A 115,343-nucleotide genomic window follows, 5' to 3' on the forward strand; every position below is an offset into this window, starting at 1 on the left:
CTTACCTTGATTCATGAGTCTAAACTAACTTACAGATTGTAATTTTCTGCAAAGATAGTCATTTCTAACCCATAGAGTCATTTTTTGCTCGTATTTTGTCGCATATCAACCACTTACAACGATTGTTAATCGTTTTTAGTGGACACTAGTGAAAGAGAATATAGAATTTGCATATTTCGACGAGCCATTATGGATTTTGCTGCAAAACAAAGTATGGAGAATGAAACTGCGAGAGTATATCGTAGAACATAAACTGACCGATGACTTTTGGAACAGCAGAATGGTGGCAGAAGGACTTGGAGCTATTGCCGCCATTTTGTTGGTAGCATAAAATGGCAAATTCTGGATGCCATTAATTAACACGACTGGGTTAGTGTCATGCCCAATACACAGAAAAAAAGGAGTTAAACTTTCGTCTAACTCCTTTTTAACGCGCTTCAGGATGGGCTTGAACCAACGACCCCCTGATTAACAGTCAGGTGCTCTAACCAACTGAGCTACTGAAGCAGGTTTTTCTGTTTTGCGAGTGCAAAGGTAATACGTTTTTTTGAAATACACAAACTTTTTGAGAAAAAAAATCGTTTTTCGGTTATTTTTCTATAATTTTGCATCGTATAAACATAGAAACAATACGAAAAACAATATGATCATGAGAAAAAACAACGTATGCCAACTATGCCGATTGACAGCTTTTGCCGCACTACTGGTATGGCTTCCCATGAATATGAATGCACAGGAAGCGAGAAACCACAACTTAGATGTGGCAAAGAACATCGAAATATTCAATGCCATATACAAGACACTCGACCTAATGTATGTCGATACACTCGATGCCAACACCGTGATTGGCAATGGCATCAATGCGATGCTGCGATCACTCGACCCCTATACCGAATATTATCCTGAGAGCAAACAAAAGGACTTGAAGATGCTGATGACAGGAAAATATGCGGGTATCGGTGCAGTGGTACGCTACCACCAAAAACGAAAACAAGTGGTCATCGACGAACCTTTTGAGGGAATGCCCGCTGCAAAGGTGGGACTGCGCAAGGGAGATATCATCTTGCAGATTGAAGACACGCTGATGACCAACAAACCCGTGGCATACGTCAGCGACCATCTACGTGGCGATGCAGGCAGCACCATCATGATCAAGATTAAACGTCCTTCGACGGGCAAGGTGATGAATTTCAAAGTGACACGCGAGAGCATCAAAACACCTGAAATAACCTATTATGGTATGCGCCCGGATGGCGTGGGATATATCAACCTGAACACTTTCTCTGGCGAACCAGCCAAACCTATGCGTCTGGCATATCTCGACCTGAAACAACGCGGAGCGAAAAAACTCATACTCGACCTGAGAAGTAATGGTGGCGGTTCGGTTTCTGAATGTGTGGATATTGCCAATATGTGGTTGCCTAAAGGTTTGACATTGGTGGAAACCAAAGGAAAGTTGCGCCGTGCCAACTCTGACTACAAAACCCGACTGGAGCCCATCGATACCGTGATGCCCATCATCGTACTGGTGAACGACGAGACAGCTTCTGCCAGCGAGATTGTCAGCGGTTCGATACAGGATCTTGACCGCGGATTGATAATAGGTACGCGCACGTATGGTAAGGGACTGGTGCAGATTCCTAATGTTGACCTACCCTACAATGGTAACCTCAAGCTGACAACATCAAAATACTATATCCCCAGCGGACGATGCATTCAAGCCATCAACTATAAACACACCGGCGGTGGTTATAAAGAACATGTGCCCGATTCGCTGACACACGTATTCTATACACGCAATGGTCGTGAGGTACGCGACGGAGGTGGTATCATGCCCGATATCGAAATCAAACCCGATACCATGTCGAACATCCTCCTGTATTTGGACCGCATAGACTCTACCGAAGTGATGTTTGACTATGTGGTGGATTATATATCCAAGCATCCTACCATTGCTCCTGCCGACAAGTTTCATCTGACCGATGCTGAATATGCCGACTTCACCCAACAAGTGCTGAAAGCAGGATTTACCTACGACCAGATCAGCAAGAAACAGTTTGAAGAACTCATCAAAACCGCAAAATTCGAAGGATACTACGACGACGCAAAGGCTGAATTTGAAGCACTGAAAGCCAAACTCGACCACCATGATATTGAGCGCGACCTACAACAGCACCGCAACGAAATACAACGGCAGATAGAACAAGATATCATATCCGCCTATTATTTCCAAAGCGGACAACTGCTCCACATGCTGCAAACAGACAAAACTCTGAAGGAAGCAGAGCGAATACTCAACACATCAGGAGAATACGAAAAACTATTATCGCCCAAAAAAGTGAAATAAAAGTGGAAATACTTGCAAGATTGACAGAAATGTCGTAACTTTGCACACGTTCAGAGGAATGAGAGACTCGCAAGAGCCTCTCATTCTTGTTTTAATACCAATAAAGGTGTATGATAAATAAAGACGTAGTAAAGGCCGCAGTAGAGGAATGGCTGAGTCAGAATGACTACTTCCTCGTGGACGTTGACATGACGCCCGACGGTCGCATCGTGATTGAAATCGACCACGCCGATGGTGTATGGATTGAAGACTGTGCCGCGCTGAGCCGCTTCCTGCAGGAAAGACTCGGAGAAGAACTCGGCGAGTATGAACTGGAAGTGGGTAGCGCCGGTATCGGACAACCATTCAAAGTCGTACAGCAGTATATCAACCACATTGGCAAAGAAGTGGAAGTGCTGGCTGCCGACGGTAAGAAATACCAAGGCGTGCTCCAGTCGGTAGCCGACGACGGACTGTCGTTTGTGGTGGTGGTCAAGGAGAAGCAGAAGATTGAAGGGAAAAAGCGCCCCGTATTGGTGGATGTGGAGAAGACCTTCAATACCAACGAGGTGAAATATGCCAAATACCTCCTCGCCTTCAAATAATCTCTGACACGTGAGCTAAAGAGTAAACAAAATAAAAAGATTATATAATGGCTACAAAAAAAGAAGACAAAGGTCCGTCAATGATTGAGACCTTTAAGGAATTTAAAGAGACCAAGAACATCGACCGCACCACTCTCGTCAGCGTGCTGGAAGAGAGTCTCCGCAACGTACTTGCCAAACAGTTCGGTAGCGATGAGAACTTCGACGTCATTGTCAACCCTGACAAAGGTGACCTCGAAATCCACCGCAACCGTATCGTAGTAGCTGATGGTGAGGTTCAGGACGAAAACAAAGAGATTTCGCTCACACAGGCACAGAAAATCGAACCCGACTACGAAGTGGGCGAGGAAGTGAGTGAAGAAGTGCGCTTCGAGAAATTCGGACGCCGCGCCATCCTCAATCTCCGTCAGACTCTTGCCTCAAAGATTCTTGAACTGGAGCACGACTCGCTCTACAATAAGTACAAGGATCGCGTAGGTCAGGTAATCAGCGCCGAGGTGTATCAGATGTGGAAACGCGAAGTACTGCTCATCGACGATGAGGGCAACGAACTCCACTTGCCTAAGTCAGAACAGATTCCCAACGACAACTACCGCAAGGGCGAAACCATACGTGCCATCATCAAGGAGGTGCAGAACGAGAACAACAATCCGCGTATCATCCTCTCACGCACCAGCCCTGTGTTCCTTGAGCGTCTGCTCGAAGCCGAAGTGCCCGAAATCAACGACGGTCTCATCACAATCCGTCGCGTGGCACGCATGCCAGGAGAACGTGCAAAGGTGGCTGTAGAAAGCTATGACGACCGCATCGACCCAGTAGGAGCCTGCGTAGGTGTGAAGGGTAGCCGCGTACACGGTATCGTACGCGAGTTGGGCAACGAGAATATCGATGTCATCAACTATTCCAGCAACACACAGCTCTTCATTACTCGTGCGCTGAGTCCCGCCAAGGTGACCAACCTCAACATCAATCCCGAAGAGCACAAAGCCGAAGTCTATCTGCAGCCTGAGGAAGTCAGCCTTGCCATCGGTAAAGGCGGTTTGAACATCAAACTGGCTTCCATGCTGACCGAATACACCATCGACGTATTCCGTGTATCCAACGGTTCAGACAGCGACGACGAGGACATCTACCTCGACGAGTTCTCTGACGAGATAGACCAGTGGATCATCGACGCCATCAAGGCCATCGGTCTGGAGACCGCTAAGGCCGTGCTCAACGCTCCACGCGAAATGCTGATCGAAAAGGCCGACCTCGAAGAAGAAACGGTTGACCACCTGCTCAACGTGCTCCGTGCGGAGTTTGAATAATAAGAATAAAACAGAATTGTAAAGCAATAAATTAAATGGGTGTCAGATTAAATAAAGTATTATCAGAACTGAATATAGGACTTCAAACGGCAGTTGATTTCCTGAAAAACAAGAAAGAACTTGGCGAAGTCAAAGAAGAAATGACGCCAAATACCAAAATCACCGATTCACAATACCAGGCTCTGGTGGGTGCATTCAGTGGTGACAAGGCTGTGAAGACACAGGCCGAAATGATATTTGCGAAGAAAGCCAAGGATAAAAAGGCAGAGAAGGCCGAGAAGAAAAGCAACAAGGCTGAAGACCTGTTGGAACAACGCCAACAGTTTAAACCCTTGGGCAAGATTGACCTCGACAGCGTAGGCAAAAAGAAGGCCGCCAATAGCGATACTGCACCTGTGGCTGCTGCCGTGAGCCAGACAGAGGCATCGCCTATTGTAGAAAAGAAAGAAGAACCAAAACCTGTCGCTGAGCAGAAAGCTCCTGAGGCTGCCCCTGCTGCTCCTGCAAACCACGAGCAGAAGGCTGTCAAGGCAGAAGAGGCTAAACCTAACGTCAAAGTGGAAGCCAAGCCAAAAACAGAGGCTAAGCCTCAGCAGGAAGCCAAGCCCAAGGCAGAAGCACCCGTTGCCAATACCGAAGAGGCCAAGCCTGCCACAGTAGAAAACAAGCCTGCGGATGCTGAAAAAGCTTCCGAAACCAAGGTATTCACCCTGAAGAGCGAAACAAAATACGCTCCAAAGGTCAACGTACTGGGTAAAATCGACCTCAGCACCCTCAACCAAAGCACTCGTCCGAAGAAGAAATCGAAGGAGGAGCGCCGTAAGGAACGCGAGGAAAAGAATGCACAGCATGGCAATGGTGGCGAGCGCAAGAAGCGTGAGCGCATCCGTAGCGGACGCGTTGACATAGAGGCTGCAGCCAACCAGAGCGGGCAGCAAGGCGGCAACAAAAAGAACAAAGGCGGACAACAGCGCCAAGGTGGCGGTGGACAACAGCAAGGCGGCAACCAAAACGGACAACAGGGCGGCGGCAAGAAAAACAAGAAGAACCGTCCAGTACAGAAGCCATTGGAAGTTGACGACGAGGCTGTAGCACGCCAGGTAAAGGAGACGCTCGCCCGTCTCACCTCAAAGAGTCAGAACAAGAAGGGTGCGAAGTATCGCCGCGAAAAGCGAGATGCCGTACAAGAGCGCCTCAATAGCGAGATGGCCGAACAGGCTGCAGAGAGTAAGGTACTGAAGCTGACCGAGTTTGTAACGGTTAGCGAACTTGCCACGATGATGAATGTCGGTGTCAACGAAGTAATCGGCACCTGCATGAGCATCGGTATCATGGTAAGTATCAACCAGCGCCTCGATGCAGAGACCATCAATATCGTGGCAGAGGAATTTGGTTTCACCACCGAATACGTAAGTGCTGAAGTGCAAAATGCCATCACCGAAGAAGCCGACGACGAGAACGACCTCGTCAGCCGTGCACCTATCGTCACCGTGATGGGTCACGTCGATCATGGTAAGACATCGCTGCTCGACTTCATCCGCAAGACCAACGTGATTGCCGGTGAGGCAGGAGGTATCACCCAGCACATCGGTGCCTACAATGTGAAACTGAAAGACGGTAGAAAAATTACGTTCCTTGACACTCCAGGTCACGAGGCGTTCACCGCCATGCGTGCCCGTGGTGCTCAGGTGACCGATATCGCCATCATCATTATCGCTGCAGACGACAGCGTCATGCCTACCACCAAGGAGGCCATCGCGCATGCTCAGGCTGCCAATGTGCCAATGGTATTTGCCATCAACAAGATTGATAAGCCCGGTGCAAACCCTGACAAAATTCGTGAAGACCTTGCCAATATGAACCTCCTCGTAGAGGAATGGGGCGGTAAATACCAGTGTCAGGAAATTTCTGCCAAGAAGGGAATCGGCGTTGATGCTCTCCTTGAAAAGGTATTGCTCGAAGCAGAAATGCTCGATCTCAAGGCTAATCCCAACAGAAAGGCTACGGGTAGCATTATCGAGTCGTCACTCGACAAGGGACGTGGCTACGTTTCTACCGTGCTGGTAAGCAACGGTACACTGAAACAAGGAGATGTGGTGATTGCAGGAACAGCTTTCGGACGCATCAAAGCCATGTTCAACGAACGTAACCAGCGCATTGAAAAGGCTGGACCTGCAGAGCCCGCTATTATTCTCGGATTGAATGGCGCACCTACTGCCGGTGACTCGTTCCATGTGATGGAGACAGAGCAGGAAGCACGAGAAATAGCCAACAAGCGTACACAGTTGCAGCGTGAGCAGTCGCTCCGTACCACTAAGACACTTGGACTCGACGATATCTCACACCGTATTGCCTTGGGTGAGTTCCACGAACTCAATATCATCGTCAAGGGTGATACCGACGGTTCTATCGAAGCACTCAGCGACTCGTTCCTCAAACTCTCTACTGAGAAGGTACAGGTCAACGTCATTTCAAAGGCTGTGGGTCAGATCAGCGAGAACGATGTCATGCTGGCTTCTGCATCAGATGCCATCATCATCGGCTTCCAGGTTCGTCCTTCTGCTGATGCACGCCGACTGGCAGAGCGCGAAGGCGTGGAGATCAACACCTACTCTATCATCTATGATGCACTCGATGAAGTGAAATCTACAATGGAGGGTATGCTCGACAAGGTGAAGAAGGAAATTCTTACTGGTGAGATCGAGGTAAAACAGGTGTTCAAGATTTCAAAGGTCGGTACTGTTGCCGGTGGTTTGGTGACCGAAGGAAAAGTACACAACAAGGACAAGGCTCGTGTCATCCGCGACGGTATTGTGGTTCACACCGCTGCCATCGATGCGCTGAAGCGCTATAAGGACGATGCCAAAGAGGTTGCCACTGGTTTGGAGTGCGGTATTTCACTCGTCAACTTCAACGATATCCAGGTGGGCGACATCATCGAGACCTTTACAGAAATCGAAGTGGAACAGAAGCTTTAACCCACCTCTATCCTATCCCTATAGCTACAAGGGCACAACCATGACGGTTGTGCCCTTGTTGTTGATACGCATATTCAAAGTTCATTCTAATCATGCCAACATACTACTACTGGTATTCTGTGCCTCATTGGAGTAGCCGGATAGTAGTGTGAGAGCGATTTCAATTTCAATAATTGTAGTTTTTAAAACCTGAACAATTCACTCGGTAATACACAATTCTCATGACAGAAAACTTGTTGAACGACAATAAATGACAACGCAGACCTGTTAATCGCATAGCGGAAAAACACTTGTCTATTTGAGCCGTTTTGTATAGTCAATAGCCTTGCCGTTTCAATCTACAGGTCATTCCGGTATGTATGAGAGATCTATTTGCTTGGGCAGATTGTCTTTCTTCACGAAAACGGTTCTTTTATACTTCCCATCCCACGTCATCGTAAACTTCAAGTCTTGATGTAGGGGCACTTGAAAATTGGTTGTGTATGGTGTGATATTTATGTTATAATTACGTGAAGAGTAATATTTGCCATAATTATATACAGGTTTTTCAAATTCACACTCTATGTCATAATACTCAGCACCTTCAGGCTTTGTGTTGGCAAACACTTTAACATATTGGGCTTCCCATAAAATATAATCGCTAACCACATGGTATCTATCTGTCCAGAAAGCATCAATGTCACGAAAATATGTTGCTCGCGTGAAATATTTCTTGTCATCTAAATCAGGGTATAAATAATAGTACTGTTCTAATCCATCATTATTTTCGTCAGTCTTACGAAATATGGTGAACTTATATATGCCGTTCTCGTCAGTCTTTGAAGTGGCTTTTTTACGATTGCAACTAACAATATAAGCACCTCTATAGAAGTAGAATACAACAGGTATATTCTTTACGGGTTGGTTGTTGTGGTCTATTATTCTGCCTGTAATAGTTAGTTGGTCTATTGCATCCGCAGGAGTATCGTCTTCTTCTATTGTACATCCACTGAGTAATCCAATAATACACAATATTAGAATAAGTTTATATGAATACTTCATATCGAAAATAGTTTTAAAAGGTTATAATAGCTATTGTTGGGTCATAAAACACTTGATAATTTCTGCAAATATCGTCTTTTTTTTTACAGCACAAGGTTTTTTTGTGTTAATTAAGGTTAATGGCATAGGAATTTCACTTCAGTGGCAGATATCCCCCCTCGTTTGACCGCAGAAAAGCCATGACGGTCTTCTTGTTTGCGGACTATTGTTGACTGTGTTGCGGACGTCGGTATAATATGTTGAGAAACAGGAGTTTCGCGCAAAAATGCAGTCGATGCGAATGCAAAGTAAATTGATTTGCTCAGTAAAACAAATTGATTTCCTTTGCAAAGTAAATTGATTTGCTCAGCAAAACAAATTGTTTTGCTGAGAAGAGCGACTTTCGTTTGAGACATGCAGCAGTTCTTTTGTGCACGAATATCATCATGACAGTAGGGCAAAATCATTGAAACTGCCGAGTAAATTCATTGAATTTGCTGACCAAATTCAATGAGATTGCTGACCAAATTCAATGAATTTGCAAAACAGCGCACTATCCTTTTGACTGTCATGCACTTGCAAGGACCTTGTTTTGCTGGTCGCGAAACAGCGATGGCGATACGCCATATTTGCGCTTAAAGGCGCTGCAGAAGTGGCTTTGGTGCTCGTAACCCAGATGATAGCCGATGGTGGAAAGGTGGTTGGTCGTTGATAGGAATGTGGGCTGTATTTGATGGGGATGTGCCCTGTAGTTGGTCAGTTGGTGGTCGAATGGTGGTCGAAGCGCGTCAGGACAAAGTCATCGACCACCAGTTAAGCCATTGTATCTCTGTCTGTTAAGCGGTATTGGTGGTCGAGTGGTCGATTTTTTCGACATCGCGTGTGCGCCTGCGTGCGCTCGTGTGCGCGTATGTATGCGAGGAATAATAAGGTCTTTATCTCTCTCCGATCCTATAGATTTCCGCGAACTATATCTCGTTGACATCCCGAACACGCAGGGAAGCAAGCGTCTGAATCGAATTTAAAACATTGCGCATAACAGCACTATGCCTTACGAAGGGCAGACGGACAATAACAACGCATCGCTTGACGTCTGCCCTTATACTTTATTTCTGCAATCCGAAGTCGGCCTGTTGCGCTTCTACCTCTTGCAACAGACGGTTGCGCTCATCTTCTGAAAGTTGGCGAGAAGCTGTTTTCGTGGTAGAAACAGCGGCATTTTCACCTGATGTAGGCTGAATATCGCCCGAAAGCATGGGCAAAGGTGCTGCCACACTCGTCAGTTCAAGGTCGGCAGCGGTAGGTGCGTGAGTGCCAGGGAATGCCACTTCGGCATGAACACGTATTTTTCCAGGAGTGCGAGTGGAACGTATCAGCAGAGGAGCACTACCCCATTCTACCACACGGGGATTGGCGCCAATGGATGCGTCGCCGATGACAGAGCCTTCACCCGATACGGTGAAACGGATTTGGTCTTTAGCAAGACGACGTACATGACCGAGATCGTCGGTCACTTCACATACCACAACGATAAAATCGCTGCCATCTGCCACCAGTTGACGTCCCAATGTATCTACACGAAGTCGCAGTTTGGTGCTTCGACGTGAAGGCATACGATCATCACGACAAACCACCTTACCATTGACAATACCTTCTGCCACCATGTGCACACGCTGCCAGTTTTTCTGCGTATAACTCCAGTTGCGTGCCTCAAAGAAGTTCCATGCGCCTTTGAATACCACGGGTTGTGAGGGAGCATGACCAACGGAATGAACCACAGGCAATGTCCAAGAATGAACTCCATCGTAGATAGAAAGTCGCACAGAGTCGCAATTGGAGAACACGGTGACGTCAGCATCAGAGAATTGCGTCATTTCATGGGCTATAAACACCTGAGGTTTCGGATCTGACACAAACGGTTGTAATGTGGCAGAAAACATCTGCATGGCAGTTTTCGGTTGGCGGAAAGCATCATAAATACCTCCCCAGTAGGGATCTGGATGATAACCGCGCTGATGGTCGAAGGGGTGCCATTGACAACCGCCGATAAACTGTCCGGTGGTATGAAACAGTTCGTCGGTGCTCTTGAAAAGGCTCATCGCCTGCATCAGCATAGGTCGTTCACCCCATGACCGCGAAGCCCTGTTGAGATTGTTGTGAGCATACCAGTCGTCAACGAGTTCGCCAAACTCTCTCGTAAAGATGCACTGACGGGGTTTGTCATCCTTGAAATCATCGCCTGGCCAACCATATACAACATCATAATGGTCTGCCACTCCTGCCGAATGAACATCGGCGGCAGCCACAGGACGACCTTCATAAGGATATTCCTCTCGTGTGATTTGCAAGGCATCGAGGGCAAATTTCTTGGGATAGCGCGTTTCGTTGAGGATGGGTTCCCACATCAGAACCGATGGATGGTTGCGGTCGCGACGGATAATCTGACGGGTATTGGCATGTACCTTCTCGTCCCACCCCGGTGTTTTATTCCAGTATTGCCATCCCGGTGTTGCCACAATGACAAAGAGACCGAGTTCGTCGCAAGCATCCATAAATGCAGGATCCTGTGGATAGTGGGCGGTGCGGATGATAGTGAAACCAGCATCACGCAGTCTGCGAGCATCGCGCCACTGCTGAGAGTTGGGCAGTGCGTTACCCACGTATGCAAAGTCTTGATGACGGTTGGCACCTACCAACTGGTGATAACGACTGCCATTGAGCCAGAATCCGTCTTTGCCACGAAATTCAAATGACCGGATGCCGATGCGGGTAGTACCGCCATCCATGGGCTGACGACCTTGACGCACATAGGTGTTGACATGATAAAGGGTTGGTGACTCTGGACTCCACAGTTTGGGACGAGCCACTTTGATGCGCTGGCAGACTGTGCGTGTCTCGCCAGGAGCCAGTCGCAACGAGGTAACGACACGTTTTCCTGTCTCCTGCAATACATTGGTCACGGTCAGCGTCACAGGCTGCTGACCAGTATTAGCCACTTCGGTATTAACACACACCACGGCTTTTTCGCTACTGATGTTCTCACAATGCACGAAAATACCGCCTCCAGCCACACGGTTTGCCTCGATGGCATCGGTGATATGCACCATACCTTTGGCTATCAGCCATACATCACGGTAGATGCCACCATGATAGGCAAAATCGAGCGTCATCTGTGGTTTACCTGGAGGAAAACTCTTATCGTCACTATTATCAGCCATAACAGCTACCAAAACATCATCACCGGCAGTCAGACCGAGCTTCGTCAGCGATATGGTAATAGGCAGATAGCCGCCTTCATGACGTTTCACTTCACGACCGTTGACATAAACCACCTGTTTGCCCATGATGGCTTCGAAATGGAGGCTGACGTCTTTACCAGCAGTTTGGGTTGGCATCACGAAGCGTTTACGATACCATGCCACACCCTGATAGTTACGGCAGCCACTGGCTTCGGCGGGCATCAACTGTACGGTATGGGGTGTGGAAACCACTTCCCAAGCGTGATCATCATAGTCAGTGCGGTTGGCTTCAGGCACATCGCCCAGATGGAAACGCCATCCGTTGTTGAAATTCCACACGGTTCTGCCACTGCCTTCGAGAGGGAACAATCCTGCAACGGATGGTACATCGGCTGCATGGAGTCCCATGACAAGCGTCACCATGAGTAATAAGGTATAAAGTCTGTTCATTGTTTGTTACTTGTTTCTATGTTCTGCCCCTATCGGCCATCTGCACGAAAAAGGGGAATATGTTCGATTTTATCTTTGTTCTTACGTCTGTCGTCATGCTACATCCTGCTTCGGCGGAATGTATGGATGACCACACACCATCTGAGGCAAAGGTCAGAAATCAGTACGGAATGATGACACAGGCAAACCATCGTGCATTAAATCACCCACTGCCCAGTCGGACCATGCATAGCGTACTGCCACAGGATGGGCAACGCTGTCGGACTTCACATAAACGCGATTACGGGCTATCCACACATGGTTAGCAGGACGGAACACACTGTCGCGACCTGCCACTTCAAAGAGTTTTGAGGTGGTGCCATGTTCGAAATAAACCCATTCCTTACTCCGGTCAAACTGTACCACGGCAGTATCTCCCTGAAATTCCACTTTGCTATAAGTAGCGAAATCGGGCAACCCCTTCACGCCGTAAGTGTTTGTAAGGGCAAGCAGAGCCAGTCGTTCGCCGGCTTGTCGTTTCATGCGTGGATGAATGCCATATTCCAAACCGGCATCCATCAACACCGCCATACGGGCATGGGGTATGCGCTGCTCAGCCAAGAGTTGTTGTTCGCGCAAGAGTTGGCTACCGCTCCAATTGATGAGACTATAATCGTAGGGGGCTATCTGACAATAGTAGAATGGAAAATCGCCTTGCTTCCAGTCGGCACGCCATCCTCGTACCATGGTTTCCAACAGTGAGGCATAGTAGTCGTAACGGGGCACATTATCCTCACCTTGATACCAAATAGCACCACGCATGGCATAACCGATAAGGGGACGAAGCTGTCCATTATATAAAGCGGTGGGGCAACGCTGCTTCAACCGATTCACATCCTTCTCATCACGAGGGAGTGTCACCTTTGGAAATGCCTTCAACCAGTCGGCTGCCATCCATGCTTCACAAGCAGAACCACCCCAGGCGGTGACGATGAGTCCAACGGGAACATCAAGTTGCTGACGCAGCGCACGTCCGAAATAATAGGCGGTGGCAGAGAAATTGCGCACGCTCTCACTGTTGGCCTCGCTCCATTCGCCTTCTACATCGGTTTGTGGAGTGATTGCAGCATGGCGTTTGACGGTGAAAAGGCGCATTTTTGCATCTTTACAGCGCAAGAGTTCTTCGGTTGTTCCCTCTACAGGCTGCATCTTGAAACCTTTCATGGGCATCTCCATATTCGACTGTCCGCTACAAATCCATACCTCGCCAACGAGCACATTGCTAAGCATGGCCTTTTCACCGTCGTCGATAGAGATGGTGAAAGGGCCTCCTGCTGTGGGAGTTGTGATGGTGATAGAGAAACTGCCGTCGGCATTAACACGGCTTTTCCATTTACCATGAGTCCATGAAGCAGTAACGACCAAAGGGGCACCAGGTGTCGCTGTGCCCCAAAGCCGACATTCAGTTTGCTGCTGAAGCACCATGCCATCGGCAAAAAAGCGAGGCATCACGACCTTGGCTTGCACCAAGGTGCAGAGACACAAAAGCGGAAGGGATAGTAGAAGTCTTTTCATTATTGTTGTTTTGTTGCTTTAGTAATACGGATAATGGGTTGGGCAAGGAGACCTGCAGGCAATAGGCTGTCGCCCTTGGTGCGGTATCGGGCATTGGTCCAAATGCCATCAAACGGGGCTTTGCCTGCATCTGCACCACGCAAAGCATTATGCCAAGTGTTGGTAACGGCGATGCGCAACGTATTGTTGCCACGATGCACAGCATTGGTAATATCTACCTCGTAAGGGGATGTCCATACAATGCCACAGTCGGTTTCGTTGACCCAAATCTGCGCCACATCTCTAACATCAGGCAACGAGAGATAATAGCGTTGTCCCTTTTTTACCTTGATTTTGAAGTTTGTGGTATAAGTAGCACGACCACTATAATAGCGGATACTATCGTTGGATGACGTTGTCCAATCAGCAAGAGGTTGCTGCTGGAGACTGACACCATTGTTGTGGAAGTGGATATCCCATGGTGCTGTGGTGAGCACATGGTGTTGAAGCGTTGTTTCGGGCGCATTTCCTTGTGACTCATCTGTAAATATAACAAATGCCGAACCATAGGCTGACAAGGTTAACATCAGTTCGGTTCTTCCGTTGGAATGGCGGAAAACTGGTTGTTCCTGCTTCCCATCGATAGGATAATAGATATGAGGAACACCTTTAGTGGTGCGCAGCGATATGGTCATGGTGCGTGCGCTGTCCAGCTGATTGGCAAGGAAATATATCTCTGTATTGCCATCACGACGATGGTTGAATGCCACTCCTTCGGGCAATAAGGCATCAGGGCCGATGACATCGAGAGTGTCTTGGCAATAAGGTGTGCGGATGATGCGCACGCCTTGACTTTCGAGTTCAGCAATGCGACGCTTGGAGGCATCGGAAACGAATGAGCCTTGTGGCACGACGAGCGCCTTATAATCAAACCTTCCATTCTGCAATCCGTCAGGATTCATCGAGTCGTAGCAGTAGCCATGAAGGGCATTGACCCAATTCTTGAGGTCTATGATACCTGCAGAATGGCGCACTCCAACGGGACTTTCTTCCATGGGTTGCCCCTCATTGGCAAGGCGCCGTGCCTCATCAGCTATGCGGTCGGTACCAAAAAGACCGGGCAACATGGGCACAAGGCGGTCGGGAGTAAGTGATCGAGACGGCATTTCGTCACCAGTAAACACGGCAATATCTACTACGGGAACACCACGTTGAAGCCATTCTTGGCATCGGGTGATGTAATCGACCATACCCTTGGCCTCACGAAACCAAGTTTGGTCACGTTGGAAGAAAAGTCCGATTCCATCGAGAGTCATACCGGGGCGGCGGTCCATCCATGGGTTGTGGGTGTTGACATGAAAGAACAGTCTATTCATGCCCAATGCCAAATTGCGATCAAGCAATGGTTTGATCATGGCTGGAGTTTCATTCCAAACACCACGAATCTCGGTAAATCCCTCTGCCTGAACGATGGTTTTGCCATAAACATGCACTCCACTGATGGCATCAAGCATATCGTTGGGTTTGTCGTGTGTGGGAGAATTGAGCCAAAACTCACCCATCGGAAAATCCACATAGCGGTAGTGGGTCAGTCCATCACTAATCATGGTGGGGGCAACACTCTCTGAGGAGAGACTCACCCCATATTGACGGGCCTTACGGGCTGCTGTGGCAAAGAACACATCGTTGATGAGATGGTCAATGGTGGTACGGATGTCACGCAACACGCGATCATCTCCTGGCATCGGAATGCCTGCATAAACGGGAAGAAAAGGTAAAAGGTCGTAACCACAACGCCGCTGAAACTCATCAGTAAACGACGCTGACCAGTTTTGCGACCCACATTCCCAAGAGTCAATATGCATATAGCGCACTACGTTGGAATGGGGCCTTTTCATAAACTGTCCAAACCAACTATCAATTTGTTTCTCTACTGTTTTCTGTGTGAATTTATCACACTCCAGTCCCTTACCTCCACCTGCAGTGGCATTGGTGTGACCTGTAGCGGTATGGCCAAAACGAACAATACGCCATATTCCATTGCCCAACGGATGTCTGGGGCTACCATCCTTGTCGAGCATCACCACTTCTGGAAAATCTGTCGAAGGACTGTTGTTGGTGGCTATGCGCCACACACTACCATTCTTGGCTTCATACTGATCGATGACAGCATCGGCTCCCAAACGGATATCACGTATTTTCAACGTAGGTGCCCATTTAGCAGCATCGAGATCTTCACTACCAGGTTCGGTGCCTACAGGCGTCCAATAACAACGAAAATATCGGGCTGTGGTGGCAGGAAGACTATAGGTATAGTTCTGATCGGTATTCTGCCATCCTTGTCGGGGAGGTGTCAATTGACGTACCAACTGATAGGTTACACCATCCGTACTGGCTTCAATACGCAATCGCTGCGCCTGCACATTGTTGCCACTGGGCACGATATGGATACTTCGTACTTGTTGCGGAGCATCGAAAGAAAACTCGATAAAACCGGGTGTTTTCGCACGAAATACTCCCTTTTCATCGCGTTTGATCGTTCCGCCTTCATGGGGTTTGGGCAATGGTGATACCACACGAACGGCAAAAGCGGCAATATCACGATAGAAACCCAAATGGCCGGGATGAGCTTGGGGCAAGGCAAATGTGGAATGACGTCGGTCGATATGTGCGATGGTGTCGGTCCATACCACCTGTTGCATCGATTCTTCAGGACTAATCCAAGGACCGCCTGCCAAGGCAAAGCCATCGCAGATATGCACACCCATCTGCATCTGTAGTGAGTCACTCTGCTCCATGGCATAGTCAACCATCTGCCAAAAGGTGGGTGTGAGTTGCTGGGCAGTGCCTTGATAGTCGGGCCGTTCACCCACACCACGTATGGGCATGAGGTAACAGCCTTCCAATCCCACATCTTTCATGGCTTGAAGATCTGCCTTGATGGCTTGTTTGCTTACTGCACCGTACATCCAATACCAGAATGTCCAGGGGCGCGACGAGGCATGTGCTTGCATGCCAAGTGTCAAAAGGGCAATGCTGATGAGATATTTCTTCATTCGAACGAGAGTATTGCGGTGATGGAATCTGAACCTTCTGCCCAATAGGGTTGTGCAGAAGGACCATTGAGATCGGTGGTATTAACCTTGTTGCGCACAGCAGGAATGGCTCTCAAGAGCGAAACACCAGTTTCTGGCAAGGTATAGAGCAAGTGGTCACGGCCATCACGTGGCTGGTAAATACCTACATAGGCATTAGGCTGACGGATGCCGATAACGCCCTCTTTTGTTTCAAGTTGCATCCAGTTGACGGTAGAGAAATAACCTTTAAACTCAGGATATTCGAAGGTTTCACCAGGAATGGGATCATTATAGGCAGTGGTCCAATAGCCATATTGTGGGCCATCGAGGCGATTTTGCCATACACGATAAGGGCCATTGCCCACCCAGCGTTTGCCTTTCACCTGCTGTTCTGGATAATCGAAAGTAATACCCAACAGATCTACCACACCATTGAAATACCAATGGGCGGTCAGTCTCACACTACCATCGGCCATAAAGGTCCATTCCACTTGACTTAGAGATCCATGTCTGTAGGTAGCAACGAGTGTGGAATCATTCCATGAAAAACCATCGAAAGTACCTTGATCAGCATAAGTGATATAGTCGGTTTTCTTCTTAAATGCCTCTTTATCATCATGGTTATAGAAGCCATCATCGGAACGGTCGCTACGTTTGGCTGCTACGAAACGGGGACCATTAGCAAAGGAAATGATACGATTTGCCACAGTAACAGACTGAAGACAACCGTTTTTCTTCGAGAACGTATAGTGGCGACCACCCACGGCAACAGTGGTTGTAGTGTCGGTCTCATGCGGTTGGAGCTGTTGAGCTACGACAGGTTTATCAGCAATGAACTCCTCTGCGAAGCGCCAGGTATAGATTTCCTCACCTTGCGGATTGCATACTGTCACGAGGAGTGTGCCTTCTGGCTGTTGGGGTAAAGTAATATATCCCTCGCCATGAGGATTGATATCGGGTGAAGGCAATGAGCCTTGTGCCAATACCTTAGTGGCTGATTCCCCGTAGCGAGGCATTGCCACATACTGATAGGTAAAACGGCAATCCTTCAGCGAAGTAAAATCATAATGGTTTGCCACTTTCAATCGGTTGCCCTCCCTACTGATTTGTACGGGACACCATATTTCGCGGATAGTATAATAAGAGCCTTCTTTCTCCATATGGGGACCTACAATGCCATCGGAGGCAAAGTTACCCATACAATCGACAAGCCCATTCATATCGGTACGCACCACACCTTGATCCATCAAATCCCATAGAAAACCGCCAGCACAACGTGGATTGGACATCATGAGGTGCCAGTAGTCTTTCAGTCCAGCTCCATGTCCGCCATCATAGAGGCCATGAAGAAATTCGGTAGGCATGAAGATTTCTTTCTGTCTCATGTATTCTGCCGTTTCACCCCACGAACGGTAATGTTTGGTTTCAAAGCCATTGCGATTGGCCCAAGGATAGAGCACCACACGCTGTTGAAGGTCAAAACGATGGAAAACAGGTTCGAGGTCGTAGTTAAACCCGCCTTCATTGCCATTACTCCAAAAGATGATAGAAGGATGATTGCAGTCACGAGTGACCATTTCTTCCGCTAGTTGCGACCCAACAATAGTGCCGTGTGCCCAATGCCAACCAGGAAGTTCACACTCTACATAGAGTCCGAGCGAGTCACAAGCATCAAGAAATTCAGGGTCTGCAGGATAATGAGACAAACGTACTGCATTCATATTCATTGACTTGATAAGCTTGACGTCTTCTATATTTTTGGCTTTTGACAGGGTGCGACCGGTTTCTGGACGGAAAGAATGACGGTTGACGCCCTTGAATATAACTTTCTTGCCATTGATAAACACGCCATCTTCGGCATCGCCATTATAAGTATGGCGGTATTCAATGGTGCGGAAACCAAACTTCTGACGTTCGACATGAAGCAAACGGCCACCACTATCACGCAAAGAGAATACTGCTGTATAGCGATAGGGTTGTTCGGCATTCCACAAGCGGGGATGGCTGACCATGAAATCTATCAGGGTATGGTCACTACCAACAGCAAATCTGTTACTATGGGCAATGGTTTTACCACCCTCATCAACAATTTCCACTCCTACTGTAGAACCGGGAACAGCACGGTTCAGATTGACTTCTGCTCGTATACGACCATCAGCTTTCGCATCTATGGCTATTCGCTGGATGTTGAGAGCTGGTTTCGCCACGATGAAGACAGGGCGCCAAATACCGCCGAAATTCCAATAATCGGCACGACGTTCAGCAAGATTCACTTGTGGATCAGCACTCTCCTTTGACACTTCCACCTCAAGGCGATTAGCCTTTTTGCCGAAGAAAACACGGTCAGAAACATCAAACTGAAAACGGGTAAAACCACCTTGATGCAGTCCAGAACCAGCTTTACGCCCATTGATGGTCACTCGCGCATCGGTAAAGACAGCTTCAAAGGTAAGCAGAATCTGTCTGCCCCGCCATGCTTCAGGCAATTGGAAGGTAGTACGATAATGTCCTTTCTCATCAGCAATGCCTTCGGGAGTTGCCTTGCCATAAAAGCGCATACCATATTGGTAAGTACCAAAACCTTGCAGTTCCCAGCACGACGGCACTCCAATCTTAGTCCATTGTCCGCTGTTGCGACCATCAGTACACCGGAAATCCCACTGCACCATATCGTCAGCACCGTGCCCGGAGAGATACTGTCGTTCGGTTTCTACCGACGGTTGAGCCTGAGTTGCAAGGATAACCATGCTAGCCAGAGCAGAAAAAATCAGTCGTTTCATGTCGTTATTTATTTTATAATAAGGACGCACGAGTACACGTTATGTCATCATCTATACACAGCATACTTGGACTATCCTAAGGGCATAGGACAAGATAGAATAGTAGTAAGAGGCAAATAAAAAAAGCACATGTCAGAACTGCATGACAAATACGCTATCGAGACTTCTTTCCCAAAGAGAGAAAAATTCGCTCTTTCAATCTAGCAGTTTCCTCACTGCTGAGGAGTGAACAATCATCAAGATGCATCAAAATATCGCATGCGGTGAGAAATGCATGATGGGCACGATAGGGCGCAGTAATATAGGTTTCCCATCGGGAAACCATCGATGTGTCGCGGTCGAGTACGTAGCGGATGAAATCATCATCACACAAAAACTCATCAACCTGGGTATAATAGTGCTTTTTCACGTGCCTCGTCTTTTTCTAATGACGTATAGGCACATCTGTTGTCATCACTGAATAGTCTGTAAGACACCTGCTGATTCGCGCAATTTCAACATACCACGGTGCATCAAGTTACGTACTGAATGGTAGTTCATCTGCATACGCTCACACACCTCAGGATATTTACGACCTTCCAAATAGTAAAGGGTGATGGCTTCACGCTGTCGCGGTGTGAGACATTGCATCAATGCTGCCACTTGTTGAAATTGCATCTGTTCGTCTTCGATCAATAAGTATCCTTGTTCCACATCGCAGTCAGCTGCTCGTCCTGCATAACACTCTACTTCATTGTCGCTGCAAAATGACTGATGACGAAAGGCGTCAAGGAGACGGTTCTTCATAGAGATGACCAGATAAGAGGCAAAATTCTTAATAACTGTCTGCTCGCTTCGTTTACTATATACCTTAAGGAAAACTTCCTGAATGCAATCTTTCAGCAACTCTTCATTATGTGTCATGCGCAATCCATAAGTATATAAAGGTTGTACATACATTTCGTACAACTCGGCAAAGGCTGCATCGCTGCCCTTGCTGAATTCGGTGAGGAGCGTCTGAGTACGCGCTCTTTGCGTTTCTGTAGTCATCGTTGTTAGGTAGTATATGTGTGTAGTAGTTTGTTTGTTTTCTGATGACAAAGTTAAGAAGAATTGATTTATATCAACCGAAAAAACAAATAAGAAAATGGGAAAAATCGTGAAATACCGATTTTTCCCATTATTTAAGTCATTTTTTACGAATCCAGTATAAACCTCGCTCGGTAAACTCTATTTGCCGTCGCACCATTCCTTTCTCGGTGATATCGCCAGTTTTCGCATCTATCTGCATATATTTATAGGTAGAAGAACTGGCAAGCGGCAGACTCAATGGTGTACTGGTTGTCTTATATACCACATAGCCACAATCACCTTGCAACAGGTAGTTGTCGTCAATTTTCTGCGGTTTCATCGAGGTTATGTCACGCAAAAACATCTTATCATTCACCGGAACATTAGCACATGAACCACCTGCCATCAAAGCTGCCCAGCCCATTTCAAGATACTTTTGGGCGGAATAGATGACTGCTTTATCAGGATAGCTGGTGCGATATTCCGCTACGGCACGATACACGTCATCAAAACGCACACTACCACCACGGATTTTACGCATATACTGGCGTGGTGCCATATTCATACCACCCGGCGGTGCATATTGTCCTTTTTGATGGTTGTACCATTGTTCGATGTCGATGATATCGACAATTTTTGAGCGTATAGGATCGTTCAGAATACTATCCTGCACATCCTTTGTGACAGCCAGTGCCACCAAAGTGCGACCATTTTCTGTTTCCCATTCAGCAACCACATCGAGCCAGAAGCGCACAAATGGCAGGGGACCGGTAAATTCCTCACCAATGGAATGTACCACATTAGACTGTCCTTTGAAAGCATCAAGCATCTGACGGATATATTGCCGATGAAGCGGACGGAGGCTTTCGTTGGTAGTATCGTAGAAAAGTTGAGCGGTGAAGATACGCTTGTCACCTGTAAAATTGACGGGTTCCAAGAATGGTGTATGGTTCACATTATTGGCAGTACGCCATGGACAATCAACCCAATGGGCACCAGCCTCCAAGATATTGTGCTGAAAATAGTGTTGGTTTTTGAGTAGGATACCTATGTCTTGCGATTTTTCAGCAAACTGACGAAGACGATAGAAATACCACAGATTAGGTTTGGTCAAATCGTAGAGCGACAATCCATCCCATGCTGTACCTTGTCCGCTACGGGCAAAAGGCTGTTCAAAGAACGGTGCCCATACGTCACCATTCTTACGACGGATGCGTTCATGGTCATCGCGTCGGCGGTCAGTCCATAGACCATAGTTTTGGCTGAATATTACTGTGTGCGATTTTTTCATGGTTTCTACCACACTATCCACACGGTCGGTGAGACCAGTACCTTCTTCGCCAGGTACGAAACGAGTGAGTGCAGCTTTGGCTTTAGGCAGGAAACTACTTATCGTGCGACCAGACCACCAAGGCGTTTGATGCTTCTGCCCAACCAATACAGCACCATTTTTGGTAATCCAACCATTGGTTAGGGCATAGACTGACGGATTCTGTACCGATGGTTTCGGAGATTTACAGACCAAAGGTTTAATCGGTGTAATGTCTGCTTCAAAATGTGCGGAATCAATCCAAGCCTCCATCGTAGTACGTGGCAACAGGGCTTCTGCCGACATTTTCATCGCCACTTCCATAGTAGGCGAACTGCTTGCAATAGTATTTCGCTCCAACACACGGCATCGTTTATCTATCTCATCCCGATCGGTAGTTAGGCGTTTCAATAATTGGTCACGATACGCACTGTAGGGTTTGACATGTTCGTTCATCTTGGAATACTCACCATTGCCTACTATCTGTCCCCAACAACCAATTGAATAATTGCGATTCAGCGTATCAGGTGAATAGCAGAACAAACCTGCAGCCGTACACTGCCAAAGCGTGCTATTGGCGGTATTCCAGCCTGCACCAAACTTCTCCAACTCCAGATTACGGAACAAAAGATCGTTGCCATCAATGTTGACAAGGTCAAACAACAGACCTGGCGCCATGGAAGAGATACTGCCACTGGGACCATACGATTGCCAACTGTCACACTGTACAAAGGCATTGGGACCTGGAGCAGTATGTCCGGCAGCATAGTCGTTGATGCCATATTCGGAATAACAACGCTGAAAGAGTGTTTTTTCGCCCAATACTAAATAGGTGCGACGACGTAAACCACCAATCTCTGACACAGGAGCCAATGACTTGCAGTCTTCAACAGTGACCTGAGAAGCGCTGCGACCTACGACAACCGAAGAACCTGCAAAATGTCGGAAGGTGACCATACGTACCCAGCAATTCTCAGCATCAGTAATTGATACGCCATCCCAACAGTGGTTTTCATCTTTCGGCAAGGTGCGGTCGTAATCAGATTCAAGTGTAAGATTCTCTACGCCGCAACGTTCAAGGAGCCCTGGTTGGGTATAGGCAACAGCCTTAGCCCCGCCCCACCGTTGTTCTATCGAGAGGGTTACGGGAGCGTCGAGCGCCAGTGTATTGCCCTTATACGACATGATACGGCGATTCCAACGCAGATCAATATCCCCAGGATGCCATGCCCAATACCCCATCCGCTGGCCTCCGCCAAACGATTCGCAACCGAGTGAGCGAATCCAATCTGCAGTAGAAGGCCGCCATACAAGGAGTCGGGTGCCAGTAGTCCATGTTTTGGGTAATGACTTAACACCTATGGATATAGCGCCAGCAGGCGTATTTTCCACATCAACAGTATCTCCATAGATGCGCTGGGGCTGTCCTTCGATATAGAGTAGCGCTCCCCTGTCGTATCCTGTCTTGCGCAGAATGGTGCGGTCGCGACCACTTCCACGAAGCACCACGCCACTGGTTCCTATGCGTAATGGAGTGGCAAGGTTAAAGACACCGTCTCCCAACAATACCGCACCACGGACACCCAATCGAGCATCGGGTTTCTGCCGACTTACCATGTCAATGGCCTGTTGAATCAACGGAGCATCATCACCACCTGTAGGTTGCACATAGACCTTCACGGCAGCATCAGGAATCGGCTGTTCCGAACGTTCATACCCACAATACGAGTAATCCATCGGCAACACTTGGGCTGCCGATGGAATTACCATAAGTAGGAAAAGGAGTTGTAAGAATCCCTTTTTCATCATTTTTCTGTTTTCTTTTGTTGTTCTATGCGTTTGTACCATGCCTCACGTTCAGCTTTCAGATTATATCCTCTTGCTGTGAGCCAATTGTTAATGCGCCCTTTGTATTTGCCAAACCAACCATGCTTCTTATTAGAATTTTCGGCATCCATGGCAAATTCGCGTGCCTCTTTCAACCATGCCAGAATCTGTGTTTTCTCTTCATCCTTGAGTGATGGTATCATTTCAAGGTGTGCCTGATATGTTTTGGGCACCACGCCATAGGTCATTCCATCTTTCACCGCCTCTACCTGACTATCGTTAAGATAGAGCGAAAGAGCTGCTGTAAACTCGAAATGATGCTTGTAGAGTTCTGCATCTCGACTGCGTTCTGCACATTCTATAATATGCTGACGCTGCTTGGAATCAGCCACCGAGTCTTTGGCAAAGCGTTTTTGCTGTGCACAAGTCTCGTGGATATCGTTGAGCAGGAAGTAACGGTTAGCTATGATATGGCATACATTCTCAGCCTGTTGGGCATCGGCGAGCTTAAGACCATTCACTATTTTCTGCGATCGTGCCTTGATAGTCTCCACATATTGCGCATCGCGGCCTTCGCTCTTCAGCGCCACTTGAGCTATTGCCGAAATAGCAGAGAAGAACAGAAAGCATACGATAGTTGCACATTTTATCATGGTTTTCATCATTGTCAATACCTTGTATTACATCAGTTTACCCTTGGCAGCAAGTGTATCGTAGTTGTTATTGAGATTACGCCAATCCACTTTGCTCTTGGGATCGATGCCATTGATGTACTTTTCTATATTGGTGTATCCATCGCCATTGCAGTCACCGTTAGCGTCAGAAGGATCGTTAGGATTCAATCCGTTGGCAATTTCCCACTCATCAGGCATACCGTCGCCATCGGTATCTACCCATGGTGTCCAAGCCTTATATTCAGGATAGCCACCCATCTGACGGGGATCAGTAATGACACCTTGTTTGTAACTGTCCTGCTGAAGACGACGATGTTTGAAGAATCCCTGTTCGTTTTTCGACTTATCGTGTAGTCCCCACATGTCGCCATAGGGATTGTCTTTTACTTTCTTCTCATACTTCTCCACGAAGTATGCCTGTCCGGTACGCACCTCATCACAGATACGCTGATCGACGATATCACGTGAGGGAATAGTAGCTCCAGCATTTGACAATACCCAGTCGAAGGCTTTCTCTGCACCCATGATGTTGACAAATGGCATTTCGAAAGGTTCGTTGCTACGCATCAGAGCGAGTTCTGTAGCATCAATATCACCATCCTTGTCGGCAGTCTGTATGCCACCATTCCAGTTGTTGCGCGTCACTTCATCATATCCTTCCATGATATTGCCAGTAGCATACACACGTCCAAACTGCTTAAAGGGGAAGAGATTGACGCTACGGCTCTCCGATTTTACAATGCGGTGGCCCACTGGTGAGTTTTTCGGAGTGAGAGGACCTGGTTTATAATAGTTGTTGATGAAGTTGGACATGGTAGTAAACTCACCTCCATCAGCAGTACGGTGTACCCAGTTATAAACCACGTTGTTGACGAAGTTGAACACACCGCCCCATCCTATACTTGGGTTACGTCCAGTATTATCTGCCCAAAGGTTGCGCATAAATGTGGCATTTTCGCCACCGATGGTAGAACCAAAAGCATGGTTCCATGTATCAAGTGCTTTAGCAGAGATGGTGTTCTGAATGGTAACATTAACTGTAGGCACCTTTCGTTTGGGTTTTCCATCCTTCATGTCAAACATGTGGCGATAGAATGAAATATTCTCATCCAGTCCCCATTCACATGAACAGTGGTCGATCATAATATTGCCCACAGGGTTTCCACCGAAGGAATCCTCGCGATGCCATACCAGAGTTTCACCTCTACGGAAGCGCATGTGGCGCACGATAACATCGTGGGTATCCACCTGAAACGACTCGCCAGCAATAATGACACCTTCACCAGGAGCAGTCTGTCCGGCAATAGTGATATATGGCGCACGTACAAAGATGGGGGATTTCAGACGGATGATGCCCGATACGTTGAATACAACGATGCGTGCACCGCCCTGTTCACATGCCCAACGGAACGATCCGGGACCATCGTCATTGAGATTGGTGACAGTCAATACCTTTCCGCCACGGCCACCAAAGGTGTACATACCGCCTCCCTCAGCTCCGGGGAAAGCGGGGATTTTTGCCTGACGAAGGTCGTATGGACGCGAAGCCCAAGGCACATAGGGTTTTCCTTCCTGTGCCTCTTTCACCACGATGGGGAATGCTACTGCCCAAGCTGAGTCGCTATGGGCTTGCCACTTATTCTCCAAAGAGTCAATCAGTTTTTTTGCTTCCTGTGTGATCTGTGGATACTGGGCTTTGGCTGTTGCAGGAAACAGCAGAGTGGCTGCCATTGCAGCCATCAAAACAGAGTGTTTCATTGTTTCTTATGTAGATTTTATTGTAGTTGGCTGTGGTATTCGACTATAATAATGACGAAAGGTTTAAAGAAATGTACCTATTTATCACAGGATTTTTTTCTGAGGAGATGGGCGGGGGCTGATGGGCTGAGGTTTCTATAGGGAATAGGTTTTCTAGAAAACTTAGCCCGCTCCTCAAAAAAAGGAATCCCTTGCACCGATGATGCAAGGGATTCCTTTTGATATGTTTGTTTCAGATTATTCAGCAGTCAGCGGGTCAAACGTACCCATCGCACCACCGTTATTAGCGTCTTCCCATCCAATGGTTTGGGGCAAACCGATATTCTTTTCTGAGATAGCCGACGAGAAGCCAAGGAAGTAGTACTTCGCACGGAAGTTGGTATAGAGATCCACCTTTGTCGACTCACCATTGGTCTCACGGGCGTCGCCCTTCTTCAGTTTGCGCACGAGGTTGTCGCCATACCATGACTTCAGCGTCTCCAACTGGTCGGTCAGGTCGTTGCGCAAGTCAACGCCAGCAGGACGCGTCACGCCAGCCTTCACCAGAGGATCCGAGTCATAGGTGGTTTTGCCGACGCCATACTTATCAGCAGTACGGAACTCCATGTTCTCACGACGCTGACCGTTGAAAGGCTTGAAGCCGAGCCATGTGCAGGTATTGCCACCCCATCCTTTCAGCACCTTGGCACCGATAGAGGCGAAGTTTGCACCACCATCGAAGAGCAACCAGCGACGCATGTCGTCGAAGCGCTTACCCTCATAGGCAAACTCCACCTGGCGCTCATAGAGGATTTCGCTCATGCAAGTGGCCTGATCGCCTGGCAGATCATAGGCGGGAACGCCAGCACGCTGACGCACCTGATTGACATAGCCCACAGCATCGTTCAACTGACCGGCACCGCAAGCCACCTCAGCGAGGTTGAGCAGCACCTCAGCATAGCGCAGTTCGATGAGCTGTGCTGCTGAATGGAAGGGCGCGCCATTGCCAGACTGTGTAGGATTGTAGGTGTAGAGAGCAGAAGGATTGACATCGAGGTCATCACTCTTTTTGCGCACGTAGATGCCCTGACGGCTAGCGAGCAAGTTGTCGGCACCATAAGAGTTGCCACTTTCAGCATTGCCCTGGTCGTCGAGCGTGGTGTACCACACATAGTTCCAAAGCACATAGTTCTTGCCATCCGATGGGTTGTTGGCATTGGCAGACGAAGCATCGCCATTATAGGCCCAGCGGAAACCAGGCATAGCGAAGGTGCGATAGAAACGTGGGTCGCGGTCCATGAATGGATAGTTGGCATCGTAAGTATACTTGGAAGTAGGCAGTTTGGTATAGGTTTCCATGCCCTCAGGAATCTTACCATCAGCCATGGGGAACATATCTACGAGCATAGCCGAAGCATTCTTGCCCGAGCCACAAGTATTCTTAGGACGGATGCCGTTCTCCCAATTGTTATTCTTCTGGTTGTCGGCACCTGTGCCCTTGATGTTGTTGTGGAGTGTCACAAAGACAGCCTCAGGGTTTTGTCCTACCTGAGTGAACTGAGCGGCGAAGTCGCTACCATTCACGTTGTTGGCGGTTTGATAGAGGCCATAGCCACAAGCATTGATCTTGGCGAGGTCGGCCTTCATCTCGGTGTAGGCATTGGTCCAACGGCTTTCATCGTTGTCGCGGTTGAAGAGTGGACTTGCCCAAAGCAGCAGCACGCGGCCTTTCAGGGCTAGAGCCGTACCCGTGGTGACGCGTCCCCAGTTGTCTGAGTCCCATCCGCCATTGGTAGTCTTAGCCTCAAGCAGTTCAGCCGACTGCTTCAAGTCTTCAAGGATGAAGTTGATGCTGGCCTCAGCCGAAGAACGATTGGTGAACGAAGTCTCCACGGGATCGAGTGGTTCGGTCACGAGGGGCACGCCACCATACCATTTCACGAGGTTGTAGTAGCACCAGGCACGGAGGAAGTAAGCCTGTCCGAGCATGATATTCTTATTATCCTCGCTGAGTGTGCACTCTTTGATGTTTTTGATAAAGTCGTTGATATTGCGAATACGACCATAGCAGAGTTCCTGGATATTGCCGTCCGAACCCTTGAAATAGTCGGGTACGCTGGTACCCGTAGTTGTCGACGATAGTTCGTTTTGCGGGTCAACGAATGCGCCGAAGCCGCTATATTCCTCTGTAGATTTGGCAGCGTCGTCGGCATTGCCGCATGAGGGGTACTTCCAAGAGATGTTGCTCACCTGTGGCAACGACCAAGCATAGAGGTCATTGAGGCGGCCGTTGGCACCCTCGATATAGTTATATACGTCCTTGTTGACATTGTCGTAGTTCTTCTTTTCCTCAAGGAACGAGTCGCTACAAGCCGAGAAAGCAGCCACTGTCAACAGACCGAAACTGAAATATTTAATTGTTTTTTTCATATTCTTATACTATTATATATAATGTGTCCCAATAATGAATTAGAACGAGAGGTTGACACCAACAGTCCACTTGCGGAGGTTAGGATAGCTGCCGTAAGTGCCTGCCATAGGATTCATAAACTTATCAGGATAGGGGTTGTAGAAGTTGAGCACGTTCTGACCCGTCACGTTGACACGGATGTTGTTGATACCAAATTTCTTGTAGAGGCTTGAAGGAATGGTATAAGCCAAGGTCAGACGGTTGAGGGCCACACGTGCAGCACTCACTCTCCAGAACGAAGAGGTCACGGCATTCACATTGCTATAAGCCAGGTTAGGATACTGTGCGTCGCGGTTGGCTTCCATCAGCAGATTTCCGCTTCCATCATAGATATCCTGATATACAAACATGTTGTCGGGATTCCAGAACGATGGCATGTTGCAGTATTCCAGGCTACCGTTGGGTTTCAGAGCAGCCGAAGGCACTACGGTGTAGCCACCCCAGCTTGCGCCAAACTGAGCGGTGAGCGAGATGCCCTTCCATTCAGCGCCGGCATTGATGGTGAATCCATAAGGGTTGGTGCGGTTGGAGAGTTGCACCTGATCGAGCTCCTCGTCCACGTTGTGGTCGGGACCAGCATAAGTGCCGTTCTCTTGCAATGCGCCACGCACATCCTTATAGATCAGCATACCTGGGCGAACCTGTTCTTTGGTCATGCCCATATAGGTGCCATAGCTGCCGTCTTCCTTCTTCATATACATGTCGAAGTATTCGTTGATGTCCTGGAATGAACGGAACATGCCAATGCACTGCATACCCCAGAGTCCCATGTCGGTGCGATGTCCCTTGGTAATTTGGCGATACAGTGAGTTGCCAGTCACCCAGTCCATCACGAGGACCTCATTGTCGCGATAGCCAGTGTTGAGACCAATGCGATATTTGAAGTCCTTGCCAATCTTGTCACGCCAGTTGACGCTGAGCTCCCATCCCCAGCTGTTCATCTCGCCGAGGTTGACAGCGGCACTCTGAGTACCAACGGTAGAAGGCACGCTCTGCTTGATGTTCATCAGCATTTCGCGGTTCTTCTCATTGTAGTATTCAGCAGAAACGGCGAGTCGCTTGTTGAGCACCTGGAAGTCAACACCGATGTTGGTCTTGTAGGACTTGTCCCAATGCACGTCGCGGTTGACGGCCGAGTTGTTTTTATTGATGGTGATACGGCTACCCGAATCGATGTTCGCACCCGTACCGAAGATGATACCCTTGTTGGCATCCTGTGCATAGACCTGCATCCACTGCCAAGCAGCGGTGTTGTCACGACCGGTCATACCCCAGCTGGCACGCAGTTTGAGGAAGTCAACCCAAGATGCAGCTTTCTGGAACCATTTCTCTTCGCTGATTACCCAACCTGCTGATACTGCAGGGAATGTTCCCCAATAGTTTTCTGGAGCAAATTTAGTAGAAGCGTCAGAGCGGAGCAAGAATTCGAAGAGGTATTTATCAGCATAAGCGTAGTTGATACGTCCGATGTACGACATCGTACCGCTCTCACTGCGGGTGAACACCGTGGTGCGTTCGCCGCTAGCCGAGTTATACTGACCTGTGGTGAAGGGATAAGGAGTCTGACGCTGACCTTCGAGGTATTCACTCTCGGCCTCCGACTTCTCAATGGCGAAGAGCGCGTTGACATGATGCTGTCCGAAGTCACGCGCATAGGTTGCGGTGAAGTTCATCTGATAGTTGTCGGTGCGTGTCATGGTGCGGTAGAGCATATCGCCGTTGGCCCTTTCGAGAGCCACGAAGTTGCTATTGGCGAGATAGTCGAAGCCCTCTTCATCGCCAGATGTTGGTGTATAGAGGTGCTGACCGCTACCATAGCGTTGGTTCATCTTATAGAGTGTGAAGTGAGAACCATACTGGTTGTTCTTCGTGTTGTTGATACTCTTCGAGTAAGAGAACTTCAGTTTCAGTCCTTTGAGGATGTTGCTCCATCCGAAGTCGTAGGTGATGCCAGCGTTGATGTTCATGTTGTTGCTCATCGAACGGCTGTAGTCGCCATTGTTCTGCAGCACCGAGAAGTTATAGTTCTGGTTTTGGTTCACCTCCGAGTTGCTGACTCCATAGGCAGCCATAGGCATGCCGTTGACATATTCGGGAATATATCCTGGGTGAGTGAGCAGCAGGTTATAGTCTTTCTCATTGCCCGAACCGCCCACTTTCACGAGTGGTGTATTCTTTTTGCCATAGTCGCCGCTGATGGTCAGATTGGCACCGAGCCACTTGCTGACCTTCACGTCGATGCCGGCGCGATAGTTCCAGCGGTTGTAGTCGAGGCGTCCGAGGTTACCGTCTTGTGTGAAGTAAGAAATACCTCCAAAGTAACTGACACGCTCCGTGGCACCGCTGATATTGGCAGAATGCTTCTGCGTGAATCCTGTCTCCCAGTTGTCGCCCAGCAAATCATAATTGAGATTCTTCATAGCCTCGAGCTCATCCTTCTGAAAGAGTGCGGTGGTCTTGTTGAGCGAAGTGTTGGTGGGGTCGGCGGCAGCCACTGCATTGTAGAGACGACCATAGTTATAGGTGCTCAGCATTTTGGGGCGAGCCACCTCATCGGTAAAACCGAAGGTTCCGCTATAGCTGATGGTTGGTTTGCCAATCTTACCCTTTTTGGTGGTCACGAGGATTACACCATTGGCAGCACGTGCGCCGTAAACGGCGGCAGAAGCGTCTTTCAATACAGAGATGCTCTCCACTTCAGAGGGATCGAGGTTATTGAATGCCTCAGCACCGAGGTTTTGGGTGCTGTTGCCAATCTTGATATCGTTGGGATATACATAACCATCGATAACGAAGAGAGGCTCCTGTGCGCTGACGCCCACGGAACCGAGTGAGTTGGTATCACGTATCTTAATGGTGGCGCGCTCGCCTGGACGGGCATCACCGCCACTAACCGACATACCGTTAACCAGTCCGCTCAGTGTAGAAGCCAGTCCGCCTGCAGCAATATCCTGCACGTCGTTCATATCTACTGTGGCTACTGATCCGGTGAGGTGTGCTTTCTTCTGTGCACCATAACCTACTACTACCACTTCGTCAAGACTTTGGCGGTCTTCCTGCAGGGAGATCTTTCCTCCGGGCAATACGGTCTGTGGCAGATAGCCGATATAAGAGATGACAACCTTTTGTCCTTTCTGCACATTGATTTTATAAGTACCGTTGACGTCGGTGACCGTACCAGTCTTGGTGCCCGACACCATAACGGATGCGCCGATGACGGGTTCGCCGTTTTCATCGACCACGCTACCCGTAACGGTCTGGTTCTGGGCCATGACTGGTGCGGCAGCAAAAGCCATCATCGTACCCAGACATATTCTTGCAATAAACTTTCTCATACTGTGTTCAGTTATATTTTTTGGTCGTTAATGGATTAGTTCTTCCAACGTGGGTCGCCAATAGTACTTGAGATAGCACCTGTGGCTTTGAAATTGATACCGTAGTTGGGCTGTGTGAAGTCGAGTTCTTTCTTGGTCTCAGCGACATCGATACCGATTTCTTCTTCTGTTGCATACTTGCCTTTGTCGGTGCCATCAACTGAGTTGGCAATGCCCTGAATGGTGTTCAGCTCCTGATGGAAGGTCTTGGTGCAGTTGCCCTGAATGAACTTTTGCAGACGGAAACAGTCGTAGAAGATATTGTTATCGAAGGTGATAACATACTCCTTGCGGTTAGGAGTGTTGTTACCAAACTCTTTCTTGTCATAAACGCGCACGAAGGTATTGTCCATCATGGTGCAGCTACCGTCGGCTGTGGGGAATGCACGATCCAAGTCTTTGTTATTGAAACGGAACATGCGGTTCTTGCTGTTGCTTACAATGTTGTAGATGGTGCTCTCCTTGATGGTGATACTCTTGATGCCACCATACCAGAATGAGCCACCGCTTGGAGCCTTGAAGCCGTTAGAGAATCCGCAGATGATGGCACCGTTGGAGTTCTTCATACCATCGTTGTTCAACTGAACCACGCAATTCATCACGCGCACATCGGCGATACCCCATGAGCAGTCGCCCACTGAAAAGAGTCCGTCACATACGTTTTTGAAGGCGCAATCCTGGATGACGATAGGATCTTGCAGGATATAGACATCGGCTGGTTTGCCACCGTTCTTACCGGCACCCACCTTCTGGGCTTCGGCTGAACATGATGCAGGAGGCTCTGGTGACATCTCGATGACACCACCCTTACGATTGATGGCGCTACAGTCGAATTTAATAAACTTCACTTTAAGCTGTGCTGAAGTGAAGATGGCAGCTTTCTCGCCCATCACCACAGTGGCATGGTCGAGTTTGTTACCGCGCAAAGTCATCTTGTTGGTTTTGAAATCTACTGCGGTGTTGCAGGTGTATTGACCGCCTGCTTCCAACTCGAAGGCCTGTTCATTTTCGCTGTCCTGCATATTGGCAGCTACGAATTCAGCAATATCCTGACCGGCAGGAATAGTGATGGCAGGCACCAGTGTGCTGTACTTCACTGCCTCAGGAGCATCGGCCTCGGTATTGTTCAATCGGGTGTTGCCCATGGTGTGGACCTTCACCTCGTAGTTGGTGTCCTCTGCTTTGGGGAATGTGAACGATGTTCCATCTACAGTACCCTTAGCGAGTTCTACTGGCTTTGTGGGGTCGTCCACATTGTAAGCCTCATACTCGTAGCCACCGGCACCAGCCACGGTTTCCCATTTCACAATGACGCTCTCACTTCCGTCGGAATTGACCTGCGAACCGAAGGTCAGTTCTGGGTTTGTGAGCTTGCTGTTGGTAACAGAGCTAACGAACTGCTCTTCTGTGAAACCGTCTTCTGCACATGAGGCAAGCATCAGCGCACCAGCACCTACGAGGGCTATGGCACACATTTTACCTGATGTAAAGATTCGATTTTTGTTCATAGAATAAATCATTTTGTTAGTAATTAGTTTTTATTTATTGTCTCTTTTTCTTGAAACAGTCTCTTGAGGTATGCCACATTGGTGGAGAAGTTATACTTCACGTCTCTGACACGACTTACATCGCGACTGCGCTCCACTACGAGCCATCCGCTCCACCCCATGCGGTCGAGGGTGCGTTTCACTGCGGGCATATCGATTCGCGTATCGCGGTCGAGGGTGACGCTGTCGGTCAGCGAGGCATGGATCTGGGCGATGCGGCGTCGGCCCAGTATGCGCAATTCTGTCGATGGGTCGAGCCCTTGGTCAACGGCATCTTGAAGATTGAAGTAGGCTTTCACGCCCTTGCTATCAATATCGGCAAGCATCCGCTTGGTGTGGCGGGCATCCATTCCTGTGCGCAGCGCGATAATTTTGCCTTCGCGGCGTGCCATCTCTCCGGCTTCGTGCAGACGTGCAACAAGTGTGTTATAGGGTTCGCCTGTCATCGTCTGCCACTCGCGGCCACTGCCTCCCAATGGCAGGAATGCCACCTTGGCACCCATCACGTCCATGGTTTTCAGACAGTCTGCTACGAGGTCGCGCCAGTTGTCGCGCGTTATCAGACTCTGTGCAAAGAATCCAGACATGGCTACCGATGGCACTTCGATACCAAGTGAATCGGCTGTATGACGGAAGAGTTGCTGGAAATGACGATCACGGAGTTTGTTGTCAAATTGCGGTCGTTTGCCTAATGGCCCCATATCCATCTCGATACCATCAGCGCCAATGGTTTTAGCAAGCTGAAACTCTCCTAACTTTTGTCGTTTCAGCATCATCCAGTCGCATGCAGCCACACGATATTTCTGTGCAAATGCCGTTGTGACATTTGTCATTATCATGAAGGCTACACATATCATCATGTGTAAGGTGGTTGCTTTAAATTTCATTTTAGGTTGTACAAACTATATAGTATTTCAGTATAATGACGCACCATTGCACGGTTTGTCATCATAAACACTAAAAAAAATAAATTTCTTTGTTTTTGCTTCACAGGCTTTTTTATTTAGCTTATCTCTAAATATAATGTACGCGCACACATGCGCACGCACGCGTGCCTTTAAAATTTTCGACCACTCGGCCACCATTCTACAATATAACGCACGCTTACAGGCACTTACACCGGGTGGTCGATTCCTAAAAATCGGGAAATTCGACCACCATTCGACCACCGTTCGACCACTGACCAACAATCACTTTGTTTTCATTTCGACATTGCCAACACTTTTGCCAAACGTTTGAAAACACCTTTGGCAACATTGGAAAATACCTTTGTCGAACATTAGACAATACTTTTATCAAACGTTGAAAACACCTTTATCAAACGTTGGATAACACTTTTATCAAACGTTGGATAATACCTTTATCAAACGTTGGATAATACCTTTATCAAACGTTGGATAATACTTTTATCAAACGTGCAACACCCTTATGATAAAATTGTTCATAACTCTCACAACCACAATAAAAATATACAAAAAAACATCGAATAATGGGTTGCACATCAATATAAAAAAGACATTAGCAGCAGTACTCTAATGAGCAACGGGGTGTTCGGTGCTCGATTATTTTAAAAAAATCAAAATAACTGCATGCCACATACAATGAGTCAATGGCACTACACCATACATACCCACTGCCTATCGCAATATAGTTTCACTCCTATGCAATAGGGAGCGATTAGCCAATACGTTTGAATGTTTCCAATCGGGTGTAGGTCTTACCTTCGTGTTCTATGAGTACTTATCGATTGTGGTATTATCATTTGTCGTCGGCGACACCGTGTCTGACAAAAGGTAGAAAGAATGGAAACAAACTTGTAATATCAAGTGATAGCACACAAAAATACGAGAAAGATGATGGTTTTTTCAGAAAAAATGCCTACTTTTGCGGTTACATAAACATAACCTGGCAATAACTATGTGGAAACTAAAAACAGTGACAGTGGGCTTGCTTGCACTCGCCATGATGACGGGATGCGACGTTGTGCAAGAAGAAAAGCAACAAGAAACACTGCGCACAAACGTGGAAGACTCGATAGGTATGGGACGTACGGCATACGCCTCGCGATGCATCAACCAACAGTTGATGGCAGCAAAAGACAGCGACGCCTACTACCTCTGGCTCTCTATGCGCAATAAACTATACTACACCCGCATGCAGACTGACTCCATGAAGGTTACCATGAACCGCATACAACAGTATATCAGCAGTTGTAACCACAAAGCTCGCAAGCCCGGACGTGGAGGCAGCGACTTCAATCTGCTGCAAGCCGAATGGCTGTTGGCTAAAGGGGTGTGGCATACTGCCATCATGGGGCGACCTGATTCTGGACTGGTCTATAACAACAAGGCCATAGAACAACTCAAAAAAATCAACGCACGCCCTCAACTGATGCTGTCTGCACTAACCAACCAAGCCGATTACTACCGACAATTGGGAAAACTCGACTATAGCGCCGACGCCTATATGCAGGCACTTGCACTATCAGACACGATGAATAACCCCAATGCCAACACTGCCGTAGAGTTGGGCATAGCTACAGTATATACCTTCTTGGCAGACTATGAGAATAGCAACAAATGGTGGAAACGCGCCGAACAACACGTATCAGAGATGCAGAGAGCAGATCAATTCATCTTCTACAATAACAGAGGTAATGATCTGTACCTGCAACAACGATACAGCGAAGCTCTACCCTATTTCAAAAAAGCTGCTACACTGGTAAAAGGCGACTCTACCAAAGCATGGGACTACTACACTGCACGTGCCAATATGGGCGAAATCTACGTGTGGCTGGGACACACCGAACAAGCCCGACAGGCACTCGACGAGGCTGACGCGTTCTTCCAACAGGCAGGATTCGATATTGTGCGCTACTATATCGAAACATCGCGCATTGGGCTCGACCTTAAAGAAGGACATACTGACCGGGCACTAAAACGCATGGCTGAAGCCTCAACACCCAAGCACATGCTGCCTGCGGCAGTGGTGCAACGACTCAAAATCGAAGAACTGGTGTATCGCACAGCTAAGATGATGCCCCAAGCTTATGCAGTTCACCAACAAAAAGATGCCATCAATGACTCAATACAAACGGCAAACATGACCATGCGCATGAATGCCAATCTGCTTCAATACCAACACAATAGAAAGCTGGACGAACAACAGCACATCATTGACCGACAATATATCATGGGACTGCTGGCATGGGGACTATTCCTCATTGCCACACTCATCATCATCGTGCTTGGCATATTGGTTTATCTGCGACACCGACAACATCAACTACACAATCTGAAAGTAAGGCAACAGATTGTAAGGCTACGCATGGAAAACATACGTAACCGCATATCGCCTCACTTCATATTCAACGCACTCAACCATGAAATGCTGGCACAAATGAATGGAAAAAAGGTAAACCTGTCATCGCTGACACAACTGCTAAGAAGAGGACTGGCACAAACCGAAATGCTGGAAACAACACTCAGCGAAGAACTGGCTTTCATCAAATACTACGTCAGCATCGAGTCACAACAGATGGAATCTGACTTCCGTTTCAAGATAGAAAAAGAAAAAAACGTGAACACAGACCGTGTGTTTATACCTGCTATGGTGGTACAAATCTATGTAGAGAATGCTATCAAACACGGACTGAGACCCAAGAAAATAGTGGAAGGCAAATATCGTGACCTACTCATCAAAATACACAGAAAAGGAACTGACAGCACTGAAATAGAAGTGCTCGACAACGGCATGGGACTGGGACCTACATCAACAGAACAGATGCACACCGGTATGAAAGTGGTGCAACAAACCATACAAATGCTCAACGACCACAACAACAGTAAGATTGCTTTCGGCATAATGAACAGGCGAGACCTGCCTGCCGGAGAAACAGGATGCCGCTCGTGGATTACTGTGCCCGACAGTTTCGACTTCTTACTATAACCTTTTATAAAAGAGCTTATGACTAATATGGAACGACATATCAGAGCATTCATCATTGATGACAGCGTCGTGGCTGTCGAAGTGTTGAAACGAATACTTGAAAGCAATCACCCAGTAACAGTGGTAGGTACTGCCTACGATGGGCCGACGGCTGTCGGACAGGTGATAGAACTACAACCCGACTTGATATTCACCGATGTAGAGATGCCATCCATGACGGGTATAGAATTCTGCCAACAGATACGTCATCAGGTAAAACCAAATACCAAAGTGGTGTTTTATACCGCCCACGAAAAATATATGATAGATGCCCTTCATCTACAGGCTTTCGACTATTTGCTCAAACCACCCACACCAGAAGATGTAGCAATGCTGATGATGCGCTACTACGAAAACAAACTGACGGAAATACCAACCATGCAGACAGTTGCACCACAGCGCCGTCAATCAATTATCGTAATCAACGCAACGGGCGAACATATTGTATTGCAGGCTTCTGAGGTGGCTTTCTTCCGCTTCAATACAGACAGGAAACAATGGGAAGTAATCTGCTGCGATGGCAACATCTACTGCCTACGATCACGTAGCAATAGCGATACTATACTGGACTACTCTGCCGATTTCGTACAAATTCACAAAAGCTATATTGTCAACATAGAACACGTCAAAATGATACAGGAGTCGCAGTGTTTTCTCAAAGAGCCACTGCAAGACATCGACGAACTGAAGGTGAGCAGAAACTACAAACGCTCACTAATGGATGCTTTCTATGCACTATAAACACTAAACACATCACACATGCACTATTTGAAACTCATCATCATGCTCCTTGCCATCATCACCATGGGGGCATGTAGCAATAAGGCAGAAAAGGCACAAATGCTATATCAGCAAAGCGAACAACTCATTAAGAAGGATCACAAATGGACCGAAGCTGGCGAAATGCTGCTTGGCAGTTTGCAACTGCAAGACGAAAACGAGCCTACACCGCTACTGGCACGCACCTATGCACTACTGTCGAAAGTATATTGGGAGGAAGATCGCATCAAGAAAGCTATAGAATATGCACACCGCGGACTCAACACCGCACTGGCAATGCGCAACGACACTCTTCACTTACAACTATACACAAGAGTGGGATCGTCCTATTATCTCATACACAAGAACGATTCGGCTACCTCCTATTTCAATAAGGCACTCGACAAAGCCATTGCCATGAACGACTCCAACGGCATTTACAATGCATACAACAACCTCGGTGCACTGAAACTCAGCATGGAGAAGTTTGACGAAGCACTCGCCTATTTCGACAAGTCATACAGTTATGCACGCAACATAGATGCCCATGATTTTCACTATTATTATAATAAGTCACGCTGCTATCAGTATTTGAAACAATGGACGCTGTGTATCGATGCCACCCGTAAGGCAATCGCCAATATTCCCAAAGAGGATTTAGAAGGAAGATCGAAACTATACCAACGACTCTTCTTGGCTGAACGGAGCATAGGAAACTACGAAGCAGCATGTGTGGCTGCAGATACATCGTATAACTATCTTGACAAATATTGGAATCAAAGGCGCGATGAGGATATGCGCGACTTGACTGAGCAATATCAGCAAGAACGCTACAACACACAACTGAAACTGCAACGCACGCAATGGATGGTAATGGTAGTTGTGGTGCTGATGATTATGGGGGCTGCCATCATGTTTGTATCACACCGCAACAAAAAACGTATCATGCGCTTACAGAAACGCTTGGAAAACCTCAAACTGCAAATCTACCGCGAACGAAACACAATACAACAGACTGCGGAAGAAAGTCAAAACAAGGTAGGGCAAACAATGCCCAACAACGAAAAACTCTATACACTCTGCTTACAACAATTGGCAGTGGCACGCGATTTGTTTAAGATGCGACCCGAATACATGCGACTCTACCAACTGAAATATCGCACCGATCATCAATATCTGTCAGACCCAGAACGCATGCCATTGCTTGATAGTGTGGTGGAGGTGTTTATTGAACCATTGCAAAACCTTCGCAGATTGTTCACCGAACTGACCGAAGACGAATGTATATATGCTATCCTCACCTTCCTCGGATGCAACAATGCCACCATCTCCATGATGACCAAAACATCAGAACCTACACTGCGTAAACGCAGAAGCCGATTCAAACAGAAAAGCCACGATATGGTATTCCGCTTTCTGATGCAGAACGAAGAAACATAGAGATACCTCAAAGACCGAAAAACTACCTTTATTTCCGATTATACCTAACAGAAAGAAAAATTAGTGGAAAGGGAGAGGGATTTTCCACAAAATAGTCGTAATTTTGCGGAATAAAACAAAGAAATGCCCTGTTGATGGGCTACGACAAGATTACATATGAAACTGATAAAAGACAAACAATTCGGTGGTGAACGCCCATTGTTCGCCACACACGACCTACAACTGGATAACGTGACCATCATAGATGGTGAGAGTGGTATCAAGCAATGTAGCAATATCGCTGCAACAGGATGTCACTTCTATGGAAAATATCCTTGGTGGCACGTTGATGGTGCACAAATTGACCATTGCTATTTTGCACCAGGATCACGTTCTGCCATCTGGTACACCGACAATCTTACAATGACAGATACCAAGATTGACGGTCCGAAATTCTTCCGCGAAATGAAAAACGTGACGCTGGAAAACGTAGAGATTACAGATGCCGACGAAACTTTTTGGCGCGTAGAAGATGTACGACTGAAAAACGTAACACTACACGATGGGACATACCCCTTTATGTTTGCACGCAACATCTATGTGGACGGACTGGTGAGCGACTCGAAATATATCTTCCAATACTGCGAGAATGTGGAAATACACCATGCTAAAATCACCACGAAAGACTCATTCTGGGAGTGTGAGAACGTGACGGTCTATGACTCTGAGCTCGATGGAGAGTATCTGGCATGGCACTCCAAGAACGTGCGCCTCGTCAACTGCCACCTCAAAGGCGAACAACTGCTCTGCTATGTGGATAACCTCAAACTCGAAAACTGTACCTTCGATGCGGAATGTGACCGCATCTTCGAATATTCTACAGTAGAGGCAGACATCCGCGGACATGTGGAAAACATAAAAAATCCAACGTCGGGACACATCGTGGCAGACTCAATAGGTAGCATCACCATCGACAAAAATGTGCGGCAACCTAACAACTGTGTAATAGAAACTCGCAAGCTATAAAGCCTATGAAATACGATTTTGACAAACCAACACAACGCCGGGGCACCCACTGTGTAAAGTGGGACGAGGCTCCATCAGACAAGGTTATACCCTTGTGGGTAGCTGATATGGACTTCGAAGCAGCTCCTGCCATTGTCGAAGCAGTAGTAAAACGAGCACAACAGGGCATCTACGGCTATACTCTGGTGGAAGATGACTACTATAATGCCGTCATCTCATGGTTTGCAAGACGCCACCAATGGACTATCCACCGCGACGAAATTCTATATACCACTGGTGTAGTACCTGCCGTTTCGGTGGCTATCAAGGCACTGACCATGCCTGGCGAACAAGTGGTGATGCTATCGCCAGACTACAATTGCTTCTTCTCATCAATCCGAAACAACGGTTGTCAGGTATCAGAAAGCGTGTTGTTGCGCCACAACGATACGTTTGTAATAGACTGGGAGGACTTGGAAAAACGTTGTGCAGAAGAGAAAACTACGATGCTTTTGCTCTGCAATCCACACAATCCAACAGGACGAGTGTGGACTATAGACGAACTGGAGCGTATCAATACCATCTGCATGAAGCACGATGTGAAGGTGATTAGCGATGAAATACATTGCGAACTTGTCATGCCTGGACACCGATTCCAACCTTTTGCTGCCGTGAGCGAGAGTTGTCGGCAAAACAGCGTGATACTGAATTCACCATCCAAATCATTTAATATTGCCGGACTACAGACTGCCAACATAATTTGCGCCAACCCCGAATGGCGACGCAGACTGAACCGAGCTATTAATATCAATGAGGTGTGCGATATCAATCCCTTCGGCAATGTGGCACTTATGGCAGCCTACAACGACAGCGAAGACTGGATAGACCAACTCAACGAATACCTCTGGGGCAACTACCAATGGCTCTGTCAGTTTGTGGAAAACAACATCCCGCAATGGAAAGTATGCCGATTGGAAGGCACCTATCTACCATGGATTGACGTATCGGCTGGTGGCGAGGAGACTGATGCACTCTGCCAACGACTGCTCGACGAAGCTCAAGTATGGCTCAATCCTGGCACTATGTACGGCGCCGAAAGTGGTCGTGGCTATGTCCGTGTCAATATTGCTTGCCAGCGCAAACGCTTGGAGGAAGCTATGAACAGAATCAAACTAAAATTATAATATGAAACAACAAAACGAAGTCAACGTATGGTCTGTCACCTGGGGTGTACTCATGGCTGTACTATTCTCGGCTGCCGCAGCCTATCTCGGTCTGAAAGTAGGACAGGTTTTTGAAGCAGCCATCCCCATCGCCATCATTGCCGTGGGCGTATCAACAGCAGCCAAGCGCAACAATGCACTACGCGAAAACGTCATTATCCAGTCAATTGGTGCCTGTTCTGGAGCCGTTGTGGCTGGTGCCATCTTCACCTTGCCTGCCATCTATATCCTGCAGGCCAAGTATCCTGGAATGGAAGCCGACTTCCTGAAAATCTTCATTGCATCGCTATTGGGCGGTGTGCTCGGCATCCTTTTCCTTATTCCTTTCCGCAAATACTTTGTAGAAGCTCCTGCCGAACAGTTTCCTTTCCCTGAAGCTACTGCCACTACACAGGTTTTAAAGAGTGGAGAGAAAGGTGGATCACAGGCTCGCCCATTGCTGTTGGCCGGACTGATTGGCGGTCTCTACGACTTTATCGTGGCAACCTTCGGATGGTGGAACGAGAATGTAACCAGCCGCATGATACCATTCGGTAGCGATTTGGCAGACCGCGCTAAACTCGTATTCAAAAACAATACAGGGGCGGCAGTTCTCGGTTTGGGCTATATTATCGGTTTCCGATACGCACTCATCATCACACTGGGATCACTCTTTGTATGGTGGTTGGTAGTGCCCGGAATGGCACTACTCTTCCCTACCGAGGTCCTCAACCAATGGAACCCTGCCATTACTACAGCAGTAGGTGCAATGTCGCCAGAGGAAATATTCACCAGCTATGGCAAATCGATAGGTATCGGTGCCATCGCCATGGCAGGCATCATAGGTATTATCAAGAGTCGCGACATCATCATTGGCGCAGTGAAACGCATGAAACCTACCGCTAAAACAACAGATATCGAACCAACAACAGAACAAAAAAATGATGCCGATCTGTCCTTACGCTTCATCGCCATCGCTTCCATTGCTACATTGCTCATCACCTTCATCTTCTTCTGGTTTGGTGTTATGGGCGGCAAACTGCTCTTTGCCGTAGTAGCTATTCTTCTTACTGCCATCATTGCGTTCCTCTTCACTACCGTAGCTGCTAATGCCATTGCCATTGTGGGTAGCAATCCTGTATCAGGAATGACACTGATGACATTGATACTTGCTTCGGTAGTCATGGTAGCTGTAGGACTGAGCGGCACCGGCGGTATGGTGGCTGCACTCATCATGGGCGGAGTGGTATGCACAGCACTCTCTATGGCAGGTTCGTTTATCACCGACCTGAAGATTGGACACTGGACAGGTACACAACCTCGTAAACAGGAAACGTGGAAATTCCTCGGTACACTGATAAGTGCTGCAACTGTAGGTGGTGTCATGATGCTACTCAACGAGACATACGGTTTTGCATCAGGAGCACTCGCTGCACCTCAGGCAAATGCTATGGCTGCTGTCATCGATCCGCTGATGACAGGCACAGGAGCGCCTTGGGTTCTCTATGCCATCGGTGCCATACTGGCTATTATCCTCACTTGGTGTAAAGTTCCTGCACTGGCTTTCGCATTGGGCATGTTTATCCCCATACAGCTCAACGTGCCACTGCTGATTGGCGGTGCTGTCAATTGGTTTGTAACATCACGTTCTATGAATGCAGAAGAGAATAAAGAACGTGGCGAAAAGGGCAACCTCATCGCTTCAGGATTCATTGCTGGTGGTGCATTAATGGGAGTCATCAGTGCACTGTTGCGCTTCGGTGGTGTGCAGTTTGACTATACAGCATGGTGGGCAAACCCATTGAGCGAACTCCTCTCGCTCGTTGCATATATTCTACTGATTACCTATTTCATTCGCGCCACAAGAAAATAATCATGTGACAGGAATACAGAGAACGGGTGTGGAGGAAAAGAATGATTTATCACACCCGTTCTTATTTTCATTCTTTGCCGAAATAGAAGTAAGCGTATTGTAATATTCGTTCCCGTTTTCTCTATCACGATGCACCTATATCTTTATATTTGATAACAACAAATAACAACACCACACAAGATAGCGATTGTGAGAAATGTCCTATTACATGAGTACCAATGCACATATTTTTATCAGGAATATCATTGATTTTCAAAAAATCTTTGTAATTTTGTCACCATGACGAAACTTAAAAACTGTCTGGTACTGCTACTGACCATCATACCCGCATTAACAGTATGGGGGCAAACAGCATCGTTACTTGTAACGGACCACTATACAACCAGCAACGGACTTCCAAGCAATAATGTGTATTGTGCGATGAAAGACCGCGATGGCTTTCTGTGGTTTGGCACATGGTATGGACTATGTCGTTTTGACGGAAGCCACTTCGAGACAATGAAGAAAAGTACACGCCCGGACTCTGACATACCACCACGCAAGATAGAAAGCATGGCAGAAGACCAACAAGGTAATCTTTGGCTAAAGACCGTGGATTGGAAAGTGTATGTATTCTACCGACGCACAGGACGGTTTCATGCCTTAGGCGAGGAACTCAAACACCTCTCGCAAAACATGCAGGTCATTAAACTGCAGGCTACAGATAATGGGCAAGTATTGCTACTTACAAAAGACAAGAACCTCTTGATGGCAACAACAACCCCCAAGGGACATATTGACATCAAGACACTGTTTTCGTCAAAAGGGAAAATCAACCCATTCACCTACCAACTATACCGTGACTACTGTGAAGAAAACAACGGATATTCAGTATGGGTGGGACGCGACTATCGCATCTTTGCTGTACCCAGAGGCGAACAACTACAACAACGGATGGCAGACAACGACAATCTGCAACAGAGGAAAAACACACAGCTGGAGGCGATAGTTGCACAAGCTGGCATCAACGACTATGTTCAAATCTACGAAGACAACGACCGCCTTGTGTGGGTAACAACTCCAACGAACGGCATCTATTGCATACATTCACCAAAAAGCATTTTCAAACTCATCCCCTTTGATTTCGATCAAACGGGAGTAAGAAGCATCTTTCAACTTCCTAATGGCAACGTATTGGTGGGCACTAGAAGCCGAGACGTTTTCATTCTCAACCCACAAGGACAACGCATACATACCTTCGACTATAAGACTCATGGTATCGGAGCCATTTACCACGTCATGGCAGACAAGCACCACAGACTCTGGCTATCAACCAAACGCGACGGACTTGTCGTGGCAACACCCGATAACAGCCAGCCTACTGGATACAGACTGAACCACTACCTACACGATGACAATAATCCACAAAGCATCAGTGGCAATGCGGTATATATGACTTATACTGATAAAAAAGGACATATCTGGGTAGCAACTCTCGATGGCGGGCTCAATCTGGTGAAACAAAACGGCAGCACGCAACTGGTTTTCTACAATAGACACAACGGATTTATCAACTACCCGTCCTACGGATTATATACTGAAGTGAGAAACATGGCCGAGGATCAACACGGACGGCTATGGATTGGAACGATTGACGGACTGATGAGTACAGATACCAAATTCCGCCAACCACAAGACATCAAATTTGAAACCTATAAGGAACAGCGTGCATCATCGTTTGCTAACAACGACATCTACACCATCTTCAAAGACAACAGGGATAATATATGGATGGGCGCTTTCGGTGGTGGACTGAGCAGACTAACCAACTACGACAAACACAAACACTGTCCTGACTTCAAAACACTTGGCATGAGAGAAGGACTGCGCAACGACGTCATCGTATCCATTACCGAAGACTTGAACGGCAGACTGTGGTTTGCAGGAGAAACCACTATTGCTTGCTATAATCCGAAAAATGAACGCATACGTAACTTCGACAAATACGATGGACTGCCTGATGTCAAATTTGAAGAGGCTTCTGCATGTCGCATGAACAATGGTGAAATATGGCTAGGATGCAAACAAGGCATCATCGTCTTCGACCCCAAGCATCTGGTCAACGAAAACAGTAACTACCATACGTTCATTACCAATATGAGCGCAAACAACAGAAACATCACCCAACAACTGGAACGCATAGAAAACCAACATGGCATCGACCAACTCAAACAGATAGAACTGAAACACGATCAGAATTCATTCACCATCGAATTTGCCGCACTCAACTTCATCAATAACAACAATGTGGCATACAGATACCGACTGAAAGGATACGACCACGACTGGAACTACAGCGGACAAAACAGACAAGCATCGTACACCAAAGTACCACCAGGTAACTACACCTTTGTGGTTGAAACAATAGACGATAGCAATCCAACACTCTGCTCAAGAGACGAACTGCACATCTGCATACTTCCACCGTGGTGGGCCACATGGTGGGCATATCTTATCTATCTGGCTGTCATCGGCATCATCACATTCTTCATTGTACGCACAGGACTGCAAATGAACCGAATGAGAAACGAAATGATTATCGGTCAACGACTGGCAAAGCTACATACTATGGCCACCGCTACACCAGCCAAAGAGATTGACTACTCACAATATGTTGAGCAAAAAGGTATGGAGTTTATAGACCAGTTGCATCGCATCATCGATGAGAATCTGCAAAACAGCGAATTCAACATCGATACCATGGCTGCTGAAATGGGGCTGTCGCGATCGGCATTCTTCAAGAAAGTGAAGAACGTCACAGGCTTTGCACCACTCGATCTTATCAAGGAGTTCCGACTATCACGTGCTGCCGAACTGCTAAAACACACTAACCTCAGCATCAACGAAGTGGCATATCGTTCAGGCTTTAAGGATAGTAGTTATTTCGGCAAGTGTTTCCGCAAGCGCTTCGGTCTATCACCACGCGACTATGCATCATCAAGCAGAGAATAGTTTTCTAAAGGAACTAAAGCGAAAAGAAAAACTCGTTTTCCTTTTGTACTTCACTCACTTATTCGTAACTTTGTACCCCAAATGGAAATGAAAGAAAACAACAACGAATTAGTACGCCAAGTAGCTGAACAGAAATACGAGTTTGGATTCACTACTGATGTACATACTGAAATCATTGAGAAAGGACTCAATGAGGATATTGTCAGGCTCATATCGCAAAAAAAAGGAGAGCCCGAATGGATGCTTGATTTCCGTCTCAAAGCTTTCCGTTACTGGCAACAGCAGACGGAACCACGATGGGGACATGTACATGTGCCACCTATTGACTATCAAGCCATATCATACTACGCAGACCCGCTGGCCAAGAAACCCCAAGGTGACGGAAAGATTGACCCGGAACTGGAAAAGACTTTCGACAAACTGGGTATTCCCCTTGAAGAACGTCTGGCATTGAGTGGCAATACAGCAGTAGATGCCATCATGGACTCGGTATCGGTAAAGACCACCTTCAAAGAGAAGCTCGCAGAGAAAGGTGTAATATTCTGCTCCATCGGTGAAGCCATTAAGGAACATTCCGAACTCGTCAGACAATACCTCGGTACGGTAGTACCATACCGCGACAATTTCTTCGCAGCACTCAATAGTGCCGTATTCAGCGATGGATCTTTTGTCTATATCCCCAAAGGTGTGCGCTGTCCTATGGAATTGAGCAGTTATTTCCGCATCAATGCACGTAACACAGGACAGTTTGAACGCACATTGATTATTGCCGACGACGATGCCTACGTATCCTATCTCGAAGGATGCACAGCCCCTATGCGCGACGAAAACCAATTACATGCCGCCATCGTAGAGATCATTGTCAATGATAGAGCCGAAGTAAAATACTCTACCGTACAAAACTGGTATCCCGGTGATGAGAATGGTAAAGGTGGTGTGCTCAACCTTGTCACCAAGCGCGGTGATCTCAGAGGTGAAGGTTCTAAACTTTCGTGGACACAGGTAGAAACCGGAAGTGCTATCACTTGGAAATATCCCTCCTGCATACTCCGTGGTGACAACTCGACAGCAGAGTTCTATAGTGTAGCTGTTACCAACAATTATCAAGAAGCAGACACTGGCACAAAGATGATACACATGGGCAAAAACACCAAAAGTACCATCATATCGAAAGGAATATCTGCCGGCCACTCCCAAAACTCATACCGCGGACTGGTACGTGCTACCAGCACAGCCGACAATGCACGCAACTACTCCAGTTGCGATTCTCTACTGCTGGGCAGTGACTGTGGTGCACACACCTTCCCCTATATGGATGTACACAATGACACCGCAGTATTCGAACACGAAGCAACTACCAGCAAAATATCGGAAGACCAACTCTTCTACTGCAACCAGCGTGGCATACCCACCGAACAAGCCGTAGGTCTCATCGTTAATGGCTATGCCAAAGAAGTAATCAAGAAACTCCCCATGGAGTTTGCCGTCGAGGCACAGAAACTGCTCAGCGTATCACTCGAAGGTACCGTGGGATAAAACAACAACGACAATAAAAAGACTCAAGATATGTTAGAGGTAAAAAACCTGCATGCCACCATTGCTGGCAAAGAAATACTGAAAGGCATCGACCTGACCATTCGCGACGGTGAAACACATGCCATCATGGGCCCCAACGGTTCGGGCAAGAGCACACTCAGTGCCGTTCTCGTGGGCAATCCACTCTACGAAGTGACCGAAGGAGAAGCATATTTCAATGGTAAAAATCTATTGGACATGAAGCCCGAAGACCGCGCACACGAGGGATTGTTCCTTTCGTTCCAATATCCTGTGGAGATTCCCGGAGTATCGATGACCAACTTCATGAAAGCTGCCATTAACGAAAAACGGAAATATCAAGGTCTTGAACCAATGAATGCCGCAGAGTTCTTAAAACTGATGCGCGAAAAGCGAAAGATAGTAGAACTCGATTCTAAACTTGCCAACCGCTCGGTCAACGAAGGATTCAGCGGTGGCGAGAAAAAGCGCAACGAGGTATTCCAAATGGCTATGCTTGAACCAAAGCTAAGCATTCTCGACGAGACCGACTCAGGCCTCGATGTCGATGCCATGCGCATTGTTGCAGAAGGAGTCAACAAACTGCAGACTCCACAAACCTCCTGTATCGTTATCACCCACTACGACCGACTGCTGGAGATGATTCGTCCACAGTTTGTTCATGTGCTCTACAAGGGACGCATCGTAAAAACCGGAGGTCCAGAACTGGCCAAAGAGATACAAGAACATGGTTACGACTGGATCAAAGAAGAAATAGGAGAAGAATAAATGGGTAGCGAACAACAATATATCGAGCTCTATCAGGAAGCAAGGCAGATGATTATCAGTCATGCCCCAGAGCACATGAATGCCATACGCGACAAGGCTTTCGAGCATTTCAAAGCGCAGGGCTTCCCCACCCGACGGGTGGAACGGTATAAATATACCGACCTGCAACAACTCTTCGAACCCAACTACGGACTGAACCTCAACCGACTCAACATCCCCGTTGACCCCTATGAGGCCTTCCGATGCGATGTACCCAACCTATCTACTTCGCTTTATTTCATGGTCAATGACGCCTTCTACACCCAAGAAACTCCTAAAGGCCATCTGCCCGAAGGTGTTTTTGTGGGATCAATGAAGGAACATCCCGAACTGGTGGCAAGCCACTATGGGCGCTTAGCAAAAACCGACGAAGATGCCGTAACAGCTCTCAACACCATGTTGGCACAAGACGGACTGCTTGTTTATGTGCCACGCCACACCAAAGTGGAACGTGCCATACAGGTCATCAACATCCTCCGAAGCGATGTTGACCTTATGGTCAACCGCCGCGTGATGATTATCCTGGAGGATGGAGCCGAACTGAAAATGCTCTTCTGCGACCATGCAGCCGATGACCGCAATTTCCTTTCCACACAGATCATCGAAGCATTTGTTGGCAACAATGCCTCGCTCGACCTCTATTGTTTGGAAGAGACACACCACAAGAACGTACGTATCAGCAATGTATATATAGAGCAACAAGCTAATAGCCGTGTCAACCACAATGTGATAACCCTTCACAATGGTGTGACACGCAACCGCCTTGATCTCACCTTTGCTGGCGAAGGTGCAGAATGTGGATGCTATGGCTGTGTGATTGCCGACAAGAAACAACATGTAGATAACAACACGCTCATCCGTCATGAGGTGCCCCACTGCACCAGCACAGAACTCTACAAGTACGTGCTCAACGAAGATGCCGTTGGAGCATTTGCAGGAAGAGTCTATGTGGCACATGGCGCACAGAAGACCTCATCGCAGATGACCAATCAGAACTTGACAGCTTCAAAGACAGCCCGTATGTACACCCAGCCCATGCTGGAGATTTATGCCGATGACGTAAAATGTGCTCACGGAAGTACAGTAGGCCAGCTCAATGATGCGGCCCTCTTCTACATGCAGCAACGCGGCATATCGAAAAAAGAGGCACGACTGCTGTTGCAGAACGCATTCATCAACGAGGTGGTCGATCAGATGCAACTCGAACCACTCCGCGACCGCCTGCACTATTTGGTAGAAAAGCGTTTCCGCGGTGAACTCAGCAAATGTGTGGGATGCAAACTCTGTAAATAAGATTATAAGAAAAGATGTACGATATCAATAAAGTGCGGGAAGATTTCCCCATTCTGTCGAGAAAAGTCTATGATCGTCCACTTGTCTATCTCGACAATGCAGCCACCACTCAGAAACCTCTCTGCGTGCTCGATGCTATGAGAGAGGAGTACCTCAACGTCAATGCCAATGTACATCGCGGTGTCCACTACCTGTCGCAACAGGCCACCGACCTACATGAGGCAGCAAGAGAAAAGGTGCGTGCTTTCATCGGTGCCGCTAAAACAGAAGAGATTGTGTTCACTCGCGGCACTACAGAAGCCATCAATCTAGTAGCATCATCATTCTGCGAAGAGATGATGAAAGAGGGCGATGAAGTTATTGTCACCGACATGGAGCACCACTCCAACATCGTGCCTTGGCAACTACAAGCCAACCGCCGCGGCATCGTAGTACGTCATCTGCCTTTCGACGAAAAGGGCGATCTCTGTTTGGATCAGTTGGAACAGATGATCAACGAGCGTACCAAACTGGTGAGCATGGCCCATGTAAGCAATGTGCTCGGCACAGTAAACGATGTAAAGCATGTGACAACCATTGCCCACAAATATGGAATTCCCGTATTGGTGGATGGTGCACAGAGCACTCCCCACTTTCATGTTGATGTAAAAGAACTGGATTGCGATTTTTTTGCCTTCAGTGGACACAAGATGTATGGCCCTACTGGTATCGGTGTGCTCTATGGTAAAGAAGAATGGTTGGAAAGACTTCCACCCTATCAAGGTGGCGGCGAAATGATAGATAAAGTATCGTGGGAACAAACCACTTTTGAACGCCTGCCCTTTAAATTTGAAGCAGGCACGCCCGACTATGTAGCAACCCACGGCCTCGCCACTGCTATTGATTATATTTCGGCATTAGGCCTTGACCAGATAGCAACCCACGAGCAGATGCTTACCCATTATTGTATGGAGCAGATGTCAACCATCGATGATATGCGTCTGTTTGGCACATCAGCACACAAAGATGCAGTAGTCAGTTTTCTGGTGGGCAATATCCACCACCTGGACATGGGCACCCTGCTCGATCGCCTTGGCATAGCTGTACGCACTGGACACCATTGCGCCCAACCCCTGATGACTCGCCTTGGTATCAGCGGCACGGTGCGCGCATCGTTTGCCCTTTACAATACGAAAGAGGAGATTGACATTTTGGTCAATGGCATACGCCGTGTCAGTCAGATGTTCTGACCAACAGTGTCAAGTTTCTGCATATTGGGCATTAACTATTAGTCGCGTCCAAGTCCGCTGTTTCGGCATTTGAGCAATGCGTTGCAAAACCACAGCAGACAGAGCAGCCGCAATACCAACGACATGGATGCAAATACAAGGAAGAAGAATGCAGCCTGTGCATTGCATAGCAACAAGGTCTGTCGCACGTTGACTTTCTCGCCTAGCAATCGCGAATAGTAGTTGGCAAGAGCCGCAAGGGGTTTATTGGCAAGATTGGCTATACGCTGTACATTGAGCATGAGGCGCTCGTTACGATTCAAAGTGATGGTCTGTTTCATATTCAGTTCAGATTTTATTGTTTCGATGCTGCAAAGGAACTACTATTTTGTGCACAATATGTTCACTTTCAAAATATCTTAGTTAAAAGAATTTAATCGTTAACATCTCTTTACAATATTATATGCTTGCAAGCCATTATTACACGGGTAAGATAGAAGCAGGATGCGATGAAGCCGGACGTGGATGTTTGGCAGGTAGCGTCTATGCTGCTGCTGTTATCTTTCCTGAAGACTACCACAACGAGGCGCTCAACGACTCGAAACAATTGACAGACCATAAGCGCAAGCAGTTGCGCGAGATTATTGAGAGCGACGCATTGGCATGGGCTGTAGGCATCGTAACAGCCGAGGAGATCGACCGCATTAACATCCTCAATGCCTCGATACTCGCCATGCACCGTGCTCTCGACCAGTTGAAAGTGCGTCCAGAAGCAATTATTGTGGATGGCAACCGTTTCAAACCCTATCAGAAGTTGCCCCACACCACTATTGTCAAAGGTGATGGTAAATATCTCAGCATTGCAGCAGCCTCGATTCTTGCCAAGACTTACCGCGACGACTATATGGATGGACTGGCAGAGGAATATCCTGAATACGACTGGCATTCCAACAAAGGATATCCCACCAAGAAGCATCGCGAAGCTATCAGCCGTTGCGGTATCACTCCCTATCACCGCAAGAGTTTCAATCTGCTGGGTGATGGGCAGCTTTCACTCGATTTTGGAGAATAGCCTATGCGTCACGACAAACTGAACCGAGAGCTGTCGTTGCTGCTTCTACTTACCGAAAACAAGAAGCTCAACGTACAGCAACTCTGCGAAAAGATGGAGCTATCAAAGCGCACGCTCTATTACTATCTCGATTTTTTCCGTGACTTTGGCTTCGAAGTGGAAAAGCGCGGTACCGTCTATTCCATCGACAAAAACTCCACCTACTTCACCAAACTCTTCCGCAAAGTGCATTTCACCGAAGACGAAGCCATCTATATCCGCCGCATGCTTGAAAACTATGGTGGTCAGGGAGCACTGGTGGCCCATCTAAAGAGGAAGCTCGACACGCTCTACGATTTTAATATCCTTGCCGATGCCCAGTTGCGCGAACAGCAGGCTTTGAATATCAGCGTCCTCTACGATGCCATCAAATATCATCGCAACGTCATTCTCCACCATTATTCATCGCCACACAGCAACTCGGTAAGCGATCGCATTGTCGAACCGTTCATGTTGATGAACGACAATCGCGAGGTGCGTTGCTATGAATTAACATCAAAGATGAACAAGACCTTCAAGGTGGCACGCATGGAATCGGTAGAGTTGTTGGCCGACGAATGGCAGCACGAAAGGCAGCATCGACAGATGTACACTGACATCTTCATGTTCAGCGGCGAACAACAGATGCGTATCAAACTACGTCTGGGCCGCCTATCAGCCAATATCATACAAGAAGAATATCCATTATCGGCAGCCTATATCAGTAAAGACAATGACACCCATTGGATACTTGAACTCGATGTGTGCAGCTATATTGGTATAGGTCGTTTTGTCATGGGACTGTTTTCTGATATCGAAGTATTGGAAGACTCTGGTTTCTGTAAATATATCCACGACAAAGTCAAGGAGATGGAAGAAAAGATAAAAAACACGCCATGATAGTGTTCAACATAAAGGAATAATTAGTACTTTTGCGTCGGTAAAAAGAAAACAGCAAAAGATAACCCGTACATTATGGAAACGTCACACTCCAACAAAGTAGAACTGCGCAACCTCCAAATGGAGGACTACGACCAGTTGGCACGATCATTCCGACGCATCTATGCCGATGCTGATGTCTTCTGGACTCACGCACAAATCAAGAAACTCCTCACTATCTTTCCCGAAGGCCAGATTGTTATCGTGGTCGATGATAAGATAGTGGGATGTGCCCTATCCATCATTGTTGACTACAACAAGGTGAAAGGCGACCACACCTATGCACAGGTCACTGGCAACGAAACGTTCAACACTCACAACCCCGACGGCAATATCCTTTATGGCATCGAGGTGTTTATCCATCCCGACTACCGTGGCATGCGACTGGCTCGCCGCATGTACGAATATCGCAAGGAACTCTGTGAGAAACTCAACCTCAAGGCCATCATGTTTGGCGGTAGAATACCCAACTACCACCTCTATGCCGACACCATGCGTCCTAAGGAATATATAGAAAAGGTACGCACGCGAGAGATATACGACCCGGTACTTACTTTCCAACTGTCCAACGACTTCCACGTGCGTCGTGTCATCCGCAACTATCTGCCCAACGACGAGGAGTCGAAACATTGTGCCACACTGCTGCAATGGGACAATATCTACTATCAGCCATCCAACAATGTGGTCGAAAAGCGTCCCACGGTACGTATCGGTATGGTACAATGGCAGATGCGCCCCTACCATACGCTCGATGATTTGTTCGAACAGGTAGAGTTCTTTGTCGATTCCGTATCCGACTACAAGAGCGATTTCATCCTCTTCCCCGAATACTTCAACGCTCCACTGATGGCGAAGTTCAACGATATGGGCGAGGCACAGTCTATCCGTGCCATGGCACAATATACGGAGAAAATCCGCGACCGCTTCGTTGAAATGGCCATCAGCTATAATATCAACATCATCACAGGTAGCATGCCTTACGTCAAAGATGACGGTGCTCTCTACAATGTGGGCTTCCTTTGCCGTCGCGACGGATCATACGAGATGTTTGAAAAGATACATGTCACTCCCGACGAACAGAAATGCTGGGGACTGACCGGTGGCAGCCATGTGCAGACTTTTGATACTGACTGCGGACGCATCGGCATACTGATTTGCTACGATGTAGAGTTCCCTGAGCTGTCACGCCTGATGGCAGATGAGGGCATGCAGATACTCTTTGTACCATTCATGACCGACACCAAGAACGCCTATTCACGTGTTCGCATCTGTGCACAGGCTCGTGCAATCGAAAACGAGTGCTACGTGGCAATTGCCGGAAGTGTGGGCAACCTGCCGCGTGTCCACAACATGGATATCCAGTATGCACAGTCTGCTGTGTTCACCCCGTGCGACTTTGCATTCCCCACCGACGGTATGCGTGCCGAGGCAACACCCAACACCGAGATGATATTGGTAAGCGATGTAGATCTGAGTCTGCTCAACGAGCTACACACCTATGGTGCTGTGCGCAACCTGCGCGACCGTCGTGGCGACCTCTACGAACTAAAGATTAAACCTGCCGCTAAACAGGATATCGAAGGTTAACCCCATACTCCTCGCGCGTGCGCATGAGCGCATGCGCATTTTTTTCGTTTTCATCGAACATCGAACACCAACCTAAAACTCTGCGAACATCATTTTATCAGCAAGAACATCGGCAATACATTTCCTGCTCCCATACTTTATTAGCAAATGAAGTATTCAAACGCAACTATAATTAAGGTTTTCTATGTGTAATAGATTGTTTTTTTGCAGAAAAGGAAAAAATTGACTACCTTTGCCATACAAATAAAGAAATAGTCCAAACCGTATTACTACACATTCTGCCCATAGTCCCAAAAGGATTCGAGAATATATGAAGCTGACAACACGACAGAAACAAAAGCTACAACACATGTGCAGCATTGTGCTTCTGGCAATGCTGACAACTATCCTTCTATGCACCTGTGGCAAAAGCAACAGGAGTATTGCCATATTAGAACATGCAGAAAATATAATGGACGAACATCCCGACTCTGCACTATTGCTACTCAATAGCATCAGCAGCGAACAAAATGAAATGGACAAAAGCCAATACATGGCCTACCATCTGCTACTGACTGACGCAAGCTATCGCACGGGAAACACAATAGTGGAAGATAGCATAATCATAGAAAGCGCCAACTATTACGACCTGCATGGCACTTGTAAAGAGCAGGTGCGCGCCAACTATTTGGCTGCACTCGTTTACGACTACAAAGGTAATACGCCCATGGCACTCCAATACTATATGAAGGCTGTGGCACACACTGACACTTCCGATACACACTGTGATTGGCACTTATTGGGCACACTCCATGCACAAATGGCGAAAGCATACGGACGGGCGATGGTCTATAGTATGCAGATGAACTGCATACATAAAGCCGAACACGCATTTTTCAAAGCCAACGATACCGTCAATGCTCTCAAGGCTAAAACACAAACGGCAGACATCTACGCACAAAACGGCGATACTTACAGAGCAATAACACTGCTCGACTCAGTGGCAGATGTCATGGCTAAACAACAATATCACGAGTTGGCTGTCGGTTTCTTCCTGAAAGAAATGCCCCTTATTGCTAAAAAGACAGACCGGAAATTTGCAGAATCTGTCATGCAAAAAGTACAGCAAGAAATGCACTACCTTGCCTCAAACCATCGCTTGTGGAACAATTACTATGCCTGCCAAGGCATATTGGCTGAGCTACAAGACAATATCGACTCGGCTGGTTTCTATTATATGCAAGCCAACCTTTCTGATATCAACGACATGCCGTTGACAGCCTGCATAAATGGTGGTTTGATGCGTTATTACACTGCCAAAGGAAACCTGCGTGAAGCCACTCGCTATGCCACTTATTACACTTTAGCTTGCGATTCTCTACAAAAAATGCATGCAGAAAATATCGACTGTGAAATGTACCGTCTCTATACACAGGATCGCATGGGAGAAGTGGAGAAGCACATGGAAGCGCGTCTGAAAACAATGATTGCTGCACTCCTTATCGTTATATTTGTGCTCTGCATCGCGGGATTGATTAGTCACCAGTGGTACAAACGTCATAAACAGTGGCAGCGCATCAAGATTGAACGCCATAATATGTACTTCCAGCAACTACGTGCCACCTACGACCATGCACGCCACGAATATGACACACTACAAAACGATTTCCTCGCATACAAGCAAGCAAAAGGCGAAGAATTGGAGTCGCTGCGCGCTCAAGTGGCAACCTATTTAGACCAAAACGTATCGATTGAAACATGGGACAAAGAGCGCGAACTCTTCGATGACAAGGCTATCAGCCATCTCCACTCATTGCTTGAACGAGGAAAAATTCCATCTGGGCGCGACCTACGGGAGGTGGTACAGTTGGCAGAAGCCCATCTACCCGACTTCTGGGCAGTGGTATGCAATCCCACCAAACACTTGTCGCTAACTGAAATACAAGTATGTGTGTTACTCCGCGTCTGCTTCATTCCATCGGAAATAGCCGCTGCAATGAATATCAGTATGCAACGAGTGAGCAATGCGAAAGCAAGCATACACGAAAAACTCTTTGGCACGAAAGGTGCAAAAGGATTGGAAGACAAATTGCTGGCTCTACACTAATCCCTATACTCGGCAACGCATTTTTATCCTAAACTAAAAAGAATGAAAAGGTCAAACATAAATATGATGTTGGAATCATGGCTATACACCGCTGTGTTTTTCCATGGTACATTGGACCCTATGATAGACTACTTCTACGATTCGAGTTCCTTCGTATGGTGGAGTTTCCAAGCCTGTGGAGCTTTGCTTATTATTATTGCCGTATTCTTCAGCAGACAACTATTGAGCAAAAAATGGACTTACACACTGAAAAAATTGGCATCTGAACAGCTTTTTCTGAATATCAACACCTGTCTCTGCTTCTTGGGTATTGCCATTGCACTGCTTTTCGACTCACAACGATGGATAGCATGGACGGTATTCCTCATCATTTTCGTCGGTCTATTTATCTCTAATCACAACCGCAAGAGAAAGGACGATATTTCACAATCAACATCACAAAGCGCATAAGCTACTATCTCATAAGCCATTAAAGCCACACTTCTATACACACAAAATACACACTTGATGTTTTGTGAATTTAACGTGTATTGATTTTTTGCTCGTTGTTTTGGTTCTGCTTAATTTTGCAATCGAAACAAAACAATTATTCACACAACAAAAATCAATCAAATTATGAAAACAATGATCGGTATTTCAAAAGGCATGGCAGTAATGACAATGATTATACTGCTGACAGCATGTACATCAGACAACTATGACATGGAAATGACACCTAAAGCAAAAACTCCTGACGTAATCTCCAAAATTGAAAACATCAACGCTGAACTTGAACAGCTCAAAACACCATTTGTGACAAGAGGATGGAAAGACTGGAATAGAAATAAGAGAAATGAATTGGTAAGAGCTGATTTCAAAGGATGCTACGATGGAGTTAAATATGGATATAAAATCGGAAAACAAATTGATTCATCACGAGGTGGATGCTTTGGCGCCATCATCGGAGGCGTGATTGGTGGCGGTGTTTCTTCTTGGTGGAAATATCGCGATATGGATCATAAACTTGAATGTAATGATGCTGATATAGAAACAATATCCGAATTATGTAGGAGTTTGGCACAAAAAGGAGACATTACTGAATCAGGCATTACCAATTTGGATGAAGCTCTTAAAGGAGATTCTATTGTAAACAATGATCTCATATTATTATCAAATTTAGATGCACTTTCACTATGTATAGGAAAAATGCATAATACTGCACTTGCCACATTTGACGGTTCAAGTGGACCAAACATGGATAAAAAGGATGAAAAATATCCAGATAAAAAAATTGATGCAGAAACTATTGAATTACAATTAAGTTTGATTGACTCAAAAGAATTAAAAACGAAATGCAAACAAATTGCCATTGATATATGTACAGGAGAAAAAAACGAATCAGACTCTACTACGGATAAAATCATAAGGTTGTTTGACGAAGCATTAGACAGCTATACAGAAAACGCTGAAGACATTGCATTTATCATCGGAAAGTATTGTGAAATAATCGATAGTACTGCAGATTTGACAGAAGAAGAGAAAACGCAAGTAAAAGCTGCTTTTTCTACTGCTTTGTATAGTATATCATATTGGGAAACTAAAATGAAATAGGCATGGACAGATATTCTAAAAGCATAATATGGGCATCTTGGATTTTTCGTGCAGGACTGCTTGTATGGACCTTTGACCCTTTGATAGAAAACATTTCTAAAGGCAATGAATTATTGATTGATGTATGGAGCAACCTATCGTTCGGTCTTTTAGTTATTTCTGCACTGTTTGAACTTGTGATGCTTATAATAAACCACAAGCGTTTTATCAAGGCATTGGAGAACTGTAAAACTACTGGTTATAGCATGGCAATAATCGATATCATTGGTATTATAGTTGCATTAATCTTCCAAAGTTCATTCTGGAATTTCTGGGCATTCATGCTCGTCTGTGATACAGTTGGTATAGGCATAGATGCCAAAAAGCAGAAAAAACAGCAAGATGCAGTGGGTTAACGGTTTGATGCTACCACAAAGTTAACAGAAAAGATTCACTCAAAACAATCATTAGACCTCATTTCTCCCATCGTGTACATCCGTATGCGATGGGTTTCATATTTTTCACAAACACTCATCAAACATGAAGATAGCAGAGGTCCACATCAGTCTTTTAAGTATCTGATTTTCAACATGTCTCGTGTGTAATATTGAAAAAAACTTTTATCAAACGTTGGATAATACTTTTATCAAACGTTGGATAATACTTTTATCAAACGTTGGATAATACCTTTGTCAAACGTTGGATAATACCTTTGTCAAACGTTGGATAATATCTTTGTCAAACGTTGACAATACCTTTATCATACGTTAGACTATACCTTTGCCAAACGTTGGACTATACCTTGGCCAAACGTTAGACTATACCTTTGCCAAACGTTGAACAATACTTTTGCCAAACATTTGGCACAGCTTGGCAAAACGTTATCAAAAGAATATAAATCAATTTTATTTCTGAGCGACATTCGAATAGGATATGAGATTTGGTGGTCGATGGGTGGTCGATATAAACAGTTTCGACCACCGTCTAAAGTACTGAACGATAACGTGATGCACACATCGGTGGTCGAGTGGTCGAAATTTTCTGAAAAATAAAATTCTTGTATAACTCTGGAAAAACGGAAAAGTGTCCTGCAAAGCCGTAAAGCTTCAGCAGGACACTTTAGATTATTTTTCAGCTATATGATTCGCTGCAATTAGAAGTCCATTTTGTCGAGAGCATCGCTGAAATCCTTGGGCTCGTTGTTGGGTTCATGGAATTCGTCGTTGCGCTGTGGACGCTCGCGGTGATCGTTGTGCTGACGACGCTCGCCACGCTCAGGACGGGGGCGACGCTCGCCACGGTCGCGACGTGCAGGACGCTCAACATATCCCTCAGGCTTATCAATAAGAACGCGATGAGAGAGTTTGAACTTACCGGTCTTAGGATCAATCTCCAGCAGTTTCACCTTAATCTTATCGCCTTCCTTGATACCAGCTTCCTCTACGGTCTCCAAACGCTTCCAGTCGATTTCTGAAATATGGAGCAAACCGTCCTTGCCTGGCATGAACTCTACAAAGCAACCATAAGGCATGATGCTGCGTACGGTACCCTCGTAAACCTCACCAATCTCAGGAATAGCCACAATGGCACGAATCTTGGCAATAGCAGCATCGATGCTGTTCTTATCGGGACCGCTCACCTGAATCTTACCAACGCCATCCTCTTCATCGATAGTGATAGTAGCACCGGTATCCTCCTGCATCTGCTGAATGATCTTTCCGCCCGGGCCAATCACAGCACCAATGAACTCCTTAGGAATCTCAAAGGCTACGATGCGGGGTACGTGTGGTTTAAGCTCAGCACGTGGCTCAGCAATAGTATCGGTGATGCATTTAAGGATGTGCTCACGGCCAGCCTTAGCCTGCATAAGAGCTTTTTCCAAGATTTCGAACGACAGACCGTCGCACTTGATATCCATCTGAGTGGCTGTCAGACCGTCCTTAGTACCAGTGGTCTTGAAGTCCATATCACCCAAATGGTCCTCGTCGCCGAGGATATCGCTCAATACAGCATATTTATCTTCACCGGGATTCTTAATCAGACCCATGGCAATACCTGATACAGGCTTCTTCATAGGAACACCTGCATCCATCAGGGCAAGCGTACCTGCACAAACGGTAGCCATAGATGAAGAACCGTTAGACTCGAGAATCTGAGATACCAGACGTACGGTATAAGGGAAGTCCTCAGGTATCTGACCCTTCAAACCACGCCATGCCAAGTGACCGTGACCAATTTCACGACGACCCACGCCACGCTGGGCTTTGGCCTCACCAGTACAGAATGGAGGGAAGTTATAATGGAGCAAGAAGCGCTGATAGCTCTTGTCAAGTACATCGTCAACAAGTTTCTCATCGAGTTTAGTGCCGAGAGTACAAGTGGTCAGAGACTGTGTCTCACCACGTGTAAAGATAGAGCTTCCGTGAGGCATGGGCAGTGGAGAAACCTCACACCAAATAGGACGAATCTCGTCGGTCTTACGACCGTCAAGACGAATACCCTCATCCAAAATGCAACGTCGCATAGCGTCGCGCTCCACATCATGATAGTAACGGTCCATCATGGCATATTTCTCTTCGAGCTCATCTTCGGTGAGATCGGCATGTGCAGTAGCATACTGCTCCTTGAAATCTGCCAATATCTTTTCGAATGCCTCAGCACGCGCATGTTTCTCAAGAGCCTGCTTGGTCACGTCGTACGAAGGCTGATAGAGTTCCTTGTTCATCTGCTCACGCAGTTCTTCATCGTTGACTTCGTGATTGTATTCGCGCTTCACATCGGTACCGAGCTCCTTGCTCAGTGCGGTTTGCAATTCACACATAGGCTTGATAGCAGCCATCGCTGCTTTCAGTGCGCCAATCATATCTTGCTCTGAAACTTCCTTCATTTCGCCTTCCACCATCATGATGTTTTCGGCAGAAGCACCAACCATGATGTCCATGTCAGCTTCCTTCATCTGTTCGAAGGTTGGGTCGATAACAAACTCGCCATTAACACGAGCTACACGAACCTCACTGATGGGGCACTCGAAGGGAATATCCGAACATGCCAATGCTGCTGATGCGGCGAATCCTGCCAATGCATCGGGTTGGTCAACACCATCTGCACTCAGAAGCATTACATTCACATAAACTTCAGCGTGATAGTTAGAAGGGAACAGCGGACGGAGCACACGGTCCACCAGACGGCTGGTAAGGATTTCGTTGTCACTGGCTTTGCCTTCGCGCTTGGTGAAACCACCGGGGAATCGACCTGCGGCGGCATACTGCTCTCTGTAGTCAACCTGCAGAGGCATGAAATCTGTTCCGGGAACTGCATCTTTTGCGGCACAAACAGTGGCCAGAAGTACGGTGTTGTTCATACGGAGAACAACGCTTCCGTCAGCCTGCTTTGCCACTTTCCCGGTTTCAATTGTGATGGTTCTTCCATCAGGCAACTGAATACTTTTCGTAATTACGTTCATCTTATTTTTTACGTCTAAATAAATAATTCATGCAAAATTACCTATTTTATTGGTAATAAACGAATAATCTGCCGATATTTTTCTTTTTTTATGAATTTGCCACAACCGTTTTCTATCGTGGGGATATAGGTACCGATAGCGGCATTCGGTATTTTTAATAGCCAATGCAAAAAGATATGGATAAAAAGCGAGACCTTTGCACACGCTTTCGAGGAAAGCGATATCGCTCAACCCTCGTTTTTACATATAAAAAGAAAGAAAAAAAATATATAAATTATGGAGACTTATAGATTAGTTATTTTAGCTGTTTCATTGGCTATGCCTTTGTTTGTTGTGGCGTTGAAAAAGTTCACTTTCGCTTTCCAAAATTACAAGAAGAGAACTCTGGGCTGTCAAGAGAAACTATTTCTCAACAACGAATGTTACGACTACGTAACAGCTGGCCACATGGCAGAAGAGGAAGTGATGATTAAGGACAACGAAACAGGCATGGTATATGACGACTACGAACTTGAACAGCTCTAAAGAAACTGCCCATTTTCTTGCCACCTATGCCGCAACCATGCTGGCTGCCGGCGGTTCATCTGCCCGTTGCGAAAAGACGGTACACCGTATTGCCGAAGCATACGGAACAACAGCAGAGATCACCATCTTACCCCATACGGTTATGACCACTGTATGGGACAAGGATCATAGTCAGTCCTTTTCCGTTGGAGAGAAATTGCCTGTCACAGGCCTCAACTTCTATGTCATTTCCCGTCTGAGTCGCTTGTCATGGGATGTCCGCGACAATGGCATCACACTGGAAGATGCAAAAAACGAATTTCGTAGCATCATGAAGAAACCACGACTCAACCCTTGGTTGGTAACGCTGCTCACTGGCCTTGCCAATGCTTCGTTCTGCCGTTTGTTTGAAGGCGATTGGAGAGCCATGCTCATTGTATTTATTGCCACTGTCAATGGTTTCTGGATTAAGAATGCTTTGCATAAAGAATGGAAATGGGATATGCGCCTGGCTGTACTTTGCGCTGCTTGTTGTTCATCAGTCATCGCCTGTGCAGGTTTTATGTTCCATTGCACCGACACACCAGACATTGCACTAGGTACCAGTGTGTTATATCTTGTACCTGGCATCCCATACATCAACTCCGTCAGCGACCTTATCCACGGACATTTACTCTGCTGCATCAGCCGTTTCATCGAAGCATCTGTGCTGACAGCATGCTTGGGCATCGGCCTATCGGTAGGCATCCTTTTAATGAACATACAATATTTCTAAAGACTTTACGTTATGATTATGACAGATATCCTGTTGGACGGTTTCTTTGCCGCCATTGCCGCCATCGGTTTCGGAAGCATCAGCAATGTGCCTCTCCAAGCTTTCAAAGGATGTGCACTGCTTGCGGCAGCAGGTCATGCCACACGTTTCGTGCTGACCCATGCCTGCGGTTGGGGACTGATTCCAGCAGCCTTTATCGGTGCATTGGTCATTGGATTCTTTGCACCGAAAGCGAGCCGCCACTGGCGTATTCCTGCCGAAGCGCTGGCATTTCCCGCTCTCTTACCGATGATTCCGGGTATGTATGCCTATCGTTCGGTTGAGGGATTGCTACAATGCATTATGAGCAAGGATGCCGAAACATTCACCCATGCCTTCTATCTGTTTAGTTACAATGGCATGGTATGCGTCATCATTGTCATACTGATGGTACTTGGTGCGACAGTTCCCATCATAGTGGATGCACGCAGACAAACTGATAATAGCGATACAAAAACAGCATAACATGGAACTAAGACAGCTTCGTTTCTTCCTAAAAGTCTCTGAGACTCTCAATTTCTCAGAAGCTTCTAAGCAATTGTACATCACCCAAAGCACACTAACACAAACTATTAAACAGTTGGAAACTGAGCTCGGCGTGGTGCTGTTCGACCGTAACAGTCACGAAGTACATCTGACAGAAGCTGGTAAGGAACTTGTGGATTATGCCAACCGCACGGTGACTGCTGCCGATGACTGCATGGCACGAATGACCGATCTGACGCAGATGAAATGTGGAACGCTCCGCATTGGTGTCACCCACTCCTTTTCATTGATGACTGCTGAAGTGGTGACAGAATTCTGCCGCCTCTATCCCAACACGCACATTGATATCACATACTTGCGTATGGAAGAACTTATCGACAAGTTGTGCCGTCATGAATTGGATGTAGTGCTGTCATACAAGCCCACTCATATCAGCAAGAAAGTGGAATCGGTAGAACTCTTCAAAGACCAGTTGGGGGTGGTTGTACCGCAAGACCACGAGCTGGCATCACGCCCTTCGCTGACTCTTGCCGACATTGCCAACTATTCGTTTGCACTTCCAGCAAAGGGCTTACAGGCGCGCAACGTATTGGAACGTCTGTTGGTTGCGCACAACATAACTCTCAACACACGTGTGGAACTGAACATTGCCACGCCCTTATTGCGCCTGGTGCGTAAGAGCAAGATGCTGACCGTGCTGTCTTGTTCAGCTGTTGCCACCACACCAGACCTATGCGCCATTCCTCTTGAAGGGGAAGAAAGTAGTATGGTGGGATGTTTCCATACGTTGAAAGGAGTATATCGGAAGTATGCTGCCGACGAAATGCTCCGTCTGCTGAAAGAGTATATCGCCTTCTACAAGATGTAAATGCAAGTGCTGACCCCATCATTCAAATGCTACATGACTATCCTCCAATCGCATATTAAACCGAAAAGTAGGGATAAATAGAATCTCTATAACCGATTGGGAGTAAAAAGAAATGGTGTAAAGTTGCCAAAAAAAAATAATTTGCGTAACTTTGCACCATTATTATTTCATGCCGCATGGAACAACTCCTACACTATGTCTGGAAGCACCGTTTGCTGCCTGCCAGACCACTTGCCACCACCGACGGACGACCGATAGAGGTGATAGACCCTGGTCTTCATAATCGCAACAGCGGTCCCGATTTCTTCAATGCCAAGGTAAAAATCGGTCAGACGCTATGGGTGGGCAATGTAGAAATCCACGACAAATCGAGCGATTGGTTTCTGCATGGTCATGACCATGATGCTGCCTACGACAATGTAGTACTGCATGTAGCTGGCATCATCGACTGCGATGTGACCAATACATTGGGCCATTTCATACCACAAATGCAGATCGATGTGCCTCAACAAGTCATCGACAACTATGAGGAGTTGCTACGTACCGACCAATATCCGCCGTGCTACCGCATCATTCCTCAATTGGCTCCCATCACCATCCATGCTTGGATGGCTGCTTTGCAAACCGAGCGGTTGGAGCAAAAAACGGAGGCTATAGCTGAACGCGCACGTAGATTGGGTGGTTCGTGGGAAGACGCTTACTTCATGACCTTGGCCCGCAACTATGGTTTCGGCATCAACGGAGACAGTTTCGAAGAGTGGGCAGCACACATTCCCCTATCGGCTGTGGGACATCATCGCGATGATCAGTTTCAAGTGGAAGCCATTTTCATGGGACAAGCAGGATTACTAACACCCGAATCCATTCCACAGCGCTACCGCGACGAAGCCGTTGCTGACCCATACTTTCAGCGCCTTAGTAAGGAATATACATACCTTGCCCATAAATTCTCACTCCAACCGATGGACCACCACCGCTGGCGTTTCCTACGACTGAGACCTCAGAATTTCCCCTATATCCGTTTGTCACAACTGGCATGTCTCTATCATGAGCGTAAAACAAGTCTCTCGCAACTGACCGATTGCAAAACTGTGGCAGAGTTGCAGAATATGATGGGCACCCACGTATCCGACTACTGGAAGACTCACTACACTTTCGGACAGGAGAGCGAAAGCAACACTAAACATCTGTCGCCATTCTCTATCAACCTATTGCTCATCAACACTTGCATCCCGATGCTCTTTGCTTACGGTCGTCACACTGCCAAAGAGGAATATTGCGACAGGGCTTTCGACCTGTTGGAACAGCTCCGCGCCGAGAGCAACCATATCATCCGCATGTGGAGCGAATGCGGTCTGAAGGTGAAAACGGCCGGCGATTCGCAAGCACTTATCCAACTAAAAAAAGAATACTGCGACCGAAAAGACTGTCTGCGCTGCCGCATTGGCTATGAATACCTTCGCCGACCAGGAGACAAAACACAGCAGCCCCATGAACAGATAAATAGCAAATCATAAATACATGAGTAAATATATCTTTGAAGCGCACATGGAAGTGCGCGACTACGAATGCGACATCGAAGGCATTGTCAACAATGCCAACTATCTGCACTATGCCGAACATACCCGCCATCTGTTTCTGAAATCACGAAACCTGAGTTTTGCAGAAATGCATGAGCGTGGGGTAGATGCCGTGGTTGCACGTATGAATCTGCAATACAAGACACCACTTCGCTGCGATGACGAATTTATTTCACGACTGTGGGTAGAGAAAGAAGGTGTCAAATACATATTCCATCAAGACATCTTCCGTGCTTCCGACGAGGCATTATGTTTCCGCGGAATCATCACACTGGTATGTCTGATAGATGGAAAACTCGCTAACAGCGAGGATTACGACCGGGCCTTATTATCATGACGATGAACGAAGATATCCGCTATACCATTGCCTTAAGTCGCATACTGGTGCTCTATCCTGCCGTTGCACAATTGCTCTACCGCGAATTTGGATCGGCCCAAGCGGTATATGAAAACCGCAACAGACTGACTGAAACCGTACCCGATTGTTCACAAAGATTGATCGAACTGCTACAAGACTGGTCAGAGCCACTACTGCGTGCCGATGAGGAGATACGTTACATGACGGAAAACAATATCGAAGCTATCCCCTTCGGTAGCGACAACTATCCCACACGACTGCACGAATGTGCCGATGCACCACTTCTACTCTACTATCGTGGCAACGCCAACCTCAATGCGCGACGCGTGATAAGCATCGTGGGAACACGCCATTGTACGGTTTATGGCAACGATTTGATTCGCCGGTTTGTGGCAGACCTAAAGACAAAATGCCCCGATGCACTTATCGTCAGCGGTCTGGCATACGGTGTGGATGTGTGCGCTCATAAGTACTCCCTTGACAACGGGATACCTACTGTTGGAGTCCTTGCCCATGGACTCGACACGCTCTACCCATCTGCCCATCGTGGCATTGCCCAGCAAATGACCGAACAGGGCGGTCTGCTGACAGAATATATGTCGATGACACGTCCTGAAAAAATGAATTTCGTGAAACGCAACCGCATTGTAGCTGGCATAAGCGATGCCACTATCGTAGTAGAAAGTGCATCACATGGCGGCAGTCTCATTACTGCCGACATTGCTCAAAACTATGGTCGCGAGGTGTTTGCATTCCCTGGTCCGGTAGGAGCGGAATATAGCAAAGGATGCAACCAACTCATCCGCAACAATGGCGCAACCCTCATCACTTCTGCCGATGATTTCATTTCATCAATGGGATGGACTACCGACAGTTTGCGTCCGCAAGCCGTAGAGCGCCAGCTCTTCCCTGATCTTACCATCGAAGAGCAAGCTGTTGTTGATGCTTTAAGCAAAACCAACGACCTACAGCTCAATATGATAACAACCGTCACCAACATCCCTATCGGCCAAGTCACCGCCCTACTCTTCAGCTTGGAAATGAAAGGAGTAGTACGTCCTATGGCTGGTGGCACCTATCATCTACTGAGCTGATACTCCGACAACCATCATACAACAATCAAGAATGACAAAAATAGGAAATATAGAATTGGGCGAACGCCCGGTGTTTCTGGCACCAATGGAAGACGTGACCGATATCGGTTTCCGTCTGCTCTGCAAGCGGTTTGGTGCATCAATGGTATATACAGAGTTTGTATCTGCCGAAGCTTTGGTGCGCGACATCAAATCGACGGTACAAAAACTAACGATTGCAGACGAGGAACGTCCCGTTGGCATACAGATATACGGCCGCGACATTGATGCTATGGTCGATGCTGCAAAGATTGTAGAACAAGCTGGTCCAGATCTGATTGACCTCAACTTCGGTTGTCCTGTCAAGAAGGTTGCAGGAAAAGGCGCAGGTGCTGGCATGTTGCAGAATATCGACAAATTGCTCGACATCACTCGTAAGGTTGTCGATGCAGTAAATCTGCCTGTCACGGTAAAGACCCGTTTGGGTTGGAACAACGACAATCTCGTCATCACCACACTCGCCGAACAGTTGCAAGACTGTGGCATAAAGGCACTAACCATCCATGGCCGCACTCGTGCGCAGATGTACACAGGTGATGCCGACTGGACACTGATAGGAGAAGTGAAGCGCAATCCCCGCATCCACATCCCCATCATAGGTAATGGCGATATCAAATCGCTCGACGATGCCGACCGCGCTTTCGACCAATATGGTGTTGATGCGGTGATGATTGGCCGTGCCACATTTGGTTGCCCTTGGATATTCAGTCGTAAGGAACTAACGCTTGATGAGAAGATTGACGTATTGGAAGAACAATTGCACATCAATGTTGAGCGCATCGACGAGCGCCGTGGTATTCTCCACACCCGTCGTCACTTAGCAGCATCGCCTGTATTCAAAGGTATTCCAGACTTCCGCCAGACGCGCATTGCCATGTTGCGTGCAGAGAAGATGGACGAGGTGATGCAGATACTGGAACAATGTCGTGAGCGATTGCGCCAATAGAGTTGTTCATCAAAACAATTATCGCATATAACTTTAAAAGGGGTGGAAGCCACATGGCATCCACCCCTTATCAGTATTTGCTGTAGTAATAGAGATTACTTCAGTTTCTTGTAACCATAAACTGAACGGCCACCGAGCTGCTCCTCGATACGGATGAGCTGGTTGTATTTAGCCATGCGGTCTGTACGTGAGAGCGAACCCGTCTTGATCTGACCACTGTTGGTAGCAACAGCGATGTCAGCGATGGTGGTGTCCTCTGTTTCACCTGAACGGTGAGAAGTAACGGTGGTATAACCGTGACGGTGAGCCATTTCGATAGCGTCGAGAGTCTCGGTGAGTGAACCAATCTGGTTAACCTTGATCAGGATAGAGTTGGCAGCACCCATCTTGATTCCCTTCTCCAGGAACTTCACGTTGGTTACGAACAAGTCATCACCAACGAGCTGGCAACGGTCACCGATGCGCTGTGTGAGTTTAACCCAGTTGTCCCAGTCGTTCTCATCGAGTCCGTCCTCGATAGAGTCGATAGGATATTTAGTAATCAGCTGCTCGAGGTAAGCAATCTGCTCCTCAGCGCTGAGCTTCTTACCATTAGGATCTTTCTTCTTACCATTCTTCAGCTGACGGTAATCGTAGAACCACTCACCATTCTCCTGAACAGCAAATTCAGAAGCAGCGCAGTCCATTGCGATCTTCACGTCCTTTCCTGGCTCGTAGCCAGCAGCCTTGATAGCTTCCATGATGGTGTCGAGTGCATCCTCGATGCCGTCAAAGTTAGGAGCGAAACCACCCTCATCACCAACAGCAGTAGAGAGGCCACGAGCCTTCAACAGCTTAGCAAGATTGTGGAAAACCTCAGCACCCATGCGGATACCTTCCTTTTCGTTGGCAGCGCCAACAGGGCGGATCATGAACTCCTGGAATGCGATAGGAGCGTCAGAGTGAGCACCACCGTTAACGATGTTCATCATAGGAACAGGCAGAACGTAGGTGTTAGTACCGCCGATATAGCGATAGAGGGGTATCTGCAGATAGTTGGCAGCAGCGTGAGCAACGGCCAGTGATACACCGAGGATAGCGTTAGCACCGAGGTTCTTCTTAGTAGGAGTACCGTCGAGTTCCAGCATCTTGGCGTCGATAGCGCGCTGATCCAGAACGCTCATACCTTCGATAGCGGGAGCAATCTTGGTGTTTACGTTCTCTACGGCTTTCTGAACGCCCTTGCCCAGATAGCGGCCTTTGTCGCCATCACGGAGCTCAAGTGCCTCGTTTTCACCGGTAGAAGCACCAGAAGGAACGCTGGCACGACCCATGTCGCCAGTTTCCAGAGTTACTTCAACCTCTACAGTAGGATTACCACGTGAATCCAGAATCTCTCTTGCGTGAATGTTTTCAATAATCATAATAATCTATTATTTTAATGAATGATTGTAAATTTCCGTGCGCAAAGTTACCAAATTTATCTCAAAACTCCATACTCCTGTGGCATTTTTATCGGTGTTTAACCTTTATTTATTTTATATAAGGTGTAGTTTGTCATGCCGAAATGGCAAAACAAAGTGCATCGGTTGGTTGGTAACAGGATGTCGGAACCATATTTCGGCAGCATGGAGCATGAGTCGGTCGGTGTCATCGGGATGGATTCGGGACGTTGTTGGGTTGGTATGTCCATATAGTTCATCGCCTTGAATGGGGCGCCCCAGCCCATCGGGGTGTGCACAATGTACCCGCAACTGATGGGTGCGTCCGGTATGTGGAGTGAGCGAAACTGTATTGGAGTCGATAAATTCATAGTCGGTGACTGCCGTTTTTCCGTGTTCCATATCAACCATTTGCAGCGGTCGATTTGTCATATCGGGCCGCATAGGCAGTCGGATGGTGCCTTTCGCTGGGCAGAGAACCTGTCCAGCTGCAGGTGGTTCGAGCAGAGCAACATAGCGTTTGCGCACCTCATGATGCAGGAATTGGTCTTGAAGATCGCGATATGCATCGAGTGTCTTTGCCACGATGAGCAGTCCTGAGGTACCCATGTCCAATCGATGTGCCACATAACTGTCGGGATAGCGTTCTCGCATGACGGTCTCCACACTATAGGTTTCGTTGCGACCAGGCACACTCAGCACTCCCGAAGGCTTATCGACCACCAGCAGGCTATCGTCTTCATAGACAATGGCAATGGGCTTTCGTGGATGTGACAATGTATCGGGATCTGGATCCACGTTAAGTCCTTTCAGCATCCATGACAGTACTGGTTTGCATTTTCCACTACACGCTGGATAGTATTGTAAGTGGTGCCGTATCTCTTGGCGAGGCGATTGTCCCCACCAGAATTCTGCCATACACCGTGGTTGAAGTTCGTGTTGATAAGCATACTGTAGGAGTTTGGGGGCACAACAGTCACCCGTACCGCCTGGAGGCAACGGAAATTTTCTTACCACACGGTCGCGATAGTAGCCTTGCCAAATATCGACCAACTGACTACTTTGCCCTTCTGCATTGAGCATGCGATACTGGTCGAACAGCCAGCGTTGTAGTTTTTGCGACCGTTGCTTGCGTGATTCGCGGTCTGTCTCTGCTGTCATGGCTGAGATGGCGCGCTCCTCCTGTTTGAAATATCCATCTGGTTGTTGGGCATCGAATACTGGCGGCACGAAATAATCCCAGTCGTTACGACCGGCAAGGAGCCCACTATAAGCAGCCAGAAACACCAGTTGTCCCTGCTGCTCACACACCAATACACCAAACATCTTGCCGCGGTCGGCATCGTCTTGCAGTTCTTTATGGCTGGCAATATAGGTTTGCACCTCTGTTGCAGCTTGTCGGCAGAGCGGATGTGGCTCGTATCTGAAGGGATAGGTGAACCGTTCGGGTGGCTTTTCGTCGGAATATAGAGGATGTAGCGTCATTGCTTTTTTGTTTTCTGATGCAAAGATACAACTTTTTTGCCAAATTCCTTTTGCATTTCGCTCGCTTAATCGTACCTTTGATACTATGCATCCAAGGTAGGCTGCACCTCGAAAATGAAAAGAAAAACATTTTTTCTTTTGCATTTCGCTCGGTTTGCACTACCTTTGAAATTACATATCCAAGGTACTCACACTCGGAAATACAAAAGAAAAACAGATTTTTCTTTTGTATTTCGCTCGCTTAATCGTACCTTTGCAAACGCTACATAAAAAACGAACTAAAACTACTAAAACATTAAGCTTATGAAACATTTTCTACACATGTTTCTCTGTTTGCTGTGCACACATACCGCTCATGCGCAACAAATAGACTTCAATCAACCCAACGACAATCCTTCACAGTATCTGGAGGAAGGTTATGAAGCATGGGGAATCCCTACGCAACAGCAACCAGCTACCAAGACATTCGGTGGCGTTACATTTACCGTAGAAATAGAAGGCGATGTCAAGGGAAAGACCCTCTATACCGTAAGATGGAAAGACGGACGCCAACATTCCAAGCTCATCTGCGATGGTGTGATGGTCAAGGGACTTGACGAACAGGGCAACAGACCCGAACTCACCACCGGACGGGTAGGCATCAAGGTGCATATAGCTGGACTGCCCAATGGCAACCACACCTTGCTGGCCTATCACAACAATACGGATGGAGGCGATTTCGTAGCTCCTCCCATCAGTATCGATGTTGATGGAGTGACCAAAGTGACGGGCATACAACAGACCCGTCGTGCTACTTCGCTCTCTGAGTCTGCCAAATCGAGCGTAGAATTTACCGTCACAGATCAACGACCTGTCACCATCACCTATTATACAGTACCTGTAGAGGGCACGACCTACACTACCACATCGCTCGAACTCAACTCGCTTGAAGTGGGCGGTGACACTTTCATGGCACTCGACCCTACCCCTGCCAACAACGACCGCCATGCGGCATGGGAGGATGGTAAGGCTTCGCTGTCGTGGAAAGCTCCCGACGGTACCGCCAAGCACCACTTGGTATTCGGCACCGACTCCATGGCAGTTGTCAATGCCACAACCTACGACTATGAAGGAACAGCAGCCTCATGGCAGACCGGTCAGCTATCGCCATTGACCAGATACTTCTGGCGCATGGACGAAGAGGATGCCCAAGGCAAGATACACCATGGCACGGTATGGTCGTTTCAACCGCGCCGCAAGGCATTTCCTGAAGCCGAAGGCTATGGTCAATATGCTGTTGGTGGACGCGGAGGCATAGTCTATCATGTCACTTCACTCGATGACGATGCCACCAATCCCCAACCCGGAACTTTCCGCTATGGTATCACTCAGGTGAAAGGGCCACGCACCATCGTGTTTGATGTGGCAGGTGTAATCCACCTGAAAGCCCGTCTGACTTGTTCTGAGAAATATGTTACCGTGGCGGGACAAACCGCGCCAGGCAACGGTATCTTGTTCCGTGGTGCACCATTCGGCATGCAGAGCGACGGTATCACCCGTTTCATCCGTCTCTACCGTGGCCATATCATTGATGCCAAAGATGCACAGATCGGTATCGACGGAATGGGTATGGCGGGCAACGACCATGCCATCATGGACCATTGCTCCATTTCCTGGACCATCGACGAGGGTTTCTCAAGCCGTAATGCCAAGGCCATCACGCTGCAACGCACTATCATCAGCGAGGCGCTCAACTGTGCCAACCATCCCAACTACGGCACGGGAACACAACACGGCTATGCCGCTACCATCGGAAGCGGACAGATGGGAGGACTGCCCGGATCGTTCCACCACAATCTGTTGGCACATAACGAAGGACGCAACTGGAGTATCTCTGGCGGACTCGATGGCACCGGCAACTATGATGGTCATCATGATGTGTTCAACAATGTGGTTTATAACTGGGGCAGCCGTGCTACCGACGGTGGTTCCCATGAAATCAATTTCGTCAACAACTACTATAAGATGGGACCTGCCACAACCATGAGAAAACTCTTCCGCCATCAGTTTGAAGGAACGGGCAGCGGCACACAGGCTGCTTATGTCAAAGGCAATATTCGCGAAGAACCATCAGGATCAAAAGTCAACGATAAGGAAGGCGACACCTATATATATGAACTCTCCAACGGTCAAGTGCTCAACTGGGAACCCTGGGCCACTAAGCCTTTCTTTGAAAGCTATGCCGAAATAGAAACGGCAGAGAGTGCCTACAAGAGTGTGTTGAGCGATGTGGGTTGCAATATGCCTACTCTTAACAAGCACGATGCACGTATCATCGACGAAACGCGCAACGGATCTACATCGACCACCGGTAGCAAAACGGGCAAAAAAGGCCTCATCGACCATGAGGAAGACAGCGAGGGTTTCGATGCCGCCAAACTTGGAATCACCACCGAGACACGTCCTACAGGATTCGATACCGATATGGATGGCATCCCCGACTGGTTTGAAGAAATTGCAGGAACAGATAAAAATGTTGCCAACAACAATGACGATCGAGATGGAGACCACTACACCGACTTGGAAGAATACCTTGATTGGATGGCACATCCAAACTTCATCGTGAAGGTTGGCGATACCAAGAGCATCGACCTCAAACCCTATTTCGCAGGCTATCCTTCGTTTACGGCTACCATTGCCAATAGCGTCAGCGGTGCCACCATCGAAGGCTACAGCCTCAACATGGTCACTACGGTCAAGGGATTCTATACCGTTCGCGTCAAAGTGAGCGACGGTTCCGACTCGATGGTACGTCAGTTCAACTTTGCCGTGACCGACGGTACAACAGGTATAGAACATGGGAAGACCGACGAAGAACAGACCGACGGTCCTATTTACGACCTTCAGGGCCGTCGCATACAGCGTCCGTCAAAGGGCATCTATATACAGAACGGACAGAAGCGACTGGCTCGTTAACTCGAAAAACAAATCCCGATTAGGGAATAAATCACATAGCAGGGTGCAGAGATACACAAAAAAAGTGTAACTTTGCACCCACTATGGTTTCTACGACATCGCCTGTTCAGGCACTCACCCAACAACGATTGCTACTCCAGATGGAGTATCAAGCCGAGAAAGAAGCCTTCCGCAAACAGACCGAAGAGATGGGAATGATGCGGAAGGTAAAGCGTGGCGATGCTTGGTATCCGTTGCAAATCACCAAGAGCTACTACAATTCGCTCAACCAACTGGCTGTGGAGGTGATGCGCACTACCGATACCGACATCGAGCACAACTTCGAATTTGGCAAACCCATCATATTTTTCTCCTGCGATAGTATGTCGCAAAAGGACGCCCGAATCAAGTATTTGTCGTTTACGGCTATGGTGAGCTATGTGGATGGCGACCGCATGGTGTGCGTCATTCCCAACGATGGCTATCTGCTGACACTTCAGCGCACCGACCATCTGGGTGTGCAATTATCGTTTGATGAGACCAGTTACCGATTGATGCTCGATGCACTCGACCGCGCCATACGTGCCAAAGGACGTCTGGCTTACCTTCGCGACCTCTTTTATTCGCGCAAAGAACCTGAAGTGCTGACGTTCGCACCCATGCATTTTCCCTATCTCAACACCACGCAGGAGGCGGCGGTCAACTTAGTGTTGCGTGCCAAGGATGTGGCTATAGTCCATGGTCCGCCAGGAACAGGAAAGACCACAACGCTCGTAGAGGCTATCCACGAGACTCTTATGCGCGAGAGCCAGGTGTTGGTATGCGCACAAAGTAACATGGCTGTTGACTGGATTTCGGAGAAATTGGCAGACCGTGGCATCCCCGTACTGCGGTTGGGCAACCCCACACGTGTTACCGACAAGATGCTGTCTTTTACTTACGAGCGGCGCTTTGAGGGGCATCCCGACTATCCACAACTATGGGCCATCCGCAAAGCCATACGTGATTTGCGTGCTCACCGAAAGCGCGGCGATGAGAAATACCACCAGAAAATGGAGAGTCTGAAAGGGCGTGCCACCGAATTGGAGATACGCATCAACCAAGAACTCTTCGACGATGCACGAGTGATTGCCTGCACTTTGGTAGGAGCCGGCCACCGACTGTTGGACGGCAGAAAGTTCAGCAGCCTCTTTATCGACGAGGCAGCACAGGCATTGGAAGCTGCCTGTTGGATTCCCATGCGCCGTGTGGGCCGAGTCATCCTTGCCGGCGACCACTGCCAACTGCCGCCCACGGTGAAGAGCATTGCTGCTCTCAAGGCTGGTTTGGGCCGCACATTGATGGAGCATCTGGTAGAGACAAAACCCTCGGCAGTCAGTCTATTGCAGACGCAATACCGCATGAACGAAGACATCATGCGCTTCTCTTCCGACTATTTCTATGATGGTAAGGTGGAGAGTGCTCCCGATGTGAAGTATCGTGGAATACTCGATTTGGACATTCCCATCGAGTGGATTGACACCAGCGGAGAGGAGATGCATGAGGAGTTTGTTGGCGATTCGTTCGGTCGTATTAATAAAAAGGAGGGAACGCTGACGCTCGAAACCCTTCAACATTACTTCGAGCGCATCGGCAAAGAGCGTCTGCTCGACGAGCGCATCAATGTGGGCATCATCTCGCCCTATAGAGCACAGGTGCAATACCTGCGCCGGTTGGTGAGCCGCAGCGAATACTTCAAGCCATTCCGAAGGCTTATCAGCGTCAATACGGTAGATGGATTTCAAGGGCAGGAACGTGACATCATCGTCATCTCGCTGGTGCGTTCCAATCAAGAGGGACAGATCGGATTCCTCCGTGACCTACGCCGCATGAACGTTGCCATTACTCGTGCACGTATGAAACTCATCATCTTGGGCGATGTGCCTACCATGACACGACATCCTTTCTATAAGCAGCTGTGGGACTATATACAACGGTTGAAGAGGAAAGAATAGAGAGAAAAACGAGTTTTCACTTTGCTCTTCACTCACTTAATCGTACCTTTGCGACGGTGTCGCCAAGGTACTAACGTTCGGAAATGCAAAAGAAAAACGAGTTTTCACTTTGCTCTTCACTCACTTAATCGTACCTTTGCGACGGTGTCGCCAAGGTACTAACGTTCGGAAAAGCAAAAGAAAAACGAGTTTTCCTTTTGCTTTTCGCTCACTTAATCGTACCTTTGTACCCAAAACCGAAAAAACAATTAAAATGAAGAAGTATATGATGATGGCCATGGCTGTACTGGCAATGGCCTCTTGTAGCGAGAAGAAATTCCATGTAGAAGGCACCATTGCCAATGCTAAAGACTCTGTGCTCTACCTCGAAAACGTGGGCATTGAGGAAATCAACGTAGTGGATTCTGTAAAACTGGACGGCGAAGGCAACTTCAATTTTGCTTGTGCACAAAACGATGCACCCGAATTTTACCGTCTGCGCATTGCAGACCAGATCATCAATGTAAGTATCGATTCTACCGAAACTGTGACCATCAAGACCAAATATCCACAAATGGCTACACAGTATGAAGTAAGCGGTTCAGAAAACTGTGAGAAGATTAAGGAACTTGCACTTAAGCAAATCGACCTGCAACAGCGGGTCATGGCTATCCAGCGCGACCCAGCTCTGACCATCGACCAAAGCAACGACAGCATCTTACGCATCATCAACGACTATAAGAATGATGTAAAGATGAACTATATTCTCAAAGAGCCCAACCGCTCTTATGCATATTTTGCACTGTTCCAGACCTTGGGCAACATGCTGCTGTTTAACCCTCGCAGCAACAAAGATGACATCAAAGTGTTTGCAGCGGTAGCTACCAGTTGGGATACCTACCATCCAGGAGCTGAGCGCGGAACCAACCTGCACAACATTGCCATCGAGGGCATGAAGAATGTGCGCATCAACGAGGCAGACCGTGCCAATACCATCGATGCCAGCAAGGTATCGACCACGGGACTTATCGATATTGCACTGACCGACAACCATGGTAAGGTGTGCCGTCTGAGCGACCTCAAGGGCAAGGTGGTGATGCTCGATTTCCATGTCTTTGGCACAGAAAACTCACCCAAGCGCATCCTGCTCTTGCGTGAACTCTATAACAAATACCATGCACAGGGCTTTGAGATTTACCAGGTAGCACTCGATCCCGATGAGCATTTCTGGAAGCAGCAAACCGCCGCACTGCCATGGATTAGCGTGCGCGACCCACAAGGCCTCGACTCACAGTCGCTTATCGTTTACAACGTACAAGGGCTTCCAGAATACTTCCTCATCGATCGTACCAACACTTTGCGCAAGCGCAGTCAGCAAGTACGTGACATCGAGGCTGAGATTAAGGCACTGCTGTAACAGTCTGGCAGACCGTCAGAACCATCAAGAAACAAGCATCGCACAGACCACCAAGTCTATGCGATGCTTATTTTTTGATGAATCCTATTACAGACTATTGTACTATAATGCGTGATGGATGAATGTTTCGGCTGATGCCCTTAATACTTTTGCGGAACTTAGAAACTCTGCAACCAACGGCGCAACTCCATCATCAATTCAAGATGATAGGGGAAGGACTGGAGGATGCCGAAACCATGTCCACCAGTGGGATAGATATGCATCGAGGCAGAAACACCTGCCTGACAGAGTTCCTCATAATAGCTGACAGCATTGATGGGTGATACCGCTTTATCATCGTTGGCTAATGCTATGAAGGCAGGAGGTGTGGCATGGGTCACGTGCTGCTCGTTGCAATAGTCGTTGATGAGTTTGCGCTTGGGATTCTTACCCAACAGATTATCGCGCGAACCCTGATGGGTGACACCTGTCTCCATAGAGATGACGGGATACATCAATATCTGGAAATTGGGCGCTGCATCGCCCTTAGAATGGGTGGCAATGGTCGAAGCGAGATGACCGCCTGCTGAGAATCCCATGATGCCCACTTGCTGCGGGTCGATATCCCAACTCTTTGCGTTGCGACGCACGGTGCGCATGGCCTCTTCAGCATCTTCGGCAGGCACTTTCCATACGCAATGGGGCATGCGATACTTCAACACAATGACGGCAATGCCCAAACTGTTGAAGAAGGGTGCCCATGCGGTTCCCTCTTTTTCAAATGCCAGATGAGTGTAGCCACCGCCTGGACAGATGACAATGGCGCGTCCTGTAGATTGGCTCTTCTTAGGCAGAAAGATGCTTATCTTCGCCATGTCGTTGGGGTCGCCATTATTGGTTTGTGGTCCCTGGGGCCACAGATTCAACTCCATGCCTTGCTGGGCATAAGCCGAAGCAGACACAAATAATAAGATTAAAAAAAGTAGTTTCTTCATAATAAAATGATATTTTTAGGTGCAAAGATACATATTATTATTGAAAAGTCTGTATCTTTGCACTACCAAAACGACAAATCATTACGACTATGAATAAAAGATTTCTTTCATTAATGGTGCTCGCCGGACTGACCATCGGAGCACAGGCAAAAGTAAAATTGTCGCATCTTGTGGGCGATAACATGATTATTCAGCAACAGAGTGACGTGCGCCTTTGGGGATGGGCAAAGCCCAAGAGCAAGGTAGTGGCTACCACTTCGTGGAGCAATGAGCGTAGCGAAGCTGTTGCAGGCAAGGACGGTAAATGGTTGCTGACCGTTAAATCGCCCAAAGCCAGCTATACCCCACTGAGCATTAGCTTTGACGACGGTGATGGAAAGGTTACTGTCAATAATGTATTGGCAGGCGAGGTATGGGTCTGCGCAGGCCAGTCTAACATGGAAATGCCTATCAAAGGATTCGGCAATTGCCCTGTGGAAGGCTACAACCAAGTAGTACTCGAAGCCAATAAGCATAAAGGTATTCACTATGTCAAAGTGCCCAGCATCATGAGCACAAAGCCTCTCGACGATGCCAACTGCGAATGGAAAGAGGCCAATGCAGACAATGTTAGCGAAGCATCAGCCACCGGTTACTTCTTCGCCAAGACTGTCAACGAGGCTATCGACGTTCCCGTTGGACTCATCATGGCAAACAAAGGAGGCAGCCGCGTAGAGAGTTGGCTCGACCGAGACTATCTGACCAAGAATACCAAAGAGGATTTAGACTCCACACACATGGTGAATAAATTCAAATGGGACTTTCTCTATCCACTTCTTTGGGGCAACGGCACCTTCAACCCAATACTCAACAGCACCGTGAAGGGCATCCTCTTCTATCAAGGCTGCTCTAACGTGGGCGACCCTGACGGTCAATACACCCAGCGACTGGCTGACCTTGTGGCTCAATGGCGCCGCGATTTCAAGCAGGGCGACATTCCCTTCTACTTCGTACAGATAGCTCCTTATCATAACGGCGACATCAACGGCGACGCTGGACCAAGATTGCGCGAACAGCAGTTCAATGCTGCCAAGGTCATCCCCAACAGTGGTATCGTATGCACCGAAGACCTCGTTTACCCCTACGAGGTAGAGCAAATCCATCCTGCACAAAAGCGTCAGGTGGGCGAACGACTTGCCTATCAAGCCCTCAACAAGACCTACGGCATGAAATCTGTCATCTGTGAGAGCATGACTTTCAAGGAGATGAAGATCGACGGCGATAAGGTTTTGGTACATTTCGACAACGAATACGGAGCCTACAGCCGTTTCGAAGGCATCGAAGGCTTTGAGGTAGCTGGTGCCGACCGCGTGTTCCACAAGGCTACCGCACGCCACACATGGGTTGATGCACCAGGCCCTTGGAACGAAGCCATCGTAGTATCAAGTCCTGAAGTGAAGGAGCCTGTGGCTGTACGCTACTGCTTCCGCAACTTCCAATTGGGCAATCTGGCCAATGCGGGAGGCCTGCCCCTGTTCCCATTCCGCACAGACAACTGGTAATATGAAACATCCTCTTGATATGTTTGCTTACTGCCCAATATGTGGCAGTAAGCAATTTGTTACTAACAATTTTAAGAGCAAGCGCTGCAAAGACTGTGGCTTCACCTATTATGCCAATGTTTGCGCTGCAACAGCAGCATTCATTGTCAACGATCGCGGCGAGATACTCGTGGTGCGCAGAGGTAAAGAACCCGCCAAAGGCACACTCGATTTGCCCGGCGGCTTTGTCGATATGGACGAAACCGTAGAGGAGGGAATGCGTCGCGAGATACAGGAAGAGACGGGCATCCATGCCACAAAGATGGAATATCTCTTTTCCTTCCCCAACCAATATCTATACAGCGGCATCACCGTACATACCATCGATATGGACTTTCTGGTACGTGTTCCTGCCGAAACGCGTGCCCGTGCTGCCGACGATGCTGCCGAATGTATGTGGATTCCCATACGCCATCTCCACCCAAAAGAGTTCGGACTGACCAGCATACGCCGTGCAGTGGAACGCTTTCTGGAAGTGGCACGCATCGAATAGGCCACACTTCCGTATGCACAAGTCGTTAGTCGGCAGTATTTTACACATTGCTCGTCACCGCTTCAAATATCACTTGGAACAGCAAAACAAATTGATTTGCTGACCAAAGTAAATTGATTTGCTGAGGAAAACAATTTGTTTTGCTGAGCAAATCAATTTATTTTGCTATCATATCCCCTATTCATTATATGTCTAACCAACGTCAATAACCTACCGAAAAAACATCCATAGCACTTCTATAGAATACCCATAAGCGAGGAAATTCAATGAGTTTGCTCAGCAAATTCATTGAAATTGCCCGGTAAATTCATTGAATTTAGTCAGCAAAATCATTGAATTTGCTAAGAAAAGCGACGTCTGAATATAGGCTGCCAGCATGCAAGTAGCTGAATAACAGACATTCAAGACATATCAACAAGACATTGGCAACAGAACACAGAAACACCATCGGCACAACGCTGAGGTATAGATAGCCGACGTTGAAGACAAGCAGACACCAACCAACTATCATGCGGCGAATAGTTAAGAAAACAAAAAAACACCTATATATATAAGGTGTAACCAAAACTTTTACCTACTTTTGCAGCCCGAACAATATTATTATCAAAGGTATGCAAAAGAATTTAGTCATTGTGGAGTCGCCTGCCAAGGCCAAAACAATAGAAAAGTTTTTGGGGAAAGACTATAAGGTCATGTCAAGTTACGGACACATCCGTGACCTCAAGAAGCACGACATGAGCATCAATACCAGCACACTCGAACCCGAATATGAAATACCAGAAGAGAAAGAGAAACTGGTAAAGGAACTCCAGACAACTGCCAAGAAAGCTGAAAAGATATGGCTCGCATCCGATGAGGACCGCGAAGGAGAAGCCATCTCATGGCACCTTTGCGAAGTACTCGGACTCGATGAAGAGAAAACAAGCCGTATCGTGTTCCACGAAATCACAGAGCCTGCAATTCTCAAGGCCATCGAAACACCACGTCACCTCGATATGAATCTGGTCAATGCACAACAGGCCAGACGTGTACTCGACAGACTCGTGGGATTCAAACTATCACCCGTGCTCTGGAGAAAAGTAAAGCCCTCACTCTCTGCAGGACGTGTGCAGAGTGTGGCACTAAGACTTATTGTGGATCGCGAACGCGAGATACAAAACTTCAAGAGCGTACCCTTCTATAGCGTAAGCGGCGTGTTTGGAGTGGTCAATGCAGACGGTTCACAGACCGAAGTAAAGGCTCAACTCAACAAGCGCTTCAAGACACACGATGAAGTACTGGCATTCCTCGAGAAGTGTAAAGACGCATCATTCATAGTAGAAGAGGTGACCAAGAAACCTACCAAACGCACACCAGCTCCCCCATTCACTACTTCTACGCTCCAACAGGAAGCTGCACGCAAACTCGGACTCACCGTGAGTCAGACCATGATGGTGGCACAACACCTCTACGAAAACGGACTTATCACCTATATGCGTACCGACTCGGTCAACCTGTCGGCACTATGCACCGAAGCAAGCCAACAGATTGTCACCTCACTCTATGGCGACAATTACAGCCGACCAAGACAGTATCACACCAGTTCGAAAGGCGCACAAGAGGCACACGAGGCCATCAGACCAACCTATATGGACCGTACAGAGATTACGGGAACACCACAGGAGAAACGCCTCTATGAACTGATTTGGAAGCGTACTGCTGCCAGCCAGATGGCAGACGCAGAACTCGAAAAGACTACCATCAGTATTGCCATGAGTGGAACATCAGAACTCTTCGTGGCACAAGGCGAAGTGATTACCTTCGACGGATTCATCAAAGTATATCGTGAATCATTTGACGACGATGACAATCAAGACGAGGAAATGGCAAAACTGTTGCCTCCTTTGAAACAAGGCGAAGAACTGCAACGCCGCGAAATACAGGCTGTAGAGCGATTCAGCCAAGGACCTTCACGATACAACGAAGCTTCATTTATCAAAAAAATGGAGGAACTCGGCATCGGACGACCTTCTACCTATGCACCAACCATCTCTACTATCCAACAGCGCAAATATGTGCACAAAGGTGACCGAACTGGAACTGAACGCAACTACACTATCGACACGCTCAAAGGACTCCAGATCAAAACCACAGAACGCACAGAGGTGACTGGGTCTGACAAGGGAAAACTGCTGCCTACAGATATCGGTATCGTGGTCAACGACTTCCTCATGGAACACTTCAAGGAGATCATGGACTACAATTTCACCGCTAAAGTGGAACTCGACTTCGATAAGATTGCAAGTGGAGAAGAGCAGTGGAAAGACATGGTAAAACAATTCTACGACGGATTCGAACCTATCGTAGAGAAGACCATCAATGCACGCGACGAGCACAAAGCCGGCGAACGGCAGTTGGGAACAGACCCCAAAAGCGGACGACCCGTATTCGTTAAAATCGGACGATTCGGTCCTGTCGTACAGATAGGATCTGCAGACGATGCAGAAAAGCCACTCTTCGCACAGATTCCAAGCGACAAGAGCATCGAAACCATTACATTGGAAGAAACACTCGAACTCTTCAAACTGCCACGCACCGTAGGAGAATTTGAAGGATCGCCAGTAGTGATAGGCAACGGACGCTTCGGACCTTACATCCTCCACGACAAGAAATACACCTCACTGCCTAAGGATACAGACCCCATGGCGATTACACTCGACGAGTCGATAGCACTCATACGCGAAAAGCGCGAACAGGACCAGAAGCGCCACCTCAAGGTGTTTACCGAAGATCTCGACCTCGAAGTCATCAACGGACGATATGGCCCATACATCGCCTACAAGGGTAAAAACTACCGACTGCCCAAAGCACTCCATCAGAAAGCAGCAGAACTGACATACCAAGAGTGCATGGATATTGTCAACACATCCATTCCCACAAAGAAAAAATGAGACGCATCATACTGATAGGCTATATGGGTTCGGGGAAAACCACAGTAGGCAAAGCCCTCTCCAAAGAGACGGGCATGATGTTCTACGACCTCGACTGGTATATAGAAAGCCGCATGAGAAAAACTGTGGCACAAATCTTTGCGGAAAAAGGCGAAGAGGGATTCAGAAAAATAGAACACAACATGCTCCACGAAGTGGCGGAATTTGAAAACGTCATCATCAGCTGCGGCGGTGGAACACCATGCTTCTTCGACAACATAGACTATATCAACCAACAGGGAGAGGTGGTCTATCTCAAAGCTACACCCGAAGTGCTCTATCGACATCTGCTGATGGGAAAGGTCGAAAGACCACTCATCAAAAACAAGACACCAGAAGAACTCATTGCCTATATCACCGAACAAGTCGCCAAACGCGAGGAATTCTACAACAAAGCACGATACACACTCGACGTCAGTCTCATGGACAACTACGAGAAAATACAACTCAGCGTAGATCAACTGCGCCAACTGCTCAACATCTGAAATCTATTCTCATCCACAACAAATCCCACTCTGTCAAGACATGAAGAAATGGACTATTGAAGATTCTAAGGAACTCTACAACATCAACGGCTGGGGCACCAGCTATTTCGGCATCAACGAACAAGGCAACGTCTATGTCACTCCGTTTAAAGACGGAACACAGATTGACCTGCACGAAGTGATGAACGAACTCGCTCTGCGCGATGTAGAATCACCCGTACTACTGCGTTTCCCTGACATTCTCGACAACCGTATCGAGAAAACATGGAGTTGCTTTAAGAAAGCAGCAAAGGAGTATGACTACAAAGGTGAGAACTATGTGGTCTATCCCATTAAGGTCAATCAGATGCAACCCGTAGTAGAAGAAATCATATCTCACGGACGCAAATTCAATCTCGGACTTGAAGCGGGATCAAAACCAGAATTGCACGCGGTCATTGCCATGCAGTGTCAGAGCGACAGCATCATCATCTGCAACGGATACAAAGATGAAAACTACATCGAACTGGCTTTGCTGGCACAGAAAATGGGTAAGCAGATATTCATTGTGGTGGAGAAAATGAACGAGTTGGAAATCATTGCCAACAAAGCAAAGAAGATGGGTATCAGGCCTAACATCGGCATACGCATCAAACTCGCATCATCCGGAAGCGGTAAATGGGAGGAAAGTGGAGGCGATGCCAGCAAGTTCGGACTCACCAGCGCAGAACTGCTGGAAGCTCTCGACATGCTCAACAAGAAGGGCATGCGCGACTGTTTGAGACTCATCCACTTCCATATCGGAAGCCAAATCACCAAAATCAGACGCATACAGACTGCACTCAGAGAGGCTTCACAATTCTACATACAGCTCCACAAGATGGGCTACAACGTAGATTTCGTAGATTGTGGAGGCGGACTCGGAGTGGATTACGACGGCACAAGGTCACCATCCAGCGAGAGTTCAGTCAACTATTCTATACAGGAATACGTAAACGACTGTATCTACACCTTCGTTGATGCGGCCAATAAAAACAATCTGCCCCACCCCAATCTGATAACAGAAAGCGGGCGATCGCTGGCTGCACACCACTCGGTATTGGTTATCGACGTGCTCGAAACAGCATCGCTACCCGAAATGCCGGAGGAGTTTGAACCCGATGAGAATAGCCACCAACTGGTGAAAGACCTATACGAAATATGGGACAACCTATCACCAAGAAACGTATTGGAAGACTGGCACGATGCAGAACAAATCAGAGAAGAGGTGCTCGATCTCTTTGCACACGGCATCGTTGACCTCAAGACAAGAGCGGAAATTGAGGCGATGTACTGGAGTGTGTGCCATGAAATCAATGCATTGGCAAAGAATCTGAAACACATACCGGAGGAGCTGATGAACATCGACAAACTGCTTGCCGACAAATATTTCTGCAACTTCTCACTCTTCCAGAGCCTCAGCGACTCATGGGCCATCGACCAGATGTTCCCTATCATGCCTATACAGCGACTCACCGAACGGCCCACACGAAACGCAACACTACAGGATATCACCTGCGACTCCGACGGAAAGATTGCCAACTTCGTAACCAATCGCCACAACTCCCACTCGCTGCCGGTGCATCCGCTACGTCGCAACGAACCCTACTACTTAGGAGTTTTCCTCGTAGGAGCCTATCAGGAAATTCTCGGCGACATGCACAACCTCTTCGGCGATACTACCGCAGTACACATTTCCGTTAAGGACGGACAGTATCACATCGACCAGGTGATCGACGGAGAAACCGTTGCTGAGGTGCTCGAATATGTGCAGTATGAACCCAAGAAACTGGTAAGACAACTGGAAATATGGGTTACCAAGAGCGTCAAGCAAGGTAAGATCACACTCGAAGAGGGTAAGGAATTCCTTTCTACCTACCGCAGCGGACTCTACGGTTACACCTATTTAGAATAATAACTGCCGGTTGTCAACAACCGCAGAAACATCACACACCGACGGTACAGACCGTCAACAACTGTTGGCTCTGACCAATCCGGTCAGGGCCAACAATAGTTAAAGAACAAAAAGAAACAAGTGAAACACTGCATATTACGCAAATTTATTACTAATTTTGTATGTGCAACATCACAACAATAAAAATGTTATGGAAAAAATAACCATCGTAAAAGTAGGCGGTGCGGTCGTTGAAGACGAAGCACAACTGACACAGTTACTCAAAGACTTTGCTGCCATCGAAGGGAAAAAAGTACTTGTACATGGCGGAGGACGACGAGCCACAAAGGTGGCTGCAGCACTCGGCATTGAGAGCAAGATGGTCAACGGAAGACGTATCACCGATGCCGACATGCTCGAAGTGGTAACCATGGTCTATGGCGGACTGGTCAACAAAAACCTCGTGGCACGACTGCAAGCTGCGGGAGTGAACGCACTCGGACTGACTGGCGCCGACATCGACGTCATCCGCAGCCATAAGCGCCCCATCAAAGACGGTATCGACTTCGGTTTTGTGGGCGATGTGGAAAAAGCCAACGGACAAATGCTCCACACCCTCATCAACGCAGGAATCACTCCCGTCATGGCGCCGCTGACACACGACGGACAGGGACATATACTCAATACCAACGCCGACACCATTGCCGGAGAAACCGCTAAAGCACTTGCACCCTACTACGATGTTACACTCATCTATAGTTTCGAGAAGAAAGGCGTGCTAAGCAATCCCGACGATGACAACAGCGTCATCAGCGAAATCACACGAGAAGACTTTGAGAGATACAAGGCTGACGGAACCGTAGCAGGGGGCATGATACCCAAACTCGACAATGCTTTCGATGCCATCGACGCCGGGGTAAAACGCGTGATCATCACCCTTGCAACAGCCATCGACGGACAACACGGCACCGTCATCCGATAATTTAGAGAAAAAAATATCCATCATTCTGTAACTTTCACTTTCCACAATCGTCTTATATATAGAGAGGATGAAAAAAATCAGTTTTCGAAATGACATCCTGCCACTGAAGAATCTACTCTACAGGCTGGCGCTCCGCATCACTCTCGATCCTGCGGAAGCAGAAGATGTCGTACAGGAAACCATGATAAAGGTATGGAACCGGCGAGACAGCTGGGATACGATAGACAATATCGAAGCCTTCTGCACCACGACATGCCGCAACCTCTCGCTCGACAAGACACGGCGCATGGGACGACAGGAAGCATCGCTCGACAGCGTAGCAACAGACCCTGAAGACCACAGCAGCGCGTCAAACCCCGAAGAGCAGGCAATGCAACGAGACCGGGTGGCACTCATCCGACAACTCATAGACAGACTGCCAGAGAAGCAAAGATGCGTCATGCAACTGCGGGATATCGAGGGGAAGAGCTACAAAGACATTGCCACCTTGCTCGACATCAGCGAGGAACAAGTGAAGGTCAATATCTTCAGGGCACGTCAGGCTATCAAACAACAATTTAAGAAAACAGAGAATTATGGACTATAAGTACATCGAACAACTTTTGGAACGTTACTGGAAAGCGGAAACCTCTATCGAAGAAGAGGACATCCTCCGTGCGTTCTTCAGCCAACAGGACATTCCTGCGGCACTGAAGCAATACCAGCCGCTATTCACCTGCCAACAGGAAGATGCCGACATCAAGTTGGGCGATGACTTCGATGAACGCATCTTGGCACTCACAGAAGATACCGAAGTGAAGCCCGTCAAGGCTCGCACCATCTCTCTGCAACAGCAGTTGAGACCGCTCTTCAAGGCCGCAGCAGTCATTGCCATCATCTTCTCTGTAGGTGGAGCCCTTCAGCATCCATGGGATGCCAGTTGGAACGACCCACGAATCGACTATGCCAACTCCTATATCCAGCAGATTGACACAGCCGACACCATAGTGCCCATGCAGGCGGAAAACATCACCGATGCCCCTGCCGACAGCAGCAAAGCTGTCAATGAGACACTACACAAAGAATGATACATTTCTATGCTTTCTCTATATTTAAATCATTTCAACATTAAAACAACAACGAAACTGTGAAGTTTCACTTCTCTCAAATTTTTCATAACATACTAACGAAGCGGGCCACCCATCAATAATGATAGGTGGCCCGTCGTACTTTTTGTCGCTAAAGTCCTGAAACTGTTTATGGCTTAGATCATAAACCGAAATGCCGCAACCGTCATTCGGTCGTTCTAACGGCCTGTCGGCGATGTTGACCAACCGGACGACATCAGTTCTGACTGTCGGCACGCTTCATCTGCAGATACAACTGCCACAAGGCTGGAATAAGTATCATCAACGAGAATCCTGCTGCCATCAGCGCATGTTGCTCACTTCCGAAGATATCTACCAGCTTCACATCAGCCTGTTGATACATATTGGAAACGATATACGCAGCACTGTTGTTCACCCAGTGATACACCATTCCGGGAATGATTGAACCCGTGCGCCAATACATCCATCCCAACAGCAAACCGCCAATAAAGGCATAGGGCATTTGGGCAGGATTGCCATGCACCAGACTGAAAAGCAAAGCAGATACGACTATTGCCTTCCATGGTGTCAGCTTCTCAAGCAGTACGCGAAGCACTGCACCACGGAACACGACTTCCTCTACCAAAGGGGCCAACAGCCCGACGACCACATATCCCCAGTAGTTGGCCATCAAATTGCCCATCTCCATTTCTATCAGGTTAGGCAACTCAGGAAGATGCTCCTGCAACCAAGTAAAGGGAATTGCCATGCCTATTGATGCCAGTGCAGTCCAAAGCAGAACGCTCCAAGGACGTGTCAGCAACCAACTGGGCGATAAGGGTGTCATCCGTTTCCACAAGAAAACAACAAGGGCAAGGACATTGGCAGCCGACAAACCGATAATCATCTGTGTTGTTTTGTCAACCACCACCGCTGTGCTTCCTATCAATAGGCATATGCCTTCTACCACATTCATGACCACCACCTGGATGGCCACAAACAGCAAAACATATAATATTGCCTTTTTCATCTATTTCATCTATTTAATTGATTTATCTTATTTCTACAGCTGTCAACTACTTGCCGCATACTGTTTCCTGCGCCTCTGCATCGGCACGAAGCAGCTGCAAGGCGTCGCTCTGATCCTTTGCCAACTGCGCTTTCAGGGCTGAGGCATCGGCAAAACGCTGTTCGTCGCGCAACCTACCGACAAAGCGCACACGCACAGTCTGTCCATAGAGATTGCCGTTATAGTCGAAAAGATGCACTTCGAGCGTTGTAGGCCGACCGCCAAACGTTGGGCAATGGCCGATGTTCATCATGGCAGGCAGCGTAGGTCCATCCACACCGATTGTTGCCCATACGGCATAAACCCCAGCCTTAGGCAGCAGTTTATGGGTATCGGGCGAGAGATTGGCAGTGGGATAGCCAATCTTCATACCGATCTGTTCGCCGCTGACCACTTGACCTTCGAGACTATAGTCGCGTCCAAGACAGTGGTGCACCTTGTCGAGCGCACCGTCAGCCAACAGTCGTCTGACCATCGACGAACTCACAGGGCAGTCTTCTTCTGTGATGTTGCACGGCTCAAGCGTCTCAACATCCATATCCATCTCCTGCCCATAGCGCACATAGTCGCTAAAGCCAGCAGATCGATCGTGGCCGAAACGGTTGTCGTAACCCGTCAGCAGAAGCTTCACGCCAAGTTGTTGGCGCATCAGCAACATAAAGTCGCAGGCAGCCAAGCCAGCCATCTCTTCAGTAAACGGCAGTACCACGCAACGCTGCACACCGGTGGCGCACAGCAATTGCAACCGCTCATCGAGTGTTGTCAGCAGCGGAGGACACTTGTCAGGACATACCACACTGAGTGGATGGCGGTCGAACGTGATGACCGTAGATATCAGTTTTCGCTCGCGTGCCTTATCTGCCAGTTGTTCGAAAACAAAGCGATGTCCACGATGCACACCGTCAAAAACTCCGATGGTTGCCACCGACAATCCTTCGAGTTGCATCGCCTTATCGTATATTAATATTTCCATTTCGGGTACAAAATTACAAAATTTCATGCAATTAGTTGCGTATTTGCAAAAAAAGTAGTACCTTTGCACCGCAAAAATTTGCGGACTTGTAGCTCAGTTGGTTAGAGCAACAGACTCATAATCTGGAGGTCCCAGGTTCAAGCCCTGGCTGGTCCACACTTCTATTACAGCGACTTACGAGTATTCGTAGGTCGCTGTTTTTCGTTTCTGCGTAAACCATGTAGAAACAAACGATTTGAATCGGAAGCGCTGTTTCGTTTCTGCAGCGATGAATTGGCGAGTAAGGTGTAAGGATTCAGAGGGGAACGGTAGAAAAAACGAGGAGACATCAAGGCTTTTTTAATTTTTTTCTTTACCTTTGCAATCAGAAATAATAAGGTAAAGAGAAAAGCAATACCGAAGGATTGAAAACTAAAGACAAAACACAAAGCATGAAAAAAAATATCTTGATTACCCTCTGCCTGCTCATACTGTCAGCCACCATAACGTGGGCACAGGATGCCAACTTTTCTGAGATTCATTCAAACACCAGCCAACAGTCGCGCACACCTGAGGGTGACCGCCATCACTATGGACTATGGGCAAAAGACAAACTGATGTCGCCACCTCAGTTTAAGTCGCACTGGAAGTCGGCAGCAGACTCTATCCAGAAGCGTCGCGAGTTTGTCAATCTCTGTGGCAAGGCGTTTGGCTATTACGACGAGAAAGATGCGCTAAACACGGTTATCTATGGCGACAGCGCCCTGCGCACAGGTTTTGATAATGACCAGATATACTTCTATGTGGCACTCTCCTACGAGCAATTGGGCGACTACAAACAGGCTGAGCGCACCTTTAAGCAGGCTCGCTCGCGTGGCATTCCCAATGCCGGCAGAGCGCTGAAGGCTTTCCGCAAGCGCATGAAGGAAATGAAGGAAGCCTCCAAGAAGTAACCTACCCTTGCAGGCAGGAAGATTGAGGCAACCTACTTGTATTATATAGTAGGTACGCAGGCGCACGCGCGATGTTGCAAAATTTCGACCACTCGACCACCAAAACCGCATAACGCGCTATGCGTGTGCAGTTTACGTGTGTGGTCGATTACGCTGACTCGCGGTGTTCGACCACCATTCGACCACCCTTCGACCACCAGCCATCTGCCGTTACCATCACAGAAACAGCTTGACCAAAATAGCCACCAATACACAATTTTGCATGTTCTGACGACCGGCAACACCATTGTCAAACGTTGGACAAGACTATTGCATAATATTTGACACCACTATTTTCCGATATTTGAAACGATTTGTTTCCAACGTTGAAAAGGCCCTTGTCTAACGTTGGACAACACTCTTATCTAACGTTGGACAACACTCTTATCTAACGTTGGATAACACCTTTATCAAACGTAGGATAACACTCTTATCTAACGTTTGACAATAACTTTGTCAGCCGTTTGAAAATGCCTGAAAATAATTTTTATTTACTTTGTGTGAATATCCGCCATGTTAATCGGGAAAAGCATGTGTGGTCGAAGCGTGGTCGAAAGCACGGGTTTGGAACAATCGACCACAGCCTGAAGATGCTGTCTCATAGCCGATTACACCACATCTGTGGTCGTGTGGTCGAAATTTTTAGAAAAATTAAATTTTAAGGATTCCAAGTGGCAGCACCCTGCCGCCCATCCGAGATGATTGCTGTCTCAATACCACCCTCCCGTCAGAAGGGTCGCCACTTGGAGGACTGGCAGATTCTGAGCCATGTGCCCATAGGGCAGACGAAGCGACAATACGGACGAACAACCACGAAAGACAATAGCACAAAGGCGATGGCGATGGCGATGACCACCCACGATGCCGACTGGAAGATGAATGCGGCAAACGGTTCATAGTCGGTCCAATCTGCCCACACCCCTGTCCAGATGAGGATCATCAGCACGCACCATAGCAGTTTTCGGAAAATGTCCAATCCCCGCACGAGGCGGGCACCCATCTTCACCTTATAGCTGACACACCGACTTGCCATATACTGCAGCGATCCGAATGGGCACAGGTGGGTGCAATAGTATGACTTATGGCCTATCAACGGATAGACCAAAGCGACCAAAAGCATGAGACAAGGCACCGCTACCGCCAGCGGATTCATGCCGTGTGCCATATATCCCATGAGCGAGGTATAGGACAGGAAGGATCCACACCATAAGCCGAGCACCACCACATTGAGCGTGGATTGGCAGAAGCGGTAGGTTTTGTTTTTCACAAACAACGGCAGGATGGCAGCCATCAGCACCACCAGGATGCCGGCTATGTTTTTTACCGACCAGTCGAAAGACGGTTGCGCAATGGTAGCCTGTGCGCGACGGGCATACGCCAATCCGCGTTGCACGTTGCCGATAATGGCTTTCGAAGAAAAGGTAGCGCCCGACACCGCATCCACCTGCAGAGCCTCAGCCTCTTCCGTGGTTTTGCCGTTCCACCGGGAAAGCAGCACCGCTGCCGTTTCAAAGAAATCTTCCGTCTCCTGATTGGGCAACGCCTTGATATGCTCCACCCTGTTGTCTTTGATGGTAATCAGGAGTGGAACCGTTCCGGCATAGCCGATAATATCTGATGCGATCGACGTGGTATTCACCACCATAGATCCATCGTCGAGCACCTGCAAGGTGTCGTTGTCGGCTTGGTGGGCTGTGGCTGTTGTCGCCTGGAAGTCGTGGCCGGGCAACGAACCATGTTTCGCCAGGGCAATCGAAGCGAGAATCAGCAATCCCGCCAACAGGCTGCCCATTTGTCGCATAGCATCTTTCTTCTTCATCATCAATACTTGTCGTTGTGATAGATCATCGTGTTTTCGTGCACAAAGATACGGCGATTATTTCTAATCTCCAATTTTTCCAACACAAAATAAAGGATTCCTCCACCCCACTTGTCCGTTTGTCTGTTGCCCCACACAGCAATTCCACAAGGTGAAAAACGCATATAAATAGGTGGAAATCATAAAATTATTGGGATTTACGCTTGTCATTTTCACAAATATTCGTATCTTTGCACCCAGAGAATCACTATACTTATCGTTTCCGAAATAACGAACAAACAAAAAATATAATTATAGATCTATGAGAAAACTATTATTGTTATGTGCCTTGATTACAGCATCGGGTACATTCTTTTTGAGCTCCTGCTCTAAAGACTCAAACCTCTACGATCCCAATCAGAAGGTCAATGAGTACAACAACAGTTGGAACCAGCAGTTTGGAGCTATCGACCCTACACAAGACTGGAATGTAGCAACCACCGTTAGCGCAACAGCCGCTTGCCCCACCATTGCCGGTGAGAGCGAGATGCGCATCTATTCTGATGCTCCGCTGGAAGACGAAAGCAACCTGATGGCAGTTACCAAACTGACCAATGGCGCAGGCAGCATCTCGTTTGATGCCAAGAAGGCTGCCAACCACGTATTCGTTTCTATCAAAAACAGCGAAGGTCTCTTCAAAATCTACAATTACTATGCTATCGTAAACGGCACAGTAAACATCACCCCATCAGACTATATCACACCAACTCGCAGCGGATTTACACGTGCTGCCAATTGCCCGGTGGAAAAAGGTGAGAAGAAAGTGCTGAACAACCAATACGAATCATTAGTCAAAGATATGATTTGGTGGAACTGGACTACAAAAACCGTTGAAGAATGGAAAAAAGTTTACCAAGGTCAAAGTGTTCAGTATAACAACCCTGGTCCTTTCACCACAGAATCTATCGTAACCAAAAACGCAGACGGTTCTATCAACTATACAGTATTTGACTTCTCAAATGCCGAGCTTAAGCCTGAGGCAAAATGGGTTGGATCTACCAAGAATATTGAAATCACCCTGCTCAAAGGTGTTGCTCAAGAAGAAGCAGTTCCCTGCTGGACATTGGGTCAAGGCTACAAGCTCTTCGGTCCTGGCTCATTCTTCATGGAGAGCCAGAAGTACTACAGCAGCAAAAAACTTAACATCTACACCAATGGTCTTGAAGACTTGAAGCAGGTGGAGAAGGGATTCTCTATCGTTACCGAAGGTGGAGAAATCAAAATGCCAGTAGTATATGGTGCGACACAAATTTCAGACCGCCTCGGCTACATTTACTACAAAGACGGTCAAGACCCATTGACCCAGCCCCACTACATTTTGATTAACGATGCACGTCCTCAGAGCAACATCTATTTCAACAGATGGAAAGGACAAACCCTTAATGATAACATGGCATTGTCAAACTGGAGCGAACCACAGAAGTCGCTTTGGGGCATACCCAAAGACACCAAGATGTATGGCACTTCATACAAATTGGCTTTCTTCGGCGAGAACCACGACCAAGAAGCTACCTACGATTTCCCTGCTGGCTACCACATCGTGTTCTTCATCGCACCATATCAGCCAAACAACAACGATTACAGCAACCACAATGGTAGCTACAATGATGGCACCTACAACTACTCGTTGCCCGAACTGAACAAGCGCATCAACCACTTAGACCAAAAGGACTGGGAGATTTCTAAGCCTACCTACGATCCCACTCGTGGCGCTATCAAAGCTGCCTCTTGGACATTCAACGGACAGACATTCCTTGGATTTGAAGATGGTGGTGGCGATGAAGACCTCAACGACATCGTATTCTGGGTAGAAGGACAATACAAGACTCCAGAACCTCCAATCACCGTGCCCGACCCAGATCCACTGCCCGAACCACAGTCTGAATCATGGATTATCGCATGCGAAGACTTGGGTAATACCGACGATATCGACTTCAACGACGTAGTGTTCAGCGTTAGCCATACCGCTGGCGAAACCACAGCGAAAGTCACTCCGCTGGCTGCAGGTGGTGTGCTGCCTTCAAACATCTACCACGGTGGCAACAACCTCGGCGAAATCCACAACCTCATCAATGGTGCACAGCCCAATGCCAACGGACAGTATTCTATGCTCAACACCGGCAGCAAGGGCACTCCCGGTAGCGCAATCACCATCAACGTGCCTGCCAACTACTCTGTAACCAACCATGGTTTCACAGTAAAGGTGAAAGACCAGAACGAGTCTATCGTGCTTGAGTCAGCAGAGATTGGCACAGCTCCCCAGATGCTTGTATTGCCAGGCGAATGGGCATGGCCTACCGAGCGTACTCCTATTGGTACCGCCTTCCCCATGTTTGTAAATTGGAGCAAGGCTGCCAATACCGCAATCGACTGGTATAAGAGTCCCGTAGAAGGTAAGGTGGTGAAGTAATTCACTACTCCCTATACAATCCCCCAATCACCCTAAGCAACTCCCACCCTACCTGGGTAGAGTTTCTTAGGGTGATTTGTTTGTTTCATCCCCTTGCAGGAAGACCATACCCTGCATCGCATTCCCCATTCCCTTCGGGATGCGTTCGGGATGTGTTCGGGATGAATATGATATGGATATAGTATGGGTTTAGTATGGATTCGGGAAAATAAAACTGAGCCAACCTGATAAGGAAGGCTCAGTTGGTCATATAGCAGATGGTCGTTGCTATTATCTATAGGTATTGGTATTATCGGGATAGAGATACCAGTCGCGTGCATTATAGCGGTCGCGTCCCCAGTCGAAGAAAGAATGGCTGGGCGTGCAGTAAGCACCATCATAACCGTTAGCTCCGAGCGTTCCTATCACTTTTCCTTCGCGGGCATAACGGAAATCCGTAGCCACGAGCAAAGCCCAAATATAGTTTTTAGAATAAACCTCCTGGTTGGCACCGTTTATATATTGGTGGATCACTTCGTCAGCTTTATACGTCATGGTGTGGGTTTCAAAATATCCGCCATTATAGGAAGTGACTGCAAAGAGGTCAAGATCCATCATGTTGAAATCGTTGAAGGAGGCACGGCTCGACTGATGAAACAACACACGAAACTCACGCTTCACCGTTCCCACCTTCATTCCCAACTTGCCGGTAGTAGCTACCTCAGCCATATCTTCGTCGGTCATGGTGTTGTAATAACAGCGCACCACCTGCTGCGCATTGTCCATAGACCCTTTGCTGATGGCATAGTGGGCATCGCAGAATAGCGGAATACACACGTCGCGGTTGGCAGGATTCACCTCGCTCGTCTTCTCTATAAACTTGCGGCCCTCGGTTGTCGGCACAAAACTGCTGCCGTATTTATAATAAGGATAGGTGTCTTCTGCCTCGTAAGTAGTACCCACCACGGCGGTATTCACCCCTTTCAGGCGCATGGCAGCACCTATGGGGTTGACCGTTCCCACCGCTTTGAGATTGGTGGAAATAATCAGCGTATCGGGATCGGTGGTGTTGACAGCATAGCGCTTGTTGAGCTGAACGCCCATCACCAAGTCGTTGAAATCGTAGTCGCCAGGCTGTGGAAACGCATCTTCAAAACAGAATGTATAGGGTTGCGGACTTACTCCAGCCAACATGGCAGGCGTAGAACCACGCAAATAGGCACTGCTGAGGTCGGCTGTGATGTTGACCTCATTGGTTCCAACGGCAATACGAGCCTCTTTCACTTCGCCCGCCGCATCGACAATAGCTATCCATAGCTCCGAAAGAACCGTCGGACACGACACGTTGACCGACTGCCTGTTGGCTCCATTGAGTTTCACATGTTGCAACAGTCGGGTTGTTGAAACGGCAGGAATGCCCGTGAACATATAAACCTCATAGCTGTCGGCAGAAGGCAGTATGACCGACATGGTGAGTTCTCGTGCCGTAGCCCAAGTATGTCCTGCATCAAAGTCCTTAACAGGAAATTCCTCTGCCACCAGATCAACATATCTTTGTTTTTGGAAAAACTCATGTTGACAAGCAGTCAGCACAAGCGTTGCCATTGTTGCGGCAATCAATAGTTTCGGTTTATTCATATTTGTTCGTAATAAAAACAGGATACAAAGTTAAGTAAAATAATGTATATCAGCACTATTCTTGTTGAAATTATGATTTTTTAACATACTGTTAACTATACAAAAACGAAAAAGTTTTTATCTTTGCACCCACAATGGAAAGACTCTATATATAACGAAAACGAGCCAACCGTTTAATCTCATAGAATTATCAACAACAGTAAAATTAAAAATCGAGAAAATGAAAAAGATTCTTTTTGTAGGAATTACAGCCTTAGCCATGGCAAGTTGTACGCACGATGACTATGCCCCTGTTAGTAAGCAAGAGCAATATCAAGCTGTCTTCGAAAAGGAGTTTGGTGCAGTCAATCCTAATGTTAACTGGGGATTCACTCCTCAGCAAGTATTCACATTCGACAAGGATGGCAAGCTCATTGGTACTCGTGCTGCCAACCCCAATTCCAACCAATGGGCAGACTATGTGACCGTGCCCACCAAACTGACCGACGCTCAGAAAGAGGTAGTACGCAAATGGTTCCAGAACAACCCAAACCCTCAAGGTCAAAAAGTCAACTGGAGCGACTTCTTTGTAGAGCAAGTGTATAAAGGTGGTAAAAAAACCGAAGGTTCAAAGACACCCGAAACTTACTACACCTTTAACGATGGTGTCCAAACCCAAACTACGATTACTGGTTCCAATCAGATGGACTGGCTGGCTTGTGGTAGCAAAAAAGATCACGTCAACAACTTCAACGGTGCTGATGGAAACATCATGTATATGTATGACTCCAGTACCGATTGTTTTGGTTTCCACGAATCTCATGGAGATAAATACTACGACGACTCATACGTGCTGATCTCTGGTGACCAAATCGACAAAAGCGTGGCAGGCATGTATTTTGTAGGTTTCGACTATAAGATGCAAAAATACGACAACGGAGATACAAGAGTCAACCCCGACGGATACTATAGCGACTGGATTGTCAGAATAGCTCCAGGCCTCAACGCTCCAGGTACAGCTGCTATGCGCGTCATGGTAGAGGATATCATCGATAGCAATCTGGCTTCTGTACAGACCAGCGACTGGGACTTCAACGATGCTGTATTCGATGTAAAATTCGAGTACAATTGGAAAGATGGTCACAATCAAAAATTTGCTGTCATCACTTTGCACGCAGCTGGTGGTACGAAGTATCTCACCATCGGTGGACAGGGTGACAAAGGTGTAGAGGTGCACAAAGCTCTCTGTGTAGAAGAACAAGGCACTATGATCAATACCGGCAACGGAGCCACACGTCCTGTAGCCATCTTCCGCATCCCTGTGGCAGACAATGTGAACAATGCCAACGATATTCCCGTTTATGTAGGCGCACAAGAACTGACAGCTCAGAAGGGCGAAGCTACCCAAAAGCTTTGCGTACCTACAGACGTAAAATGGATGAAGGAGCGCGTACAGTTCATAAATACCTATGAGAAGTTCAAGGACTATGTCAACAGTAACACTCCTGACAACTGGTACAAGAGTGTCAAAAACCAAGAAAATTTATACTAATTCTTTATAATCATATAGACACAGGAGGAAGCGTGTCGGCGTATTGCCGACACGCTTTTTCTATGAAAAGACCAGCATATATTTGGCGTTGTGACAGAAAAAGTGTAATTTTGTTGGCTGTATGGTTTTAAATTATATTTGGGTAGCATTCTTCATCATCGCCTTTGTGATAGCGATGGTGAAATTGGTATTCTTTGGCGACTATAGTGTGTTTCCTGCCATGATGGATTCCACATTCAGTTCGTCGAAGACAGCCTTTGAGATTTCATTGGGATTGACGGGTGTATTATCGCTATGGCTCGGTGTGATGAAGGTTGGCGAACGCGGTGGCGTGGTCGATGTATTGGCACGAATCCTATCGCCGGTGTTCAGCAAACTCTTTCCCGATATTCCCAAAGGGCATCCCGTCACAGGCAGCATCTTCATGAATATTGCAGCCAATATGTTAGGACTCGACAATGCCGCCACACCATTGGGATTGAAAGCCATGGAACAGATGCAAGCCTTGAATCCAAAGAAAGACACAGCATCCAATCCGATGATCATGTTTCTCGTGCTCAACACCAGCGGATTGACCCTGATACCAGTCAGCATCATGGTTTATCGTGCTCAGTTGGGTGCTGCCCAACCCACCGATATCTTCATCCCCATCCTTTTGGCCACATTCTTCTCGACGTTGGCAGGAGTGGTAGTCACCTCACTATTCCAGCGCATCAATCTACTGAACCGCATCATGCTGCTCACACTTGGTGGTGCCTGTCTGGTGGTGTCAGCCATTATTTGGGCATTCAGCCAGATGGATGGTGAGACGATGAACCGCGTCAGCACGACAGTAGCCAACATCCTGCTGATGTCTATCATCATAGGATTCATCCTTGCCGGAGTGCGCAAGAAGGTAAACGTCTATGATGCTTTTGTAGAAGGAGCCAAAGACGGATTCCAAACTGCCGTGCGCATCATCCCCTATCTGGTGGCTATTCTGGTGGGCATCGGTGTGTTTCGCGCATCGGGAGCCATGGACATGCTGATAGACGGTATGCGCTGGACGGTAGAACAAACTGGCGTTAATGCACAATGGGTGGATGCGCTACCCACAGCACTCATGAAACCGCTATCGGGAAGTGGGGCACGCGGCATGATGGTCGATGCAATGACCACCTATGGCGCCGACTCCTTTGTAGGACGCCTGTCGTGCATCTTCCAAGGATCTACCGATACTACATTCTATATCCTTGCCGTATATTTCGGTAGTGTGGGTATTGCCAAAACCCGACATGCCGTAGCCTGCGGCTTGCTGGCAGACTTTGCAGGCATCGTTGCCGCCATCTGCATCAGCTATCTCTTCTTCTATTAAGAAATAAAGAAATAGAAATATGCCAAATCTGAAATCATTAGCAAAAGACACAGCTATCTATGGATTGAGCAGCATCGTAGGACGCTTCCTCAACTATCTGCTTGTGCCGATCTACACCGCATCCATGCCGGCATCAGGCGGTGGTTATGGTGTCATCACCAACATGTATGCCCTGACAGCATTAATCCTCGTATTGCTGACCTTCGGCATGGAAACCACTTTCTTCCGTTTTGCCAATAAGGAAGGGGAGCATGCAGAACGGGTATTCTCTACTGCTCTGATAGGAGTGGCATCAGCATCAACATTGTTTTTCATAGCCATTCTACTACTCATCACTCCCGTCAGCACCTTCCTTGGCTATGCCGACCATCCGCAATATGTGTGGGTCATGGCGCTTACCGTTGCTATCGATGCCGTGCGTGCCATCCCCTTTGCCTATCTCCGACTACAGAAGAAAGCGTTGAAATTTGCAGCCCTGCAGATGCTGAACATCGCCATCAATATTGCACTCAACATCATCTATTATATCGGTATGGACGGTCATGATCCCGGTTATGCCTTCTATATCAACCTCGCCACATCAGCAATCGTCACACTCTGTCTCTTCAAAGAACTGTGGGGCATACGTTACGGCTTCGATTCACAACTGATGAAGCGCATGCTGAACTACAGCTGGCCTATCGTCATCCTGGGTGTGGCAGGCATCCTCAACCAAGTGGCAGACAAGATTCTCTTTCCTTTTATCTATCCCGGAAAAGATATGCACACCCAACTTGCCATCTATGGCGCTACGGTGAAGATTGCCATGATTATGGCTATGATCACACAGGCCTTCCGCTATGCTTATGAACCATTCGTGTTCGGCAAGTCGAAAGATAAAGACAACGATCAGATGCAGGCTTCTGCCATGAAATACTTCATCATCTTCACCCTACTGGCGTTCCTTTGCGTGATAGGTTGGATGGATGTGCTCAAGCGCATCATCGCACCCGACTACTGGGAAGGACTGCGCGTAGTGCCTATCGTAATGGCTGCCGAAATCATGATGGGCATCTATTTCAACCTGTCGTTCTGGTACAAACTGGAAGATAAAACCTATTGGGGAGCAATCTTCTCCGGTGTGGGCTGTGCCGTTCTCATCAGTATCAACGTCATCTTCGTACCACGCTATGGGTATATAGCCTGTGCATGGGCAGGGTTTGCCGGCTATCTGACAGCGATGACCCTCTCCTACCTTGTAGGACGAAAATACCACCCGATAGCCTATCCGATGCGCGATATTGCCCTCTATGTGGTATTGGCAGCGGCAGTTTTCTTCGTGATGCAAGCCACCAACCACCTCTCTACCGCTATTGCCATGGGAGTCAACACCATCTTCATCCTACTCTATACCGCCCTTGTGGTGAAGAAAGACTTCCCATTGGGCAGTCTGCCCGTTATCGGCAAATACTTCCGGAAACATCAAAACAAATAATTATAACACTATGAAAAGAAAAGCAATGTTACTCTTCGGCGCTTTGATGGCTCTGTCTGTCAACAACGCCAAGGCCGACGAAGGCATGTGGACACTCTACAACCTGCCGCCAGCCATCTATGAACAGATGAAACAGGAGGGATTCCAACTCCCTATGGAACAACTCTATCAGAGCAGTAATGCCGTGAAAAATGCCGTTATCAACTTTGGAGGCTATTGCTCAGGCGTTGTGGTATCTCCCGATGGACTCGTATTCACCAACCACCATTGCGGTTTTGAATCTATCCGTAGCCACTCTACCGTAGAGCACGACTATATGCTCAACGGATTTGTTGCCAACTCGTATGAAGAGGAATTGCCCAACAAAGATCTCTTCGTAAGCTTCATGGTGGAACAAAAAGACGTGACCGACGAATTGCGCAAACTGGGCATGAGCAGCCTCGCTATCGGCAAAGTGGGCGAATGGGTGGATTCTGTAGAGAATGCCTGGCAGAAAGACATTCGCCAGAAAGACTCTACGTTGCGTGTAGAAATCAAGCCTTTCTACGAGGGCAACAAATACTACATGACAACCTATCGCGACTTTACCGACGTGCGTCTGGTATTCTCTGTGCCCAAATCGATGGGTAAGTTTGGTGGAGAAACCGACAACTGGATGTGGCCCCGTCAGACTTGCGACTACTCTGTATTCCGCATCTATGCCGACCCAAAGACCAATGGTCCTGCCGCTTACTCCAAAGACAACGTGCCCTATCATCCTGCATCATGGGCACCAGTATCAATGGATGGCTATAAACCCGGCGATTTTGCCATGATTATGGGATATCCCGGCAGCACCAGCCGCTACCTGAGTAGCTATGGTATCAAGGAACGCCGCGATGCTATGAATGCTGTTATGGCTCAGGCTCGTGCCGTAAAACAGGAAATCATGCTCCGCCACATGCGTGCCGACGAAGCTGTGCGCATCAAGTACGACTCGAAATATGCCCACAGCTCCAACTACTGGAAGAACTCCATCGGTATGAACAAATGTATCGATTCCATCGGACTCATCAGACAGAAACAGGAGTTTGAAGCCAAATTGCAGCAATGGCAACAGGAGTCTGGCTATCTGAAAGGATTGCTCGACTTTGGAAAACTGGAAAAACTCTACGCTAATCGATTCTCTGCCCTGCGTGCCCTCTACTATTGGAACGAGACTTGGGGTCGCGAACCAGACCAAATGAGTCTTCGTGCTAAGCGCATCCACAACGGCATGGAGGTGAAAGGTCCGGACAACAAGAAGCAGAAACAATATGTGGAGTTTAAAGACAATCGCAACGAGTGGGATGAAGCTACAGACCGCGAACTGCTTGCCGCTATGATGAAAAACTATAGCGAGCATGTGGAAAAGCAGTATCATCCTGCATTCTTCACCACCATCGAAGAGAAATACAAGGGCGATTTCACCGCCTATGTCAACGATCTCTACGACAAATCGCTGCTGATGAAGGACAATACTCCTATTTATATTAATAAGAAGAGCTATGCCAAAGACCTCGGTGTGCTGTTCGGTCAGGACCTTATCGAGACCATGGGTGCCATCCGTGCCGACCTTTCTGGTAGTGCCGACCAGATTGAGGAACAGGAGAAATGGCTCTGTGCTGCCAAACTGCGCATGGAACAGGATCTTCCTAACTATTCGGATGCCAACTTCACACTCCGCATGACCTATGGTCAAGTGGGCGAATACACCCTTGGCGGCAAACCTTCTGGCTACTATACCGATGCTCGCAGCCTCTGGGAGAAGATGCAACGCGCCAACGACAACTTCGAATACTTTGCCGAACCCGTCATGCACGAACTGCTCTCGGCAAAAGATTTCGGTGCTTATGCCGACAAAGAGACAGGTACGCTGCAACTCTGTTTCCTCTCTAACAACGACATTACCGGCGGTAACTCTGGTTCTCCTATCTTCAACGGTAAGGGCGAACTGTTGGGCCTTGCCTTTGATGGCAACTGGGACAGCCTGTCGAGCGATATCTTCTTCGACAAGCAGTTGGCACGTACCATCAACGTGGATGTGCGCTATATGCTCTACATGATGGATCGTTGGGGCCATGCCGACCGTCTGTTGAAGGAAATCGGCATCAAGAAATAAGATGAATGATAACCCATAACAAAGGGAGCAGCACCGTAGTGTTGCTCCCTTTCTTTTATTAGAATCGTTGCCCATACCCCGATATGATATGCTCAACGACTATCGTCCCATTTGGTCGTTAGGTTTTATCACAAACCAGATGTTAGGGCTTATCCCCTATCGGTCGTTAGTTTATTTCTTCTTCGGACGACGACGTGCCCAGCCTTCCTCGCTGAAGTCGGGCTCTTCACCACGCAAGCGCATAGAGTCTGGATTCATCAGCGATCGCCAATCGTTCATATCTTCATGATTCTGATGGCGTGCAGCTCCCCTTGAACCACGTTGCTGACGACCGTCATTTCTGTCGGCACGACCATAACCTTTAGCGCCACGGCCTTCGCCACGTCCACTACGACCCTCGCTACGCTGATTGCGTGGAGCAGACTCGGAGGAACGTCTGCCGTTTCCGTGTCCAGCCTCATCAGCATCGTTGCAGCGCACTTCACGGCGCTTATAGTGCTGTCCGTTGAGGTTCTGCATCACGCGGTCAGCATCTTCCTCAGGAACTTCTATATAAGAGAACTTGCCCAAAAGGTCGATATGTCCCACCTGTACACGTCCTGGCACACACTTATTGAGGAACTGCATCACTTCGCCAGGATAGAAACCATCGTCCTTGCCTAAATTGACAAACAAGCGGCGGTATCCGGCTTCAGCCTTACGCGGTCCGTTCTGACGAGTACGACGGTTGCCATCTGCTTTACCTTCGCCCCTTGCAGCCTTGGCACTACGGCTATCGGGCTTGATGATTTCGGGTGCATTCTTATAATAGTCGAGAAATTTACCGAAGGTGATTGTCACCATCTTCTTGATAATATCCTCTTTGTCGATATATTCAAACTGACGGTTGATTTCTTCCATATAGGGAGCAATCTGCTCATCATCAACATCAGTCTTCATAATATCGTCCATGGTCTTGAAAAGCTGTTTCTTGCAAATCTCCTCAGGAGCAGGCAACGTACCATCCACAAAGTCCTTACCAATCTGTTTCTCTATCTGTCTCACCTTGAATTTCTCTTTGGTATGGATGATAGAGATAGACGTTCCCTTCTTGCCTGCACGTCCGGTACGACCGCTACGATGGGTGTAGCTCTCAATATCGTCGGGCAATCCGTAGTTGATAACATGGGTAAGATCATCCACATCAAGGCCTCGTGCTGCAACATCGGTAGCCACAAGGAACTGTACGGTGTGCTGGCGGAACTTCTGCATGGTCAGGTCGCGTTGTTGCTGACTGAGGTCTCCGTGGAGTGCCTCGGCATTATATCCATCCTTGATGAGTTTGTCGGCAATCTCTTGTGTTTCTATCTTAGTGCGACAGAAGATAATGGCAAAGATGCGAGGATAGAAATCTACCACTCGTTTCAATGCAAGATATTTATCACGTGCATTGACCAGATAATAGATGTGGTTCACATGTTCAGCACCTTCGTTTCGTGATCCCACCACAATTTCCTTATGGTCATGCAGATAGTTGAGTGCTATTTTCTCAATATCCTTACTCATAGTAGCCGAGAAGAGCAATGTGTTTCTATCGGCAGGCACACACTCGAAAATAGCATTGATACTGTCAGAGAATCCCATGTTGAGCATCTCGTCTGCCTCGTCGAGCACTACATTATTCACCTGATCGAGTTTAGCAACTCCACGGTTGATGAGGTCGATGAGACGTCCTGGTGTGGCAACGATAATCTGCACACCATGTTTTAGTGTACGTATCTGCGAACCGATATCCGTTCCACCATATACAGCGGCAATATGCATACCATCGATATATTTTCCAAAACTGTTGAGATCGTCAGCAATTTGCAGACAGAGTTCACGTGTAGGACTAAGGATGATGGCTTGTGTTTCTTTTCGCGATGCATCAGTTTTCTGCAACAACGGCAGTCCATAGGCAGCAGTTTTACCTGTTCCTGTCTGTGCCAATGCAATGACATCGTTTTTGTTACCCAACAAATAAGGGATTACTTCTTCCTGTACTGGCATTGGATGTTCGAATCCAAGCTCGTCAATAGCGCGGCGAATCTCTTCGCTGACGCCCAATTCTTCAAATGTTTTCAATGTTTTTTACCTTGATAATATTGCTAATAAAGAAGGCTGAATTCACCCTCCCAGCCATTATCCCACACAAACGATATGGGATCATCAGGGTGCAAAAACCTTCCAAAAATCCTGCAGACCATCATACACATGGTCTAAATTCGTGTGCAAAGGTAGTGCAAACCGAGCGAAATACAAAGAAAATCAGAAATTTTCTTTTATTCCCGAGGTGCAGCCTACCTAAGAGACAAAGTCTCAAAGGTACGAATAAGTGAGTGAAATACAAAAGAAAACTGTTTTTTCTTTTGTATTTTCGAACGTAAGTACCTTCGACGCATCGCGTCAAAGATAATGCAAACCGAGCGAAATACAAAGAAAATCAGAAATTTTCTTTTATTTCCGAACACTTGCAAAGTTGACGCAAAAATATTTTTGTCCTCTTATCAACCAATTTCTTCCTCTTATCTGCACTTATTACCTGTCATCGTATATGGGCATTTTGGCGACTTGTAGAATCTAAAAAAACACAGTAAATTTGCAAGTAGGAAATGATTAAAAAATAACTAAAAACTATACCCATTATGAGAGACTGGACGATACGGTTGCTCCTCCTATTATTGGTTGCTATGCCAATCACAATGGAGGCTAAAGAAAAAGACAAACCACTGATATATGAAGTAAGTTGTGGCGGGTCAGAAAAAAAAGGTTTTTTTTTGGTAAAAGTGAAAGCCGGGGTCGAAAAAAAAAAAATCGGCGACAATATCCTAAAACGTTGCGCTATCCATGGCGTGTTATTCCGAGGCTATTCAGGTGGCGGTGGATGCATTTCGCAACCGCCAATGGCGGGTAGTGCCATGGTTGAACAACAGTATAGCGACTTCTTTATTCCTTTTTTCCGCAAAGGAGGAGGATGCGAGGCTTATGCCACTCTGATAGAAGGATCTATGCAGGTAGTGCGTCAAGGCAAACAGTATATCGTTACCGGCATCATCTCTGTATCCAAAGAACAACTCCGCAAAGATTTAGAAGCAGCAGGAGTGGTGAAACGATTAAACAGTGGATTTTAACCCTAACACGAAAAAATATGAAGAAAACCATTCTCATCAGCATCGCCATATTTATGATGGCAGGTGCAAAGGCACAAGTGGCCATGTCGCCACGAGTAGGATTCGAGACCCAATGTCTCGGTGTGGAGGAAGATGGCACTCAGACACTACGTGTATGGGGATTCGGCAGCAAGAAGAAAGATGCGGTAGAACAAGCTATGAAAACTGCCGTACGTGACATTCTCTTCAAGGGTATTCATGCTGGCATGGAAGGTTGCAACACACGTCCTATGCTGACAGAAGTCAATGCTCGCGAACGTCACGAAGCCTATTTCAACAAGTTCTTTGCCGACGGCAACCGCTTCAAGAAATATGTTTCTTTCAAGGATGAGAAAAAGAAGAAAAAGTCAAGAGAACATACCGAGAGTACGTTGGGAACCCGATGGAGCATTGTGGTAACCGTGAAATGTCCACAGTTGCGCCAACGACTCATCAAAGATAAAATTATTCAGAAAGACTATAAATAGACACGCTATAATAATGAACACAAGGATTAACATTATACTGATAGCATTGTTGGCAATTGCCATGCCATCGTTCGGACAGGCCAAACTGCCGAAATTGATGGTTGTGCCAAGTGATGTCTGGTGTAACGAACACCATTGTATGGATACTGTAGATGTGATGGGCATCAAGGAAATGATTCCCAACTATAAGAAGGCACTACAGGAAAACCGCGACCTGATGGCGGTCATCTCCAAAATCAATACACTCATGGCAGAACGTGGTTTCCCTTTGCAGGACCTCTCACAGACCATCAAAAGTATAGAACGTCTCAATCAAGAGAACAGTGTGATGCGTACCAAGACCTCAGGTGCTGGTTTGGCAGAGAGTCCTGTTGATCGTTTGCGTCGCACGGCTCGTGCCGACATTATCTTAGAAGTAGATTGGGGAGTGAATGTCAATGGACCGAAACGTTCCATTACCTACAATCTCCGCGGACTCGATGCCTATAGTAACAAGCAGGTTGCTGGTGCAGAAGGAACTGGAGCACCATCATTCTCTGCAGAAGTTCCAGTGCTCATAGAAGAGGCGGTGCAAGACCACATGGACAGTTTCACATCTCTGCTCCGCCAGCACTTCGATGACCTTCTTGCCAAAGGCCGCGAGGTTGTTATCGAATTACAGATTCCAGACAACGGACAAGAACTCGATTTCGAAACAGAGTATGACGGTAAGGAACTCGGCGAACTGATTACCGAATGGATGGCAAACAATACCGTAGAACATCGTTTCAACAAGAGCGATGCCACCGAAAACTATCTGCTCTTCGATCAAGTTCGCATCCCACTCTACCACACCAACGGTATGGCTATGGATGCAGAAGGTTTTGCACGCGAACTACGTAAATATCTGAAAGGAGCCCCACGCAACATATCCACAAAAGTAGTCAACCGTGGACTGGGTCGCTGTCTGCTTATTGTTGGAGAAAAATAAAGTATTACGACTATGAAGAAATATATTGCATCGTTTATCATAGCCTGCACAACGGCACTTTCCGTTCAGGCTCAAGAGTGCAGTCTGCCTATTGGCATTGCATTCCAGTCTGGTGCGTCTGCCATTCCAGTATCTTACCAACGAGTGGTAGCAGGCAAACTGCGCCAGTTATTGACAACGAATGGTGTATCGGCAATGGCAGGACTCCATAGCTTTGCATTGGTCCCTGAATATGAAATCATAGGCAAGAGCATCACAGCAGGTCCTCCCCGCCAAACAGTCTGTCAGATACAACTCAACCTAAAGGTGCTCAACGCTGACGATGGTGTTGTATTCTCGGCATATACCACTCAACTCGATGGTGTCGGTCAGAGTGATGCTGCCGCATTCAGCGATGCCGTAAAACGGCTGACGCCACGTCATCAAGGATTGTCAGACTTCATTGCTCAATCACAAAAAAAGATTGTTGCATACTATGATGCACAAGCAGACCGTATCATTGCCCGTGCCAAGATGCTGGACCAAACCCGTAAGTATGATGAAGCCATCTACGAGTTGCTCATTATTCCCGAATGTGCAGCAGCCTATGATCGTGCGCTATCATGTGTCAAAGAAGTATGGCAACATCGTATCAACACCGAAGGCGAACGACTATTGACCAAAGCCGTTGCTGTTTGGTCTGGTCGTACAAATAGTGATGCTGCTATCGAAGCCGCCAATCTGTTGGCAGAGATAGATCCCGAATCATCAAGTTATGAGGCTGCTATCAAACTTCTTGAGGAAATCAAAGAGAAGGCTGAACTGAATACGCCATGGGATATTGCACTAAAAGTCATGGACGACAACATCGATATGGAGCAACGTCGCCTCGATGCTTCCAAGGAAGTAGCTAAAGCCTACGCAGAGAACATGCCACAGACAGAGACCAAACTTCTATTCTTAGATAAATAAAACTAATTTTTCAATATATATAAAAACAGATATCAATATTACAATAACCTCAAAAAAATTATGATTATGAAGAAAATTATGCTTTCAATTATCGCTTTAGTTTCATCGATATCAATGGTTCAGGCACAGACATACAAAATTGGTGACGTCTATGACAAAGGCGGTGTAAAGGGTGTTGTGTTCTACGTAGATGACAGTGGGGAACACGGTCTGTTAGTAAGTCCTTCCGGTTTTGAGGGCAAATGGTGTAAAAAAGAGCAAGCAAATAACACAATCAATTGTTATGACGAAAAAGACGGTGCCGTAAATATGGAAACCATTGCCACATACATCAAAGACAATGATGCTTCATGGGACGAATTTCCTCTGTTTCAATGGGCTCGTAGTTTAGGAGAAGGTTGGTACATTCCTGCAAGTGATGAGCTCAAGCTCTTAGCCAAAGCCATTAACGGTGGTGAAGAATACAGCGAAAAGAATATCAACAAATTCGCCAAGATCTTAAAAAAGGAAAAAGGCAAAGGATTTATCAACAAGGGGTTTGGACATTCTGATGACTTTATGAATATTTACTCTTCCACTGAAATGCGAGATTCCAACGGTTTGGTTTTTACGCTCTTTTTCCAAGAGTCATCTGGCAGTAAGTTTGGAACAGCCATGCTGGGCAAATTTGCTAAGCGTAAAGGAAAACTTATTCTTGCTGGTCAATATAAGAATATACTTACTGGCGGTTTGACCATCAAGACTGATTTCGGTCGCGCCGTTCATAAATTCTAAAATAACACGTATGCCTTATCACAGACTTTTCTGTATCGTATTTTTGTGCATGACCCTATTGATGGGTCGTGCACAAAACCTCACAAAAATACAAACGGACGAGAAATGGGGCTTCATGAAGACAGACAGCACCATAGCTGTGCCTTGTATTTACGATGAGGTATATCCGTTTGTCGATAATATTGCCATCGTTCGCAAGGACACATTATGGGGGTTTGTAGATACAAAAGGTACAGAGAAAGACATTCGCTATACCCAAATCAGTACCTTTGGTAACAATGGCATGTACAAAGCTTTGTACAATAAAAAATGGACGTTACTGGACTTACATGGCAATCCTCTGCCCAACAGTCAACAGTATGACATCATATTACCTGTACATAAAGGAGTAGCTATTGTTGTCAACGACAAGAAACGTGGTCTTGTTGATGGAGTTGGAAACATCATCCTTCGTCCGCAATATGAGGCTTTAGAATGTGGCGAATACATTATATTCAGCAAGCAATCCGACAAACCGGGCAGTTCCATCGGCATGTGCGACTACCAAGGTCGCATGATCTTGCCTGAAGGAATTCTTATGTCTGGCTATCCCCCCTCAGACGACATCATTTTAGGAAAAGTCTGGAATAAAGACGGCAAAGGAACCTCGTTTGCCTTTTATAATATCAATACAAAACAAACCACGATACTACCATCGCCGTTTGGCATTGTCTATAATGAATTCAAGAATGGTTATTGCCTTGTTAAAGAGTCTGGAAATCGTTCTTATTTCATTGACAAGACGGGCAAGAAAGTTTCTCCTGACTATGAAATGGTTGGAGCCAGAAGCGAAGGGCACTATGTCGTGAAACTAAATGGTAAATATGGAGTGATTGACTCGCTGATTCATGAAACGATTCCATGCAAGTACGATGAGGGTGGAACATATATCAGCGAAGGACTATGGAACACCATGAGCGATGACGAATGGGGTTATCTTAATATGATGGGGCAGCAAGCCATCCCATTTGAATATGAATTCACCCAACCATTCTTCAAAGGCCATGCCTATATTGGTGAACTCATTGATGGCGATGTGCGCTTCGGACTTATCAATAGGAATGGCAATATGGTGCTACCTATCAAATGGAAGAATATCAAATACACACTCAACAACAAGGGGGAAATGAATGCCGTATGGCTGACCGCAGATTCTGTATATTGCCGGCTCGACACCAAGACCATGAAATACAGCTACCAACAATCAGGTTTCAACGATGTAGAGTTCGATAATCAAGGTAACACCCTTGTAAGACAAGGCGAGTTTTGGGGATGTGTCGATACTGATGGCAACCAATGCATACCAGCCCGCATACCAACAAAAGAAATGATTATAAGCATACTTGACAAGATGCAGAAGGAAGGAAAGAAACAACTCGATTACACCGAGACCTATCGAAACAGCATCTATGCTAACGAGAAACGAAACTACTGGAATTTGCGAAGCCAGATACCAGAAAACATGTGGGACTACTAATTTTCAGAACAATGATAAAACGAATACATATTCTCTTAGCTGTAGCTTGTGTGTCACTGCCAATGAAAGCACAAGACCAACAGGAGCTGAAATACAGACGCAGTTCCATCTATAGCATGATGGTAAAACATGTCAATCAAGATTTTGCTGAAGATATCAGCAAGGTATTTATTGACATGCCGACCCCTGATAAATATAACAACCATGATCTGAGTGTCAAAGTGGTCAGTGTGCCAGAAAAGAAACTGGACGAAAATTCAGACATAACCAGTTTTCTGAAACGACATGTGATTGGTAGCCGTTTGGTTGCCAGATGGTTCAACCGTGATATCATTACTGGTAAGTGCAACATGGAACTGGTAAAAGAACGGGGGCTGTATAATGCCAATGAATTCGACAAAGAACTTGCTCGCCATTCGCAACGTGGTAATGCGTTACTGGAAGATGCAGGAGAAGACCTGATAGGCAACACCTTCGTTCTGGTCAACGATATCCGATATATCGACCGTTCGAAAGGCTCTTCCATTGTGGGCAGTATTCTTCGCATAGGCGGTTCGATCATGGATATTGCCAATGGCGGAAATACAAATTATTCAGAGAACATGGAGAGTCTGGCACAGATTGCAGAAAGCTATAAAGGCTTTAAGGTGAAGATTCATACATTTCTGTATCGCTTGGTATGGGAAAAGGAGACTGCCAACAAATTCTACCGCCAATACTACGCGGTTGGCAATGATGAAGAAAAACGCTTGGCATTTGACAAAAACCGAGAACTCTTTACCCTCGAATATGTAGGCGAACAGGAGAGTAGCGGTAGCAATGTCTCATTCATGGGTATCAACGAAGACGAACCATTGCTCATGGTGCGCAAGGCTTGTCAACGTGCTTTGGACGAAAACGTGGCAAACCTACAGAAAAACTTTGATGTGTTTAAAGTGAAGATTCCTCTTACATCAACTGACCCTATCACAGCTCCCATCGGCATGAAAGAGGGACTTAGCATAGACTCAAAATTCGAAGTGCTGGAGATTACTACTGATGAAGACGGCCGTACTACCTACAAAAGAGTCGGTACCATAAAACCCGTAAAAAACAAAATATGGGACAACCGCTTTATGGCAAAAGAAGAAAAGGCAACAGGTGCTGAACTTGGTCATACAACGTTTGAAAAGTCCAGCGGAGGCAAATTCTATCCTGGCATGTTAATACGCGAAATCAAATAACATAAACTATAACAATTATGAAACAGTTCAAAACTATCACACTAACACTGATTTTCCTCTTCACAGCATCCGCTGTTTCTTGCTATGCAGAAAGCAGTGAATTGAGGAAACTTATAAACAAGGTCAATAAATGCAAGCAGGAGAATGCCACACAGAAAGACATGGCTTCAGCGATAGAGTTGGCAAATAAAGTAATAGAAAAAAATCCCAAAGAGACTGGTGCCGCCTACTATTATCTCGGTGAGATATATGCTCGCACAAATAGTGAAAAAGTCAGAGACTATGAAAAAGCCATGGATTGTTTGCAGAAGTCTCTTCATGCACTTGGACCCAAAAACAAATTAAGAAGCTTTGCACACTATAATATTGGTTTGTTATATTACCAAGGCAAAGGCATGGAACAGAATTACGATTCTGCTTTTGTGCATTTTGAAAAAGCACAGGAACTTAATAAATCACTTATTGCCGGATATGCTGAGATGATAGAATTCGGTTTAGGCACCAACAAAGACCCTGGTTATGCCTTAACCTGCTATGAAGAAGGCATCTCTGCAGGTGAAGATTTTTATGAAAAGGCTTATGCTTTGAGATATGTTATCCAACACATGATAAACAATGATCTCAATGAAGAAGCATATAAAAATTATCAGATGTACATTATAACATGTTCTGCTAAAAACGACGAAAAAGGTTCTTTGAAATATCTGAAAGCATCTTCTGATGCCGGCTTTGTTCCTGCTATGTGCTCATACGCTTCTTATCTACGTCAAGGAGAATTGGTAGAAAAAAATCTGGAAGAGGCTGTCAGACTGTGTAAAGTGGCTTCAGATGCTGGTTACTTACCTGCAATGTTCAATTATGTCTATACATATAAACTTTTCGATAATTCTATTACATTAGAAGAACAGTTCAAACTATACAAGAAATGTGCAGATTTAGGGTTCCCATTGTCACAAACTACAGTAGGCGTTTATTATCTCTATGGATGGGGAGTGAAAGAAAACTTAGAAGAGGCTTACAAATGGAACTTTATTGCTGCAAAACAAGGTGAAAAAAATGCTAAAACAAATCTGCAAAACATCGGAGTTAATCTATCCAAGGAGCAACGAGACACCTTGGAAGTTGAAGCCTTAAAATTGCCGACAAGCAATAAAGAGTCATCCAAACTACTGGCAGAATTATCAAGTATTCCTACATTCGGAAACGATAAGAGCAATGCCGGTGCACAGAAAAGCCAAACCTCTGCCGGTGGTGCGCTCAACGCATCGTTCTATCAAAGTCAATACAACAAATACAGCCGTAAGGCGGAACGGGAGTTGAAATCACCAGAACCGCGTGCCGACTATCTCGCTTCGTTGCAGAAAAACATGTCATCGTTGGCCGAACAAGCCCTTGCAAAGGGTTTCACCATTAATCGCAATACAGAACTTGAACAAGCGACTATAGATAAAAAATAGTTTTCTACCAATAACCAATTTATAAACATTTAAATTTTTACTATTATGAAGAAATTATTAGTTGTAGCAATTCTCGCACTATCTGCAGTAAGTGCTTTCGCACAGGTTGAAGAAGGTAAATCTTACCTGAAAGTATATGGTGGTTATACCAATACGACAAGTAATGCCAGTGATGCCAGTGCAAAATCAGGATTTGTGGGTGGTGCACTTCTCGAATATGCCCTGGGTGATAATGTATCACTCGGCTTTGGAGCTAACTATGCGAAGAAACAGATCAATTTCTGTAGCTCTGGCTACGATCTTGATGTAGCACTGAATTACATCACTGTTCCTATTATTGCACGCTATTATATTGCTGGCGGCCTGTCTGTATACACCGGAGGAGAACTTAGCTATCTGGTATCTGATGATACAAAAGGTACTGGACAATTGGCAGATCATAATAAGTTTAATGTCGGCATTCCTATTGGTGTCGGCTTTGAGTTCAGTCACTTTGTTCTTGAGGCACAATATAGCGCCAGCGTGACTGGTTTCCGCAAAGACATGGATAATAGTGATACCACCAATCCTAAAATTCATGGTTTCCAAGTGACTCTTGGCTACAAGTTCTCTCTATAGCCCAAAAGACCAAGCAATATCTAATAGATAAAAAGTTGCGCAAGACACGAAGCAAGAGTAGAAAACAATGAAAACATAACTTTTGCCCCTGCTGGCAATCCTTTTTATAGGATTTCTCTTGCGACAACAGCTATATTAAATGCAGTCGGAATGGCTGCATTTTTTATTTATACCAAAAGCTATACCATTACCTTTCTATAGATGTCGTCAGTTTTGTGTATCGGTTGCGTAGTTAACAAAGTTTGTATCGCAGATGTGATAGT

Annotated in this window: 82 protein-coding genes, 2 tRNA genes and 1 pseudogene; 58 read left to right on the plus strand and 27 right to left on the minus strand. The window is 47.1% G+C overall.

Annotated elements, in window-relative coordinates; translation table 11 throughout:
* The first annotated feature begins 148 nt into the window (after positions 1–148).
* A complete protein-coding gene (locus CIK89_RS11230; protein WP_094391459.1) occupies positions 149–331 on the plus strand; it encodes a hypothetical protein in 183 nt (60 codons plus the stop codon).
* Between the two features lie 102 nt (positions 332–433).
* Here the strand turns inward: CIK89_RS11230 and CIK89_RS11235 are convergent.
* A tRNA-Asn gene (locus CIK89_RS11235) sits at positions 434–507 on the minus strand.
* A gap of 142 nt (positions 508–649) precedes the next feature.
* On the opposite strand from CIK89_RS11235, the gene CIK89_RS11240 reads away from it, so the two are divergent.
* The 4 genes from CIK89_RS11240 (at position 650) to infB (ending at position 7,219) form a co-directional block, all read left to right on the plus strand.
* Complete coding sequence (locus CIK89_RS11240; RefSeq protein WP_094391561.1) at positions 650–2,347, plus strand: S41 family peptidase; 1,698 nt, start codon at positions 650–652, stop codon at positions 2,345–2,347.
* Between the two features lie 110 nt (positions 2,348–2,457).
* Positions 2,458–2,931: a ribosome assembly cofactor RimP gene (gene rimP, locus CIK89_RS11245; protein WP_094391460.1), complete on the plus strand. Its 474-nt coding sequence runs from the start codon at positions 2,458–2,460 to the stop codon at positions 2,929–2,931.
* Between the two features lie 47 nt (positions 2,932–2,978).
* On the plus strand, positions 2,979–4,241 hold the full coding sequence (nusA, locus tag CIK89_RS11250) for a transcription termination factor NusA (RefSeq protein WP_094391461.1): 1,263 nt from the start codon (positions 2,979–2,981) through the stop codon (positions 4,239–4,241).
* A gap of 35 nt (positions 4,242–4,276) precedes the next feature.
* The gene (gene infB, locus CIK89_RS11255; RefSeq protein ID WP_094391462.1) at positions 4,277–7,219 is read left to right on the plus strand and encodes a translation initiation factor IF-2; all 2,943 of its coding nucleotides are present in this window, start codon (positions 4,277–4,279) and stop codon (positions 7,217–7,219) included.
* A 345-nt stretch (positions 7,220–7,564) separates the two neighbouring features.
* Here infB and CIK89_RS11260 read toward each other — a convergent pair whose 3' ends face one another.
* From CIK89_RS11260 to CIK89_RS11330, 16 genes are all read right to left on the minus strand, one after another.
* Positions 7,565–8,260, minus strand: a complete 696-nt coding sequence (locus tag CIK89_RS11260) for an Ig-like domain-containing protein (RefSeq protein ID WP_094391463.1) — start codon at positions 8,258–8,260, stop codon at positions 7,565–7,567.
* Positions 8,261–8,376: 116 nt separating this feature from the next.
* Positions 8,377–8,655 carry a hypothetical protein gene (locus CIK89_RS13620; RefSeq protein WP_158215020.1) on the minus strand — a complete coding sequence of 93 codons (279 nt, stop codon included), beginning with the start codon at positions 8,653–8,655 and terminating at the stop codon, positions 8,377–8,379.
* A gap of 152 nt (positions 8,656–8,807) precedes the next feature.
* Positions 8,808–8,999, minus strand: coding sequence for an AraC family transcriptional regulator (locus CIK89_RS14045; RefSeq protein WP_094391562.1), 192 nt, complete (start codon positions 8,997–8,999; stop codon positions 8,808–8,810).
* A 346-nt stretch (positions 9,000–9,345) separates the two neighbouring features.
* Positions 9,346–11,928 (minus strand): glycoside hydrolase family 2 TIM barrel-domain containing protein, encoded by a 2,583-nt coding sequence (locus CIK89_RS11270; RefSeq protein ID WP_094391464.1) that lies wholly within the window; start codon positions 11,926–11,928, stop codon positions 9,346–9,348.
* Between the two features lie 153 nt (positions 11,929–12,081).
* Positions 12,082–13,482, minus strand: coding sequence for a sialate O-acetylesterase (locus CIK89_RS11275; protein WP_094391465.1), 1,401 nt, complete (start codon positions 13,480–13,482; stop codon positions 12,082–12,084).
* Positions 13,482–16,517, minus strand: coding sequence for a glycosyl hydrolase (locus CIK89_RS11280; RefSeq protein WP_094391466.1), 3,036 nt, complete (start codon positions 16,515–16,517; stop codon positions 13,482–13,484). Before CIK89_RS11280 ends, CIK89_RS11275 begins: the two co-directional genes overlap by 1 nt.
* Positions 16,514–19,318 carry a glycoside hydrolase family 2 TIM barrel-domain containing protein gene (locus tag CIK89_RS11285; RefSeq protein ID WP_094391467.1) on the minus strand — a complete coding sequence of 935 codons (2,805 nt, stop codon included), beginning with the start codon at positions 19,316–19,318 and terminating at the stop codon, positions 16,514–16,516. Before CIK89_RS11285 ends, CIK89_RS11280 begins: the two co-directional genes overlap by 4 nt.
* A gap of 154 nt (positions 19,319–19,472) precedes the next feature.
* The gene (locus CIK89_RS11290; RefSeq protein WP_094391468.1) at positions 19,473–19,727 is read right to left on the minus strand and encodes a hypothetical protein; all 255 of its coding nucleotides are present in this window, start codon (positions 19,725–19,727) and stop codon (positions 19,473–19,475) included.
* Between the two features lie 44 nt (positions 19,728–19,771).
* Complete coding sequence (locus CIK89_RS11295) at positions 19,772–20,347, minus strand: RNA polymerase sigma factor (protein ID WP_094391469.1); 576 nt, start codon at positions 20,345–20,347, stop codon at positions 19,772–19,774.
* Positions 20,348–20,486: 139 nt separating this feature from the next.
* Positions 20,487–23,486 (minus strand): DUF6298 domain-containing protein, encoded by a 3,000-nt coding sequence (locus CIK89_RS11300; protein ID WP_254046676.1) that lies wholly within the window; start codon positions 23,484–23,486, stop codon positions 20,487–20,489.
* On the minus strand, positions 23,483–24,157 hold the full coding sequence (locus CIK89_RS11305) for a DUF3826 domain-containing protein (RefSeq protein ID WP_094391564.1): 675 nt from the start codon (positions 24,155–24,157) through the stop codon (positions 23,483–23,485). Before CIK89_RS11305 ends, CIK89_RS11300 begins: the two co-directional genes overlap by 4 nt.
* 27 nt (positions 24,158–24,184) lie before the next feature.
* Positions 24,185–25,936 carry a polysaccharide lyase gene (locus CIK89_RS11310; RefSeq protein ID WP_094391470.1) on the minus strand — a complete coding sequence of 584 codons (1,752 nt, stop codon included), beginning with the start codon at positions 25,934–25,936 and terminating at the stop codon, positions 24,185–24,187.
* A gap of 237 nt (positions 25,937–26,173) precedes the next feature.
* Positions 26,174–28,345, minus strand: coding sequence for a RagB/SusD family nutrient uptake outer membrane protein (locus CIK89_RS11315; protein ID WP_094391471.1), 2,172 nt, complete (start codon positions 28,343–28,345; stop codon positions 26,174–26,176).
* Between the two features lie 39 nt (positions 28,346–28,384).
* Positions 28,385–31,720, minus strand: coding sequence for a TonB-dependent receptor (locus CIK89_RS11320; protein ID WP_254046677.1), 3,336 nt, complete (start codon positions 31,718–31,720; stop codon positions 28,385–28,387).
* 35 nt (positions 31,721–31,755) lie between these two features.
* Positions 31,756–33,267 carry a DUF4992 family lipoprotein gene (locus CIK89_RS11325; RefSeq protein ID WP_158215021.1) on the minus strand — a complete coding sequence of 504 codons (1,512 nt, stop codon included), beginning with the start codon at positions 33,265–33,267 and terminating at the stop codon, positions 31,756–31,758.
* 23 nt (positions 33,268–33,290) lie between these two features.
* On the minus strand, positions 33,291–34,193 hold the full coding sequence (locus CIK89_RS11330) for a sugar phosphate isomerase/epimerase family protein (protein ID WP_094391474.1): 903 nt from the start codon (positions 34,191–34,193) through the stop codon (positions 33,291–33,293).
* Positions 34,194–35,223: 1,030 nt separating this feature from the next.
* Here CIK89_RS11330 and CIK89_RS11335 point away from each other — a divergent pair.
* The 11 genes and pseudogenes from CIK89_RS11335 to CIK89_RS11385 all read left to right on the plus strand — a co-directional run bounded on the left by CIK89_RS11335 (position 35,224) and on the right by CIK89_RS11385 (position 51,425).
* Complete coding sequence (locus tag CIK89_RS11335; protein WP_094391475.1) at positions 35,224–37,254, plus strand: histidine kinase; 2,031 nt, start codon at positions 35,224–35,226, stop codon at positions 37,252–37,254.
* 27 nt (positions 37,255–37,281) lie between these two features.
* Positions 37,282–38,034, plus strand: a complete 753-nt coding sequence (locus CIK89_RS11340) for a LytTR family DNA-binding domain-containing protein (RefSeq protein WP_158215022.1) — start codon at positions 37,282–37,284, stop codon at positions 38,032–38,034.
* A gap of 18 nt (positions 38,035–38,052) precedes the next feature.
* The gene (locus CIK89_RS11345; RefSeq protein ID WP_094391477.1) at positions 38,053–39,492 is read left to right on the plus strand and encodes a tetratricopeptide repeat protein; all 1,440 of its coding nucleotides are present in this window, start codon (positions 38,053–38,055) and stop codon (positions 39,490–39,492) included.
* Between the two features lie 156 nt (positions 39,493–39,648).
* Positions 39,649–40,497, plus strand: coding sequence for a DUF3737 family protein (locus CIK89_RS11350; protein ID WP_094391478.1), 849 nt, complete (start codon positions 39,649–39,651; stop codon positions 40,495–40,497).
* A 5-nt stretch (positions 40,498–40,502) separates the two neighbouring features.
* Entirely contained in the window at positions 40,503–41,660 is a 1,158-nt protein-coding gene (locus CIK89_RS11355; RefSeq protein ID WP_094391479.1) for a MalY/PatB family protein, read from the plus strand.
* A gap of 16 nt (positions 41,661–41,676) precedes the next feature.
* Positions 41,677–43,551 (plus strand): annotated as a pseudogene (locus CIK89_RS11360) (OPT family oligopeptide transporter); the annotation flags it as partial.
* 279 nt (positions 43,552–43,830) lie between these two features.
* Positions 43,831–46,542 carry a two-component regulator propeller domain-containing protein gene (locus tag CIK89_RS11365; protein WP_094391481.1) on the plus strand — a complete coding sequence of 904 codons (2,712 nt, stop codon included), beginning with the start codon at positions 43,831–43,833 and terminating at the stop codon, positions 46,540–46,542.
* Between the two features lie 81 nt (positions 46,543–46,623).
* Positions 46,624–48,078, plus strand: a complete 1,455-nt coding sequence (gene sufB, locus CIK89_RS11370) for a Fe-S cluster assembly protein SufB (RefSeq protein ID WP_371327203.1) — start codon at positions 46,624–46,626, stop codon at positions 48,076–48,078.
* Between the two features lie 30 nt (positions 48,079–48,108).
* Positions 48,109–48,864, plus strand: a complete 756-nt coding sequence (gene sufC, locus CIK89_RS11375; protein WP_094391482.1) for a Fe-S cluster assembly ATPase SufC — start codon at positions 48,109–48,111, stop codon at positions 48,862–48,864.
* Entirely contained in the window at positions 48,865–50,196 is a 1,332-nt protein-coding gene (sufD, locus tag CIK89_RS11380; RefSeq protein WP_094391483.1) for a Fe-S cluster assembly protein SufD, read from the plus strand.
* A gap of 14 nt (positions 50,197–50,210) precedes the next feature.
* Entirely contained in the window at positions 50,211–51,425 is a 1,215-nt protein-coding gene (locus CIK89_RS11385) for an aminotransferase class V-fold PLP-dependent enzyme (protein ID WP_094391484.1), read from the plus strand.
* Between the two features lie 38 nt (positions 51,426–51,463).
* Here the strand turns inward: CIK89_RS11385 and CIK89_RS11390 are convergent, their stop codons facing one another.
* A complete protein-coding gene (locus CIK89_RS11390) occupies positions 51,464–51,745 on the minus strand; it encodes a hypothetical protein (protein WP_094391485.1) in 282 nt (93 codons plus the stop codon).
* Between the two features lie 122 nt (positions 51,746–51,867).
* Between CIK89_RS11390 and CIK89_RS11395 the strand changes: the two genes are divergently transcribed.
* The 7 genes from CIK89_RS11395 (at position 51,868) to CIK89_RS11425 (ending at position 59,091) form a co-directional block, all read left to right on the plus strand.
* Positions 51,868–52,476, plus strand: a complete 609-nt coding sequence (locus CIK89_RS11395; RefSeq protein ID WP_094391486.1) for a ribonuclease HII — start codon at positions 51,868–51,870, stop codon at positions 52,474–52,476.
* 3 nt (positions 52,477–52,479) lie between these two features.
* Positions 52,480–53,394: a YafY family protein gene (locus CIK89_RS11400; protein WP_094391487.1), complete on the plus strand. Its 915-nt coding sequence runs from the start codon at positions 52,480–52,482 to the stop codon at positions 53,392–53,394.
* Positions 53,395–53,469: 75 nt separating this feature from the next.
* The gene (locus CIK89_RS11405; RefSeq protein ID WP_094391488.1) at positions 53,470–55,020 is read left to right on the plus strand and encodes a bifunctional GNAT family N-acetyltransferase/carbon-nitrogen hydrolase family protein; all 1,551 of its coding nucleotides are present in this window, start codon (positions 53,470–53,472) and stop codon (positions 55,018–55,020) included.
* A 310-nt stretch (positions 55,021–55,330) separates the two neighbouring features.
* A complete protein-coding gene (locus CIK89_RS11410) occupies positions 55,331–57,106 on the plus strand; it encodes a hypothetical protein (RefSeq protein ID WP_094464516.1) in 1,776 nt (591 codons plus the stop codon).
* 42 nt (positions 57,107–57,148) lie between these two features.
* Positions 57,149–57,556, plus strand: coding sequence for a hypothetical protein (locus CIK89_RS11415; RefSeq protein ID WP_094391490.1), 408 nt, complete (start codon positions 57,149–57,151; stop codon positions 57,554–57,556).
* A gap of 165 nt (positions 57,557–57,721) precedes the next feature.
* Entirely contained in the window at positions 57,722–58,696 is a 975-nt protein-coding gene (locus CIK89_RS11420) for a hypothetical protein (protein ID WP_094391491.1), read from the plus strand.
* Between the two features lie 2 nt (positions 58,697–58,698).
* Positions 58,699–59,091: a hypothetical protein gene (locus CIK89_RS11425; RefSeq protein ID WP_094391492.1), complete on the plus strand. Its 393-nt coding sequence runs from the start codon at positions 58,699–58,701 to the stop codon at positions 59,089–59,091.
* A gap of 737 nt (positions 59,092–59,828) precedes the next feature.
* On the opposite strand, the gene pnp is transcribed toward CIK89_RS11425, so the two are convergent.
* Complete coding sequence (gene pnp, locus CIK89_RS11430) at positions 59,829–62,138, minus strand: polyribonucleotide nucleotidyltransferase (RefSeq protein ID WP_094391493.1); 2,310 nt, start codon at positions 62,136–62,138, stop codon at positions 59,829–59,831.
* A 276-nt stretch (positions 62,139–62,414) separates the two neighbouring features.
* Between pnp and CIK89_RS11435 the strand changes: the two genes are divergently transcribed.
* The 8 genes from CIK89_RS11435 to dusB all read left to right on the plus strand — a co-directional run bounded on the left by CIK89_RS11435 (position 62,415) and on the right by dusB (position 68,827).
* Positions 62,415–62,663, plus strand: a complete 249-nt coding sequence (locus CIK89_RS11435; protein WP_094391494.1) for a hypothetical protein — start codon at positions 62,415–62,417, stop codon at positions 62,661–62,663.
* Positions 62,635–63,417 (plus strand): threonine/serine exporter ThrE family protein, encoded by a 783-nt coding sequence (locus CIK89_RS11440; protein WP_094391495.1) that lies wholly within the window; start codon positions 62,635–62,637, stop codon positions 63,415–63,417. The genes CIK89_RS11435 and CIK89_RS11440 overlap by 29 nt, the downstream gene beginning before the upstream one ends.
* A gap of 12 nt (positions 63,418–63,429) precedes the next feature.
* On the plus strand, positions 63,430–63,921 hold the full coding sequence (locus tag CIK89_RS11445; RefSeq protein WP_094391496.1) for a threonine/serine exporter family protein: 492 nt from the start codon (positions 63,430–63,432) through the stop codon (positions 63,919–63,921).
* Between the two features lies 1 nt (position 63,922).
* A complete protein-coding gene (locus CIK89_RS11450) occupies positions 63,923–64,810 on the plus strand; it encodes a LysR substrate-binding domain-containing protein (RefSeq protein WP_094391497.1) in 888 nt (295 codons plus the stop codon).
* Positions 64,811–64,986: 176 nt separating this feature from the next.
* Positions 64,987–66,327, plus strand: a complete 1,341-nt coding sequence (locus tag CIK89_RS11455) for a DUF2851 family protein (protein WP_094391498.1) — start codon at positions 64,987–64,989, stop codon at positions 66,325–66,327.
* A gap of 4 nt (positions 66,328–66,331) precedes the next feature.
* The gene (locus CIK89_RS11460; protein ID WP_094391499.1) at positions 66,332–66,727 is read left to right on the plus strand and encodes a thioesterase family protein; all 396 of its coding nucleotides are present in this window, start codon (positions 66,332–66,334) and stop codon (positions 66,725–66,727) included.
* A gap of 2 nt (positions 66,728–66,729) precedes the next feature.
* Positions 66,730–67,842 (plus strand): DNA-processing protein DprA, encoded by a 1,113-nt coding sequence (gene dprA, locus CIK89_RS11465; RefSeq protein WP_094391500.1) that lies wholly within the window; start codon positions 66,730–66,732, stop codon positions 67,840–67,842.
* A gap of 31 nt (positions 67,843–67,873) precedes the next feature.
* A complete protein-coding gene (gene dusB, locus CIK89_RS11470) occupies positions 67,874–68,827 on the plus strand; it encodes a tRNA dihydrouridine synthase DusB (protein WP_094391501.1) in 954 nt (317 codons plus the stop codon).
* Positions 68,828–68,922: 95 nt separating this feature from the next.
* Here the strand turns inward: dusB and eno are convergent, their stop codons facing one another.
* Positions 68,923–70,230 (minus strand): phosphopyruvate hydratase, encoded by a 1,308-nt coding sequence (gene eno / locus CIK89_RS11475; RefSeq protein WP_094391502.1) that lies wholly within the window; start codon positions 70,228–70,230, stop codon positions 68,923–68,925.
* A 114-nt stretch (positions 70,231–70,344) separates the two neighbouring features.
* The gene (locus CIK89_RS11480; protein ID WP_094391503.1) at positions 70,345–71,733 is read right to left on the minus strand and encodes an RluA family pseudouridine synthase; all 1,389 of its coding nucleotides are present in this window, start codon (positions 71,731–71,733) and stop codon (positions 70,345–70,347) included.
* Between the two features lie 303 nt (positions 71,734–72,036).
* On the opposite strand from CIK89_RS11480, the gene CIK89_RS11485 reads away from it, so the two are divergent.
* The 3 genes from CIK89_RS11485 to CIK89_RS11495 all read left to right on the plus strand — a co-directional run bounded on the left by CIK89_RS11485 (position 72,037) and on the right by CIK89_RS11495 (position 78,057).
* Positions 72,037–74,688 (plus strand): hypothetical protein, encoded by a 2,652-nt coding sequence (locus CIK89_RS11485; RefSeq protein ID WP_094391504.1) that lies wholly within the window; start codon positions 72,037–72,039, stop codon positions 74,686–74,688.
* An 83-nt stretch (positions 74,689–74,771) separates the two neighbouring features.
* Positions 74,772–76,661, plus strand: coding sequence for an AAA domain-containing protein (locus CIK89_RS11490; RefSeq protein WP_094391505.1), 1,890 nt, complete (start codon positions 74,772–74,774; stop codon positions 76,659–76,661).
* 253 nt (positions 76,662–76,914) lie between these two features.
* On the plus strand, positions 76,915–78,057 hold the full coding sequence (locus tag CIK89_RS11495; protein ID WP_094391506.1) for a TlpA disulfide reductase family protein: 1,143 nt from the start codon (positions 76,915–76,917) through the stop codon (positions 78,055–78,057).
* 158 nt (positions 78,058–78,215) lie between these two features.
* Here the strand turns inward: CIK89_RS11495 and CIK89_RS11500 are convergent, their stop codons facing one another.
* A complete protein-coding gene (locus tag CIK89_RS11500) occupies positions 78,216–79,031 on the minus strand; it encodes an alpha/beta hydrolase (protein WP_094391507.1) in 816 nt (271 codons plus the stop codon).
* A gap of 89 nt (positions 79,032–79,120) precedes the next feature.
* On the opposite strand from CIK89_RS11500, the gene CIK89_RS11505 reads away from it, so the two are divergent.
* The 8 genes from CIK89_RS11505 (at position 79,121) to CIK89_RS11540 (ending at position 88,519) form a co-directional block, all read left to right on the plus strand.
* Complete coding sequence (locus CIK89_RS11505; RefSeq protein WP_094391508.1) at positions 79,121–80,572, plus strand: sialate O-acetylesterase; 1,452 nt, start codon at positions 79,121–79,123, stop codon at positions 80,570–80,572.
* Position 80,573: 1 nt separating this feature from the next.
* Positions 80,574–81,104 carry an NUDIX domain-containing protein gene (locus CIK89_RS11510; protein WP_094391509.1) on the plus strand — a complete coding sequence of 177 codons (531 nt, stop codon included), beginning with the start codon at positions 80,574–80,576 and terminating at the stop codon, positions 81,102–81,104.
* A gap of 611 nt (positions 81,105–81,715) precedes the next feature.
* Positions 81,716–84,034, plus strand: a complete 2,319-nt coding sequence (topA, locus tag CIK89_RS11515; RefSeq protein ID WP_094391510.1) for a type I DNA topoisomerase — start codon at positions 81,716–81,718, stop codon at positions 84,032–84,034.
* Positions 84,031–84,558 carry a shikimate kinase gene (locus CIK89_RS11520; RefSeq protein ID WP_094391511.1) on the plus strand — a complete coding sequence of 176 codons (528 nt, stop codon included), beginning with the start codon at positions 84,031–84,033 and terminating at the stop codon, positions 84,556–84,558. Before topA ends, CIK89_RS11520 begins: the two co-directional genes overlap by 4 nt.
* Before the next feature lie 40 nt (positions 84,559–84,598).
* Positions 84,599–86,491, plus strand: coding sequence for a biosynthetic arginine decarboxylase (gene speA, locus CIK89_RS11525; protein WP_094391512.1), 1,893 nt, complete (start codon positions 84,599–84,601; stop codon positions 86,489–86,491).
* A 190-nt stretch (positions 86,492–86,681) separates the two neighbouring features.
* Positions 86,682–87,452 carry an acetylglutamate kinase gene (argB, locus tag CIK89_RS11530; RefSeq protein WP_094391513.1) on the plus strand — a complete coding sequence of 257 codons (771 nt, stop codon included), beginning with the start codon at positions 86,682–86,684 and terminating at the stop codon, positions 87,450–87,452.
* A 67-nt stretch (positions 87,453–87,519) separates the two neighbouring features.
* Entirely contained in the window at positions 87,520–88,038 is a 519-nt protein-coding gene (locus tag CIK89_RS11535; RefSeq protein ID WP_094391514.1) for an RNA polymerase sigma factor, read from the plus strand.
* On the plus strand, positions 88,028–88,519 hold the full coding sequence (locus tag CIK89_RS11540; RefSeq protein WP_094391515.1) for a hypothetical protein: 492 nt from the start codon (positions 88,028–88,030) through the stop codon (positions 88,517–88,519). The genes CIK89_RS11535 and CIK89_RS11540 overlap by 11 nt, the downstream gene beginning before the upstream one ends.
* Before the next feature lie 256 nt (positions 88,520–88,775).
* Here CIK89_RS11540 and CIK89_RS11545 read toward each other — a convergent pair whose 3' ends face one another.
* Both CIK89_RS11545 and CIK89_RS11550 read right to left on the minus strand, forming a co-directional pair.
* A complete protein-coding gene (locus CIK89_RS11545; RefSeq protein WP_094391516.1) occupies positions 88,776–89,549 on the minus strand; it encodes a CPBP family intramembrane glutamic endopeptidase in 774 nt (257 codons plus the stop codon).
* Between the two features lie 46 nt (positions 89,550–89,595).
* Positions 89,596–90,561, minus strand: coding sequence for a bifunctional riboflavin kinase/FAD synthetase (locus tag CIK89_RS11550; protein ID WP_158215023.1), 966 nt, complete (start codon positions 90,559–90,561; stop codon positions 89,596–89,598).
* Between the two features lie 82 nt (positions 90,562–90,643).
* On the opposite strand from CIK89_RS11550, the gene CIK89_RS11555 reads away from it, so the two are divergent.
* A tRNA-Ile gene (locus tag CIK89_RS11555) sits at positions 90,644–90,717 on the plus strand.
* A gap of 275 nt (positions 90,718–90,992) precedes the next feature.
* Positions 90,993–91,493 carry a tetratricopeptide repeat protein gene (locus tag CIK89_RS11560; protein WP_094391518.1) on the plus strand — a complete coding sequence of 167 codons (501 nt, stop codon included), beginning with the start codon at positions 90,993–90,995 and terminating at the stop codon, positions 91,491–91,493.
* A gap of 766 nt (positions 91,494–92,259) precedes the next feature.
* On the opposite strand, the gene CIK89_RS11565 is transcribed toward CIK89_RS11560, so the two are convergent.
* Positions 92,260–93,354 carry an FMN-binding protein gene (locus CIK89_RS11565; RefSeq protein ID WP_371593481.1) on the minus strand — a complete coding sequence of 365 codons (1,095 nt, stop codon included), beginning with the start codon at positions 93,352–93,354 and terminating at the stop codon, positions 92,260–92,262.
* Between the two features lie 298 nt (positions 93,355–93,652).
* On the opposite strand from CIK89_RS11565, the gene CIK89_RS11570 reads away from it, so the two are divergent.
* A complete protein-coding gene (locus CIK89_RS11570; protein ID WP_094391519.1) occupies positions 93,653–95,800 on the plus strand; it encodes a DUF4114 domain-containing protein in 2,148 nt (715 codons plus the stop codon).
* 270 nt (positions 95,801–96,070) lie between these two features.
* On the opposite strand, the gene CIK89_RS11575 is transcribed toward CIK89_RS11570, so the two are convergent.
* Positions 96,071–97,417: an LruC domain-containing protein gene (locus CIK89_RS11575; RefSeq protein WP_094391520.1), complete on the minus strand. Its 1,347-nt coding sequence runs from the start codon at positions 97,415–97,417 to the stop codon at positions 96,071–96,073.
* Positions 97,418–97,637: 220 nt separating this feature from the next.
* Here CIK89_RS11575 and CIK89_RS11580 point away from each other — a divergent pair, with 220 nt between their 5' ends.
* The 4 genes from CIK89_RS11580 (at position 97,638) to CIK89_RS11595 (ending at position 103,916) form a co-directional block, all read left to right on the plus strand.
* Positions 97,638–98,948 carry a DUF4842 domain-containing protein gene (locus tag CIK89_RS11580; protein ID WP_094391521.1) on the plus strand — a complete coding sequence of 437 codons (1,311 nt, stop codon included), beginning with the start codon at positions 97,638–97,640 and terminating at the stop codon, positions 98,946–98,948.
* A 121-nt stretch (positions 98,949–99,069) separates the two neighbouring features.
* Positions 99,070–100,302, plus strand: a complete 1,233-nt coding sequence (locus CIK89_RS11585; protein ID WP_094391522.1) for a nucleoside recognition domain-containing protein — start codon at positions 99,070–99,072, stop codon at positions 100,300–100,302.
* Between the two features lie 19 nt (positions 100,303–100,321).
* Positions 100,322–101,776: a lipopolysaccharide biosynthesis protein gene (locus CIK89_RS11590; RefSeq protein WP_094391523.1), complete on the plus strand. Its 1,455-nt coding sequence runs from the start codon at positions 100,322–100,324 to the stop codon at positions 101,774–101,776.
* 10 nt (positions 101,777–101,786) lie between these two features.
* Positions 101,787–103,916: a S46 family peptidase gene (locus CIK89_RS11595; protein ID WP_094391524.1), complete on the plus strand. Its 2,130-nt coding sequence runs from the start codon at positions 101,787–101,789 to the stop codon at positions 103,914–103,916.
* Positions 103,917–104,087: 171 nt separating this feature from the next.
* Here the strand turns inward: CIK89_RS11595 and CIK89_RS11600 are convergent, their stop codons facing one another.
* On the minus strand, positions 104,088–106,019 hold the full coding sequence (locus CIK89_RS11600) for a DEAD/DEAH box helicase (RefSeq protein WP_094391525.1): 1,932 nt from the start codon (positions 106,017–106,019) through the stop codon (positions 104,088–104,090).
* Between the two features lie 617 nt (positions 106,020–106,636).
* Here CIK89_RS11600 and CIK89_RS11610 point away from each other — a divergent pair.
* The 9 genes from CIK89_RS11610 (at position 106,637) to CIK89_RS11650 (ending at position 115,080) form a co-directional block, all read left to right on the plus strand.
* The gene (locus tag CIK89_RS11610; protein WP_094391527.1) at positions 106,637–107,065 is read left to right on the plus strand and encodes a hypothetical protein; all 429 of its coding nucleotides are present in this window, start codon (positions 106,637–106,639) and stop codon (positions 107,063–107,065) included.
* A 17-nt stretch (positions 107,066–107,082) separates the two neighbouring features.
* The gene (locus CIK89_RS11615; RefSeq protein WP_094391528.1) at positions 107,083–107,571 is read left to right on the plus strand and encodes a hypothetical protein; all 489 of its coding nucleotides are present in this window, start codon (positions 107,083–107,085) and stop codon (positions 107,569–107,571) included.
* A gap of 13 nt (positions 107,572–107,584) precedes the next feature.
* Positions 107,585–108,541: a DUF6175 family protein gene (locus CIK89_RS11620; protein ID WP_094391529.1), complete on the plus strand. Its 957-nt coding sequence runs from the start codon at positions 107,585–107,587 to the stop codon at positions 108,539–108,541.
* 12 nt (positions 108,542–108,553) lie between these two features.
* Entirely contained in the window at positions 108,554–109,492 is a 939-nt protein-coding gene (locus CIK89_RS11625; RefSeq protein WP_094391530.1) for a hypothetical protein, read from the plus strand.
* Between the two features lie 60 nt (positions 109,493–109,552).
* The gene (locus CIK89_RS11630; protein WP_144007229.1) at positions 109,553–110,266 is read left to right on the plus strand and encodes a hypothetical protein; all 714 of its coding nucleotides are present in this window, start codon (positions 109,553–109,555) and stop codon (positions 110,264–110,266) included.
* 10 nt (positions 110,267–110,276) lie between these two features.
* Entirely contained in the window at positions 110,277–111,782 is a 1,506-nt protein-coding gene (locus tag CIK89_RS11635) for a WG repeat-containing protein (protein WP_094391532.1), read from the plus strand.
* Between the two features lie 11 nt (positions 111,783–111,793).
* A complete protein-coding gene (locus CIK89_RS11640) occupies positions 111,794–113,005 on the plus strand; it encodes a hypothetical protein (RefSeq protein ID WP_254046286.1) in 1,212 nt (403 codons plus the stop codon).
* Between the two features lie 161 nt (positions 113,006–113,166).
* Complete coding sequence (locus CIK89_RS11645) at positions 113,167–114,462, plus strand: SEL1-like repeat protein (RefSeq protein ID WP_158215024.1); 1,296 nt, start codon at positions 113,167–113,169, stop codon at positions 114,460–114,462.
* 45 nt (positions 114,463–114,507) lie between these two features.
* Complete coding sequence (locus tag CIK89_RS11650; RefSeq protein ID WP_094391534.1) at positions 114,508–115,080, plus strand: porin family protein; 573 nt, start codon at positions 114,508–114,510, stop codon at positions 115,078–115,080.
* Positions 115,081–115,343 lie beyond the last annotated feature (263 nt).

This window comes from Prevotella sp. P4-119, from assembly GCF_002251345.1.
Taxonomy (GTDB): Bacteria; Bacteroidota; Bacteroidia; order Bacteroidales; family Bacteroidaceae; genus Prevotella.

Coding starts and splice junctions, on each gene's coding strand:
- CIK89_RS11240 (WP_094391561.1), top strand. CDS start 650: ATGAGAAAAAACAACGTATGCCAACTATGCCGATTGACAGCTTTTGCC.
- rimP (WP_094391460.1), top strand. CDS start 2,458: ATGATAAATAAAGACGTAGTAAAGGCCGCAGTAGAGGAATGGCTGAGT.
- nusA (WP_094391461.1), top strand. CDS start 2,979: ATGGCTACAAAAAAAGAAGACAAAGGTCCGTCAATGATTGAGACCTTT.
- infB (WP_094391462.1), top strand. CDS start 4,277: ATGGGTGTCAGATTAAATAAAGTATTATCAGAACTGAATATAGGACTT.
- CIK89_RS11260 (WP_094391463.1), bottom strand. CDS start 8,260: ATGAAGTATTCATATAAACTTATTCTAATATTGTGTATTATTGGATTA.
- CIK89_RS13620 (WP_158215020.1), bottom strand. CDS start 8,655: ATGTCTCAAACGAAAGTCGCTCTTCTCAGCAAAACAATTTGTTTTGCT.
- CIK89_RS11270 (WP_094391464.1), bottom strand. CDS start 11,928: ATGAACAGACTTTATACCTTATTACTCATGGTGACGCTTGTCATGGGA.
- CIK89_RS11275 (WP_094391465.1), bottom strand. CDS start 13,482: ATGAAAAGACTTCTACTATCCCTTCCGCTTTTGTGTCTCTGCACCTTG.
- CIK89_RS11280 (WP_094391466.1), bottom strand. CDS start 16,517: ATGAAGAAATATCTCATCAGCATTGCCCTTTTGACACTTGGCATGCAA.
- CIK89_RS11285 (WP_094391467.1), bottom strand. CDS start 19,318: ATGAAACGACTGATTTTTTCTGCTCTGGCTAGCATGGTTATCCTTGCA.
- CIK89_RS11295 (WP_094391469.1), bottom strand. CDS start 20,347: ATGACTACAGAAACGCAAAGAGCGCGTACTCAGACGCTCCTCACCGAA.
- CIK89_RS11300 (WP_254046676.1), bottom strand. CDS start 23,486: ATGATGAAAAAGGGATTCTTACAACTCCTTTTCCTACTTATGGTAATT.
- CIK89_RS11305 (WP_094391564.1), bottom strand. CDS start 24,157: ATGATAAAATGTGCAACTATCGTATGCTTTCTGTTCTTCTCTGCTATT.
- CIK89_RS11310 (WP_094391470.1), bottom strand. CDS start 25,936: ATGAAACACTCTGTTTTGATGGCTGCAATGGCAGCCACTCTGCTGTTT.
- CIK89_RS11315 (WP_094391471.1), bottom strand. CDS start 28,345: ATGAAAAAAACAATTAAATATTTCAGTTTCGGTCTGTTGACAGTGGCT.
- CIK89_RS11320 (WP_254046677.1), bottom strand. CDS start 31,720: ATGAGAAAGTTTATTGCAAGAATATGTCTGGGTACGATGATGGCTTTT.
- CIK89_RS11325 (WP_158215021.1), bottom strand. CDS start 33,267: ATGAACAAAAATCGAATCTTTACATCAGGTAAAATGTGTGCCATAGCC.
- CIK89_RS11330 (WP_094391474.1), bottom strand. CDS start 34,193: ATGAAATTTAAAGCAACCACCTTACACATGATGATATGTGTAGCCTTC.
- CIK89_RS11335 (WP_094391475.1), top strand. CDS start 35,224: ATGTGGAAACTAAAAACAGTGACAGTGGGCTTGCTTGCACTCGCCATG.
- CIK89_RS11340 (WP_158215022.1), top strand. CDS start 37,282: ATGGAACGACATATCAGAGCATTCATCATTGATGACAGCGTCGTGGCT.
- CIK89_RS11345 (WP_094391477.1), top strand. CDS start 38,053: ATGCACTATTTGAAACTCATCATCATGCTCCTTGCCATCATCACCATG.
- CIK89_RS11350 (WP_094391478.1), top strand. CDS start 39,649: ATGAAACTGATAAAAGACAAACAATTCGGTGGTGAACGCCCATTGTTC.
- CIK89_RS11355 (WP_094391479.1), top strand. CDS start 40,503: ATGAAATACGATTTTGACAAACCAACACAACGCCGGGGCACCCACTGT.
- CIK89_RS11365 (WP_094391481.1), top strand. CDS start 43,831: ATGACGAAACTTAAAAACTGTCTGGTACTGCTACTGACCATCATACCC.
- sufB (WP_371327203.1), top strand. CDS start 46,624: ATGGAAATGAAAGAAAACAACAACGAATTAGTACGCCAAGTAGCTGAA.
- sufC (WP_094391482.1), top strand. CDS start 48,109: ATGTTAGAGGTAAAAAACCTGCATGCCACCATTGCTGGCAAAGAAATA.
- sufD (WP_094391483.1), top strand. CDS start 48,865: ATGGGTAGCGAACAACAATATATCGAGCTCTATCAGGAAGCAAGGCAG.
- CIK89_RS11385 (WP_094391484.1), top strand. CDS start 50,211: ATGTACGATATCAATAAAGTGCGGGAAGATTTCCCCATTCTGTCGAGA.
- CIK89_RS11390 (WP_094391485.1), bottom strand. CDS start 51,745: ATGAAACAGACCATCACTTTGAATCGTAACGAGCGCCTCATGCTCAAT.
- CIK89_RS11395 (WP_094391486.1), top strand. CDS start 51,868: ATGCTTGCAAGCCATTATTACACGGGTAAGATAGAAGCAGGATGCGAT.
- CIK89_RS11400 (WP_094391487.1), top strand. CDS start 52,480: ATGCGTCACGACAAACTGAACCGAGAGCTGTCGTTGCTGCTTCTACTT.
- CIK89_RS11405 (WP_094391488.1), top strand. CDS start 53,470: ATGGAAACGTCACACTCCAACAAAGTAGAACTGCGCAACCTCCAAATG.
- CIK89_RS11410 (WP_094464516.1), top strand. CDS start 55,331: ATGAAGCTGACAACACGACAGAAACAAAAGCTACAACACATGTGCAGC.
- CIK89_RS11415 (WP_094391490.1), top strand. CDS start 57,149: ATGAAAAGGTCAAACATAAATATGATGTTGGAATCATGGCTATACACC.
- CIK89_RS11420 (WP_094391491.1), top strand. CDS start 57,722: ATGAAAACAATGATCGGTATTTCAAAAGGCATGGCAGTAATGACAATG.
- CIK89_RS11425 (WP_094391492.1), top strand. CDS start 58,699: ATGGACAGATATTCTAAAAGCATAATATGGGCATCTTGGATTTTTCGT.
- pnp (WP_094391493.1), bottom strand. CDS start 62,138: ATGAACGTAATTACGAAAAGTATTCAGTTGCCTGATGGAAGAACCATC.
- CIK89_RS11435 (WP_094391494.1), top strand. CDS start 62,415: ATGGAGACTTATAGATTAGTTATTTTAGCTGTTTCATTGGCTATGCCT.
- CIK89_RS11440 (WP_094391495.1), top strand. CDS start 62,635: ATGACGACTACGAACTTGAACAGCTCTAAAGAAACTGCCCATTTTCTT.
- CIK89_RS11445 (WP_094391496.1), top strand. CDS start 63,430: ATGATTATGACAGATATCCTGTTGGACGGTTTCTTTGCCGCCATTGCC.
- CIK89_RS11450 (WP_094391497.1), top strand. CDS start 63,923: ATGGAACTAAGACAGCTTCGTTTCTTCCTAAAAGTCTCTGAGACTCTC.
- CIK89_RS11455 (WP_094391498.1), top strand. CDS start 64,987: ATGGAACAACTCCTACACTATGTCTGGAAGCACCGTTTGCTGCCTGCC.
- CIK89_RS11460 (WP_094391499.1), top strand. CDS start 66,332: ATGAGTAAATATATCTTTGAAGCGCACATGGAAGTGCGCGACTACGAA.
- dprA (WP_094391500.1), top strand. CDS start 66,730: ATGAACGAAGATATCCGCTATACCATTGCCTTAAGTCGCATACTGGTG.
- dusB (WP_094391501.1), top strand. CDS start 67,874: ATGACAAAAATAGGAAATATAGAATTGGGCGAACGCCCGGTGTTTCTG.
- eno (WP_094391502.1), bottom strand. CDS start 70,230: ATGATTATTGAAAACATTCACGCAAGAGAGATTCTGGATTCACGTGGT.
- CIK89_RS11480 (WP_094391503.1), bottom strand. CDS start 71,733: ATGACGCTACATCCTCTATATTCCGACGAAAAGCCACCCGAACGGTTC.
- CIK89_RS11485 (WP_094391504.1), top strand. CDS start 72,037: ATGAAACATTTTCTACACATGTTTCTCTGTTTGCTGTGCACACATACC.
- CIK89_RS11490 (WP_094391505.1), top strand. CDS start 74,772: ATGGTTTCTACGACATCGCCTGTTCAGGCACTCACCCAACAACGATTG.
- CIK89_RS11495 (WP_094391506.1), top strand. CDS start 76,915: ATGAAGAAGTATATGATGATGGCCATGGCTGTACTGGCAATGGCCTCT.
- CIK89_RS11500 (WP_094391507.1), bottom strand. CDS start 79,031: ATGAAGAAACTACTTTTTTTAATCTTATTATTTGTGTCTGCTTCGGCT.
- CIK89_RS11505 (WP_094391508.1), top strand. CDS start 79,121: ATGAATAAAAGATTTCTTTCATTAATGGTGCTCGCCGGACTGACCATC.
- CIK89_RS11510 (WP_094391509.1), top strand. CDS start 80,574: ATGAAACATCCTCTTGATATGTTTGCTTACTGCCCAATATGTGGCAGT.
- topA (WP_094391510.1), top strand. CDS start 81,716: ATGCAAAAGAATTTAGTCATTGTGGAGTCGCCTGCCAAGGCCAAAACA.
- CIK89_RS11520 (WP_094391511.1), top strand. CDS start 84,031: ATGAGACGCATCATACTGATAGGCTATATGGGTTCGGGGAAAACCACA.
- speA (WP_094391512.1), top strand. CDS start 84,599: ATGAAGAAATGGACTATTGAAGATTCTAAGGAACTCTACAACATCAAC.
- argB (WP_094391513.1), top strand. CDS start 86,682: ATGGAAAAAATAACCATCGTAAAAGTAGGCGGTGCGGTCGTTGAAGAC.
- CIK89_RS11535 (WP_094391514.1), top strand. CDS start 87,520: ATGAAAAAAATCAGTTTTCGAAATGACATCCTGCCACTGAAGAATCTA.
- CIK89_RS11540 (WP_094391515.1), top strand. CDS start 88,028: ATGGACTATAAGTACATCGAACAACTTTTGGAACGTTACTGGAAAGCG.
- CIK89_RS11545 (WP_094391516.1), bottom strand. CDS start 89,549: ATGAAAAAGGCAATATTATATGTTTTGCTGTTTGTGGCCATCCAGGTG.
- CIK89_RS11550 (WP_158215023.1), bottom strand. CDS start 90,561: ATGGAAATATTAATATACGATAAGGCGATGCAACTCGAAGGATTGTCG.
- CIK89_RS11560 (WP_094391518.1), top strand. CDS start 90,993: ATGAAAAAAAATATCTTGATTACCCTCTGCCTGCTCATACTGTCAGCC.
- CIK89_RS11565 (WP_371593481.1), bottom strand. CDS start 93,354: ATGATGAAGAAGAAAGATGCTATGCGACAAATGGGCAGCCTGTTGGCG.
- CIK89_RS11570 (WP_094391519.1), top strand. CDS start 93,653: ATGAGAAAACTATTATTGTTATGTGCCTTGATTACAGCATCGGGTACA.
- CIK89_RS11575 (WP_094391520.1), bottom strand. CDS start 97,417: ATGAATAAACCGAAACTATTGATTGCCGCAACAATGGCAACGCTTGTG.
- CIK89_RS11580 (WP_094391521.1), top strand. CDS start 97,638: ATGAAAAAGATTCTTTTTGTAGGAATTACAGCCTTAGCCATGGCAAGT.
- CIK89_RS11585 (WP_094391522.1), top strand. CDS start 99,070: ATGGTTTTAAATTATATTTGGGTAGCATTCTTCATCATCGCCTTTGTG.
- CIK89_RS11590 (WP_094391523.1), top strand. CDS start 100,322: ATGCCAAATCTGAAATCATTAGCAAAAGACACAGCTATCTATGGATTG.
- CIK89_RS11595 (WP_094391524.1), top strand. CDS start 101,787: ATGAAAAGAAAAGCAATGTTACTCTTCGGCGCTTTGATGGCTCTGTCT.
- CIK89_RS11610 (WP_094391527.1), top strand. CDS start 106,637: ATGGAGGCTAAAGAAAAAGACAAACCACTGATATATGAAGTAAGTTGT.
- CIK89_RS11615 (WP_094391528.1), top strand. CDS start 107,083: ATGAAGAAAACCATTCTCATCAGCATCGCCATATTTATGATGGCAGGT.
- CIK89_RS11620 (WP_094391529.1), top strand. CDS start 107,585: ATGAACACAAGGATTAACATTATACTGATAGCATTGTTGGCAATTGCC.
- CIK89_RS11625 (WP_094391530.1), top strand. CDS start 108,554: ATGAAGAAATATATTGCATCGTTTATCATAGCCTGCACAACGGCACTT.
- CIK89_RS11630 (WP_144007229.1), top strand. CDS start 109,553: ATGATTATGAAGAAAATTATGCTTTCAATTATCGCTTTAGTTTCATCG.
- CIK89_RS11635 (WP_094391532.1), top strand. CDS start 110,277: ATGCCTTATCACAGACTTTTCTGTATCGTATTTTTGTGCATGACCCTA.
- CIK89_RS11640 (WP_254046286.1), top strand. CDS start 111,794: ATGATAAAACGAATACATATTCTCTTAGCTGTAGCTTGTGTGTCACTG.
- CIK89_RS11645 (WP_158215024.1), top strand. CDS start 113,167: ATGGCTTCAGCGATAGAGTTGGCAAATAAAGTAATAGAAAAAAATCCC.
- CIK89_RS11650 (WP_094391534.1), top strand. CDS start 114,508: ATGAAGAAATTATTAGTTGTAGCAATTCTCGCACTATCTGCAGTAAGT.